This is a genomic window from Geobacillus sp. FSL W8-0026 (assembly GCF_037966255.1).
GTDB lineage: Bacteria > Bacillota > Bacilli > Bacillales > Anoxybacillaceae > Geobacillus > Geobacillus icigianus.
In genome coordinates, this window is sequence record NZ_CP150194.1 from 437,033 (window position 1) to 552,375 (window position 115,343).

Genomic DNA, 115,343 nt, shown 5'->3' on the forward strand with positions numbered 1-115,343 from the left:
GGTGGAAATTGCCCAAAACACCATCGAGGTGGCCATGCTCTCCCCGCTCACCGTATACAGCACGTATGAAACGATCGATGGCAAAAAGAAAACGCATTTTTTCGGGCCGGACGACGACGTCTTTCCCCACCTCGTGGAGCTGAATTTCCGCCATAAATACGAAGCGTACTATGGCGTCGAGCCAGAAGAGCGATTGATGATCGAGCCTGTCCATGTCCACCACCGTCATCGAGTGGTAACAAGATTCAAAGATATGTATATTACCGGCTGGTTAGGCCATTATCGTCTTTCCTCTTCTCCCGAACAACTGACGTTTCTATACCACGTTGGCCTAGGCAGCCGCAATTCCCAAGGATTCGGCATGTTTCGGTTAATCAGCGAGTGAGCCATTCTAATTGTCGTCGACCTCCAATCGTGCAAAAAACCTAGGGGGTCGACGACATTGGTTTTGATCGCTTGATCCCTACAGCCATCATGGTTGAACTTGATTGACAGAATCTTCGAAACGTGTTATTCTGATAATGACGTTGAAGAGAAAAGGTTGATATGACAACACTTTTTGGGTTTTTATCGTACCTATGAGGGATTGAAACTAGTTTGTCGGGATCGCTCCCTTTATCGTCGGCACGAAGGTTTTTATCGTACCTATGAGGGATTGAAACGGCTTTCTGTTTTTCAAAATCGATAGTGACAAGAAGTTTTTATCGTACCTATGAGGGATTGAAACTAATCAATCTCGATGACAAGCCGCACTTGTCAAAACGTTTTTATCGTACCTATGAGGGATTGAAACTCTGGACGTACCCTCTGGGTAGGAGGGGCTGAAAAGTTTTTATCGTACCTATGAGGGATTGAAACAAGTACTTTTGCAGCAACCGGAGTGCCATCATTATAGTTTTTATCGTACCTATGAGGGATTGAAACCTTGACGAGTTTTACGTGCTACTTCCGATGGCGTTGGTTTTTATCGTACCTATGAGGGATTGAAACCAGGAAAGGGATTTCAGCCGGCAAATCGGCCACTTCGTTTTTATCGTACCTATGAGGGATTGAAACTGCATGTAAACTGTGATGTAAATATAAAAATTTATGTTTTTATCGTACCTATGAGGGATTGAAACGCGCACCAACCTAGGAGTACGAGCGAAAAGCCGTGGCGTTTTTATCGTACCTATGAGGGATTGAAACTTTCGGCGACGAATCGAATGGCACAGGCGACAATCCGTTTTTATCGTACCTATGAGGGATTGAAACCATCGTGCCGCTATGGGTGTATTACACACCAAAAAGTTTTTATCGTACCTATGAGGGATTGAAACATGGTGAGGTATAAACAATATGAGGAGGTGATTTCGTTTTTATCGTACCTATGAGGGATTGAAACAAATCAACGGCGGAAACGGTTTGGAACGGAGTAAAAAGTTTTTATCGTACCTATGAGGGATTGAAACATTGATACTAAGTCGGCAACAGCAACAACTTTTCCGTTTTTATCGTACCTATGAGGGATTGAAACCTCCTTGGCCGGAACGAACGGAAACAAAGCGATTGTTGGGTTTTTATCGTACCTATGAGGGATTGAAACAGCGCTCGTTTCATTGCTTCAATGACAATTTCATCTCCAAGTTTTTATCGTACCTATGAGGGATTGAAACATGCGTCCGCATTTTCAAACACATGGTCAATCAATGGTTTTTATCGTACCTATGAGGGATTGAAACCGACAAGGATGCAGAATACACGGAAGGGGAACTGCTGTTTTTATCGTACCTATGAGGGATTGAAACTGGTCAGCTTTCTCTTGCACAGGAGCTTGAATCGTTGTTTTTATCGTACCTATGAGGGATTGAAACGGTCATGCCAGCATAAAAATGACCGCTGACACGTAGTTTTTATCGTACCTATGAGGGATTGAAACTCAGTTGGCTGTTCTTGCGATCGGGTGGCTTCCTGGTTTTTATCGTACCTATGAGGGATTGAAACGATGATGTTGTCCATAAGAAAAACAGATCGTAACTTGTTTTTATCGTACCTATGAGGGATTGAAACCTTGTCCGTTTGCGAGATCAGTATGAAGTCATATCCGTTTTTATCGTACCTATGAGGGATTGAAACAAGGTGCCGCTTGTATCAAATATGAGGGACACCTAGTTTTTATCGTACCTATGAGGGATTGAAACGATGTACAAATGAAAACAAGCACAGGGACATTAACGTTTTTATCGTACCTATGAGGGATTGAAACTTTTTCCTAATCCTCCTAAAGCCGCCGGTTTCTCTTCGTTTTTATCGTACCTATGAGGGATTGAAACTGCAATGATTGGTAAAGACGCTAGAGAGATGGAGGAATGTTTTTATCGTACCTATGAGGGATTGAAACAATAATTCATAAAGGAGTGTATCAAATGAAACGCATTTAGTTTTTATCGTACCTATGAGGGATTGAAACTAGATAGTCCGACATATTTGTTCGATGACGCTATCGTTTTTATCGTACCTATGAGGGATTGAAACCTCGGTTCGCCTTGCGTATTCGGTTGCCCTCCATCGTTTTTATCGTACCTATGAGGGATTGAAACTCCTTTGCTTGATATGTCCCGGCTTCTGCGTATTGGTTTTTATCGTACCTATGAGGGATTGAAACAATACATCGCCGTGCGGGCGCGGAAGGTGGCGTAGTCGTTTTTATCGCACTTATGACGAATTTTTCACTGTGAGCAGGATGTTGCCTTGGGGACGGCGAATAGAAAAAGAGAGACCGTCAAGTTGAGGTGATTGAATGGCGATTGACCATGATCGGCTGTTCAAAGAGCTGATCCGCACGTTTTTCGAAGAGTTTCTGCTCCTCTTTTTCCCCGATATGCACGAGCATATCGATTTCCACCATCTGTCCTTTTTATCCGAAGAGCTGTTTACCGATGTGACGGCCGGTGAAAAGTACCGCGTTGATTTGCTGGTCGAGACGAAGCTGAAAGGCGAAGACGGGCTGATCATCGTGCACGTGGAAACGCAAGGGTATGTCCAGCCGTCGTTTGCCGAGCGCATGTTCCTCTATTTCAGCCGCTTGTATGAAAGTTACCGGACCCGCATCGTTCCGATCGCCGTCTTCCACTATGATTCCCTCCGCGAGGAACCGTCTGTGTTTTCGATGGAATTTCCGTTTGGGGAAGTGCTGCAGTTTCGCTTTTTTCCGGTGGCGCTGCGGAAGAAGCAGTGGCGGGAGTACATTCGGCAGGACAATCCGGTCGCGGCTGCGCTGCTCAGTCAAATGGGGTATACTGAAAGAGAGAAGGTGGAGCTGAAAAAAGAGTTTTTGCGCATGTTAGTGCGGTTGGAGCTCGATGAGGCGAGGCAGCGGCTGCTGCTTGGGTTTTTTGAGACGTACGTGAAGTTGACGGAGGAAGAGGAACAACAGCTGCAAAGCGAGGTGAAGGCGATGGAAACGAAAGAACGAGAGAAAGTGCTGGAGCTGATCATCTCCTACGAGCAAAAAGGGAAAAAAGAAGGGCTGGAAGAAGGGGTAAAACGCGGCCTTGCGCAAGGGATGAAACAAGGAATGGAACAAGGCATGAAACAGGGAATGAAGCGGCTTATTCAGACGATGGCACAAAAAGGGATGACGGCCGCCGAGATTGCCCAGTTGGTGGATCTTTCTGAAGAAGAGGTTCGAAGCTTGTTGAGCGAGTAAGAGGAAAAGGGTGATCGATCTCACCCTAGTGTTTCCTGTTGAATGAATATTGAGAATAGAGAAGAAGGCGGTCATCCACCGCCTTTTTGTTGGGTGAAAATCGCATCAGTGAGTTGTGATTTTTACGTCTGGATGGAGGCGATAAATTCCGCTCTTGTCATAGTTCCCCTGAGATTATCGCTGTGGTATAATAATGATGGCTACGACTTTGCGAATGGATCAGTCATAGTTCCCCTGAGATTATCGCTGTGGTATAATGAACGCTGGCCGGATTGGGTTGCCAGTGCCGTCATAGTTCCCCTGAGATTATCGCTGTGGTATAATAACAGGCTTCTCAGGATGTTGAACGTATCGGTCATAGTTCCCCTGAGATTATCGCTGTGGTATAATAAATAACAAAAGAAGAATACGAAAAAGAATGTCATAGTTCCCCTGAGATTATCGCTGTGGTATAATGATGATGATTTATACTCCCCCGGCAAGAAAGTCATAGTTCCCCTGAGATTATCGCTGTGGTATAATACGTATCCAAAAAAGCCTGCAATCTCAAGGATCGCAGGCTTTTTTGCTTTTAAAAAAATACGAATGTGTCTATGCAATAGGGGGAACCATTTCCGTTTTTTAAAAAAGTGTCAGCTGTGTGGATGTCATTTTCTTTTCTTGGGCTGTTGGTTCCCCGAGAAGCAGTTGCATTTTTGCGTACTGCTTTTCCGTGAAAATGCAGGCCTGACGCGGATTTTCATCCCCGGGTGGAGGACAGATCGCGCTGTCCATGGACCTTTTCCGTGAAAATCCCCACCACTGGGTGAGTGCTGTATACGCTCCTGATCCGTGCGGGTATACTGAAAATGGCCAAAGAAGGCAATAGGAAAGCAGAGGTGCCCGATTTTCGGACATCTCGTATGATCTGGCTGCCTGTTGGCTATACTAGATAAGTTGTGGTTGGCGGAACGACTCTTTGCGGGAGATCATGCAAAAGATGATCACCAACATTCGTCGAGCCGTGGCGATGAGGGCTTTTTTCTTCCCGCATCGGGCCGCCAACGACCAAAATTTTCGGGACAAGGGATGTGTCTTGGATCGAGCTGCTGACCATGCCGCCTCGCATAACGCTGATCGAAGATGGGGATTGCCTTTAGTCGTACGCGTGCTCTTTCGCTTTCCGGCGCTTTCATGGTTGCCGGGGGACAACCCCGTCCATGAAGCCACCCGTTCCGGCGTTTCAAAGACGCTCATGTCGGTTCCCATCTCGGCGATGATGACGGCGGCGGTTTGTTTTTTGATTCCAGGCATGGTCATCAGTAAGTCCACTTCCTCCCGATACGGCTCGAGCAGGCGGTCGATGTGCTGGTCGACTTCTTCGATTAACTGCTCCAATTCCTCCACGTGTTTCCACAAGAGGCGAAGGAGACGGAGCTCGTGTTCGGTCAAGGTGCCCAGCAGCGAATCATACACCGCCTGCTTTTTCGTTTTGAGCCTGCCGCGCAGGCATTGATCCAGCTCGTCCTTGTCCACGTATCCCTTCTCGAGCAGCCGGGCAAGGATGTTTCGTCCGGAAACGCCGAAGAGATCCGAGAGGACGGAGCCCAGTTTGACATTGGAAGACTCCAGCACTTTTTGAATCCGGTTTTTCTCTGAACTCAACTGTCCGACCCACTTTTTGCGGAGGCGGGTAAAATCCCGCAATTCGCGAATATCCGCTGGGGGGACGAAACTTTTTTCAATGAGTCCATGGCGGAGCAGCTTGGCGATCCACTCGGCGTCAGAGACATCGGTTTTTCTTCCCGGGACATTTTTGATCCGCTGCGGATTGGCCAGTGTCAAGTCGACATAGCCCTCGAGGAAGGCAAAGACCGGTTTCCAATACACGCCGGTGGATTCCATGGCGACATGGGTAACGCCATGTTCTTCGAGCCACTCAAGCAGGTCGCCAAGTCCTTTCGAGAACGTGGAGAAGGTTTGAATGTCCTTTTGAATGTGTCCATCTTCTTCCCATAGCGCGCAGGCGACGATGGTTTCGGCATGAACATCCAATCCTGCGCAGCGAGGATAGATGACATCCATGATGAAAATCCTCCTTTTCGATGATCGAGTGCGCAAACAGCGAATCCACGGGAGAAATGCGGCAGTTTTCCGTTCGTCGTCACCTTTCCTCTATCACAGGAAAGGGCGGACAATGGGTGGTGCACCCAGTGGATTCAAACACTTTTCCGTACAGGGTCTAAGCCACCATTAAGCATAACGTCCTGTTGAACTGTTTGCGCCTATTCTTCATTATGGGAAGAAAAGGGGGATTTTCATCCCTGGGTGGAGGGCAAAACGTTGCCCATGGATCTTTTCCGTGAAAATCCCCACCACTGGGTGAGTGCTGTATACGCTCCTGATCCGTGCGGGTATACTGAAAATGGCCAAAGAAGGCAATAGGAAAGCAGAGGTGCCCGATTTTCGGACATCTCGTATGATCTGGCTGCCTGTTGGCTATACTAGATAAGTTGTGGTTGGCGGAACGACTCTTTGCGGGAGATCATGCAAAAGATGATCACCAACATTCGTCGAGCCGTGGCGATGAGGGCTTTTTTCTTCCCGCATCGGGCCGCCAACGACCAAAATTTTCGGGACAAGGGATGTGTCTTGGATCGAGCTGCTGACCATGCCGCCTCGCATAACGCTGATCGAAGATGGGGATTGCCTTTAGTCGTACGCGTGCTCTTTCGCTTTCCGGCGCTTTCATGGTTGCCGGGGGACAACCCCGTCCATGAAGCCACCCGTTCCGGCGTTTCAAAGACGCTCATGTCGGTTCCCATCTCGGCGATGATGACGGCGGCGGTTTGTTTTTTGATTCCAGGCATGGTCATCAGTAAGTCCACTTCCTCCCGATACGGCTCGAGCAGGCGGTCGATGTGCTGGTCGACTTCTTCGATTAACTGCTCCAATTCCTCCACGTGTTTCCACAAGAGGCGAAGGAGACGGAGCTCGTGTTCGGTCAAGGTGCCCAGCAGCGAATCATACACCGCCTGCTTTTTCGTTTTGAGCCTGCCGCGCAGGCATTGATCCAGCTCGTCCTTGTCCACGTATCCCTTCTCGAGCAGCCGGGCAAGGATGTTTCGTCCGGAAACGCCGAAGAGATCCGAGAGGACGGAGCCCAGTTTGACATTGGAAGACTCCAGCACTTTTTGAATCCGGTTTTTCTCTGAACTCAACTGTCCGACCCACTTTTTGCGGAGGCGGGTAAAATCCCGCAATTCGCGAATATCCGCTGGGGGGACGAAACTTTTTTCAATGAGTCCATGGCGGAGCAGCTTGGCGATCCACTCGGCGTCAGAGACATCGGTTTTTCTTCCCGGGACATTTTTGATCCGCTGCGGATTGGCCAGTGTCAAGTCGACATAGCCCTCGAGGAAGGCAAAGACCGGTTTCCAATACACGCCGGTGGATTCCATGGCGACATGGGTAACGCCATGTTCTTCGAGCCACTCAAGCAGGTCGCCAAGTCCTTTCGAGAACGTGGAGAAGGTTTGAATGTCCTTTTGAATGTGTCCATCTTCTTCCCATAGCGCGCAGGCGACGATGGTTTCGGCATGAACATCCAATCCTGCGCAGCGAGGATAGATGACATCCATGATGAAAATCCTCCTTTTCGATGATCGAGTGCGCAAACAGCGAATCCACGGGAGAAATGCGGCAGTTTTCCGTTCGTCGTCACCTTTCCTCTATCACAGGAAAGGGCGGACAATGGGTGGTGCACCCAGTGGATTCAAACACTTTTCCGTACAGGGTCTAAGCCACCATTAAGCATAACGTCCTGTTGAACTGTTTGCGCCTATTCTTCATTATGGGAAGAAAAGGGGGATTTTCATCCCTGGGTGGAGGGCAAAACGTTGCCCATGGATCTTTTCCGTGAAAATCCCCACCACTGGGTGAGTGCTGTATACGCTCCTGATCCGTGCGGGTATACTGAAAATGGCCAAAGAAGGCAATAGGAAAGCAGAGGTGCCCGATTTTCGGACATCTCGTATGATCTGGCTGCCTGTTGGCTATACTAGATAAGTTGTGGTTGGCGGAACGACTCTTTGCGGGAGATCATGCAAAAGATGATCACCAACATTCGTCGAGCCGTGGCGATGAGGGCTTTTTTCTTCCCGCATCGGGCCGCCAACGACCAAAATTTTCGGGACAAGGGATGTGTCTTGGATCGAGCTGCTGACCATGCCGCCTCGCATAACGCTGATCGAAGATGGGGATTGCCTTTAGTCGTACGCGTGCTCTTTCGCTTTCCGGCGCTTTCATGGTTGCCGGGGGACAACCCCGTCCATGAAGCCACCCGTTCCGGCGTTTCAAAGACGCTCATGTCGGTTCCCATCTCGGCGATGATGACGGCGGCGGTTTGTTTTTTGATTCCAGGCATGGTCATCAGTAAGTCCACTTCCTCCCGATACGGCTCGAGCAGGCGGTCGATGTGCTGGTCGACTTCTTCGATTAACTGCTCCAATTCCTCCACGTGTTTCCACAAGAGGCGAAGGAGACGGAGCTCGTGTTCGGTCAAGGTGCCCAGCAGCGAATCATACACCGCCTGCTTTTTCGTTTTGAGCCTGCCGCGCAGGCATTGATCCAGCTCGTCCTTGTCCACGTATCCCTTCTCGAGCAGCCGGGCAAGGATGTTTCGTCCGGAAACGCCGAAGAGATCCGAGAGGACGGAGCCCAGTTTGACATTGGAAGACTCCAGCACTTTTTGAATCCGGTTTTTCTCTGAACTCAACTGTCCGACCCACTTTTTGCGGAGGCGGGTAAAATCCCGCAATTCGCGAATATCCGCTGGGGGGACGAAACTTTTTTCAATGAGTCCATGGCGGAGCAGCTTGGCGATCCACTCGGCGTCAGAGACATCGGTTTTTCTTCCCGGGACATTTTTGATCCGCTGCGGATTGGCCAGTGTCAAGTCGACATAGCCCTCGAGGAAGGCAAAGACCGGTTTCCAATACACGCCGGTGGATTCCATGGCGACATGGGTAACGCCATGTTCTTCGAGCCACTCAAGCAGGTCGCCAAGTCCTTTCGAGAACGTGGAGAAGGTTTGAATGTCCTTTTGAATGTGTCCATCTTCTTCCCATAGCGCGCAGGCGACGATGGTTTCGGCATGAACATCCAATCCTGCGCAGCGAGGATAGATGACATCCATGATGAAAATCCTCCTTTTCGATGATCGAGTGCGCAAACAGCGAATCCACGGGAGAAATGCGGCAGTTTTCCGTTCGTCGTCACCTTTCCTCTATCACAGGAAAGGGCGGACAATGGGTGGTGCACCCAGTGGATTCAAACACTTTTCCGTACAGGGTCTAAGCCACCATTAAGCATAACGTCCTGTTGAACTGTTTGCGCCTATTCTTCATTATGGGAAGAAAAGGGGGATTTTCATCCCTGGGTGGAGGGCAAAACGTTGCCCATGGATCTTTTCCGTGAAAATCCCCACCACTGGGTGAGTGCTGTATACGCTCCTGATCCGTGCGGGTATACTGAAAATGGCCAAAGAAGGCAATAGGAAAGCAGAGGTGCCCGATTTTCGGACATCTCGTATGATCTGGCTGCCTGTTGGCTATACTAGATAAGTTGTGGTTGGCGGAACGACTCTTTGCGGGAGATCATGCAAAAGATGATCACCAACATTCGTCGAGCCGTGGCGATGAGGGCTTTTTTCTTCCCGCATCGGGCCGCCAACGACCAAAATTTTCGGGACAAGGGATGTGTCTTGGATCGAGCTGCTGACCATGCCGCCTCGCATAACGCTGATCGAAGATGGGGATTGCCTTTAGTCGTACGCGTGCTCTTTCGCTTTCCGGCGCTTTCATGGTTGCCGGGGGACAACCCCGTCCATGAAGCCACCCGTTCCGGCGTTTCAAAGACGCTCATGTCGGTTCCCATCTCGGCGATGATGACGGCGGCGGTTTGTTTTTTGATTCCAGGCATGGTCATCAGTAAGTCCACTTCCTCCCGATACGGCTCGAGCAGGCGGTCGATGTGCTGGTCGACTTCTTCGATTAACTGCTCCAATTCCTCCACGTGTTTCCACAAGAGGCGAAGGAGACGGAGCTCGTGTTCGGTCAAGGTGCCCAGCAGCGAATCATACACCGCCTGCTTTTTCGTTTTGAGCCTGCCGCGCAGGCATTGATCCAGCTCGTCCTTGTCCACGTATCCCTTCTCGAGCAGCCGGGCAAGGATGTTTCGTCCGGAAACGCCGAAGAGATCCGAGAGGACGGAGCCCAGTTTGACATTGGAAGACTCCAGCACTTTTTGAATCCGGTTTTTCTCTGAACTCAACTGTCCGACCCACTTTTTGCGGAGGCGGGTAAAATCCCGCAATTCGCGAATATCCGCTGGGGGGACGAAACTTTTTTCAATGAGTCCATGGCGGAGCAGCTTGGCGATCCACTCGGCGTCAGAGACATCGGTTTTTCTTCCCGGGACATTTTTGATCCGCTGCGGATTGGCCAGTGTCAAGTCGACATAGCCCTCGAGGAAGGCAAAGACCGGTTTCCAATACACGCCGGTGGATTCCATGGCGACATGGGTAACGCCATGTTCTTCGAGCCACTCAAGCAGGTCGCCAAGTCCTTTCGAGAACGTGGAGAAGGTTTGAATGTCCTTTTGAATGTGTCCATCTTCTTCCCATAGCGCGCAGGCGACGATGGTTTCGGCATGAACATCCAATCCTGCGCAGCGAGGATAGATGACATCCATGATGAAAATCCTCCTTTTCGATGATCGAGTGCGCAAACAGCGAATCCACGGGAGAAATGCGGCAGTTTTCCGTTCGTCGTCACCTTTCCTCTATCACAGGAAAGGGCGGACAATGGGTGGTGCACCCAGTGGATTCAAACACTTTTCCGTACAGGGTCTAAGCCACCATTAAGCATAACGTCCTGTTGAACTGTTTGCGCCTATTCTTCATTATGGGAAGAAAAGGGGGATTTTCATCCCTGGGTGGAGGGCAAAACGTTGCCCATGGATCTTTTCCGTGAAAATCCCCACCACTGGGTGAGTGCTGTATACGCTCCTGATCCGTGCGGGTATACTGAAAATGGCCAAAGAAGGCAATAGGAAAGCAGAGGTGCCCGATTTTCGGACATCTCGTATGATCTGGCTGCCTGTTGGCTATACTAGATAAGTTGTGGTTGGCGGAACGACTCTTTGCGGGAGATCATGCAAAAGATGATCACCAACATTCGTCGAGCCGTGGCGATGAGGGCTTTTTTCTTCCCGCATCGGGCCGCCAACGACCAAAATTTTCGGGACAAGGGATGTGTCTTGGATCGAGCTGCTGACCATGCCGCCTCGCATAACGCTGATCGAAGATGGGGATTGCCTTTAGTCGTACGCGTGCTCTTTCGCTTTCCGGCGCTTTCATGGTTGCCGGGGGACAACCCCGTCCATGAAGCCACCCGTTCCGGCGTTTCAAAGACGCTCATGTCGGTTCCCATCTCGGCGATGATGACGGCGGCGGTTTGTTTTTTGATTCCAGGCATGGTCATCAGTAAGTCCACTTCCTCCCGATACGGCTCGAGCAGGCGGTCGATGTGCTGGTCGACTTCTTCGATTAACTGCTCCAATTCCTCCACGTGTTTCCACAAGAGGCGAAGGAGACGGAGCTCGTGTTCGGTCAAGGTGCCCAGCAGCGAATCATACACCGCCTGCTTTTTCGTTTTGAGCCTGCCGCGCAGGCATTGATCCAGCTCGTCCTTGTCCACGTATCCCTTCTCGAGCAGCCGGGCAAGGATGTTTCGTCCGGAAACGCCGAAGAGATCCGAGAGGACGGAGCCCAGTTTGACATTGGAAGACTCCAGCACTTTTTGAATCCGGTTTTTCTCTGAACTCAACTGTCCGACCCACTTTTTGCGGAGGCGGGTAAAATCCCGCAATTCGCGAATATCCGCTGGGGGGACGAAACTTTTTTCAATGAGTCCATGGCGGAGCAGCTTGGCGATCCACTCGGCGTCAGAGACATCGGTTTTTCTTCCCGGGACATTTTTGATCCGCTGCGGATTGGCCAGTGTCAAGTCGACATAGCCCTCGAGGAAGGCAAAGACCGGTTTCCAATACACGCCGGTGGATTCCATGGCGACATGGGTAACGCCATGTTCTTCGAGCCACTCAAGCAGGTCGCCAAGTCCTTTCGAGAACGTGGAGAAGGTTTGAATGTCCTTTTGAATGTGTCCATCTTCTTCCCATAGCGCGCAGGCGACGATGGTTTCGGCATGAACATCCAATCCTGCGCAGCGAGGATAGATGACATCCATGATGAAAATCCTCCTTTTCGATGATCGAGTGCGCAAACAGCGAATCCACGGGAGAAATGCGGCAGTTTTCCGTTCGTCGTCACCTTTCCTCTATCACAGGAAAGGGCGGACAATGGGTGGTGCACCCAGTGGATTCAAACACTTTTCCGTACAGGGTCTAAGCCACCATTAAGCATAACGTCCTGTTGAACTGTTTGCGCCTATTCTTCATTATGGGAAGAAAAGGGGGATTTTCATCCCTGGGTGGAGGGCAAAACGTTGCCCATGGATCTTTTCCGTGAAAATCCCCACCACTGGGTGAGTGCTGTATACGCTCCTGATCCGTGCGGGTATACTGAAAATGGCCAAAGAAGGCAATAGGAAAGCAGAGGTGCCCGATTTTCGGACATCTCGTATGATCTGGCTGCCTGTTGGCTATACTAGATAAGTTGTGGTTGGCGGAACGACTCTTTGCGGGAGATCATGCAAAAGATGATCACCAACATTCGTCGAGCCGTGGCGATGAGGGCTTTTTTCTTCCCGCATCGGGCCGCCAACGACCAAAATTTTCGGGACAAGGGATGTGTCTTGGATCGAGCTGCTGACCATGCCGCCTCGCATAACGCTGATCGAAGATGGGGATTGCCTTTAGTCGTACGCGTGCTCTTTCGCTTTCCGGCGCTTTCATGGTTGCCGGGGGACAACCCCGTCCATGAAGCCACCCGTTCCGGCGTTTCAAAGACGCTCATGTCGGTTCCCATCTCGGCGATGATGACGGCGGCGGTTTGTTTTTTGATTCCAGGCATGGTCATCAGTAAGTCCACTTCCTCCCGATACGGCTCGAGCAGGCGGTCGATGTGCTGGTCGACTTCTTCGATTAACTGCTCCAATTCCTCCACGTGTTTCCACAAGAGGCGAAGGAGACGGAGCTCGTGTTCGGTCAAGGTGCCCAGCAGCGAATCATACACCGCCTGCTTTTTCGTTTTGAGCCTGCCGCGCAGGCATTGATCCAGCTCGTCCTTGTCCACGTATCCCTTCTCGAGCAGCCGGGCAAGGATGTTTCGTCCGGAAACGCCGAAGAGATCCGAGAGGACGGAGCCCAGTTTGACATTGGAAGACTCCAGCACTTTTTGAATCCGGTTTTTCTCTGAACTCAACTGTCCGACCCACTTTTTGCGGAGGCGGGTAAAATCCCGCAATTCGCGAATATCCGCTGGGGGGACGAAACTTTTTTCAATGAGTCCATGGCGGAGCAGCTTGGCGATCCACTCGGCGTCAGAGACATCGGTTTTTCTTCCCGGGACATTTTTGATCCGCTGCGGATTGGCCAGTGTCAAGTCGACATAGCCCTCGAGGAAGGCAAAGACCGGTTTCCAATACACGCCGGTGGATTCCATGGCGACATGGGTAACGCCATGTTCTTCGAGCCACTCAAGCAGGTCGCCAAGTCCTTTCGAGAACGTGGAGAAGGTTTGAATGTCCTTTTGAATGTGTCCATCTTCTTCCCATAGCGCGCAGGCGACGATGGTTTCGGCATGAACATCCAATCCTGCGCAGCGAGGATAGATGACATCCATGATGAAAATCCTCCTTTTCGATGATCGAGTGCGCAAACAGCGAATCCACGGGAGAAATGCGGCAGTTTTCCGTTCGTCGTCACCTTTCCTCTATCACAGGAAAGGGCGGACAATGGGTGGTGCACCCAGTGGATTCAAACACTTTTCCGTACAGGGTCTAAGCCACCATTAAGCATAACGTCCTGTTGAACTGTTTGCGCCTATTCTTCATTATGGGAAGAAAAGGGGGATTTTCATCCCTGGGTGGAGGGCAAAACGTTGCCCATGGATCTTTTCCGTGAAAATGCCGCACTGGCGCGGATTTTCATCCCTGGGTGGAGGGCAAAACGTTGCCCATGGATCTTTTCCGTGAAAATGCAGGACTGGCGTAGGATTTTCATCCCCGGGTGGAGGGCAGATCACGCTGCCCATGGATCTTTTCCGTTACGATCATCGCCCGAATCGATCCTCGAGGGGGTAAGTTGCGTTTTAATCTTGCCAAGTGTTTATCCGTCGCCTCATGTCCATGGCAGACACGGCTGTAAACCGAAAACTGTAGCATATCATACCCTTCGTTGAGCAGGAATGTGCGAAATCGCCGGTATTCGCGTTTCTCCCGGTTGGTCACGACGGGAAGATCAAAAAAGACGAGCAGCCGCATAAACTTACTCATACACGTGCAGTTGCAATGGGAGAAGTTCCGGCAATTTCAACAACGAAGGGTTTTGGCTTCGGCTTGCGGTCACGAAGCTTTTTGTCATTTCTTCTACCGCGTTCACGACGGTCAATCTTTCTCCATTCACTAGTATGTCCATATTGACTAAATTGTATAAGTCTGCCCGAATGGATGGAGAAAATTCATCATCCGGTTGGATGTGCTGGGCTACGTATAGATCGATGAGCGGGCGCAATACTTCCATAAAGTCGTCGGCGAGATTAAATTTGTTCAACTCGTTATCGTGGTAAATTCCTAGGCATGGGAAAAAACCATACCCGACGAGAGAACGAGCGACGAGTCCACGCATGATGGCGTATCCATAGTTTAAAGCTGCGTTTATGACTGAATCGCTTCGCCGGGTAAACTCATTGCCGAATAAATATTGGAAATACTTTTTTGCCCCATATGCTTCACGGTTATTGTTATCTCCGGAGTCGACGGTTTTGCTGATGCGGTATAGCTCGTCGGCTCCTTCTTTGTTCAAGAACTCCAAACACTTTCCTTGATTGACGAGTTTTTGGATCACGATCCGCTGCCAAATTCGCTTTTTAAAAGGCTTGGAGTAGGCGTACTGCATGTGCAGCACGCCTACTTGGCGAGAATGTTTTTGAAACGGCTGCAACACCCCGTTGGGGAGCCGTTTTTGGTCACAGGTGAACAATGCAATGTTATATTCGGCTATTTTGCTTAAAGCGACTGCTGTTACGCTGACGGCTTGTTCCTCGATGATAATGGAACAAATATCCTCCAGCGGGATAGAAACTTTTTCTTCCTGTTCAATCACGAGTTGATTGTAACGGACGGATAGTTTCCCCGGTTTCCGGATGAGCAGATGACGCCACCCCAACTCTCTTTTCCCCTCTCACTTTGTAGATGTTGCCGAGCACATCTACTTGGTATTTCTCGAATCGTTTCAGGGTTCTTGAACCGATGCCGCGGAGTGAGAAACTGTTGTCATGGCTGATCAACTCCAGTCCTCCTGTGGCTGAGTCAATCGTTTTGTAGTAGACAAACACATCTTTAATGTTGATTTCATGGCCTGCGGTTGTTTTCACTGTTTTTTCCCGCGGAAGCTCAATGCGAATGAGATCATTCGGGTACAGGCTGAATCGGAACGTATAGTCCTCCGTCATTTCCTTCCACTCGGAGTACGGCTTGTTTGGTTCGATGGCTTTGTTTGGCAAAACCTTTTTCATGATGTCCATTGTGTAGACGGGAACACAATAGTATTTCCTATCTTTTTCAAATACGTCAACTCGAACGATGTTGCTGTTGTAGGCGACAGTTTTGTCATCATTGAGCGGGATGACTTGGTTTTTTGTGTCGATGATTTTCACTGTCCGAATGATAGGTCCTGGTTCCCCGTTCTTTTTCGGTTTGTAAAGAGGTTCCTGGAATGCTTTTCTCGGATCATTGTTATGCTCAAGCAACCGCAGGCGGATCGCTTCGTATGTCCTTGGGTCGCTTTCTTTGCCGTACATAGGAAAATGTCCGCTTGCATCCAGCTTGATTTCGGACAGTTTCGTTTTGACAACAGTTTGGATTTTCCCGCTCCGTTCATCGATGCCAATATAACGTCGCAATGTTTCTTGATGAGCCGCCCCTGTTACGCTCCGCTTCGGCATGCGGGAGACAAAAACCGGCTGCAACGATTCGAGTTTCTCGTTATCATAATTTCCAAGATTGAGAGCTTTTATACTCTCCTTTGGATTTTTTGATAAACGTGCCCGTAGTTCATCGGCGAAGTGCGGCCAAGGTTGTGGAAAGTGCGGTTCCGTCTTTTTAGCCAGTTCTTTGGCTTGTTCGCGCCGTTGATAGAAGGCGGTGACTTTGGCGATATCGCTCGGCGTTGTGCAGGCGACGATTGCGGCGTCCACGGCATGGTGCAAATCGGATTCTTCCCGGTTTTTGTTAAAATCCCAGCGGCTGCGCAAATGGGCGGTAACGCGGCCGTTGACTGTATATACTTTTTGCTTGTCATCACTGTCGGCGAATTTGAGATGTTCACGAATAAAGTTGGCGAAAAAGCGTGAAATATACCGGGTGTCATTTAAATTTCGGTTTTTCCATTCTGCTTCTTCGCTTTCATCGTAATGAAGCCGGAGCAGCCGATCCCGCTTCTTTTTAGAAAACTGCTTGTTCGTTAACACAAACGTTTCGAACTGTTGCCAGCGCTCAGTTCCTATACCTAAATACTCGGCAGGGATGCGGTTGCCTTTTTCGCGGTTTTCTTTTGTCAATACTAATACTTTATTGGTATAACTGTCATCCAAGCTCCGGCTATATGGAATCACGTGATCTACTTCTACATAGCCCGGTTCAAGCAGTCGCTCGATTTCGATTGGCTGAAGCGAGTAGGCGCATCTTCCGTTTTGCTCGCTCCACAGTTTGAACTTAACAATGTCATGGCCAGTTGGGTTTCGTGTCAGCCCGTATTCGATCAGCTGGCGGATGGCAGTTTCGTTTCTCTTTCTGTTTTCATCTTGTTCTTTTTTTGTTTTTTTCCGCTCGTCAAATGTTTGTGACAAATCGCGGGCTAATTCGATATGAATCGATACCGGCGAGCCGTACTTTTTGATGATGGCATTCACCACTTTTCGCGCCTGTGTCAACGCGCGCATGACGACCGGATTGGCGATCGGTGGAATAGTCGGCAGCAGCACTGTTTTTTGTTTCTTCGTTGGCCCTGTAAACGTGTATCCCGCTCGCTCACAAGCCGAAGAGTAGACTTCGCCTTGTTCCATATACGGGAGAATGTTGCGGAGTGCTTTTAGCGACAAATGGCCGAATTTGGTGAATGACAAGTTCAATAATTCTTCAATCAGTTCGTTGTCATATACCTTGTTTGCCAAATTTGCTATCCGCTTCCCGTTTTGTTCATATTCATTTCGCAAGTAGCTGCGAATGTCGGCATCATCTTTGAATAATGTCAGGGCGTAACCGAATGTATCAAAATCGATTGGCAGAAATGAACTTGACTTTCCTCTTCCATAAACCTTATCGACGGTTTTGCGAATTTGATGATAGGCGTCGAGTTCAAGGAATCGGATGTTTTCGTTTTGCTTTAGCGGTTCGCCCCAATCGTACACAATACCTTTAAAGTAGGTGTCATCAGGCAAATGGAGCAATGTTCGTATATCATGATAGGTAAGTTTGTTTTTTTGGAATGCCTGTTCATACAAAAGGCGTCGTTCTTCATCGGTGAGTTCCCGCGTTCCTGATGGGGAGACGAGCCGCAATTTATTGATGTGCTCCCAAGCGATGAACGATTGGAATGTGTATGTTGCCTTAGGTGCCCGCTTTTCTTTCGGTTCAAAGGTACAAAAGCCGACCTTTTTCTCGATGTCATCTTTGGAGGCGACAGGGCGCTGCGAAGACCAAATGGCGATATACTCATTCTCAAACGCTTCTGTGCAAATCATGTTTCCCAACTCGCGCTGTCTGGCAAAAATAAGTTGGATCTCGCGTTCTAGGTCGTCACGTGCGATCGTGTTTGTGTAATTTTCTCCTTTATTGCGCTTATGAAGCACAAATTTTGGGTCTCTCACGATCATTTCACCGACGGTCCGGTAGCCTGTGAGAATGGAGCGGTTTTCTTCGATATGTTTGAGCATCGTACTGTTTTCTTTGTTGCTGCGCTCGCTTTTGCGGTTGGATTTGAAGCCGCGCCGCTTGGCTAGATGAAGGAGAACGCGGGCCAATTCATCGTTATTTAGTTTTCGATCTAACGCTTCAACGCGCAGCTGCCAGACATCAATTTCATGTTTTTTCTCGAATAGCTTGTCCAGTTCTTCTTGCGTTAAGACTTTTTCACGGGTGAGCAGACGGCGAATGCGCTCAAGACGATGCCTGCGGCGGCGCAGACGACGCCGGGCTGAGCGGGCGAGGCGTCGAGGGAGAGCTAGTGATTCTCCCGTTTGTGGGTTTTCCGCCCTGTCAAAGATGCGGACGCCCAAATCTTCGATACGAGGAAGATCCAGATTAATGACTGCCCAGCCGACAGATGTAATACCGATATCGAGGCCGATTTTGTATCTCACTTCGATCCCCTCCCATAACGGAATAATGTAGTAAAAAAGACCTTAGCGTTTTCCGCCAAGGTCTTCGTTCGCCTAAGAGTGGGGAATGCCCGCCAAAAGCGGGCGATAGGCGATCCCCAACGCCGCGGGTCATTCTGCCCAAGCAGAAAGCCCTTATCATCGTAACCCTGAGATCATTGCTGTGGTATGATCCTATGACTATAATAATGCACATATTTGGAAAATGCAAGTTCTTTTTCTATACTTTCATGCTTTCTTTAAGTTATGATGAAAAGAGGAATGGATTTATGACAGGAGGCTTCGCATCGATGCGCCAAAAACTTCGCGATCTCGGGTTTTCGATCGGCACGCTTCCGACAGGGAAGCGGAATCAAATCACGGATGTGTCCGGTGTTCGGGTCGGGCATGTGACGGTTCGTGAAGAGCGGGATGAACGGACGGTGATCCGCACTGGGGTGACGGCGGTGTTGCCGCATGGGGGGAATTGGTTTTTAGAGAAGGTGCCGGCGGCGTGCTTTGTCCTGAACGGGTTCGGGAAAACGGCGGGGCTCGTGCAAGTCGAGGAGTTGGGGACGATCGAGTCGCCGATGATGCTGACGAGTACGTTCAGTGTCGGCGCTGTCTGGCAAGGAACGCTTGAGTATATGATGGAGATGACGCCGGAGATTGGCGACACGGCCGGGTCTGTCAACATCGTGGTCGGGGAGTGCAATGACAGCTATTTGAATGCGGCGCGGGCGCTGGCGGTGACGAAGGCGCATGCGAAACAGGCGATTGCCGAAGCGCGGGTGGATATGGAAGAAGGAGCGGTTGGCGCGGGGACAGGTATGATGTGTTTCGGCTGGAAAGGGGGAGTCGGCAGTTCATCGCGGATCGCGGGCGGGATGTATACGGTCGGGACGCTTGTCGTGAGCAATTTTGGGCGGCGCGAAGAGCTGCGGTTTGTGCCGTATGTGCCGCCATCGTTTGATGAGCGGGACGTGCCGCCTGGGTCGATTATGATGATCGTGGCGACCGATGCGCCGCTTGATGCGCGGCAATTGAAGCGGTTGGCGAAGCGGGCGGCGATGGGGCTGGCGCGGACGGGGAGTCATGTTCATCACGGCAGCGGCGATATCGTCATTGCCTTTTCCACGGCATACACGATTCCGCATGTTGCCGATTCCGTCCATCAGGCGCTGCTGCCGCTTGTCCGCGATGATGCGCCGCTCATGAATGAGCTGTTTCAAGCGGCTGTTGAGGCGACAGAGGAAGCGATTTGGAACTCATTGACGATGGCGGAAACGACGACTGGGCGGAACGGGCGCGTTGGAGAGGCGATTCCGTATTCGTTGCTTCAGCGGATGAAATGGGCGGGGGAATAGAGGGGCAACCGTTGGATGAAACGATGACAGGTGATGAACAGAAGGTGTCCCACGTTTTGTGGACACCTTCTTTCATGTTCAATGTCGCCAGAGCGCTTCGTGTCGATATAGTGCTTCCGGCTGAGTGAGGTGCCCATCTCAGTTGGATGCCGCTAAGTCGCTTAGTGCCGGCTATGAAGGCGATGCGTCCACGCGGCGAGTTTTTCTTTCATCCCTTCGCGCCATGGGGTGGATGCACGGCGGTGGGCATAGCCGACCAAGGCGCCGGTGACGATCAACAAGAGACCGGACAAGGCGAAAATCGAAGCGATGGAAAACAGGCCGGCGATGGCGCCCGCGGCCGTTGGACCGGTCAAGTTGCCGAGGAAGCGGCTGCTGGCGGTGACGCCGAACACCCTCCCTTGAATGCGGCGCGGGCTTTGCGCGTTGATGAGCGCCTGAAGGGCAGGCCATACGCCGCCGACGACCAGCCCTTGTAAGAAGCGCCATACGTACAAGGCGTAAATGTGGTCTGTCCAGACTTGCGGCAAGGCGAACAAGCCGGAGAGAACAAGCAAAATCGGCAATGTTTTCTCCTGCCCGATCCGGTCGCCGAGCTTCCCTAAATACGGCGCACCGATGATCGTGGCGATGCCGGTGATCGATGAGGCGAGGCCGGATAAAAAGGCGAGATTGCTAGTGTGGCCGACTAACGATTGGACAAAAATCGTCATCATCGAGTTGACGCCGAGAACGGCGATTTGCACGAGAAACGTGGCGATAAACAAGATGATGAGCGGCCGGTGTTCGAACACGTCTTTGAAGCTCGCCTTGTTTTCTTTCGTCTGTGGCACGACCGGGTCTTTTTCGAGCCAAAAGATGACGGGCAAGAGGGTAAGCAAAATGCAAAGCCCGGTCACTAAAAACACCGGGCGGAAGCCGAACAAGTCGGACAAAGCACCACCGATGAGCGGCCCGATAATGTTTCCGGCGATGCTTCCGGTTTGCAGCGTCCCGAGCGCCTCGCCGCTATGGTCTTTCGGGACGACGCGGGCCAAATAGGAAAACGAGACGGTGATGAAGCCGGAGAAAAAGCCGACAAGAAACCGAAGCACAAGCAGCGCCGTGGGCGACGTGGTCAACGCCATGCAGGCGGTGATCAAACCCATGCCGATTCCGGCGCGAATCAAATTGGCGCGCTGGCCATATTTATCGGCAAACATTCCCCAAATCGGCGCCATGATGGCCGCTGATAAGAAAGTGGCGGAAAAGACAAGCCCGGTCCACATGCTTAAGGCATGATGCTCAGTGATACCCATTTGCCATAAGAAAAGCGATAAAAAGGGAATGACCATCGTCATTCCGGCCGACACCATAAAATTGCACAGCCATAAAATGCGAACGCTTCGTTTCCAGTCCATGCGGGGTCATCTCCTGGATTATTTCGTTTCTCTAATAATTTTAGCACAATGGAAAAGAAGAGGGAATGATTTTGCTTACGCGTGACAGGGGAGCGAACAAACCAATCCCCCTTGCCGGGCAGGCAAGGGGGTCATCTATGTCAAAAAGGGGGGAGGGGGATTACGCGTTCGTCGCTTGGGCTTCTTTCCATTTTGCCAGCTCACGTTCCACTTCTTCCTCAAACGGCACAGGGGACAATGCAGTGTTCGCTCCGAAACGGGCGGCGGCCGCTTCCGCTTCTAAGGCGATGACGCGCTCTTCCATGCGGGCGAAGCCGCGCAGCGCTTCATCAGCGGAAAACGAAGTGAGCGCCGTGTCGATTTGCTTGAGCGCCTGGGCGGCGTTGACGCGAGCGGTGAGCTCAAGCTGCTTGGCGGCGAGCTCGTCATACCGTTCGCGCAGCTCCTGAAGACGGCGGGCCACCTCGGCGGTTTTCGCTTTGATCGCATCGTATTGTTGCTTATAGGCTTCCCGCTTTTTCTCGTGCAGCAGTTTGTCGCGCAGTGCCAGCTTGGCGACCGCTTCTTCGTTGCGTTCGAGCGCCAGTGCAATCAGCACCCATTTCGGCAACAAGGCGGCGACCCCTAAGGTGACCAGCGCCCAACCGATCCAGCGCTTTGACCGCTTCATCGCGAGCCATACGGCGCCAACGCCGATAAGCAGCAAGGGGATGACCCACAGGAACAAGCTTGGAAGCATCCAGCCTGCGCGCGGCCCCATGTCGAATGCCTGACGGTGGTGCCAAACGCCGCCATGCACGCCGTCAAACGGAACCTCGGGGCGTCCGTGCGCCATCGCTTCATGCGGCGTGAGCCCATGAAGCAAGCTGACCCCAACGAGCGCCACAAGCACGAGCCAAACGACTGCTCGAGTTTTCTTCAATCCTCTCACCTCCTTTTCCGTGGTGGACTGGCTTACGGTTTGTATTGTAGAAGGGGAAGGAGAAAATTAGGTGAAAAGCGAATGTTTTTTAAAGGAATTTTACACATATCATCCATTAGGGGGATCCGCGCAAGATGGACGGTGATTTTCGTATGACATTGTGGGGGAGGAAGGAAAGACGTGGTTCGGTCGTATGGGCTTGATGTGGGCGGCGCTTTGTTGGTGTTGTTGTTTTCCTTTTTGTTTCCAACGTTTAATGTCGGATATTATGCGTACGGCTCGTTTCTCGCATTTGCCATCGGCTCGTTGATCGTCGGCTTGGCGAGAATTCGATGGCATCCACAGGCGCGATTTGGCGGTACTCTGATCGGTTCGCTCCTCATCATCGCGATCTCTGTCCTCATCATCCGCCTGTTTCCGATCGAAATCCGCGATGCCGGCGACTTGGTCATGCCCTATGTCAATGCCGTTATGAATGCGTTGATTTATTTTCTGATGATGAACGCCCTCCACTTGTGGCATCGCCTAGTAGCGGGCAACGTTTCGTTTTGGAAAAAACGGTGAAGCGGATCATGTGGCCGTCGTAAACAAAAGGCGCCCCAGTCTGCCTAGAGCGCCTTTTCCTTCAAAAGTCCGAGCGCCGTGTTCTAACGCCTAATCAAGTGAATACACGAACCCTAAGTTGATCGGTTTTCGATCATAAATATCTGACCCGGATGAGTAGCCGTATGTGAACCCTGCCTCTTTAAGAGCTGAAATGGAAAATGATCCTGTTATTATCAACTAGGTGAAGTTTAGTGGAATTCTGATCTTCCGTTCAAACCAAATTTACTTGTGATTGGGTACGCAAAGGATACGAAGGATGTTTTTGGTAATGCCAACTTTGTACGTGCGAGGTGAACTTCCCATGAGGAAACGTTATGGTTTGTTGTCTATTCTTCTTTTATGCATATGCGGAGCAGTTATGTTCTTTCAAACATCTGAAAAAACAGATTTCAATCGGAAGAAAACAGAAGTCATTCGAGTAACAAGCAGGACAGAAAATTTTTCGAGCATTCATGAAATTCGAGACGAAAGGAAAATCAATAGAATACTGTAGATGAGCATTTTTCATTACAATAATTTCCATGCCCTAAGAGACAAACAGGGGACCCCTTAGGCGACATGGAGCTGTTTTTTGATCACATCAATGGGAATATCTTGCTTCGCGGCATCGTAGATGAACTCGACGACGCTGTGCCCTTTCCGAGACCGAAGAAGCTCCAGGCCGGAAGAGAGGTCTTGCTGAGATTCGGCGATGCTGTATACGCAGGCTAAGAGCACCACGGCCCAATACCGTTTCACCGCCCGAATGTGACGAACACGGTACCCATCGAGCTTCAGCTGGTCTTTGGCCTGCCGGAAAAAGCATTCGATCGTCCAGCGCTGGGCATAATAACGCAAGATCTCTTCATCGCCTAGCTCCCGGTCGGTGCTCAAGACGACATGGAGATGATCTGGCGTCATCGGTTCATCCGCCTTCCAAGCCAGCAGCACCACCGCGTCATCGAGGCCATGGATCGCTCCCTCGTAGCGATACACGCGGTAACGCTCCTTCCCCACCGTGACGAGGCGGGTGTCGTTGGGCTCGATATAGCGGGCGAACTTCTTCGCTTGGATGGCGATACCTTTCGGATAGAGAATCCGGTTCGTCTTGAGCATGGCGATGACATGGAATCCTTGTTTCAGGCAGGCTTCGATGAGCGCTTGGGACGGATACCACGAATCCATGAGCACATACACCGGCTGAGCCCGTTTCCCCTTGAGCGAGGAAAGCATCTCGATCGCTAGGTCGATCTTGCTTCTTCCCGCCGTCTTGTCATACAGACGAAAGGCGAACGGGAACGCTTGCGAGAAAGTATGCACCATCCGCCAAACGAGCGAATGCCCCCAAACGGATTGATGATCTTTGTGCGAGTAGTGCCAATCACACCCTTGAATGGCGCGGGCAGCCCGTGACGAAGGCTTCGTTTTTTGGCAAATCGTATCATCAATCGAAACAAAAAGGGGTTGATTCTCCTGTTTGGCGATTCGCTGGATGCGATGAAGGATCCATTGCTGGAGTTTGCGAAGCAACGTCTCTTCATCCCAAGGGCTTTTCGTGAAAAAATGGCTGAGCGTGGTTCGATGATTGGGATGAAAACTCCAGTGATGGACATCGGTCAATGTTCCCGAAAATCCCTTGGTAGTCAAGGCATCCACAATATGAACGAGATGCTTGATGACCGGTTTCGAGAAATAAAGCGCCAATCCCAGCGTCATGAAAAACTTGTGGATTCCTTGATGATGTGCTCATCGATTCATGAGACATGAACCTCCTTGCGGGTAGTTTGAGCACATCTATTTTACTCAAGGAGCTGGGTTCATGTCTCCTTTTTTGTTTAGCTGTCAATTTATGTTAGCAAATTTGCTCATCTACAGTAGAATAAAGGAAATCATGAAATTCGTAGAATGGTCAAAAGCAGCCAAAGTCGACGAAGATCAACCTGACTATCGTTTTTGGCTCGAACATCCAAAAGCGAAAGACCGGTTATTCAATTACAACATTTGGTTTAAGGAAAATCATACAATGATCTTCGATAAAAAACAGGAAAATACGGGATTGTTCCTTCCAAGTATGAAATGGAATTGAAAAGTTTGCTCAAGGAGTAGGCAATGTTTCAAGGAGATTTTTGAACGTCAACTCACGTTTGGCTCTGTAACCAAGCAAACATCTAGAAAAAACCCGCCTCATTTTCGCTCGGAAGGTGGGAAAGGTGAGAAAGAACATGAAAAAACCGTTCTTCCTCATTGTCTCTTGCATCAAATCAAAATCATGAAAGAATGATCCCAATGGGATCGATAGTAAAAAAACAAGCTTCTGAAGCAATTACGCTTCAGAAGCTTGTTCGATGGCGGTTGCAAATGGGCGGCGATGTTGGATAGTCAAATAGACGATCGTTCCTATCATCATGGCGACAACAAATAGAAGCAGCTTGCCGACGTTTTCCTACATCAATGAGAAATTGCCGCTTGAGATGACCGATTTTAATCCGAAAATCGAATACGTTATCGGAAGCCAAGCGTTAAAGTGTTGGAACGAACGCTGGTTCAGTTCGAGCGGAAATGTTCCAGTGCTTGTTGTCAATTGCAAAATCAGCACGACAATCTTCTACCCGATTCAGAAGAAAGCCCGAGTGCCTTGCCGCCTGCCAATGGCAAGCGCGCCCTAACATCTAAGCAGGTAGACGTACGATAAACTCCGTCCCTTGCCCGAGCTGGCTGTCGACATGGATCGTGCCGCCGTGAGTGTCGACGATCCACTTCGCGATGGACAGCCCCAGGCCGTGGCCGCCTTGTTGGCGCGAGCGCGCTTTGTCGACGCGGTAAAAGCGGTCGAAAATGCGGCCGATGTCTTCCGGCGGGATGCCGATGCCGGTGTCTTTGACGGAAAGGATGAACTGCTTCGGCTCGGTGCGGATCGACAATGTCACTTCTCCGCCTTCTGGGGTGTATTTGATCGCGTTATCAAGCAAAATGTACAGCAGCTGCGTCAGTTTGTCCGGATCGGCCGTCACGACCGCTTGTTCCGGAGCGTGAAAGCGCATCGTGAGCTGTTTTTTCGCCGCCAGTTCCGCGACGAGCTGAAACGTGCGCTCGGCGTGCGGGCGAAAATCAAACGTCTGTTTCGCCAGTTCCAACGCGGCGTGTCTCGCATTGGCGCGGGCGAGCGTCAAGAGATCGTTCATCAGTTTCGTGATCCGCTTCAACTCCTCGCGAAGGCGGTCAAGCAGACGGCGGGCAAACTCGTTTTTCATCACGTCTTCTTCCATTGTGAGCGCCTCAACAGATGAAAAGACGACACTCAGCGGTGTGCGCAATTCATGAGAGGCGTCGGCGACAAATTGGCGCTGCCGCTCGTACGCTTCTTCAATCGGCACGAGCGCCCGCTTCGACATGAAGTAACTGAGCGCCACGCCGACGGCGAGAAAGAGAACGGCAAGACCGATCAGCACAATAAGCAGCCAATGGAACACCCCGAAAAACGAGGTCACATCCATTCCGATATACAAGATGCCGACGACATTGCCATGAATGACGAGCGGACGGGCGGCGGCGAGCACCCGCCAGTCACGGGCGGCGTCGCGGGCTAGGCCCGGCATATGCTCGGGCAATGATACGGTCAAATAAACTGGCGCACGTGCGTTCATATTTAGACGAGACAAGGCGTGCAAAAAGTACGGGCGCAGGCGCGGATGGACTTCATCCCCGGCAAGCAAATCGCCGTTAGGGCCGATTACGTAAAAAAAGAGTTGATCTTCGCTGAGCAATACAAGACTTTCGTCATCGAACAAGTCAAAATCGTTTTGCTTTAACAAAAACTGTTCCATCGTATTGGCTTCTTGTTCAGCGAGGCGAACGATGCGCCGCTCCTGATCCGATGTCGTGATCCAATAAAACAAAGCGGCGGCGATGACGATAAACAAAGCCAAGAACAAAGTAAAAATGCCGCTGTAAAGCGCCGTCAGCCGCCAATGGGTGCGGCGGAACAAGTCCGCGCTTCCTAAACGGCGCAGCCAGTTGCGCCATTCATTCCATTGATTGATCAATTTTATATCCCACCCCGCGCACCGTTTGGATGACATCGTCTTTTAATTTTTTACGGAGCAATTTGATCGTCGCATCGATCGTTTTCATTGAGACGTCGGCGTCCCAGCCCCAGACGCGGTCCAATATCGTCTCACGCGGCACGACTTGCCCTTGGTTTTGCACGAGCAAATCCAGAAGCTGAAACTCGCGCGGGGTGAGGAAAATTTCCTCGTCACCGCGATGCAGCGTATGGCTTGTCCGGTTGAGGGTGAAGCCGTGAAACGACACTTTTTCCTCTTGGAGCGGGACGAACGTCCGACGTGCAAGCGCTTTGAGCCGCGCGACGAGCTCGTCGATTTCAAACGGTTTGACCAAGTAATCGTCCGCCCCGGATTCAAGCCCGGTGACACGGTCTTGCACCGCGTCTTTCGCCGTCAACATCAAAATGGCGCCTGTGTAACCGTTTTGCCGCAAGCGGCGGCAAATCTCCACCCCATCGCCGTTCGGCATCATCCAATCGAGCACGACGACATCGTAAAATTCCGCCATGGCGTAGTCGTACGCGTCTTCCCCTTCCTGCACCCAATCGATCTGATCAATCCCTTTTTTCTTCAACAAATGAACGATCAGTTCTCCTAGATGGAGATCATCTTCCGCCAGCAATATTTTCATGGGCGTTCCTCCTGTTTTCCATCCTTGCTTTTATCATAGCAAATCTACGTGAAAAAAAGGTGAAAATGGAAAAGGCAAAGGAAAGCCGAGTTGCCGAGGATTTTTCACCATTTTTTCACTTTGCTTCGGTATGATGATGGGCGAAGAGGAAAAAGAGGAGCATGACGATGAGGAAAATGAGAAATTTGTAGCTTTGGATTTAATCGGAACATCGGGGGAAAGAAGGAACGACATATGCTGTTCAACTATCGTAGAGAGAAAGCAGCCAATGGCCGGAACATGTCATCGAGTCTTTGTGTACGACCGATGGATGTAGGGGACACCGTTGTGTTTCATCCTCCTTTCCGATGCTTTGGCGGCCTTCGCTCGAAGTTGTCCAATGTTTGGGTATGGATGACCATTCATGATAAAGGAGGAGATGACCGATGGACATGATGCCATTTGAACCAACCCCAACGCCGCAGCCGAAACGGCGCGGCCGCTTCATATCGTGGCTTGCCGCTTCTGTCGCGGGAGCGGTGATCGGCAGCGCCGCGACATGGTATGTGGCGCCGAAATGGTTGAACCAAGAAAGCGCCGCCCCCACGCAAGCGGCGCAAACGACTGAGCAAAAAAGCGACGCCTTGCCGCTGCAGCCGACGGCGAATACGAAAACGAACATGATCGCCGCCATCAACAAAGTCGCCGATGCCGTCGTCGGCGTCGTCAACATCCAGAAGCAAGTCGACTTTTTCTCCGATCAAGCGCAAGACGCCGAAGCGGGGACAGGCTCAGGCGTGATTTTCAAAAAAGAGGGCAATACAGCGTACATTGTGACGAACAACCATGTTATCGAAGGAGCGAATAAAGTCGAGGTGGCGCTCGCGAACGGCAAAAAAGTGAAAGCGGACATCATCGGTGCCGATGCGCTGACAGACCTCGCCGTCTTGAAAATTCCAGCCGAGGGCGTGACGAAAGTGGCGAGCTTCGGCGACTCAGCGAACGTGCAAATCGGCGAGCCGGTCGCGGCCATCGGCAACCCGCTTGGTCTTGACTTGTCGCGGACGGTGACGGAAGGAATCGTCAGCGGCAAGCGGACGATGCCGGTGTCCACTTCAGCGGGCGACTGGGAGATTGACGTCATCCAGACGGATGCGGCGATCAACCCGGGCAACAGCGGCGGCGCGCTCATTAACAGCGCGGGGCAAGTCATCGGCATCAACAGCATGAAAATCGCCGAAACAGGCGTCGAAGGGCTCGGCTTTGCCATCCCGAGCGAAAACGTCAAACCGATCGTCGAACAGCTGATGAAAGACGGGAAAATCAAACGCCCATATCTTGGCGTCCAGCTCGTCGATGTCGCAGATTTGTCCGATGACGTCCGCACTGGTGAACTGAAACTGCCATCAAGCGTGACAACGGGCGCTGCCATCACCGCAGTTGAACCGTTCTCACCGGCGGCCGATGCGGGCTTGAAATCGAAAGACGTCATCACGGCGATCAACGGCCAGAACATCGACAGCGTCAGCGCCTTGCGCAAATATTTGTACACGAAAACAGCGGTCGGCGATCGCATCAAACTGACGATTTATCGTGATGGGTTTGAGACAACCGTCTCTGTCACGCTCAAGGCGAAAGAAAACAGCCAGTCGTAAGAAGAAACCGCCTCTTTTCCATCCGATCGGTGGGAAAGAGGCGGTTTTTTGTGGATCAAACAAAAGCTAGTCTGTGTCAGCACTACGGTTTCAGCGACTCAACGGTGCCTCAGCAGGCTCGTGGTTGAATCGTGGATAGGCTTTACAATGTCATTTCTCACCTAGAAGGCTGGTGATTTCGTGCAAAATACTGCTGATTCCATCTGTTTCTCAACTAGAGAAACCCAGCATCATTTCTGAATGAAAATGTCGCCGATTCGTGTGTAACAGCGGTTTTTCACCGCCCCTAGCCCGCGGCGGATGACGTGAAACGAGAAGCCCGTGCTACAAGGGTTCTCCATTTGAGAAACAAGGCGGTGAAGCAACCCATCCCTTTCATCACCGCCCCTCTAGAAAAACCTTGTTGCATCGATCTTGCTTTTCATTCATTCTCCCATTGATGAAGAGAATCAGCATTTTTTCACCAACCTTTTAGGATGACGAGCAACGGCTGCATGTCCGTGAGCAGGTGCGCGTAAAATGGGGGCATCCATGGCTGAAACCGTAACGCCGCTTGGAAGGGGGGTGCTACCGAAGGGCCTTATTGGCTCTAAACGCCTCCCTCCTTACGTTCTTCAAGTTTTGCACGTAGGGCCGTATTTCTATGTATTCGCCGATGCGATTGAAAAGGAACAAGGTGTATTATATGTGATCGATCAACGCGGTGAGGTCGTGAAAGAAATTCCGTTGCTCACTTCCTCCGCCCGATCGATGGTGGCTTTCCGCAACCACCTTGTCATCGCCACAAAGCCTCGTCTCACCATCATTGATTTGCGTTCATGGCGGGTGGCGTATAGGGATATAGGAGAGGAAGAAACACGATTCGATCAGCTTCAAGTACAAGGAGACACGCTGTGGGTGAGCTACGTACAGCGGGAGAAATCGGGATGGGTGGCTTTGAACGCTCAGTTCCAGCCGATCGAAAAACACGAACTGCCCGCATCGTACTGGGAAGCCCGATTTCATGGCGACTATGTGTATGTGCTATTGGAGCCGCCCGCAGGAAGCGAGTCGGATCATGCAGGGGAAATGCAAATCTTTCATTTGCGCACGGCTCAACCGGTGTCGCGCCTGAATGTGCCAAAACAAGAACACAACTTGCAGACATTTTGTGTCATGGATGACATTCAATAAGCAATGGTACTATATACATGCAATATGAAGAGTTCACCCTCCGTTATCCTGCCCCCCTAAGCGCTGCATCATTTCTTGCAAAGATCCTGTAGACCCAACCTGCAAGCAGAGCGATGCGGAGGAAACTCGCTACAGAAGAGGCCAAATGTTCATTTTTCAATGAGCGTGTATATAGATGCCGCTATGGAGGGTGAAGGTTGGTCATCGTCACGTTCCTTGTTGGCGTGGCGGCCGTTCACGGAGCGGTTCGCCGCTTGTATTCGCCCGCTGCGTCGCTATTTCGCCCTGTTCACACGATCGCCAGTTTGAATAGGAATAGGAAGCCATTCAACGGGGACTAAATTGGGGTTTGTTCCAAGCATTGGGCCATCAGATGTAAAGAGGGCTCATCGTGTTGCAGAAAGGGTTCAATCTGGACAGGTTTTTACCAAATAATTATAGGGCAGGTCGAGGTATTCAAATGCTTTTCGGCAAATATAAACGAAGTGGGTTCGGAAGAGAAAAAGGACTAGAAGCATTGAGAAATTATACACAGTTAAAAAATATAGCTTTGACATACTCTGACTAGGTTTACTCGTTACTATATAAGTGGCAATTTTGTTTTACATGGTATTTGTTCGCCCTTCTTGTCACGGTGCCAATTTGTCAGGTGATAAGATGGAACACGGAGATCGGAAACTCTTTATGACAAACTAATATAATTTTGGCTCTTCACCAAAAGTTGTACTTGATTTTTTCATCACGTACCTGATTTATGCAACCAAGAAAGAACAGGAAACCAATCATGTTTTGCATACACTTGTTCAGAGAAGTGAATCGTCTGTCAAGTACATGTTGTGGTGATGAGCCATAATTTTGTATTTGTGGTGATGATAACGTCTTCATTATTTAAGGTGGCATTTGGATGAATTGAAAAGAGAGTGTTCTCGAATTCGAACGATTTAGGAAAGTTTCTATAACGCTAAATAAGCCAATTATCCAATCGATTGACGACCAAAAAAAAAGACACGAACCGAGCAGAGCTCATAGGCATATGCCCATCACGAGTCACAACGCGGTTCGTGTCTCATGTGTACAATGACGAGATCTCACGAGGAGATCTCAGTTGACCATTGAGATGATTCAGTCTGCTCCCCTACAGTTTCAATGGGGCAACGACTCCCGGAAGCGGCTGCATAACCATAATTTGATTTTTCCGATGCTCCAGCCGGTTTCTGTTGTTTGCAGCGAATGAACACGCCAATACATGGGTGGATGAGACATAAACTGAAACTCCAAAAATCTGAAAAACCAAGAATCTCTTTCTAAAGAAGAGATTTTTTTGTTCTTTTGATTCACTTCCTGCTCCTTTTCAAACGTAACACGGTATCCCGCAGACTTTTCCAATGCTCGATCTTGATATTCACACAGGATCGCTAAGCTGTTAGCCATTTGAGCATTTCCACCGTCCAGCAGGGTTGCTCCTAAATGATCTGCCCGTACTTCCATCCACTGTGTGAATAGAGACTGGAAAGCAGGAAACAGAAAAAGCAAGAGCCAAAGACCGAGAAATGCAAAGGTTTTTCCGTTTTCATCGTGAACATATTTATTAAAAAAGAAAACGCTAGCTAAAATCAACCCGATCAACAAAAATCGCAATAGCTGTCCAATCAAGACATCTCGCTTTTTCACATGAATGGCCTCGTGAGCCAAAATGCCTTTAATGGCTTCATGAGGAAGTTTCAGTGTTTCGGAAGTCAGGGCTACCAATGATCGGCCGATATTCGCGCCTATCGCAAAACCGTTATATTCGGTTGATTCCGTGACATAAATTTCGACATGGGAAAGGCCGGCGCGTGAAAAAACGTTCTCGATGATAGGCAGCAAATCGGGATCGTCTATTTTCTTCATATCTAAAGCGATTTTTAATACGCGATCAGAAATCGAAAGGTTGAATATCCAAAATACGATTGTAATAGCGGTTGTTATAATCGGACCGATCCTCAGCAAAGCAAGCAGTGTGATGAGAACGGCATAAATTCCCACCCCTTTTACCGCAGCTGCAAAATACCATTTTCCTAAAAGACGCTTCCAATTTTTTTGATGATAGAAAGGCTTTACTTCAACTTCTTCCATTTTTTTTATTTCTCCTTGATGGAGAAATGCCATTGATTCCGATGGATCCGGAGTGAGATAGACTTTTTCACCGGAAAAAGATAGCTTCCACGTTTTCCCCATGCTGGTCGTATAGTCCACGTTAGGAGAGAACAAAGAAAAAAGCTCGAATAGTTGCAGCACATCCGGCCTTGTTTGAACGCTAACTTCTGAAAGTTCTTTCAGTGGATACTTTTTCGTCTCAAACAAAGATACAGCATAGAGCACTTCTTCTTGTTCTCGGTAAAAAAGACGGAGAGAGCGAAACACCCCCACCCTTTTTGTCAGCCCAACGACCAGAGAGATGAAGCTGTATAAAAGAATCAATGCAATTGGAGAATCCGGCCCGAAAAGGAAATAAAGAACAGCAATGAGGATAAAAAAACCTGAAAATAAGAAATCCACGAAAAGACGTTCTTTCTTTTTAGACAAGGCGATTTCTCTCGCTCCCTGTTCTTTTAGTTCATCGCTGATCTTTTTCCATTGAGTTTTGCTTCGTGCTGGTACCGGAGAGCTAAAAAAGCTAAATACAAATATAAAAAAGATGGTCATCGTTTTTACAAAATCTTGATTTAAGAACACATAGACGATCCATCCGCTTCCGAGTATAGCCGTCAGGATATGGACATATAAATAAGGGATCCATTTTTTTAAAAAGTAGGCTAAGAAACTAAGAAAAAAGCCAGCCGCAGCAGTCCAAATCGATATCGTCATATCTGGCATCTGTTGTTCCCCCTGTCTAGTTGAGAATGTGCAAGTAGTGCTTTATTTTTGAAGAAATTCGCTACCGTCGATTTGTACTTCTTCTACAATATGAGAAGGGATTAATCATGTTTATTGTGTCGAGAAGGCCGGTGAAAAATCGCTGATTCCCTTCAATAATGGGAGAACGCGTGAAAAGTAGAATCGATGCAACAAAGTTTTTCTAGTTGAGAAATGGCATTGTCAAGCCTTATCCACTAGTCAATCACCAGCCTCCTAGGAGACCGGTGATTTAAGGGGACAAGTCGCTTATCAAGCCCGTTTCTCAAATAGATAAGCCTTGTCGCATCAGGATCGCCTTTCAAGCGTTTCCCCATTGCTCAAGAGAAACAACCGTTTTTCACCAGCCTCCTAGATTTTCATCACAAAATGAGCTTGGCTTTCAGACTAAAAAAACGAAATTTCCTTTATGATTACAACCATAAAGGAAATTGCATGTAATCTCAGTTTATCAAAGATTTGATTTCTTTACAAGATTTTCTGGTTCGTGAAGAATGAAAAAGGAAGAGAAATCGAATCTGACGACGATGAAAAATTTTGGCCAGTTCGCTTGGAGGGCGGTGAAAAAACTGCTGATTTCCTTCATCAATGGAAGAACACGCGAAAGCAGGAATGGTGCAACAAATTTTTTCTAATTGAGAAATAACATTAGTAAAGACGTATTTGCCATGAATTCACCAACCTCATTGGACTTAGCATCGCAAAGGAACGACGAGGTGTGGCATTTTGTCCGAACGAGTGTTGTCTTTATGTTAGCAAATTTGCTCATCTACAGTGATGTAAAACCAAAATAAACTCCTGCCAAAATCAAAACAAAGTTGTGCCAAAGGACCGGGAAAGGTGAAGAGGAGAAGGGGAGAAGGGGAGAAGGGGAGAAGGGGAGTCCCTTGTCCATCGAGCCTTCCCCCTCATTCCCTATCACCACTTTATTCTCCATCATAATAAAGTCGTGACAGAAAAAATCGAAACGAAAATCGGGAAAAGGGGCAATTGGTGCATGACTTTATTTTAAATGGAAGGAATTAGGTGGTGTAAGAATGAGGGGTCGAGGGGGAGGAGTGGCAAGAGTTTATTTTGATTGCACATAGTTAATGGGAAAAATAAGGAATGACAAGGGAAATGGAGAAATCCGTTTCTCTTTTTGTTTAGAGAAGTGGGGGAGGAAAAGGGGGATATGTCAAAGGAATTTCGTATTATCGGTTATGTAAAAATTAGGAATATATAACCACTGAATTTACTATAAAATAGGAATAAAATCATAATTTATACTTGATTCACTTGTGTTACCATTTATACAAAGTATAAATGGAGGAGTGAAGAAAATGCGTTGCATGCCACGTTTGTTAGGTGATGGGGATAAAAGGGAGCAGCGCGGGTGATGATTCGGCTGAGGCCTGATGAATTAGAAACGGTTGCGAAGCACATTCCCGATGCCGAAGATGCGTGCCAGCGGGCGCGGACGACGCTGTCATGGGAGCCCTCTTCCCTTGCGATGGACCTCCCTGGTGTCAGCACGCCTGCCATCGAAGCGCTGCGGGACGAACTGATTCATTGGCTGCGGCGTTACGAAGAAAAGCTCAACGAAGTCGAAGAGCTGCTCTATCGCACCGCCGCGGCGATGCGCCAAGCGGACGAGACGCTGGCTGACAACATGAAGGCAGTCGATTTCGAGCTTCTCGGCTGGTATGACGTGCAGCGCGTATTTGGCGAGTACGACCCGATCACCGGCGAGCGCCTGTCGATCGGGGACCGGCTGCTGGCGGGCGGGATGTTGCTGTTATCGATTGTACCTCCGACTAAAAGTGCCGGCGTCGCTGGAAAAGCGGCGATCAAGGGCGCCAAGGCGATCGATGCCGCCTCCGCCCTTGCGAAAGTGAAACATGTCGTGCGCGATGATAAAATGAAAGCGATCGGCGACATCGCCTTTCGCCAAACCGTCCGCTCCCCTCTTGCCGAAACAGCCCGATTGTTCAAGAAGCAATGGGACGAATTAGTAGGAAACGTCGCCTCTGTTTCATGGCAGCCGGCGTATGCCGGAGTGGGCCCAGCGCCGCGGGTGTGGATGGGGGAGGCGAAAGATGCGACCCTCAACAGGATCAAGAATGTTGAGGGGGAAGCGGTTGAGAAGGGGATCCGTGAAGCTGAGAAGCTTGCTAAGGGGACGAAGAAAACTAGACCATCATGGAGACAATCTGAAATCGATGTAGGGAAAGAATATCCTAGTTATCGTGAACAAGTATCATTTAAAGATGGCAATGAAGTAAGTCATGGCACTAAAAATAGTTCGAGACCAGATTTTTATATCAACGGTCATGGTGTAGAAGTTAAGAATTATAAAGTGACGACGTTTTCCGGAAGAAGTAACTTAATAAGAAGTGTTTCAAAGCAAATAAATAAGCGTATAAGTGATTTACCTGAACAAACTAGGCAAACTGTTATTATTGATGTAAGGGGTCAAAATGTCACAAGGGATGTTTTGAGGGATATTAAACAAAAAATAAATGAAAAAACAGACGGTGTAGCAGAAATTATTTTTAAAATGGATTAGAGGTGAAATTTAGATGGCGGTAGGAATATTAGTAGATTGTTTTTTTTACGAATTAGGACATAGCGATTTTGTACATTCATTCTTTTCGACAATCTCATATCATTTGGAAAAAGAAGGATGGGGAACAAAATACCCGTTATTAATGAATGATTTATATTATGACAAATTAAATTGGGAGAATATCCCCGTTGCGAAAGCTAATCTAATTGAAATTGAACAGGAATTATCAAAATACTCCCCAGAGTCTGTTATATGGGATATTGATGACATATCACAAAAACCACCGTGGGGGGATCAGTTTAGTTCAAAAGTAACTAATTTAGCAAATTATTTTGCAACAACTGATGGGAAGACATTTTTTGAAGTGATACGTACAGCGATGGACGTAGCAGAAGAAGATAAATGTGATATGAAAATTCATAAACTTTAACTTTTTTACGATATGGGGTACTGAATAAATGGTTCTTAACTATAGAGTAGTTATAACCCTAGTACGCCCTATATGATTTTAAAATATACCCGTGGTGCTAGATAAAATCAGACAAGCATAAAAATAGCCTTGCATGAGGATCTTCACCAAAAATGCATCAAAACATTTTAGACCCTGCGTACCACTTTGGTAAAAAAGGGTGTTAGATTAGAAAGGATGAAAAATATGGAAAATAAACTCTCTAAGGAAGAATTGATTGAGCTTGTTAAAAAAATATGTGATCCAAAGTTATCTGATGAAGAGGTGAGTGAATTAATTAATTTATTAGAAAGAAATGTACCTCATCCAGCCCCTAGTGATTTGATTTTTTGGAATGATGTAGAATTGTCTCCGGAGGAAATAGTTGAAATTGCTTTAGCTTATAAGGAGGCTAGGTAATTTCTAAAAGTTAATTTATTAAAGCACTTACTGTAGATGAGCATTTTTCATTACAGTAATTTCCATGCCCTAAGAGACAAACAGGGTACCCCTTAGGCGACATGGGGCTGTTTTTTAATTACATCAATGGGAATCTCTTGCTTTGTGGCATCGTAGATGAACTCGACGATGCTGTGTCCTTTCCGAGAACGAAGAAGCTCTAGGCCGGAAGAGAGGTCTTGTTGAGATTCGGCGATGCTGTATACACAGGCTAAGAGCACCACTGCCCAATACCGTTTCACCGCCCGAATGTGACGAACACGGTCCACCTGACTTCAGCTGGTCTTTGGCCTGCCGGAAAACGCATTCGATCGTCCAGCGCTGGGCATAGTAACGCAAGATCTCTTCATCGCCTAGCTCCCGGTCGGTGTCGAAGACAACATGGAGATGATCTGGCGTCATCGGTTCATCCGCCTTCCAAGCCAGCAGCACCACCGCGTCATCGAGGCCATGGATCGCTCCCTCGTAGCGATACACGCGGTAACGCTCCTTCCCCACCGTGACGAGGCGGGTGTCGTTGGGCTCGATATAGCGGGCGAACTTCTTCGCTTGGATGGCGATGCCTTTCGGATAGAGAATCCGGTTCGTCTTGAGCATGGCGATGACATGGAATCCTTGTTTCAGGCAGGCTTCGATGAGCGCTTGGGACGGATACCACGAATCCATGAGCACATACACCGGCTGAGCCCGCTTCCCCTTGAGCGAGGAAAGCATCTCGATCGCTAGGTCGATCTTGCTTCTTCCCGCCGTCTTGTCATACAGACGAAAGGCGAACGGGAACGCTTGCGAGAAAGTATGCACCATCAGCCAAACGAGCGAATGCCCCCAAACGGATTGATGATCTTTGTGCGAGTAGTGCCAATCACACCCTTGAATGGCGCGGGCAGCCCGTGACGAAGGCTTCGTTTTTTGGCAAATCGTATCATCAATCGAAACAAAAAGGGGTTGATTCTCCCGTTTGGCTAGGCGTTCGATCTGGCGAAGAATCCATTCTTGAAGCTTCTCAAGCAGTTTTTCCTCGTTCCAAGGGCTTTTCGTGAAAAAATGGCTGAGCGTGGTTCGATGATGCGGGTGAAAACTCCAGTACCGGACATCCGTCAATGTCCCCGAACATCCCTTGGTAGTCAAGGCGTCGACAATATGAACGAGATGCTTGATGACCGGTTTCGAGAAATAAAGCGCCAATCCCAGCGTCATGAAAAACTTGTGGATTCGTTGATGATGTGCTAATCTATTCATGAGACATGAACCTCCTTGTGGGTAGTTTGAGCACATCTATTTTACTCAAGGAGTTGGGTTCATGTCTCCTTTTTTGTTTAGTTGTCAATTTATGTTAGCAAATTTGCTCATCTACAGGCACTTAGTTGTCTTATTGCAGGCAACAAGTGCTTTTTCCCCCTTTTGTATGAAATGTTTAAAAACATTGAAGTTATTTAGAGGTACAATACCTTCAAAACACATCTACTTTATTAAGTACTACCATTATCGTCCGCAAATACTTAACTTCTGCTTTCTCCTTGTCTTTTAAGCTTTTTGTAACTGTTCTTCCCTTTGTCACGGATGCCAAGGCGGATCGATGCTGCCTCCGCCCTTGCGAAAGTGAAACATGTCGTGCGCGATGATAAAACTCATATTTCGCACCCTCTCGACAAAAATCGGGAGGATTTTTTTATCTTCCTGTCGAATCAAACCTTGAAACACAAGGAAAGCAAAGGAGTTTGCCCATCATGGACGTTCGAATTCGGGCCATTTATGAAAGTTCTTATTTGAATAGAATAAGCGCCCTGTTCAAAGATCTTGACCTTCCTCAGCTGATTGATCATCTGGTTCCCGTGAATCCGCAATGCCAAACTCGAGCCAGCGATATCGTCAAACTAATCGTTCTGGATATCTTGAGCGGCCGGCAAGCGCTCGTTCATTGGGAACAATGGGCGCATGACATCGATTGGCCGAAGCGGATTCGGCTAGGGCTGGAGCCGTCTTGGTTCAACGACGATGCCATCGCGCGTCATTTCGATCGCCTGTATGAGGCGAATCTCCATCAAGTCCTTTCGTCTTGCCTCGTGCAGATCGACAAGAAAGAAGGCCTCTCTCTTCGCGTCTTCCACGCCGATACGACGGACAAGACCGTTTACGGCGCGTATGAATCGGTCTCGTCAGAGGCCCTGCAGATCACGCATGGCTACAACCGGCACCATCGTTGACAAAAACCAATCGGTTTCGGGCTGATCGGCAACGAAGACGGCATCCCGTTTTCCGGCGATGGGCACGACGGCAACGTGCCGGACAAAACGTGGAATCCCGAGGTGCTCTCCCGTGTCCATGAACAGCTGAAGCAAGCCAAGATCCAAGACGAGTGGATTGACGTGGCGGATTCCGCTGCGATGACGAAAGATACACTGACGCTCCGTGGAGATGAACTTTTCTTTCTTGAAAGACCCGTTCCTTACGGATGAGATTTACGTCAAAAAACCAGAACGGGTCGCGGTATTGGGCGATTTGTTTCTGTTGGCCTTGGCCATATCACGTCTTCCAGCGCCGGGTGCGTCCGTTCATTATCCCGTAACGCCCATGAAAGGGCGAGGGAGGCCGGAAACTGACCCGCCCGACCGGTCAGGCGATCTTTCAGTTGTTCCGGTATGTGAAAGTCGTCCTACTGGAGCTGCCGGATGGGCACATCCAACGCGCGTTAGGGAAACCGCTCACCCCTGATCAGCGAAGGATCCTGCAGGGATTGGACATGGATTTGTCGAATTTTGATGCTGATGGAAAAATGATGAAACCAACTGGTGCTTCGGTCGTATGAATTGTTGACAGGAAAGGAGGGGAGGAGATGGTGTTCGGCTATCCGCCTGAAGTCGTATACGGCGCGGTGCTGGTGGTCAGTGCGTTGCTTACGGTGTTGTATTTTTTCTTCAGCGATGTGCTTGACGGTCTGTTCGATGTGGCCGACCATCCGCTGTTCAGCCCGCAGCTCGTCTTATCATTTTTCATCGTCGCGAGCGCGGTCGGTTTGTTGGCGGAATGGTATACCGATTGGGCGTCCCGGTGGATCGTTTGGCTGAGTGTCGGTGTGGCGCTTGTCGTGGTATTGCTTTTGCACTTTTTCGTTTTTTTGCCGCTTCGGTCGGCTGAGGCGTCGCTTGGGTATACGGATGCCGACTTGGAAGGGTCGCTGGCGAAGGTGATCGTGTCCGTGCCGCCGGATGGGTTTGGGGAAATTCTCATCTCCCGTCAAAGCGGTGTGGTGGCCAAAGCAGCGAAAAGCGCAAATAATGAAGCCATTCCGTCAGGAGAAGAGGTCATCATCGTGCAAATGGAAAACGGCGTCGCCGTGGTGGCGAGGCACGATCCGTATCATCTTTCCATCTAAAACAAAGAAAGGGGACCTGTCATGGTTGCGCCATGGTTGATTGTCATTGGTGTTGTCGTCTTGCTTCTCGTCGGACTCATTGCCATTTTTATCGCCCGCTACCGCACGGTCGGGCCGGATGAGGCACTTATTGTCACCGGCAGCTACTTAGGAAACAAAAACGTCCACGTGGACGAATCGGGAAGCAAAATTAAAATCGTCCGCGGCGGCGGCACGTTTGTCGTGCCGATTTTCCAGCAGGCTGAGCCGCTCAGTTTATTGTCGATCAAGCTCGATGTGCAAACGCCGGAAGTGTATACGGAACAAGGCGTTCCCGTCATGGCGGACGGGGTGGCGATCATCAAAGTCGGAAGTTCGATCAGCGAAATCGCGACCGCGGCCGAGCAGTTTTTAGGCAAGACGCGCCAAGATATGGAAAACGAAGCAAAAGAAGTGCTTGAAGGCCATCTCCGCTCGATCCTCGGGTCGATGACGGTGGAGGAAATTTACAAAAACCGCGATAAATTTTCGCAAGAAGTGCAGCGTGTCGCTTCGCAAGATCTCGCGAAAATGGGGCTTGTCATCGTCTCGTTCACGATCAAAGACGTGCGCGACAAAAACGGCTATCTCGATGCGCTTGGGAAACCGCGCATCGCCCAAGTGAAGCGCGACGCCGATATTGCGACGGCTGAAGCGGAAAAAGAGACGCGCATCAAGCGGGCCGAAGCGGATAAAGAAGCGCGCAAAGCGGAGCTCGAGCGGCTGACGGAAATCGCCGAAGCGGAAAAAATCAACCAGCTCAAGCTCGCTGAATTCCGCCGCGAACAAGACATCGCCAAAGCGCGCGCCGACCAAGCGTACCATCTTGAAGAAGCGAAAGCCAAACAAGAAGTAACGGCCCAACAAATGCAAATTAAAATCATTGAGCGGCAAAAACAAATCGAGCTTGAAGAAAAAGAAATTTTGCGCCGCGAGCGGCAGTACGACTCGGAAGTGAAGAAAAAAGCTGATGCCGAACGCTACGCGATCGAACAAAAAGCGGCCGCCGAGAAGGCGAAACAAATCGCCGAAGCCGATGCGCAAAAATACCGCGTTGAGACGCTGGCCAAAGCGGAAGCCGAGCGCGTCCGCCTCGACGGGTTGGCGAAAGCTGAGGCTGAGAAAGCAAAAGGGGAAGCAGAAGCGGAAATTATCCGCCTGAAAGGTCTCGCCGAAGCGGAAGCGAAACAAAAAATCGCCGAAGCGTTCGAACGCTATGGCCAAGCAGCCGTGCTCGACATGATCATCAAAATGCTTCCAGAATACGCCAAACAAGTGGCGAGCCCGCTTGCGAACATCGAGAAGCTGACGATCGTCGATACGGGATCGGGAACAAACGGCGGCGCCAACCGCGTCACGGGATATGCGACGAACTTAATGGCGAGCCTGCAAGAGACGTTAAAAGCATCGACCGGCATCGATGTCAAGCAGCTGCTTGAGAATCTCACAACGAGCGGCGCATCATCGGCCGTCACGGCCAAGCCAACCGCTTCCGAACAGGCGAATCAGAGCGAGTTATAAACAGTGTCAGGCGCCCTTGGTCGAACAAAGGGCGCTTCTTTCCCGCGATAAATGGGGGAAAGTCGGGATCGTCAAACAAAGAGCGCTTCTTTTCCACAATAAATCGGGGAAAAGCTCGGTTCTTCGAACAAAAAGCGCTTCCTTCCCACGGCAAATCGCCGCAAAGCTCGATTTGTCGAACAAAGAGCGCTTCTTTCCCGCGATAAATGGGGAAAGGTTCGGCTTATCGCACAAAAAGCATTTCCTTCGCGTCCATATCGGCCAATGTTCACGACATTCTTCAGAGTTGCGCGTCAAGCATTATTTCGCTATGATGGGAACGGGTGGAATGGAAAAAAGGAAGTAGGTTGAGGACAATGAAACGAGCTCGAATCATCTACAATCCGACATCGGGCCGCGAGCAGTTTAGGCGCCATTTGCCCGATGTGCTCGTTCGGTTGGAAAAAGCGGGCTACGAAACGTCGTGCCATGCCACCGAGGGTCCGGGAGATGCGACAAAAGCTGCTCGGCAAGCGGTGGAGCGCGAATTTGACCTCGTGATCGCTGCCGGTGGCGACGGAACGATCAACGAGGTAGTCAATGGATTGGCTCATCAACCGTACCGGCCCAAACTGGGAGTCATCCCGGTGGGAACGACAAACGATTTCGCCCGCGCCATCGGCGTGCCGCGTACGATTGAAGGAGCGTGCGAGGTGATCACCACGGGCGAGCCGGTGGCGATCGACATCGGCTGTGTGACGAACGAAGACAAAACACGCTATTTCATCAATATCGCGGGCGGCGGCCGTCTGACGGAGCTCACCTACGAAGTGCCAAGCAAACTCAAAACGATGCTCGGTCAGCTGGCCTATTATTTAAAAGGGATGGAAATGCTTCCGTCCATTCGCGCCACTGAAGCGAGCATTGAATATGACGGCAAACTGTTTGAGGGCGAAATCATGATGTTTTTAGTCTCGCTGACCAACTCGGTCGGCGGCTTTGAAAAGCTGGCGCCCGACTCGTCACTGAATGACGGCCTGTTTGACCTCATCATCGTCAAGAAAACGAATTTGGCCGAATTTGTCCGCCTTGTGACGCTGGCGGCGCGCGGGGAGCACATTAACGACCCGCATATCATTTACACGAAAGCGAATCGGGTGAAAGTCCGCTCACCGATGCAGCTGAACTTAGACGGCGAATTCGGGGGCATGCTTCCGGGCGAGTTTGTCAACTTATACCGCCATCTCGAAGTGTTGATGCCAAAAGAAAAGGCGGAACAAGTAAGAACAGGGTCATAAGCCTGTTCTTTTCTTATGTGATGACGCCCCTAAAAGGTTGGTGAAAAACCGCTGTTTGCCTTGATCGATGATGGAACGCCTGAACATAGAGGTTGATGCAACAAATTTTTCCACTTGAGAAATGATTCCTAGAAAGCGGTTGTGCGAGTCAATCACCAGCCTCCGAAGGGAACGCTAACTTTACACGAATCGGCAGAAAGGGGAACGATATGGCGAAACAACAAACACCAGTCGCCAAAAACGACTATTATGACGTCACATTCACCGATTTGACTCATGACGGGCTCGGCGTGGCGAAAGTGGACGGCTTTCCGTTGTTTGTGAAAAACGCGCTTCCCGGTGAGCGGGCCAAAGTGAAGGTGATCAAGGTGAAAAAAGGATACGGGTACGGCCGTCTCATCGAGCTGTACGAACCGAGCCCCGACCGCGTCGAGCCCCCATGCCCTGTTTATCGTCAATGCGGAGGCTGTCAGCTGCAGCACCTGAGCTACGAAGGCCAGCTGAAGGCGAAAGAGAAGCACGTGAAAGAAGTGCTCGCCCGCATCGGCAAGCTAGAACACGTCACCGTCCATCCCGTCATCGGGATGAAGAACCCGTGGCGCTACCGAAACAAGGCGCAAGTGCCGGTCGGCGAGCGCGAAGGGGGGCTGGTCGCCGGGTTTTACAAAGAGCGCAGCCACGAAATCATCGACATGGATGCCTGCCTCATCCAGCAGGAGAAAAACGACATCGTCGTCCAAGCGGTGAAACGGATCGCCGCGCGCTACGGCGTCCTGCCGTACGACGAACTCACCCATCGCGGTGTCCTCCGCCATATTGTCGCCCGCTACGGCGCGGCAACAGGCGAGGTGATGGTCGTGCTCGTCACCCGCACCGACCATTTGCCTCATAAACAAGAGATCGTCCGCGACATTATCCGCGCCATTCCGGACGTCAAATCGATCGTGCAAAACATCAACCCCGAGCGGACGAACGTCATTTTCGGCGCCAACACGCAGGTGTTATGGGGAAGCGAGTTCATCACCGACCGCATCGGCGACATCCAATTCGCCATCTCCGCCCGCTCGTTTTATCAAGTCAACCCGAAACAGACGAAAGTGTTGTACGACAAAGCGCTCGAATACGCTGAGCTGACCGGAACGGAGACGGTTATGGACGCCTACTGCGGCATCGGCACGATCTCGCTCTTTTTAGCCAAAAAGGCGAAGCATGTCTACGGCGTCGAAATCGTCCCCGAAGCGATCGAAGACGCCAAGCGCAACGCCGAGCTGAACGGCATCAAAAACGTCACCTTCGAAGTCGGCGCTGCCGAAGACGTCATCCCACGTTGGTATCAGGAAGGTATCCGGGCTGACTGTCTCGTCGTCGACCCGCCGCGCAAAGGCTGCGACGCCACGCTTCTTGAGACGATCATCGCCATGAAGCCGCCGCGCGTCGTCTACGTCTCGTGCAATCCAGCCACTCTCGCCCGCGACTTGCGCATTTTAGAGGATGGGGGTTACGAAACGATCGAAGTCCAGCCGGTCGACATGTTTCCCCATACGGCGCATGTGGAGTGTGTCTCGCAGATCGTTTTGAGAAAAAATTAAGGGGCTGACCCAAAGTCCGCTTTTTGGCGGACTTGGGGGTCAGCCTCATTGATCATGGTTTTATATTTATTAGCATTAACAACTGATCATCTTAACAATTATCAGCATCTCCGCCAAACCACACTACAATATCGAGATACGCGCAATAATCAACCGATTTATTGCGTGTAACACAATCTACAAGCTCTTTATCGCAACAATCATCTCCCCAACCAAAATTAGCATAGCATCTGTCATGAGCCCGGCAACAACTATCAATTGCGTTGATTGGGGTTCCACCACCTTTTGACATACCATCTCCGCAACCCGGTCCGCAGTGTCTATAAGTGCCTGCACATTCAACTAAGCAAAAGCTAAATGGGAAAGCTTCAGCTTCTACATCGTTTTCCCTATTCATCAACTGAACAGCATAATTTGTTTCTTTAAAGAAGGTTGCGTCGAATTCTGTTCTAAATAGTTGCTTTACTTCACCATTACCAGTTCTTAAGCCAAGGACTTCTGTATTTTCTGGATCTGATACATCTGCAGAATAGTACATGAAAACATTATTGTCTTTTTGTGATTCTAGGATGTACAGTTTTGCGTGCTTCTCTTTGTTAAGAAGTACAATGGATTTAAACTGAGCCTTTCCATCATCCCAAACAACTTCCCCTTTAATTGCTTCAATTACTTGGAGTCCCTGTGTTGAGGTTGGATATTGTTGTTCCATAGCCTCTTTTAATTTTTTAAATGTGTCATCTTGTTCCACCTTGTTGAACAAGTCAGTTTGGTGTGAGTAAAATATTTGTGGGTGACGTTCAGGAAGGATCCCCGACGAGAGTTGCGAACTTTTGTTCGCGACGCTCGTCGGGGCCACCAAGCGAAGCGCGGTAGGAAAAAGCGGATCTCATGCAAAAAGGACTCTCTCCCTGCTATGATAGTGATTGTTGACATCAACCGAAAACAGGAGGGAGAGAGTCCATGAAACATCTTACCACACAATGGCCTTTATGAAAAGAACTGGAGGAACCATTGTTGAGAACCCTTCAAAACGTGTTTGCCACCTTGTTGGCGTCCCTTTTGGAGGAAATCGATCAACAACTGGCGGAAGCAAGGGACAAGCGCCGCGATCAGCTGAAAGACAAACGGCTGACCACCCTCCAAACGCTGTTTGGAGAAGTGACGTTTCACCGGAACTACTAGTATGATCGGCAGGCAGGGGTGTATACCTTCTTGTTGGATGCCGAACTGGGCTTTGATGGAGCCCAATCGATCCGTCCTTGCCTCGAGGAAACGGCAGTCGAGTTGGCTGTAGAGTGCTCTTCCTACCGCAAAGCAGCCCGCACGTTGGAGGCGATCGTGGGGTATGCGGTCCTCAGCCATGAGGCGATTCGTCAGCTGGTGTTGGCGGCCCCCATCTCGCTGCACCACCCTGTTTCCCAACGGCATGGCCGGGTGCTATTGGTGGAAGCGGATGGACTGTTCATCTCCCGCCAAGGGAAAGGGAAACGGGCGAAAGAGCAGAAAAGCTTGGCGGTTCACGAGGGATGGAGACGGAACGGCTCGCAACTGGAGCTCGTGAACCGGCGCCACTACCTCCATGAAGGGCCGGGGGACGTGTGGGAAGGGTTCGAAGCGTGGCTGATGAAGGAATATGCCTATGACCCGTGCCGGGACCTGTTGGTCATCAACGGCGACGCGGCATCTTGGATTACCGCCTGCCGGGAGTATTTCGGAAAGCGGGCGTGCTTTCAGTTGGATCGGTTCCATGTGGCGCGGGAGCTTCGTCAGTGTCTGTCCGGCCACCCGCGTTGGCGGGAGGTGCGGAAGAAGCTGGCGAAGCAAGACGAGGAAGGACTTTTGGTGGAACTGAACAGCGCCGTCGGCACGTTGGGGGACGAAGCCAAAGAAGAGCAGTTGGCCGAAATGATCCGCCGGATCGAGTCGATGCCGGGATGCATCCGGGACTACCGGGAGTGGCTGTCGGCGCAAGGGGTGGAGACGGCCGGCATGCGTCCGATGGGCCACGCCGAGAGTGTGATGAGCCCGTTCGCGTACCGGGTGAAATCCCGCCGCAGCTGGAAGGACCAAGGACTTGGGGCGTTTCTGAAGGCGATGGTGGCCCAAATCGACGGAATCGGGTGGAGAACAGGGCAGTTGGAGGAGGAAGAGCCCCAGAGGGCAGCCTCAGCCCCGACGAAGCTGGAGCGGATCAAACAGGCCAAACGGAAGGCAGGGCGGTTGTTGGCGGAGGTGATGCGCCAGAACATCCCGTATCTTCAACAGTCATCGGGGACGCCGATCTACCAAGCATTGTCGGCGCTTCGGGACGGTGGATGGGTGTAAAAAAATGGATAGAAAAAACCCATCTCTAGATGAGGGATGAGAGTCCGAAAGCGCTTATAACAACAATTCCTAAAAATGGTCTACCAACGGGTGATTGACAACGCCCGTAGTAGACCGAAAAAATGTTCTCCACAAAGTCTTGACTGACTCATATTAAAAAAATTCTGCAAAATACTATTATTTATATTAATTATACAATATTTTTTGAAAAAACGGAAGTGGAGATGGTAAAATGATCAAGAGAGTCGCAGCTCTCATTGGTGTTTTTAGCGTGGTTTTCGCAACGGTTGCTTTTGCTGCAAGTGACAGTTACAATGGTTATTTTACTACTTCCGTCATGACAATCGGGTCACTGGATGTATCGGATGGAAGCATCTCTATTACCCACTCTCAAGAGTATACTTTAGGAAGAACTGTTTCCATAGATGCTTACCGTAAAGGTTGGCTTGGTTATAGTAAGGAGAAGACTGTTGGTAAAGTATCTTCTGAATGTAACTAGTAAATCGTTAAGCACAAGTGGTCTTCCAGATGGTAACTACAAGTTAAAATTTGTCGAAATAAGTGGCAACTGCATAGGATGTAGAGAAATCCATGTTTGGGGTTCTTGGAAAAATTGATATAAGCGATGAATAGATTTATTATGAAAAGAGATAGTTTTTCAATCTTTTTTTTTTTTTTTAAGAGGTGAGAACAATGACGGTTAAAATTTTAAAACAAATTGGTATTCTTTTAGCATGTTTGATCACTTCTCAATTAATCATGTATTACTTTGTAGATGATTATATTATTAATGTGGCTTCCAGCCCGATTATTTTTATTTCAGGTAGATTAATACTAGCGACTGTATTATGGATCGTTGTGAACCTACTATTCGGAGCTAGAAAATCAAACTTTAGTATAAAAAACTATCGGACACAATTCGTTTCTTTTTATATTATTTATTTACTGTAGATGAGCATCTTTCGTTACAATAATTTCCATGCCCTAAGAGACAAACAGGGGACCCCTTAGGCGACATGGAGCTGTTTTTTGATCACATCAATGGGAATATCTTGCTTCGCGGCATCGTAGATGAACTCGACGACGCTGTGCCCTTTCCGAGACCGAAGAAGCTCCAGGCCGGAAGAGAGGTCTTGCTGAGATTCGGCGATGCTGTATACGCAGGCGAACAGCACCACGGCCCAATACCGTTTCACCGCCCGAATGTGACGAACACGGTACCCATCGAGCTTCAGCTGGTCTTTGGCCTGCCGGAAAAAGCATTCGATCGTCCAGCGCTGGGCATAATAACGCAAGATCTCTTCATCGCCTAGCTCCCGGTCGGTGCTCAAGACGACATGGAGATGATCTGGCGTCATCGGTTCATCCGCCTTCCAAGCCAGCAGCACCACCGCGTCATCGAGGCCATGGATCGCTCCCTCGTAGCGATACACGCGGTAACGCTCCTTCCCCACCGTGACGAGGTGGGTGTCGTTGGGCTCGATATAGCGGGCGAACTTCTTCGCTTGGATGGCGATACCTTTCGGATAGAGAATCCGGTTCGTCTTGAGCATGGCGATGACATGGAATCCTTGTTTCAGGCAGGCTTCGATGAGCGCTTGGGACGGATACCACGAATCCATGAGCACATACACCGGCTGAGCCCGTTTCCCCTTGAGCGAGGAAAGCATCTCGATCGCTAGGTCGATCTTGCTTCTTCCCGCCGTCTTGTCATACAGACGAAAGGCGAACGGGAACGCTTGCGAGAAAGTATGCACCATCCGCCAAACGAGCGAATGCCCCCAAACGGATTGATGATCTTTGTGCGAGTAGTGCCAATCACACCCTTGAATGGCGCGGGCAGCCCGTGACGAAGGCTTCGTTTTTTGGCAAATCGTATCATCAATCGAAACAAAAAGGGGTTGATTCTCCTGTTTGGCGATTCGCTGGATGCGATGAAGGATCCATTGCTGGAGTTTGCGAAGCAACGTCTCTTCATCCCAAGGGCTTTTCGTGAAAAAATGGCTGAGCGTGGTTCGATGATTGGGATGAAAACTCCAGTGATGGACATCGGTCAATGTTCCCGAAAATCCCTTGGTAGTCAAGGCATCCACAATATGAACGAGATGCTTGATGACCGGTTTCGAGAAATCAAGCGCCAATCCCAGCGTCATGAAAAACTTGTGGATTCCTTGATGATGTGCTCATCGATTCATGAGACATGAACCTCCTTGTGGGTAGTTTGAGCACATCTATTTTACTCAAGGAGCTGGGTTCATGTCTCCTTTTTTGTTTAGCTGTCAATTTATGTTAGCAAATTTGCTCATCTACAGTTATTTAGTATTTTTAGTATCGATTTTGTTTTTCAAGGACGGGGTTTACCATCGTCAATATAACTTCATTCCACTGTTAAACCTTTTTAAATACCAAAATGTGAATAATGACATTTTCATCATCAATATTATTTCTAATATATTTATGTTTATCCCGTTAGGTATAGTTGCTTTGTTATTTATTAAAAATAAACTATTTAATTATTTACAAGTATTTTTATATACAAGTTTATTTATTGAGTTAATACAGTTTATTTTCAAAAGAGGAATATTTGATATTGATGATATCATTCTAAATACCATTGGAGGATTCATCGGCGTTTATTTAACCCAAAAGTTTTTATTAAAAACAAAAAATCAATCTAAAAATCAATTACATTCTAAAAACTAGCTATTATCGCTAATTTTTGGTTCATCACCAAAAGATGTACTTGATTTTTACGTTAAAATGTGATAGAGGTCTCTAGGCGGACACGCAAAGTAAAACGCTGGATATTTCGATACCCATATCCTCGCCTTTTGATCCATTTTATTTTGTTGTTGATTCCTTCCATTGGACCATTGGAGTAAGAAAAAACGATGCAAGAAAGCACGGCGTCTCTTCGGGTGATGAGTGCCTTGGCAATACGGCGTACGGCGGCACAGTCGCTAAAAAGGTACCGGTCAAACCATTGGGTCAAACGAGTTTCGGCTTGCTTTCTTGTTTGGCTTTTGGATACGTAACGGAAATGTTGAAGGGCTTGATAGACATCACGTAAATAAGCACTTTCTTGGCACCATTGTCGAACTTCCTGTCTCTCTTCTTCTGTTCATTTTTCTGGACGTTGGCTTAACAATCGACACACGCGGCGAACGCTTCCGTGTTTGGTTCCGCCTTTGGCAAGGTATTTGCGACAACGTTCCAGTGCATCGGTGAATAACTGAATCACATGGAAGTGGTCAAGAACATGGATGGCTTTTGGACATACCTTTTCCATGGCTTTTCTCATGGCAGGAGCCAAGTCGCTGACCACATACTTCACTTTGGAGGCGACGGGTTGAAGCGCCTCCACAATGGCTTCTTTATTTTTTCCAGAAGCAATGGAAAGGACATTCCGAGTCTGTGTGTCCATCACCGCTACTCCGTCATCATGTCCCTTTCGGAAAGCGAATTCATCCACACATACGACGGTAGGATTCGATGTTGGTAAAAGAGCCGGGGCAATTGATAAAACCAGCGTTCTACGGTCGTGTAGGCGAGTGGTAACAAGCGAGCGACTTCTTGAATCGTTTTTCCGATGCATAACTGGGCGACCCATTGTTGAAACAATTCCGTCGCGATACTGTGAGACGGAAGTCCCGGATCAGAAACGGTGAACGTCAGAAAACAGGCTGGGCAATGCCGTCTTTCGATGGGAAGTTCAATCCAAAATAAACCGACCGTATTGGTATAGCCATGAATCCATTGTTTTCGTTTCGATGACATTTTGATGGTTCGTCCGAAGCAAGTCGGGCAGATCGGACAATGAGGAGGGAGGGAACGTTCAAAAATCCATCATCCTTCCTCTTTTCGTTCTCCTTGAATAAGAAAGTCTAGTAAAGTGATCAAATCTTTGATAAACTGAGATGGCATGCGAAATTTCCTCCATGGTTGATGGTTTGGTCACCTTTACCATACAGGAAATTTCGCATTTTTTGTACCCTTGATCAGAAAACAACCTGATTGTCAAGTACATTTTGTGGTGAAGAGCCTAATTTTTTGGTTCATCACCAAATTTTGTGATTTAGTGACAAAAAAGAGAAAGCACTGACGAGATCCTAGCAATCATGTTAGCGGTGAAATCAACATGAAGGAGGGAGGATTTAGTATGAATTTTTTTAAGGATTTTAAGATTGCCTTTTTCTCACCTGGGTCTCGCCCCCTGCTGATTGCTTCTTTTTTGTCTAATATTGGAGATTGGATTTATTTCGTCGGTATGTCAGCGTTGCTATACAATACAGCTGGTGCTTTAGCCATGACAGCGTTCATTATTATTCGGCAATGTATGTATATTGTTTTTTCTCCGTTTACTGGCTACATCGCGGATCGTTTTCCCAGAAAATCACTGATGCTAATTACAGATCTTCTAAATGGGATACTGATGTTTATCTTAAGTTTCCTCTCAATTCAACAAATAAATTCTATTTCGCTGTATATTACTCTTATTTTATTAGTTGTCATATTTGGTCTAATTAATCGCTCTGCTAGATTAGTGGTAATTCCAAAATTAGTGGAAAAAGAATTTCTTTTATCATTAAATGCTCTAACTAATATAATTGGAACTACGTCTTTAACAATTGCTCCAGTTATAGCTGGACTAGCTATGAAAATGGGGGGAGTGAGTTGGACATTTCTAATTAATGGAATTTCCTTTCTGTTAAGTCTATTATGTAGTTTAGCTCTACCAAGTAGTCTAAATAAGATTGAGGGCGCTAAGAAAGATATGGCTAACAGTTATACAACTAAATTTAGAGAGATTACAGAAGGGTTATCCTTTGTTATAAGAGTTTCGAAAGCACGTTCAATTACTTTTTTTCTTATTACCTCGCATTTAGTAGTAGGAGCCACATGGGTATTCATCCCTGAACTATCCAAACTACTACAGCAAGGAGATGCAGGAATTGGTTATCTAAATTCTGCAGTAGGAGCTGGTTCTGTACTGGGTGTATTCATTGGTGCTTGGATTGGAAGCAAACGACTAGGAACATCTGCAATAATTGGTGTTATAGGACTGAGTTTGTCTGTTCTTCTTTGCTCCATTAGTTCTACCTATAGTTTTAGTCTACTCATCGCTACTTTAGTAGTATATGGATCTGTAACCCTAATGGGTATTTTTGCGAACATTGCTGATGCTCCGTTATGGACAATGATTCAGCAGGTTACTAACGACAGTAATGCAGGTAGAGTTTACTCAGCAGTTGATGCCTTGACTGTAGGCGGGATGGCTTTAGGTTCATTTTTAGCAGGTTGGATTATTTCCCATCTATCTTTATCTTTTACCTTAGTCGTAATTTCTATTATTTCCCTTATCATGACAGGAATTTTCATTCCGGGCATTGTTCGAAGCACACAAAAAGAGAAATCAATTAGTCCTTCAGGTGAGAGTTATGGAAAATGAACAGTTACAAAAAGTAGTATAAAGATTGGAGATTATCAAAATCAACTAGAAGTAGATTCTTTTACAGAGCTTTACTTAAAAAATTTTTGACACAACTCCAGAACCACAATAATAAATTATGAAAGTAACCAATAAGATCTGATAAAAGATGGCTCAATCGAATTCTTCATGCTGCGTTTGTTTTATTGAGAATGTGTGAAGGTTTAAGTAGGTTAAAAATATCATTCTACTCTACCTATATAAGTTGGAATTTTGTTTTACATCAGACTCTCGGCATACTCGCATTATACACTAAACCTGCTTCGTCTTAAACATTGAAACAAAACCGTGGAAACAATACAGAAAAAGAAACGCTTGAAGAACTCTACATGTACAATTTGGACCGACTGCAAAAGATTGTTAATACAATTGGGACAGAAGCAAAGTTGACTGTTCACGGTCTGTTGTTTTTTTCTGAGCCTGTTCAAGAAAATAAAATATAAAAAAGGTGATGATATGAGAAAAGTGAGAGTCCATATACCATCTTCAAATTGTTCCTTAGAAGTAGTAGGAGAAAACTGTAGATGAGCAAAAGCAGCAACCTTTCTCACCTATAAGTTGCGATATAAGAGGCATTTTTCCTCTTGAGAAGGGGAGGGGCTGCCCCAACCGCCCTCCCTCTCAAGAGGCCACGGTACGAAGTGAGATAGTAGGCTTTTCAATTTTTGTTGACAGCTTTCATTCATCAAAATTCCCAACGGCGCTATATGCTAAGTGCAGTTGGGGGCGTGCGAGAAAGTGAGAAACCTAAAAGGCTGGTGGAAAACCGCTGTGTCGCACATCAATGAGCGGCATCTTCATGTAAAAAAGAAAGATCATTCTGCAAAGTTTCTCTAATTGAGAAGTAGGTTGGAACAGCGGCGTTTTACACTAAATCACCAGCGTCTTAAACCTCATGCTTCTAGTTTTTTCGTTTCTTCGTTATAGACATGGACATTCAATTCTTTAGTGATGCGGCTGGTGACGATACCGGCGGTCATGCTTCCACTGACGTTTAAGGCGGTTCTTCCCATGTCAATCAATGGCTCTACGGAAATGAGCAATCCTGCTAATGCTACTGGCAGATTCATCGTTGATAACACTAAAATCGCCGCAAACGTAGCCCCACCGCCAACGCCTGCAACCCCAAATGAACTGATGGTGACGACTAGAATCAGCGTCAAAATAAAGGAAGGAGAAGTTGGATCGATGTTGACGGTTGGCGCGATCATCACAGCAAGCATGGCAGGATAAATGCCAGCACAGCCATTTTGCCCAATTGACAGCCCAAATGAGCCGGCAAAGTTGGCGACGCCTTCTGGAACGCCAAGCGCGGTTGTTTGTGCTTTTATATTCAAAGGAAGAGTAGCCGCGCTTGAACGGGAAGTGAATGCAAACGACAGTACGGGCAGCACTTTTTTTATGTAAGTAATCGGGTTTAATCCGGCCAGTGCTAAAATGATCAAATGAACGGCAAACATCACGAAGAGTGCCATATAGGAAGCAACGACAAATTTCCCTAGTTTTGCGATTGTGTTTACATCGCTTGTCGCAGTGATTCGGGACATGATGGCTAAAATTCCGTAAGGCGTTAAGCGGAGCACCAACGTGACGATACGCATGACAATCGCGTACAAGGCATCCACTATTTTTTTGAACATTTCCGCTTGTTCAGGCTGTTTTCTGGCAACCCCTAAATACGCCATGCCGACAAAGGCGGCGAAAATCACAACCGCTATCGTCGATGTGCTGCGTTGTCCCGTGAAGTCTAAAAATGGATTGGCGGGCAGCAGTTCGATCATTTTTTGCGGGAAAGATAGAGTTTGAATCTGCTCATATTTTTGCTCTAATTCTTGTCCACGCATCTGTTCCGCTTCGCCAGAAGGAATGTCCACGGCTTCTAATTGAAATCCTAATGCGGACATGATGCCGATCGAAGCGGCAATCGCTGTAGTGCCCAATAATAAACCGATAATGAGCGTGGCAATTTTCCCTAAATGATTAGTGACAGAAAGTTTAGTAAACGCCATCACGATAGAAATGAACACTAATGGCATAACAATCATTTGCAATAGCTTGACATATCCTGTGCCGACAATGTCAAACCATTGGGTGGACTGTTGGATGATCGTGGAACTAGCCCCGTACACTAACTGCAATGCGAATCCAAAGACGATTCCGAGTCCAAGAGCCGTAAACACCCGCTTGGAGAAGGAGATATGCTTCTTTTGCATATAGGCTAAAACACCAATCAGCAACAGCAACATCATAATGTTGAAAATGACTAAGTAAACATTCATCGTCAATCCCTCCTGATACGTAGAATTACTATAAGGATTAAAAACCGATATGTCAAGTGAGTTTTATCTACAAAGAGGGAAGACGATTCATGAGCTAAGGGATTGTCTGAACATGTGGTTTCATTATGATCGCATCTCATACACAAGCAGGGGAGGCAGCGGGATGGAGAGGCATGAGTGTTTCAGTGGCTTTTATGCTTATTTCACTGCGACTCCGATGTTCATCACCGTCCTTTTCGCTGTTCTTTGGTCAAGAACTCGGAAGGATTCAAATCGAATCCGAACCTTTACATACAACCGGTGGTGTTCTGAACGACAGGCATTGTCTGTTGTATTGATCCGAAAGCTATTCTGAAAAAAAGATAACAATCCCCGTTTTATGAAAACTGCACGTTGGTGAGCGGTAATGTTCGTGCCCTGGTCGAGGGCAAAAAGTTCCCCATGGATCTTGCTGTGAAAAGAACGTATTATGGGATATGATTTTCATATCTGGGTGGTGAGGAACATTGTGCTCAGCAGTGTTTTCTTTATTGTGGGGAAAGATATGGAAATTTTATTCAGGAAATATAGAAAAAAACTATTATAAAAAATTATTGAAACAGAAATATGTGATATTTATAATATACCTTAGCCCTGTGTTATACAACAAAAGCAACTGAATCAATGAGGAGGGATGAATTTGATTGACAAACTTGTTGAGACGGTGAATAAGTTATTATGGAGCCCTCTTTTAATTCTCTTTATCGTGTTTTGCGGGTTGTATTTCAGTATTCGCACCCGGTTTTTGCAGATTCGTCACTTTAAAGAAATGGTTAAGCTTGTGACGACCGGGAAGGGTTCTGATGCGGGGGTGTCCTCGTTCCAAGCGTTGACGATGTCGTTATCCGGCCGCATTGGGGTAGGGAATGTCGCCGGGACGGCGACGGGGATCGCTTACGGAGGGCCGGGCGCCGTCTTTTGGATGTGGGTCATTACGTTTATCGGAGCGGCGACGGCGTATGTCGAGTCTACGCTGGCGCAAATTTTCAAAGAAGAGCAAGATGGGCAGTACCGAGGCGGTCCGGCTTACTATATTGAAAAAGGCCTTGGTTGGAAATGGTTTGCGGTCGTCATCGCCGCTGCCATCCTTCTTGCCATGGCGGTGTTAATGCCGGGAATTCAGGCTAATTCGATTGCCGATGGCTTTCACAATGCGTTTGGCATTCCGCAACTGGTGACAGGCATAATCGTCATTGCGCTTCTTGGCTTTACGATTTTTGGAGGGGTCAAGCGAATCGCGAAGACGGCGGAAATCGTTGTTCCGTTTATGGCCGTTGGCTATTTGTTGGTCGCTATTGCGATCATTGTGGTGAATTTTGAAAAAATTCCTGAGGTTTTTGGTTTGATTTTTAAAAGTGCGTTTGGAGCGGAACAAGTATTTGGAGGCATTATCGGGTCAGCCGTCATGTGGGGCGTCAAACGCGGTCTTTATGCCAATGAAGCCGGTCAAGGGACAGGCGCTCACCCGGCGGCGGCGGCCGAAGTGTCGCATCCGGCCAAACAAGGGCTGGTGCAGGCGTTTTCGATTTACTTGGATGTATTCTTAGTCGTCACGGCGACTGCGCTGATGATTTTATTTACCAATCAATACAATGTCATCAATGAAAAAACAAAGGAACCGATCGTTGTCCATCTCCAGGGAGTCGAACCGGGCGCTGGCTATACGCAGGCTGCGGTTGATACGTTGATTCCCGGATTTGGCTCGGCGTTTGTCGCGATTGCTCTCTTCTTCTTTGCGTTTACGACGATGTACGCCTATTACTATATCGCTGAGACCAACCTCGCCTATCTTGTGCGTGGCAAACATCGAGGAATTGCCTTTTTGGCTTTAAAAATCATCTTTTTGGCTGCCACGTTCTATGGAACGGTCAAAACGGCGACAACCGCGTGGGCCATGGGCGACACCGGGCTCGGCATCATGGTCTGGCTGAACTTGATCGCGATTTTATTGTTGTTTAAACCGGCTTATCTTGCCTTGAAAGATTACGAAGAACAATTGAAGCAAGGCAAAGATCCAGCGTTCAATGCGTCAAAATACGGAATCAAAAACGCGACGTTCTGGGAAAATGGGTATAAGAAAGCCGAAGGAAAGAAAAAGGAAGCTTTATAAGGGCTGCTTTGCCGAAGAAGTCTGTGTTTAGGCTGCCTAGTGGGTGAATATCAATGTTTCTGAAGTGGAGGGTGTTCCATTTTTTGGGACACCCTTCCGATTTGTGCATTGCGAACAAGAGATGAAAGGATCTATCTTCCTGTTCTCATTCCTATAAGGCCGGTGAAAAACCGCTGATTCCTCTCATCAATGGGAGAATGAGCGGAAAAGCAGGACCGATGTAACAAGGTTTTTCTAATTGAGAAATAACATTGTAAAGCGGTATCCACGATTAAATCACCAGCCTCCTATACAAGATGTAGCTGTTCGTCGTCATTGAAACCGGCGAATACGATGCGATTTTGTCGTCATCAGGGCTTTTCGTCTGTTTTCCCCCACTGTTTTTGATGGTAAAAAATCAAACGGAACATGGAGCGAGGGAGATGCATGTGGAAAAACCGGCCGGGCGGCCGGTTTTGGTGGGAATCAATGGGCTGTTTTCCGAATGTCATGGACGATTTGCGTCAGTGCTTCGTTGATCGGCGTCACTGGTCTGCCGAGCAGTTTTTCGAAATCGTTGCTTTCGACTTCTAAGGAGCCTTCCCGGATGCTGCGTTGGATGTCAACGAGAAACGACACGAGCGGTTCCGGCAGACCGGCGTTTTTCATGATGTCAGCATAAGCAGCGTCATCTACTTGTTGCACCGGTACTTCTTTGTCTAGGACAGCGCCGAGGGCGTCCGCTAGCTGTTCTTGAGTCAGCAGTGGGCCGGACAGCTCATAGATGGTGTTTTCATGGCCGTTTCCTGCCAGCACGGCAGCTGCGGCTTCCGCGTAGTCTTGGCGAAGAGCCCAGCCGACTTTTCCTGCGCCCGCCGACGTTACCCAAGGCGCTCCTGCCAAAACAGCTTGAATGGTTCCGATTTCATTTTCCAAGTACCAGTTGTTGCGTAACAACGAATACGGGATGCCCGTTTTGATAATAGCTTCTTCCGTGACTCGGTGCACCTCGGCGAGGGAGAGCCGGCTTTCATTTGCCTTCGCCAGACTTGTGTACGCAATGAATCCGACTTGGGCGCGCTTGGCTGCTTCGACTGCATTTGTGTGCTGGCGGATTCTTGTCTCATTATCGCCATCCGTCGAGATGATCAATAACCGATCGATCCCTTGGAAAGCAGTGTTCAGTGTTTCCGGACGGTCGAAGTCTCCGCAGCGAACATCGATTCCCTGAGCACGCAAATGTTCGGCTTTTTCCGGTTGGCGGACGCTGACGGCGATTTGGTTGGCAGGGACGGATTTCAGCAGCGCCTCGACCACTTTCGCGCCGAGTTTTCCTGTGGCGCCGGTGACTAACAGTTTCATTGTGCTGAACCTCCTTTGGGGATTTGTTGTAACTATTTTGGTTACAACGGTGGTGTAAAAAAGCCCTTGAAGAGCTTTTTATTGAAATTTGGCAACCAGTTGACCCACAGTCGTTTGCGCTAGGCGCTGTTCCATGGCGAATTGAGCTTCTTTGAGTTCCGTTTGTAGCACAGCCTCAATGTTTCGTCCGACCGGGCACTCGATATTTGGAGCATCATGGATGCGAAACAGTTGATCCACTTCGGTCGCGTTGACCGCCCGGTACACGTCAAGAAGGGTAATGTCATCCGGAGGCTTCCGCAGCGAAGCACCGCCTACGCCAGGCCGCACTTCGACAAGCCCGGCCTTCTTTAGCATGCCCACAATTCGCCGGATGATGACAGGGTTCGTATTGACGCTGCGGGCGATAAACTCCCCGGTGCAATCGGTTGAGCTGATCGCAAGCAGGCAAAGAATATGCACTGCTATCGAAAACCGTGTACTAATTTGTTTCATTAATAAAACACCACCGTTGTAACCATTATAGTTACATCTCTTGAAGAAGTCAAGCTTATTCATGATCAGGTTGATGAATGTTTATTGTTCCATCGCTGGATGGGTCTATATAAGTTTTTTCGTTGCGGGTTTCATCTAAGTACAAGCCGATATGAGAGGAATCAGCGGGATGTAAAATAAAATTTCAACTTAGTATATATTCAAGGTTTTTTATGCTAAAGAGCCAGATTTCCCTTTAACTCATCGAGCTTTTTGGAGGTGGTTGAATCCGCATTGTTGGCCCTTGCTCGTCGTCGGATAAGGTGTTCTGAGACATTTTGGTAATCATTATAAGCAAAGGGTTTAACTGGCATCTTGGATCGCTCGATCTTTAGATTCGTCGTCTTATTGTGTACAATACAATAAAGTGATTAGCTAATTCTAAGGCAGGAAGGAGGAACAACATTGATTGATAGATCGTCATTCAGTATTACTGTTGATGGTTTGGATAAAAAAGGAATTGGACAGGCTAACGTTTGGCATGAAGAGGAAGGAAAAAGAAAGAAGATGAAACTGGCCATTCCGTCTACACTGCCGGGTGAGAAGGTGCGAGTCGTTGTCGATGAGCCAAAACGGCGCAGAGTTCAGGGACGGCTGGAAGAAGTGATCGAGCCGCATCCGGAACGGCTTGCGCCGCCGTGTCCGCACTTTGACCGTTGCGGCGGCTGTGTCTGGCAGCACTGGCATTATGAAGGGCAGCTGCGCCATAAAACGGAGCATGTGAAGGCGCTTTTGGAGCAGCACGGATTTGACCCGAACGTTGTTCGCGGGACGATCGGAATGGAACATCCGTGGCATTACCGCAATAAAATGGAGTTTACGTTTTCTCCGGAAGGGTTGCTTGGACTGCATGAGCACGGGAACTTCCGGCAAGTCATTTCGTTGGAGACGTGCCTCATTGCCGGCGAGAAGATCGTCAAAGCGGCCATGGAGGTGGCGCGTTGGGCGCGCGACCATCGGCTGCCTGGGTATCATAAGGATACGCATGAAGGGCTGCTTCGCCATCTCATGGTGCGCGAGTCGTTTGCGACCGGGGAAGTCATGGTGGCGCTTTTCGCGACCGAGGCGCCGGAAGGGAAGCTAAAGCAGGCCGCCGATGATTTGACGGAACGGATGACAAAGGCGATCCCGGAAGTGAAAAGCTTGCTTTGGCTGGAAAACCGGGCGTGGGCCGACCGCACTCAGTCCGAACAAACCCATGTGTTGGCCGGTCGTGATTTCATTTATGACGAGTTGTGCGGGTTTCGCTACCGTCTGTGGTTTGACACGTTTTTCCAAACAAACCCGGTGCAAGCGGCCAAATTGGTCGAGCTGGCGTTGGAGATGGGAAATCCGCAGCCGCACGAAAAAATGATCGACCTCTTTTGCGGGGTTGGTACGTTTTCTTTGCCGTTTGCCAAGCGGGTCAAGGCGTTAGCCGGCATTGAAATTGTGGAAACATCAATCGAATCGGCGAAACGCAACGCGAAAGACAACGGCATCGACAACACGTACTTTTTGGCGCGGGACGCCCGGCGCGGCATCGATGAGGTGCTCGAACAGTTCGGACGGCCGGAGCTGTTGCTTTTGGATCCTCCGCGCTCAGGGGCAGGCGGGAAGGTGATGCGCAAAATCGGCCGGGCGCAGCCGGAGCGGGTCGTTTACGTCTCGTGCAACCCAGAAACGTTGGCGGCAGATATGGCTGAATTGGTTCCATTTGGTTATACATTGAAAATCGTCCAGCCGGTCGATTTATTCCCGCATACCGCGCATGTGGAGTGTTGTGCGTTGCTGGTGAAGTCATCATAAGGAAAGACTTGTTCCTTTGGCCGGAAGGAATCGAATTTTGCTGAACTGCTTCATTCATCGGGAGCTGAACCAAAAGGCCGTCTGTCTTTCAGTTGAGCACAACATATAGTGCGGCAAAAACGGATGGTTCGTATGATGAAGGAGGGTGTCCCGATCCTTGTGGGATACCCTCCTTGTGGTTCAGCTATATCGATGAATGGCATTGGCCAACAATTGCGGCAGCGAGGCGAGATCGTTCGGCCCGTAGGTGAAGCGGGCGAGCGTTTCGTCCATATCGAGCGCCTCGGCGAGCAACCCGGCCAATCCGCGCGCTTTGCGGTCGATTTCCAAAATGGTTTCGACGCCGTGCTCGGACACAAAGAAGATGGCTTCCAATTCGTCAAGGCGGCCCCGAAACGCTCCGCTTGCCGGGCGAAACTCGAACTCTTGGACAAACGGCAGCCGCGGCTGCCAATGGCGCGGCGCTTGTTCGCACTGCACATGGTGGAGGCGGAATCCAAGCTGACGGGCGGCTTCAAGAAACGCTGTGACGAGCGGATGCGGTTCGATGGTGAGGTAGTCCCGGTCTTGCGGATCCAGTGCCATTTGAATATCCAAGCCGGTTTGCAGCCACACTTTAGAAGAGCCGAGCGTCACCGGTGTGTCATAGGGCAGGGTGAATCGGAACGGGATCGTTTTTGTTTCGTTCGGCCCAATTGTCAACGAGTCAGACACTTTGTGTCGGGCGAGCACAGCTTTTTCTTCGAATTTGTGATCGTCGACTTCGCGAATATACGTCGTCACTAACGCTAGATCAATTTTATCAATGTGCTGCTCCACGCTGCCGCCGCGAATTTCGACGACGCCTTCGACTGTTTCCCCTTGAGCGTATTGCGCTTTGGCAAGTTTTGTGTCGACCGTGGCAGATCCGATGCCGATGGAACTTAACAGTTTTTTGAACAATGAGTTCGCCTCCCTGTCATCGATTTCAGTTGAGAATACGGAGCGTCCAGTGAAAAAGTTTCGTCCTTTCAAAAAAGAGGGAACGGCACCGTCCCTGCCTGTTCCGTTGGGCTTCACAACAGCGGAAAGCGTCTTCTTGTCCTGTTTAGATTGCAGCAAGGAAAACGGTTTGATTTAAAGCTTCACAACAGCAGAAAGCCTCTTCTTGTCCCCCAACCGTATGGTTTGGCAAACCCGTATAGCTCTTTAGTCAAGTTGACCAGCGGCAAGGCGATGCCGCATTCGTCATGTTTGAAGGAGCTCCACTGTTTTGGAAAACAAAGCGGTGTTTCAAACGAAAAAGCCTGTTGGCGGTTACTTTACAGCCCCAACAGGCTTGTTTTGTGCTGCTTAGCGGGCAGACGATGATGTTTCTGCGGCGGTGCACGCTTCGGCTAGGGCGAGGTCGGCGATGGCGTCCTGCAGCGTGACAAAACCGCGCTCATTCGGATTTTCGATCAAGCGGCAAAAGTCAAGAAAGCGCGCTTGGGCGATCGCTTCGTACCACCCGTGGCGGTCCGAGAGCACCACGGTGCGTTCGTACGGGATGCGCGGGGCGTCTGACCGTGGAACCGACGGCAACAGGCGGTCGGCCGCTTGCCTGATTTGTTCGAGGGCGCGGGAGGATGGTTGTTTCGGAATGGCATCGAGCAAAGCGTCCATATGCGCCGCCTCATCGGTTGAGACGAGGCCAGAGACGGATAGCTGCATCGGGATCCAGCCGTCAAGCGTGATGCGTCCGCGCGGCGTATGAACGTCCCAATGCGTCGACTCCGGAGCCGCTGGGTCCATCGTAAAGCCGTGGTAATAATGGACGGGGACGCGTCGTCCGTTGCCTTCATGAATGATCGTGGCACCGACGCGCGGCCGTGTGCCGTCCGAATCCGTTAAGGCGAACCCTCGCGCTTCAGCTGCTTCGCCGAACCAGTCACGTCCGACTTCGAAAAAGTGAACGCCGTGCTCGATCAGGATGCCTCCGCTTCGCCGTTCGTCCCAAAACCAATGGCCTTCGGCGACGCGATGGGCGGCGTTGTGAAGGCTTGCGTAGTCCACCGCTCCGAGAAGCGCGCGGCGGATGAGTTGCTTGACAGTTTCGGTGAGCGGGTGGTAGCGAAGAACGAGATTGACGGCCAACGCCCGGTTTTGGCGGGCGGCGAGCTGGCTGTTCGCCCGCAGCGCTTCGGCGGTGAGGCCGCCGGGCTTTTCAAGCAACACATGTTTTCCTTCCTCAAGCGCCCGCTTGGCCAGCGGCGCGTGCAAATGCGGTGGGGTGGTGAGAATGACGATATCAACGTGTGGGTCAACGATCAATTCTTCCGCCTCGCGGTATTCGCGCACATCGCCCGCCTGCGGCTGACGGCGGTGATAGGCGTCGATCACGCGTTGGCGCTTGGCGTCCGTCCGCCCAGCGACAGCGAAAAGATGAAAGGAAGGAAGCGAAGCGAGCGCGCCGGCGAGAAACTCCGCGAACGCGCCGGCACCGGCAATGCCAACATGGTAACGGAAAGATGAAATCATGGCGTATTCTCCTCCTCCCTCACATATATATAGCATTACCGATATTCATTATACCGCAAAGAATAACGAAGAAAGAGAGAATGAGAGGCGGAACGCTCCTTGCTAAGCGGTAAAAAAGCTCGCCGACACGATCCGACAATCATTTCACTTGCCATCAAAGAAGAAAATTATGTATAGTATTATTAGCAATCATCACAGCTGAGTGCTAGCAATCTACGAACAACTTTCATTCTCTCGTTCATCCGTCGATGCCATGTTGATTTTGGTGAAAAAAGATATGGAGGGATGAGGAAATGAAAGCATTGTTGCTGGCAGGAGGATTAGGTACACGTCTTCGTCCGTTGACGGAAAACATCCCCAAACCGATGGCCCCGATTGCCAATCGGCCGTGGCTTGAACACCTCATCGTTCATCTTCGCGACCAAGGAGTCAACGAATTTGTCATCGCCGCACATCATTGTTCAGACGTGATCCGTCGCTATTTCGAAAATGGGAAGCGCTGGAATGTGAAGATTACATACGCGCTTGAACCGTACCCGCTCGGAACGGCTGGAGCGATCAAAAACGCCGAGCGTTGGCTGAACGAACGCTTCCTTGTGTTTAACGCCGATATCGTCCACTTGCCTGAGCTAATTCCGCTGCTCGATTTTCATCGCCAGCACGGAGGATTGGCCACGATTGTCCTAACAGAAGTCGATGATCCGTCATCGTATGGAGTTGTGGAACAAGATGACTGCGGACGGATTTTGCGCTTTGTCGAAAAGCCGCGCTGCGAGGAAGCCCCATCGAACCGGATCAACGCCGGCATGTATATTTTCGAGCCGGACGTAATGCGCTATATCCCGGCTGAGCGGGAAGTGTCGATCGAGCGGGAAACGTTCCCGCTGCTGATCGAGAAGAATGTCGGTGTATACGGCATCGTCAGCAACGGATACTGGCGCGATATGGGGACGCCGGCCCGCTATCGCCAAGTGCATTGGGATGCGTTGAGCCGGGAATTTCCGATTCCGCTCAAAGGACGTGAAATTCAATCGGGCGTGTTTGTTGGGGAAAACGTGGAGATTGGGGCTGGCGTCTTGTTTGTGCCGCCTGTGCTCATCGGTGATCACGTGAAAATTGGTCCGCAGGCCGTCATTGGCCCGAATGCGGTCATCGGTGATCGTTGTCAAATTGGCGCCCGCGTCCATTGCGCGCAAACGATCGTTTGGGACCGCTCTGTCATTCGTGATCGCAGTCGTTTGCAAAACAGCATTTTCGGCTATCGGACGGTGACGCCGGCGGGCGAAGTGTTTGAAGATTCGATTATTAATCAGTTCAAGGAGGCGGTGCAAGCATGATTCGAATCGCCTACGTCAGCACGTACCCGCCGCGGCGGTGCGGGCTGGCGACGTTTACGGAACATTTGCGCCAAAGTATTGATGGCGTCCGCGGTCCGTCCGACGGTGACCGCATCATCGTGTTGTACAACGAAAGCGATGGCGATGACGCCTATCGTCACCACCCAATGTATTGGCCGCTTCCGGCGCAAAACCGCGCGGCGTATGCCGAGATAGCCAAACGGGTGAATGAAAGCGACATCGACGTCGTTTTATTGCAGCATGAGTTCGGTATTTTCGGCGGCGAGGCGGGCGAATACATTCTTGATTTCATCGCCGCGCTCCATAAGCCGCTCGTAACGACGTTTCATACGGTGTTTGCCGAGCCTGAGCCACCGTATCGCCCGATTCAAGAGAAAATCGCGACAGCAAGCGATGCGATCATCGTCATGAACCGGCAGGCGATCCCCTACTTAGTGAAGGCGTTCGGTCTGCCAAAGGAGAAAATCGTCTACATTCCGCACGGCGCTCCGGGTCCAAGCAGTGAGGACCGCGATTCGCTGCGTGGTCGCCTCGGATTCAGTGGCCGCAAAGTGATGCTGACGTTTGGCTTGCTCAGCCGCGGCAAAGGCATTGAGTCGGTCTTGGCCGCATTGCCGGGCGTTGTTTGCAAGGTGCCGGAAGCGCTGTATGTCATCGCTGGACAGACGCACCCAGAAGTGAAAAAGAGGGAAGGAGAAGCCTATCGCGACGAGTTGAAATCGCTCATTCACCGTTTGGGGCTTGAGCGCCATGTCCGTATGGAAGATCGGTATTTCAGCGAAGCGGAATTGATTGATTATTTGACGGCATGCGATCTATACGTCACCCCGTACCCGGGCATGCAACAAATTACAAGCGGCACGCTTGCCTATGCGGTCGGCGTCGGTCGTCCGGTCGTTTCGACGCCGTATGAGCATGCGCGCGATTTGTTGCAAGGTTGTGAAGAGCTGTTGTTGCCATATGGCGATACAACTGTCTGGGAAGAGCGGCTCGGGCAGCTGTTGGCCGACGAGGCGGCGTTAAAGCGCTGGGAGGAAAAGATGCGCCAAATCGGGGCAAACACGCATTGGCCGCGCGTCGGCGAACAGCATGTCGCCTTGTTTGCGCGCATGTGCGCCGCGAAACGTGGGGAGGTGAAGACCGTTGGCATCGTCAGTCATTAAGTTCGATCATCTCGAGCGCATGACTGACGACACCGGGTTGCTCGAGCACAGCTTAGGCCGCATTCCTCGCCGCCGCGAAGGGTATTCGACCGATGACAATGCCCGGGCGATATGGGTGTGTTTGGAATGGCTCGCCCTGTGTCAAGACACAAAAACAAACGAGCGGCTCTATCGCCTGCTTGATCGCTATTTGGCGTTTTTGCTTTGGGCGCAAAATGAGGATGGCACGTTCCATAACAACTTTTTCTTTGATCGGACAAAGGAGGAAGAAACCCCATCGGATGACTGTTTTGGTCGCTCGTTTTGGGCGGCGGCCATGGCGTACGTCCGCCTTCGTGATCCGGCGCGGCGCGAGGCGGCGGCTGAGATGTTGCGGCGAGCTATACCGGCGGCATGGGGACTTCGGTCGTTGCGAGGCTCGGCTTGGGGGTTGGCGGCTTGCGGGGTGTTGCTGACGGAAGGTCGCCCTCTAGGCGTCGATGAGCAGGAAGCGGCCGCGTTGGCGGCACGATTCGAAGAGCGGCTCCTATCAGCGTACGCAAGCAACGCTGATGTCCGCTGGCGATGGTATGAACCGGAGCTGACGTACGCCAACGGGGTGCTGCCGTGGGCGCTTTGGACGGCGTATCGGCGCGCGCCGCGCCATGAGGTAAGGGAAGTGGCGGAAAAAAGTCTTGCTTTCCTTATTGACAACATGAGCGGACCGGGAGGGGTCATCCGGCCGATCGGCAACCGCGGTTGGTGCAATCGCCGCTATCGCGCCGATTGGGACCAGCAGCCGCTTGATGTGATGAAGCTCGCTTTGGCGGCGCGCGAAGCGTATTGGGCAACGGACGACGGCCGGTATCGGGATGTCGTCCGCCGCTGCCTTGCTTGGTTTTACGGGGAAAACGATGGCAAGGTGCCGCTGGCCGATCCGAGCGACGGCAGCTGCTGTGACGGGCTTGGTCCGAACGGTCCGAACCCGAATCGGGGGGCGGAATCCACACTATCGTACTTGTTGACTGCAGCGATCGCACAATCTATTTCGGTGGAGGTGGCTGTTGATGAACTCGTTCACTACAAAACCGTTCGCATGGCCGGCGCACGTGTTTAAAGAGTACGATATTCGCGGACGAGCTGGCGAGGAGCTCGATGAGTCGTTCGCGTATTGGCTCGGACGGGCTTTTGCCGATATGATGCAAAAGGAAGGGGAGAAAAAGGCGGTTGTTGCCCATGACAACCGTCTGTCATCCCCTGGGCTGCATCGAGCGCTCAAAGACGGGCTGCTCGATGGCGGCTGCGATGTTGTCGATATCGGACTTTCGACGACACCGATGTTTTACTACAGCTTATATTACACGAACATCCCCTGCGGCATGATCGTCACCGCCAGCCATAACCCGGGCGATGAGAATGGATTTAAAATCGCCATGGGAAAAACGACGATTTACGGCGAACGTATTCAGGCGCTCCGCCAGGCGATGGAGCGGCTCAGTCAAGAACAGCCGCAACTAGCGGCGCGCGGGCGCGAGGAGACGTTCGATCTTGTTCCGGCGTATATTGGCATGCTCAAAGAGAAGATTCAGCTTGGCCCCCGCAAGTTGAAGGTGGTCGTTGACTGCGGCAACGGTACTCCGTCGATCATTGCGCCGCAAGTGCTCAAAGAGTGGGGATGCGATGTCATCCCGCTTTACTGCGAATCCGATCCGACGTTCCCGAACCATCATCCAGATCCGGTCGTACCGGAAAACTTGACGGATTTGATTGAAACGGTGCGCAAAGAGAACGCGGATCTCGGCATCGCCTTTGATGGCGATGGCGACCGAATCGGAGTCGTCGATGAAACAGGAACCATTCGCTGGGGCGATCAGCTGATGGTGCTGTTCTGGCGCGAGATTCTCAAGCGCCATCCGGGAGCGGCGGCGCCGGTTGAAGTGAAATGTTCGCAGGCGCTTGTCGAAGAAATTGAACGGCTCGGCGGGAAGCCGTTCTTCCATCGGACCGGCCACTCGCATGTGAAGGCGACGCTGCGCCGCCGTCCGGAGATCCCGTTTGCCGGTGAAATGTCTGGCCATTTGTTCTTTAATGATGAGTTTTACGGCTATGACGACGCTTTGTACGCCGCCGGGCGGCTGCTTCGCTTGTTGTCGAATGACGAACGTCCGCTGTCTGAGTGGTTTGCTGATGTGCCGCGGTACGTGGCGACGCCGGAGACGCGCGTGGCTTGCCCAGAAGAGAAAAAACCAGCTGCCATTGCCGCGGTGAAAAACCGGTTCGCTGGCCGCTATCCGGTTGTTGATGTGGATGGCGCTCGCATCCAGTTTCCGGAAGGCTGGGGATTGGTGCGGCCATCAAACACGCAACCCATCCTTGTTTTGCGCGCCGAGGCGAAGACGAAGGAGGCATTGACCGAGATCAAGCGTGAACTTGCCGATGGTTTGCGGCCGTTTGGGCTGTGGGTGGATTGGTAAATTTTTGGGGGATAAGGGTGTTTTTATTTGGAAGAAGATTTGAAGCCGCTCACGCGTCCTTCCGTCTGAAGGGGGATGGTTGTTCCGGCGCTGGCCGCCCGGTTTCTGCGGGCACTGCGCCGGTTTGTTTTTGTCGCTCCGATCAATCCTTGGGCTTGATTTCTTGCAAATGGTTTGTCCATAATATATTGAAGAATAAAAAAGTGGTGTAGGAGAGTTGAAGGCGTGGCGATTCGTGAACTGTTGCAATATGTCCAAGATGCGTATGCGGCCTTGACCCAACTGAGCATGATCATCGTTGACGATGACGGCAATCCTGTCACAAAAGTGTCCAACTTGACCGAGCTGGCCGAGCTCGTTTTATTTGTCGCCCAAAAGGAGGGGACGACGTTTTTTTGTCCGCGGGAATTATCGATTGAAAGTTGGCAGCGGCCGATTTTGGCACCGGTCGGTTGCCTAGGGATGAAAAGCATCCTCGCTCCCATCTTTGTCGAGGGCAAGGCGGAGTATTGGGTTTGGTCTGGGGTGTTGATCGAAGAGGAAACGAAGTGGCTCGTTCGCGAGCAATCGATGGTTGATGACAAATGGGCGGCAGTGATTGCCCAAGCGGCCGTTCTGCCTGCCGGTGCGGTGGAGGCGAAGCTTCGGGACATTGAGCGAATGGCGGCCATATGTGGAGAACTGATCCGCGGCGAGCGCTGCAAACAGCGGTATCACGCGTATGGGAAACCGCTGGAGGCGGCGTTGGCCGACCATCCTCTTGCGTATGATGCCGGTCGGCTGTTGGCGCGCCTGCAAGAGTTGGATCCGCGGCTCGATGTCGCACTATATATTGAAAGGCGTCCGCAGGCATGCGTCGTGGTGGCAGCCAACGGGGAGAAGGCTGAACGATTAAAAGGAAGGACCATTGATCCGCTGTTTCCGCCATTGGTGGCTTGGGATGGGCCATTTCATCCTATTTATTTCCAAGAAGCCGCCCTTGATCCGCGCTTTTCTTTTTTCGTCCGCCATGACATTCGCCCCAAGATGCTGATCGCTTATCCGGCGGTGTATGAACAGACGCTGGAAGGATGGGCCATTGTCGCTAGTGAGACGGCTCTTTCGCCCGCGGAGGAATTGTTGCCGCTTGGCCATATGCTCGTCCAACATTGGCTGCTGCTGACGAGATGTGCGGAAGCGAGCGCGAAAACTGACCGCCATTTGATGCGGCTGTCGATGTTAATGGAAATTGGCCGAGCGATGCGCGTAGTGCAAAATGAGGAAGAAATCGTGCGGATGATGGATGGTCGAATTCGCGGTTGAGCTTGCTTATGGTGAGTTTGTTTGTGCCGTCTGGTGTTGTGACGATAGGACGACGGTGATTCATGAAGGGGCGCTTACGGCTTCGGCGGCGTCCGGCTACCGGGAGGAGGTGCGCCGGCGCTACGGACGCGGTGAGAAAGCGAAAAATCAAGCGCCGACCCTCGTTCCGATCGGGGACAAGACCGTGATGGAAGTGCCGTTTTTTGTCCGCGACCGTCATTATGGCGTGCTCGCTGTTCATATCAGACAGCCGGCCGAGGCGAAAGAAGCCGAAGTCTACATAGCGGCGCTGGCCGCCATCGGAGCGTTAATGATGCAAGGCGCCGTTTACCAAGATGACGAAGGAATCATCGATATTGATATGTTGTCCGAACAGTTGACCGCGCGGGAGATGGATGTGCTTGAGCTCCTCATTCAAGGATGCAGCAACCGCGAAATTTCTGAACGGCTATTTATTAGCGTCCATACTGTTAAAAACCATATTACGAACATTTTCCAGAAAATTGGCGTCAATGATCGGTCGCAGCTGATCGCTCTAGTGTACCAATTAAACCACCGACGGCGCCGTTAGGGGGACATCATTGGGCAGACGATGCCATGATGTCCTTTTTTATCATGTAGGAAATTGGAACGAGACCCATTTTGTATTATAATGTGAGTATAGTAAACAGGAACTATTCTAGTATCTAGATGAAAGAGTAAGGGAATCAAATGACCCTTTGAATCTATTTCCCCAAAGTATGCCGTGCTGTATAGTGAGGGAAGTGCATATTGCCATGGCTGCACGTACAAAGTGCATAAAGATAGGGGAATGTCAATGAAACATACGATCATGATCCGAACGATGACGATCATGAAGCCGGCTGATATTTTAAAAGCGATGGAAGTGACAGAAGAGCTGGCCGAGCGGATGGGATTTTTGCCTTGTGATTGCCTTTTTCTCCGTTTAGCGACGGAGGAGGCGTGCATGAACGCCTATGAATACTGTCAAAAGGTCCAGAAACTTCCGTTTAGGGTGTTTTGGAAAATCGATGAGGGGCAGTTAATGATTGTGGTCAAACAACAAGGAGGATGCTTTTCCATCACGAATCATGACACTGTCAACACAGGGCCGCGTGGCAGAGGGCTACAGCTGATCGCCCATATTGTTGACGATGTGTACGTAAAGCAAGAAGGGAACAACGTTTTGTTTTGTATGTGCAAATGCAAAAAAAAATGAGTGGCCATTGGAGGAAGCAGGATGGAGACGAAACAAGGAGCAATTTGCACGCTGACATGGACAGAGGATATTACACTAAACAATGTTGAATCGTTCCGCCAAGCGCTTGAAACCTTGTTGAATGAACAGGCCGACTATCTCGTTGTCAACATGGAGAAAGTCAACTACATTAACAGCGCCGGGCTCGGTGCGATCGCTGACAGCGTGATGACGGCCAGAGCTTGTCAGAAGGAACTGGTGATTGCCGGTGTCAAAGGGTCGCTTGCTGAGATTTTCCATATTGTTAAATTCTCTTCGTTTATCAAACTATTTGCCACAGAGAAGGAAGCGCTTGATTATTTCGTCGGAGAATAACGTTCTATGGTGGATGGGTTTTGGGAAAGTGTGCAATGGAATGACAGTTTGGCGTGGCGTGAGCTGCTCGCCAATCTAGAAAAAATGAATGTGCTCTTTGGACCGCGGGATTATGTGTATTGGCTGGCCGCTCCGGAAAAGAAGCAGCTTTTGTTTATTTCAGCATCATGTGAGCGGCTCTATGGACTGCCGCCGGAAGCGTTTTATAACGATCGGGACATCTGGGAGAAAGTGGCCCATCCGGACGACCGAATCAAGGCGAAAGACAAATGGCGGCTTCTTTCGCAGATGGGGGAGAGCGCTCAAACGTACCGCATCATCAACCAACGGGACGGCTCGGTGCGCTGGGTGGCTGAACAAACGGTCCCCGTGTTGGCGCGCACGAAGGGGGTCAAGCTGGTCAGCGGCGTTGTCGTGGAGATTACGGAAGCGAAACGGAATGAGGACGAGCGCCAGCTGGCTGAACACGTGTATGAAGCCATCGAGCAGGCGATGCTCGTGACCGATGGACAATTTACCGTCCGGCTTGTCAACCCGGCGTTCACCAAAATGACCGGCCATGGGGTGGAAATTATCGGCCAGCCGTTGCACATGCTGTATGCCGGCTATTATGATGCGTGGTTTTATGAGGTGGTCAAGGCCGAGAATGAAGAAAGGGGGGAGTGGAGAGGGAGGGTGTGTTGGCGGCGAAAGCAAGGATCGCCATGCGTGAGGCAAACGATGGTAAAAGCCGTTCGCGATCGCGCGGGGGAGATTGTTTTTTATTTGTTCCTCTTTTCTGGTTCGTCTTTAGAAGAGCCGGATATCATAGCGGTGAAAGATGATTTAAAGCTGGCCCGCGAAGTACAAAAACGGGTATTGAGCAAGCCGTTATCCGCTGAGGGGATTTCCATTGCTGGAACGTACATACCGTCGCGGGAGGTGGGTGGGGATATGTACGCTTGGTATCCGATCGATCAACGGCGTTATGGCATTTTTTTAATGGATGTGATGGGGCATGGGGCGGCGGCTTCGCTCATTTGCATGTCCGTTCGTTCGCTTCTGAACGGGGTTATCCGCAAGGGAATCGTTCCGAACGAAGTGTTCCAGGAGCTCAACCGCCATATGCGCCAACTGTATCACGAAAACGGGCGGACGACGTATTATTTTACGGCGATGTATGTGCTGGTCGATGTGAAGGAGCGAATGATCGAATATGCCTCGGCGGGTCATCCACCTGGATTTTTGTTTCAGCCGGATGGAACGGTGGCGGAGTTGGACCGCGGCTGTGCGCCGATCGGTTTGCTCCCGCGGCTTTTTGTTGAGAGCGGGCGGCTGCGTTATGAGCCGGGGGCGACGCTCATTTTGTATTCGGACGGAGCCATCGAAGGGGAGAAGGTGGGTTCAGTGCGTCAAAAAATTGAGACGTTTCGCGATGCGATTGCGCCGTATGTTTCGCTCGATGAACGAACGCTGTTATCGCGCTTGCGCCGTTATTTCTTTCAAAAAGGGCCGCTCCCGGACGATTTTTCAGCAGTGGCTGCAAAATTATGGTAGTGAAACAGCGCCAGCGATCGAGGAGCGATGATTCCGTACAAAATAGTGCGATTTGATCTGTTTCTCAGTGAGAAAAGCCTGACGAAATCAACTTTTTTGCGCGATGCCGCCGATTTGCTCGTGCCAGTCGTCACCGACCTTATCGTCCTTGCGTGGCTACGTCCTTGTGCCGGAGAACGTTTTAGCGGTCATGAATGGTGAAAAAGATGTTTTTCATTTGGAAAAATGTCTGCTGAAATAAAGACAATTCCGCCGTTCGTCAAGAATAGAATGATATCAGCGGAGCAAAAGGAGGAATGACAGATAGAAATGAACCGTCCGGCTGGATTTTGGAAACGGTTGTTGGCTAACTTGTTGGACGCTATTGTGATCGGCATTCCGATTTCGGTCATCGGCTATTTGATTACGGGCAGTATGGAAACGAACTGGTTTACGACATTGGCCAACTTGCTTTACGCTTTAGTTGTTCCGGCGGTTTGGTATGGCTATACGGTCGGCAAACGGATGATCGGCATCCGAATTGCCAAAGTAAACGGCGGCAAAGTCGGCCTTGGTACGATGTTTTTGCGTTCGTTTGTCGACAGACTTGTGTATTTTGTTACTTTTGGAATGGGACTTATTATCAGTGCGATGATGGTAGCTGCAAGAGAAGACAAACGGTCGATTCACGATTTTATCGCTAGGATGTATGTAACAACAGAAAAAAACGACGGCGTAACCAAGGAAACGAGCGGCTCTCAAATGGGGGCCTGTTTCTTTTTGCTCGCAGAGTTGCGATGCGGGATGAGGACATCGGCGCTGACTCTCAAGAAGCGAAGCCTTGATAAAACGTGTCTTTGCCTCTCAGTCAGTTCCCGCGTCCTTCGAAAGCTGGCGATTTCATCGCGGGTACGGTTTTACCATATTGATCCTGTTTTTCACTCATTCTCCCATTGATGAAAGGAATCAGTGGTTTTTCACCAGCTTTCTAGGAGGCCGGTGATTTCGTACAAAATACCGCCGAGCTCCACCCGTTTCTCAATGAGAGAAACCTCGCAGAATCAGCTTTCTTTTCTGAATGAAAATGACTCTGATCGGTGTGTGACAGCCGTTTTTCACCGTCCTTCTGGCAACGGTGTTCAGTAAATTCATATTTCGTGTGTTTTCGACGGAAATCGGGAGGATTTTTTATTCCAATGTCGAATAAATTGGCTTAGCCATCAATACATATCACGCGCTTGAGAAAAATTTCAAAAAGACAAAAACGTGGTTGTTGGGGGGGCAGAGAGGCTTGAAGCATAAAAATGTTGTTCGGATGATCATTTTTCATTAGTATAATTCTTATATCGGTAAAATTTACATGAACGCGCGACAGCGAATCAATTTCATGCAGTGATCACCATGAAACGACTGACGTGACAAAAGAAGGAGGAGAAATGGTTTGTCGCTAACGAGCTATATCATCCGCACGATGTTTGTTGTCATTCCGGGCACGGCAGCGATTGGCGCGGGGGTCTGCCTAGCGAATGACATTCATGGTGCAGCGCTTGGCTGGACATTGATGGCCACCGTGCTGTTTGGTGCGCTGATCGGTCTGATCTCCGCTTCGCTCAACTACCGGCGGTTTGTTGCGCCGATCGCCGTTATTAACCGCCACTTAGAGAAGATGACGGAGGGGGATTTGACGGCGCGTGTGCCATTGGACCGGGTGCGCCAGCTGCGGCCGATCGCGGCATCGTTAAATTATATGGCGGACGCATGGCAAGAAGTTATGAAAAGCATCCAGCATCATGCCGAGGAAGTCGCGCAATATTCGCAACAGCTTGCCGCTGTCGCCGAACAGACGACAAAAGCTACCGAACAAATCGCGACCACCATGGAAACGATGGCGTCTCATGCCGAAGAGCAGACTAGCGCTGTTCGCGGCACGGCGGCGGCAGTCAATACCATTTCCCGAACGCTCGGCGATGTGGACCGTCGGACAAAAGATGTCACTCATCGGGCTCAGGAAACCGCGGCAAAGGCCGAGTCTGGGGAGCAATCGGTGGAGAAAATGTCGGAGCAAATGCAGTTTATCTACGGTCATGTCCAATCGCTAGGTCAGATCGTCAAAGCGCTTGGCGAACGATCGAACGAGATCGGACAAATTACCGAGGCCATTACGGGCATCGCCTCACAGACGAATTTGTTGGCGCTCAACGCGGCGATCGAGGCGGCGCGCGCTGGTGAGCAAGGGAAAGGATTTGCCGTCGTCGCCGGCGAGGTGAGAAAACTGGCTGAACAATCGGCTCGTTCTGCGCAGCAAATTTCTGAGCTGATCGGCTACATCCAAGAAGAGACGAAGCGGGCCATCGCTTCCACCGAACGGGTCGTCTCGGAAGTGGCGCATGGACTGAATGCTGCCCATGCTTGTGGGGCATCGTTTGCCCATATTCGTGAGGCGGTGGGGCAGGTGAGCGAACAAATCGGACAAGTTTCGCTGGCGCTTGAACAGATGACGGATCATGTCCGTCATGTGGATGAAGCGTTGCAACAGATGACCGATATTGTAGAACAATCGTCCGCCAGCACCGCTAACGTATCGGCGGCAACGCAAGAGCAGATGGCTTCCGTCGAAGAAATCGCTTCTTCGTCGGCATCGTTGGGCCAAATGGCGGACGAGATGCGGACGATGCTGAAGCATTTTTCGGTGTAATTGAAAAAAACATGGATACGAAAGGGGGGGCCAAATCTCGCCCCAGTCGGCAGTGAAAAAAAGATTGCCTGCCGGCTGACGATGCGATAAAATGAAGAAAATGAGCTGTGATCGCGTCATACGCGTAATCTGCTAGGGGAGTCCGAGAGCCGGGCTGAGAAAAGAACGCGGTGAAGTTCTTTGACCCTTTGAACCTGATCTGGGTCATGCCAGCGTAGGGAAGCAGGCAGCGGGAACAGATGGACGTGTCATGTTCGTTTGCCCTTTTGCCTTCGATCAGGTTCCGTTGTCGGAACCTGTTTTTGTTTTGTCTCGTCCTCTCTCTTTCCCTTTTTGATGGTTGCCTTCTTCCAAGCGTGATGGCATGGATCCAGTCGATGAAATCAAAAGAAAGGGGATCCATGCATGGAAAACATCCGCACATTAATGTCATTCCCATCTAGCCGCAAAGTGTATATCGAGGGATCGCGTCCGGACGTGCGCGTGCCGATGCGAGAAATTATGCTGTCGCCGACGAAGACAGCCCACGGCGAAGTGGAAAACGAGCCCGTGCGTGTGTACGACACAACAGGGCCGTATACAGACCCTCATTTTGAGCCAGATATCGAAAAAGGATTGCCACCTCTCCGGCATCGCTGGATCATTGAGCGCGTCGATGTCGAAGAAGTGGAGCCGCGGGCGGTCGCTCCTCGTTCGCTGGCGCTTCCCTTTGCCCGCCGATCTTTGCGCGCGAAGCTAGGAAAAGCGGTGACGCAAATGCATTACGCCAAACGGGGGATCATCACGCCAGAAATGGAGTTTGTCGCGATTCGCGAACGAATCGATCCGGAAATTGTCCGCCAGGAAGTGGCGGCGGGGCGGGCGATCATCCCCGCCAACATCAATCATCCGGAGAGCGAACCGATGATCATCGGCCGCCGCTTCCATGTAAAAATTAACGCCAATATCGGCAACTCGGCTGTTTCGTCATCGATTGACGATGAAGTGGAAAAACTGCTGTGGGCGGTGCGTTGGGGCGCCGATACGGTGATGGATTTATCGACGGGCAAACACATTCATGAAACGCGTGAGTACATTCTCCGCAACTCGCCGGTCCCGGTAGGAACGGTGCCGATTTATCAGGCGCTCGAAAAGGTCGGGGGAGCGCCCGAGAAGCTGACATGGGACGTGTACCGCGAAACGCTGATCGAGCAAGCCGAGCAAGGGGTCGATTACATGACCATTCATGCTGGGGTGCGGCTTCACTACATTCCGCTCACCGCCAGCCGCGTGACCGGCATCGTCTCGCGCGGCGGCTCAATCATTGCGCAATGGTGCTTGGCACATCATCAAGAAAACTTTTTGTATACGCATTTTGAAGATATTTGCCAAATTTTGCGACAGTATGATGTGGCCATTTCGCTCGGAGACGGGCTGCGGCCGGGTTCCATCGCCGATGCGAACGATGACGCGCAGTTTGCCGAACTCAAGACGCTCGGGGAGTTGACGGCCATCGCCTGGAAGCATGACGTGCAAGTGATGATCGAAGGGCCGGGACACATTCCGATGCATAAAATTCGCGAAAATGTCGAGCGGGAGCAGGAAATTTGCCATGGGGCGCCGTTTTATACGTTAGGGCCGCTTGTCACCGACATCGCGCCCGGATATGACCATATTACGTCAGCCATTGGCGCCGCCATCATTGGGGCCTATGGAACGGCGATGCTTTGCTACGTCACGCCGAAAGAGCACTTAGGGCTGCCCAACAAAGAGGATGTGCGTGCCGGGGTGGTCGCTTATAAAATCGCCGCCCATGCCGCTGATCTGGCGAAAGGACATCCGGCCGCCCAGCAGCGCGACGATGCGCTCTCAAAGGCGCGCTTTGAGTTTCGGTGGAACGACCAATTCCATTTATCGCTTGACCCGGAGCGCGCCCGTGAATACCATGACGAAACTTTACCGGCTGCCGCGGCGAAAACCGCCCACTTTTGTTCGATGTGTGGGCCGAAATTTTGCTCGATGAGCATTTCTCATGAGCTGCAGCGGAAAATGAAAGAAGACGGCATGCAAGCGAAAGCGAAGGAATTTGTTCAGAAGGGCGCTTCTCTGTATCAATGACAAGTCCAGTCAGGACGGACGAACGTATGAAAGCGCGGAAGCCCGCCAGTTGGGTAAGGATATACAATTATACAGAAAATATAGAATAAAAATATATTTACAAATTGTTTTTTATCTGTTATGATAATGACATAAGAGGTAAATTTCTAGTCATAACATAATTTATTTGTGAAGGGAAAACTGCGCAGTCTATTGCAGCGCCTTCGCCGGCGTTTCGCTTCCATAGACAGCGGCCAGTTGCGTCATCGAACGATAGATGGTGCTGGCCGCTTCTTTTTATGGACCAACGACGAAATGCAAGACTTTTCGAAGCGCCTCCGAATTTGTATGGTCGAGCACGTTATTTTTGGGAGCGTTTTCTAAAAAGTGCCGGACTGACGCCGATGTTCATCCCTGAATGGGGGCAAAACGTTGCCCATGCAACATTTCTGTGAAAATGTCGAACTGGCGCGGGATGTTCAACCCCGGATGGAAGGCAAAACGTTGCCCATGCAACATTTCTGTGAAAATGTCGAACTGGCGCGGGATGTTCAACCCCGGATGGAAGGCAAAACGTTGCTCATGCAACATTTCTGTGAAAATGCCGGACCGGCGCGGGATGTTCAACCCTGGGTGGGGCGCGCTGCCTATGGAACAGCCGAACTGGCGTGAGATTTTCATCCCTAGGTGGGGCAGATCGCGTTGCCCATGGAACGTTTCTTTGAGAATTGGGAGATGTCAGTCAGTGCGGGCGGGATCAGGAATGGGCATGTGAGCAGTGAGTGGGCGCATACACTGAAACGAAGGGGCATGAGGAGGGAGGGGATTGACTTTGTTTTCCGATCTTGTGGAGACGATGCCGCCTTATTTGTTTTCCCGTTTTCAACAGAAAAAAGAGGAGCTGGTGAAGCAAGGGGTCGATGTCATTGATTTAGGGATCGGCGCTCCCGATTTGCCGCCGCCCTCCTTTGTCATCGAGGTGTTGAAAAAAGAGCTCGAGGCGCCGGAACATTATACGTATTCGCCGTATGGCGGCTGCAAGGAATATCGGGAGGCGGTCGCCCGGTTTTATGAACGGGAATACGGGGTCGTGCTCGATCCAGAAACGGAAGTGCTCGCTTTGATCGGCTCGAAGGAAGGGATCGTTCATCTGTTGCAAGCGGTTCTGAAGCCGGGAGAGCTTGTGCTTGTGCCGGATCCCGGTTATCCCGTTTATCGAACGGCGGTTCATTTTGCCCGCGGGCGGAGCCGGGCGCTGCCCTTGGATGCTCAAAACGGTTACGCGCCTCAGTTTGCTGCGCTTTCTCCCGACGTGTATGATGAGGCGAAGCTGATGCTCCTCAACTATCCAAGCAATCCGACCGCGGCCGTGGCCGAGATCGGCGTGTTTTCCGAGGCCGTTTCCCTCGCGCGCCGGCATCGGCTGTTCATTGCCCATGACGCCGCGTATTCATTGGTGACGTTCGCCGGGTTTCAGTCACCGAGCATTTTGCAGGTGGACGGGGCGAAAGAGGTAGCGGTCGAATTTGGCTCATTGTCGAAAAGCTATAACATGGCGGGCTGCCGCATCGGGTATGTGGTGGGAAACCGCCACCTAATTCGAGCGCTTTCGGTCATCAAAAGCAACATCGACACATGTCAATTCATTCCCATTCAAAAAGCGGCCGCTGCTGCGCTGACGAACGGGCAGGCTTTTGCGAAAGCGAACAGTTTGGTTTATGAAGCGCGCATGAACAGGATGGTGGAAGGGCTTCGCGAACTCGGCTTGAACGTGCAGCGTCCGAAGGCGACTTTTTTCCTATGGGTTCCCGTTCCCACAGGGTACTCATCCGAATCATTTGCCACCCAACTGCTCGATGATGCGGGGATTATCGTCACACCGGGAACGGCGTTTGGCCCGGCCGGAGAAGGGTACGTCCGCGTTTCGCTCTCGGCGCCGATTGAGCGGCTCGAGCAAGCATTGGAGCGGTGGAAACGAGTGAATGGGGGGGCGCTGGCGCCATGAAACGAACGATCCGAAACGTGACGGTGGCCAAGGTCATCGTGGAATGTCTAAAACAGGAACAGATCCGCCATGTGTTTGGCGTGCCCGGGGAAAGCTACTTGCCGTTGCTTGACGCCATTTATGAAGAGCCGTCGATTGAGTTCATTTCCGCCCGCCATGAGGGAGGAGCGTCGTTTATGGCGGAAGGGTATGCGAAAGCGGCGCGGACATGCGGCGTCGTCTTAGCAACAAGGGCGGTCGGCGCCGCCAATTTGGCGATCGGCGTCCATACGGCTAGACAAGATTCCACGCCGATGGTCGTATTTTTAGGGCAAGTGGACAGCCGCTTTCTTGGCCGGGAAGGTTTTCAAGAGGTTGATTTGGAGGCGTTTTTTCGCCCGCTCGCGAAATGGACGGTCGAAATTCGCGACGCCGAACGAGTGCCGGAGCTGGTGCAGCGCGCGTTTCGCACCGCGAAGACGGGCAGACCCGGTCCGGTTGTCGTTTCGCTGCCGGAGGATGTGCTTTGGCAAACCGTCCCGGAAGCTGTGATGGCTTCCACCCAAGTGCCGAAGCCGGCTCCGCGCCACGAGGACGTTCGGGAAGTCGAAGCTTGGCTGACGCGCGCCAAGCGGCCGCTCGTCATCGCCGGCGGAGGTGTCAAGTGGGCGGGCGCGGAGCCGCTGCTGCGGTTATGGGCTGAAACGTATTCGTTGCCGGTGATGGCAGCGTTCCGTCGCCATGACGTATTTCCCCATGATCACCCGTGCTACGTCGGGCATCTCGGCTTGGGAGCGCCAGAAGCGGTGAGGGAGACAGCGGAGCAGGCCGATGTAGTGATTGCGCTCGGAACACGGTTATCGGAAGTGACTACGCAAGACTACTGTGTACCGTCTGCTAATCAGACGCTCATTCATATTGACTTGGACAGCGATGGGTTTGGAAAAGTGCGCGCGCCGGACGTGGCCATTTGGGCCGACTGTCGGGAAGCGCTATCCCGCCTGCTGACGATTGCGGTGCGGCCGAGCTGGCAAGAATGGGTGGCAAAACGGCGGGAGCAGTATGAACAAACGGCAACGCTGCCAGAAAAACCGCGCAATGTGTATGAAGCGGCCATGGCAAGTTTCGCGCGCCATTTGCCGAACAACGCTGTTTTCACAAACGACGCAGGGAATTTTGCCGGCTGGCTTCACACGTTTTTCCCGTTTGGCGAAGGCCATACGTATATCGGACCGACGTCCGGAGCCATGGGATACGGCATGCCGGCGGCCATAGGCGCCAAACTGGCATTGCCCGACCGAACGGTTGTGTCGCTGTCGGGAGACGGCGGATTTATGATGACGATGCAAGAGTTGGAAACAGCTGTCCGGTATGACATTCCGATCATCTCCGTCGTATTTAACAACCGCATGTACGGGACGATTCGCATGCATCAAGAACTGCGGTTTCCGGGTCGGGTCATCGGAACGGAGTTGGGGAGCGTTCCGTTTGCCCGCTTGGCGGAATGTTTGAATGGGCTTGGCTTCCAAGTGCAGACGGAACAGCAGTTCACAGAGGCGCTGTGCGCGGCGCTGGCGGCCAAACGCCCGACGGTCATTGAAGTGCTGGCTGATCCCGATTGTCTTTCGGTCTCGACGACGATGCAGGAGCTGCGGGCGCGGCAATCGCTGTGACCGCGGACGGCAGTCGTTTTGTTGGGAACGGTGATTGTTCCAAAAAATATTCACCGTTGCCAATGTTGATGTGCCGGTTGGATGGTTCGAAAAAGGAGGCGGCCGCAAAGGTGCTCCCGGCCACGGAGCCGGGAAATGCCGCGATCCGGCTCCATCATTCCATTGCGCGAAAATGGGGGGAGTAGGCGATGAACATTCAAAACTATATCAATGGAAAATGGAAAGAACCGAGCACTGGGCGGTGGGCGCCGGTGATCAATCCAGCGACAGGGGAAACCATCGCCAAGGCGCCGATGTCAGGGGCCCAAGATATCGATGAGGCGGTTCAGGCAGCCAAGGAAGCGCAAAAACGATGGGCGCTCGTGCCGGCGCCGAAACGCGCGGAAATTTTGTATCGAGTCGGGACGCTGCTTCAAGAGCGGAAAGAGGCGCTGGCTCGGCTGTTGACGATGGAAATGGGCAAAGTGATTGAGGAAGCGCGCGGCGAAGTGCAAGAAGGCATCGATATGGCGTTTTACATGGCGGGGGAAGGGCGGCGGTTGTTCGGCGACACGACGCCATCGGAGTTGAAAGATAAATTCGCCATGAGCGTTCGGGTGCCAGTCGGGGTAGTCGGTATCATCACGCCGTGGAATTTCCCAATCGCGATCGCTACTTGGAAGTCGTTCCCTGCCCTTGTGGCTGGCAATGCGGTCGTGTGGAAGCCGGCGCTGGAAACGCCAATTATGGCGCAGGAGTTGGCGCGCATTTTTGCAGAAGCGGGTTTGCCGCCGGGAGTGTTTCATGTCGTCCATGGCGACGGGCCGACAGCTGGCAATGCGCTCGTCGAACATCCGGATGTCAAGGTCATCTCGTTTACCGGCTCGAATGAAGTCGGGCGGATGATTGCGGAAACATGCGGACGGCTGTTGAAAAAAGTTTCGCTTGAAATGGGCGGGAAAAACGCGGTGATCGTCATGGATGACGCCGACTTGTCGCTAGCGGTCGACGGCATTATTTGGAGCGCCTTTGGCACCTCGGGGCAGCGGTGCACCGCGTGCAGCCGGGTCATTGTCCATGAGCGGGTGAAACAGGAGCTTGAGCGGCGTCTGCTTGAAGCCGTGAACACATTGAAAATCGGCAACGGGCTCGATGAAACGGTCAAGGTAGGGCCGGTCATCCATGAAGAAGCGCTGCAAAAAATCGACCGCTACGTGCGCATTGGCGTAGAAGAAGGGGCGAAGCTGCTTGTGGGCGGCTATATATTGCGTGAAGGCGACTATGCGCGCGGCTTCTACTACGCACCGACGATTTTCACCGATGTCACGCCGAAGATGCGCATCGCCCGCGAAGAAATTTTCGGCCCGGTCGTGTCGATCCTTTCCGTCCGCAGTTTGGACGAAGCGATCGATGTCAACAACAGCGTCGATTATGGGCTGTCAAGCGCGATTTTCACGCGCGATGTCAATAACGTGTTTCGGGCCATGCGCGATTTGGACACCGGCATTGTGTACGTCAACGCCGGCACCACGGGTGCGGAGATTCATTTGCCGTTTGGCGGTACGAAAGGGACGGGCAACGGTCATCGCGACTCCGGCGTCGCCGCGCTTGACGTGTTCACCGAGTGGCGGAGCATTTATGTCGATTTCAGCGGCAGACTGCAGCGGGCGCAAATTGATACGGCTGACTGAACCGGGCTGCCATCGGCGCGGAACGGAAAAACGGCGGCCGACGGGGAGGACGGGTAGCCAAAGGAAGGGCATCTGCGGCAAAAGGGAAGAGCGTCTAGAAGGCCGGTGAAAACCGCTGATTCCTTTCATTAATGGGGGAATGAGCAAAAACAGGACCCGATGTAACAAGGTTTTTCGAAATGAGAAATAACATTGTAAAGCCGTATCCGCGAGTAAATCACCAGCCTCCTAGAAGGTCGGTGAAAAACCGATGTCACACACCAATCGGAGGCATTTTCATTCCAAAAAGAAAGCTGATTCTGCGAGGTTTCTCTCATTGAGAAATGGGTGGAAGTCAGCGGTATTTTGCACGAAATCACCAGCCTTCTAGAACGCGAGCGCATGATCAACAATCGGTGACAGGAGGGAGAAACGATGAAAGTGCTCGTGCTTGGCGCAGGGTTGATGGGAAAGGAAGCAGCGCGTGATTTAGTGCAAAGCGAAGCGGTGGAAGCCGTCACCTTGGCGGATGTCGATCGAACGAAAGCGGAGCGAGCCGCGCGGCAACTCCAATCGGAAAAACTTTCGGCAGTACAAGCGGATGCCGGCGATCAGCAACAGCTGTCCGCTTTGATGAAAAAGCATGATGTGGTGGTCAATGCGCTGTTTTATCGGTTTAATGAAACCGTGGCGAAAACAGCGATCGCCTCCGGTGTTCACTCGGTCGATTTAGGGGGGCATATCGGCCATATTACCGACCGCGTGTTGGAGCTCCATGATCAAGCCCAGGCAGCGGGGGTGACGATCATTCCTGACCTAGGTGTCGCTCCCGGCATGATTAATATTTTGTCCGGCTATGGAGCGAGCCAACTCGATGAAGTCGAATCGATTCAGCTGTATGTCGGCGGCATTCCCGTCCATCCCGATCCACCGCTCGAGTACAACCATGTGTTTTCGTTGGAAGGGCTTCTTGATCATTACACCGATCCGTCTTTGATCATCCGCGACGGCAAGGTGCAGGAAGTTCCGTCCCTTTCAGAGATCGAGCCGATTTATTTTGAACGGTTTGGGCCGCTTGAAGCGTTTCATACTTCAGGAGGAACATCGACGCTGTCGCGCTCGTTTCCGAACTTGAAGCGGCTTGAGTATAAAACGATCCGCTATCGCGGCCACGCGGAAAAATTCAAACTCCTCGTTGACTTGAACTTGACGCGCAACGATTTTGAAGTGGAGATCGGCGGGCGCCCAATCAAGCCGCGCGACGTGCTGCTGGCCGTCTTGACGCCGCTTCTTGATTTAAAAGGGAAAGACGATGTCGTCTTGCTTCGGGTGATCGTCGGCGGGCGGAAAGAAGGAAAGGAAACGGTGCTCGAATATGAGACGGTGACATTCAACGACCGCGAAAACAACGTGACGGCGATGGCGCGGACGACAGCGTACACGATTTCCGCTGTCGCCCAACTGATCGGCCGCGGCATCATCCAAAAGCGCGGCGTCTATCCGCCTGAACAAATCGTTCCAGGGGATGTGTATATTGAGGAGATGAAGCGGCGCGGAGTGATGATTCGCGAGAAGAAAACAGATCGCTAGAGAAGAACGCACCAAACGAAAACCACCCCACCCCGTTTTCAGCTGCGAAACGGGGGTGGGGTGGCGGTGCTGATCGCGCCGCTATGCGCGGCGGTTAGGCGGCTTTCGTTTCCGACGGCTCGCCTTTGCGCCAAGCTAGGAAAAGAAAGGCGGCCAGCGCCGGCGCCATGGCGACCATAAACGGGGCTTTGACGGACAAAGCGTGGCCGATGACGCCGGACAGTACCGGGGCGATGGCCGCCCCCATCCAGCGGACGAAGTTGTACATGCCGGAAGTGACGCCACGTTCGTACGGCGAACTTTCCATTACGTAGCTTGTGAACAAGGCGTTGTTTACGCCGGATACAAGCCCTGACAAAATGATCAAGACGATCGTCAGCCACGTTGGTTGGGCGACGGCCAACAGCAGCAGCAACACCGCAAACAGCAATAAGCTGTACGGCAGTAGATGTTTCGGTTCATGTCTTTCCTCCAGCCGATGAGCCAGCACCGCCGAACCGTAGGCGAGGCAAAGCCCCCAGCCGAAGAAGACGAGGCCGATTTGAATGGCCGATAAGTGAATGATAAGCGGCGAATACGCTAGAACAACGAAAAAGCCGTAATAGTAAAGCATACCGCCTACCGCTCCTTTCAAAAACGGCGGAAAAGCGAGCAGACGCCGCATTTCTTGCCACCCGGCCGCCTTTTTTGGTTTTCCTTTATTCGGATCGTACACAAACAAGGCGACAAGCAAAAAGGCGATAAAAATGAGCACGCTCGTGCCGAGAAACGGGTAGCGCCATGAATGTTGGCCAAGCAGCCCGCCGATGAGCGGACCGCCGGCCATCCCGAGGCCGATCGCCGCCTCATACAAGCCGACAGCCGTGCTCGCCTGCGGTGTTAAGGCGATCAACAAGGTCATGGCGGTCGCAAAAAATGTCGCATTGCCAAGCCCCCACCCGGCGCGGAAGAGGGATAATTGGGGGATGTTCGCCGCAAAGCCGCACAATAATGAGAACATCGTGACAAGGCCAAGTCCGATCACCATCATTTGTTTATCGCCGACGCGGCTGACGATGAGACCAACCGGAATCATCATGACGGCCATCGTAAAAATGTAGGCGGTAAACAGCATTTCCACTTGCCAGTGGGTTGCGCCGATGCTTTCGGCAATGACCGGTAAAATCGGATCGACCACCCCGATGCCCATAAACGCCAAAAATGCAGCGGCAACGGTGATCCACCGCGCCCGTGTTTGTCTTCCTTCGTCCATTATTCTTCTCTCCCTTCCTGCAAAATCGTGTTGACTCGCTGTTCCATTTGTTTCAACTCTTGTTTGAGTGTTTCCATTTTCTTCATCTTTTCGTCCAGCATGGCGATTTGTTGGCGCAGTCCGGCAGCGATTTGTTCGAGTTCGCGCCGTTTTTCATGATCGGCAGTCTGAAGGAGTTCGGCCCGGTGCGCGGCGATTTTTTCTTTTAAGGATAAAAAGTGTTGGAGCTCCTGAAGGGAAAAGCCAAGCACTTCGCGGGCGGCGATAATTTGTTTCAGCTGTTCGATCTCCTCCTCGGTATAAAGGCGCGTACCGCCGTCGCTCCGCGCTGGCGGTTTGATCAAACCAATTTCTTCGTAATAGCGAATCGTGCGTTTCGTCAAGCCGGTTGCTTTGGCGACGTCGTCAATTTTCAATCGTTTCATGATGGGGCCCTCGCTTTCGTTGCATCATGACCAACCGCGTTTTTCACAAATATAACATTAACGTGAACGTTATATTTTTGTCAATAGGACTTTGGAATGGGAGGGAAAAACCGTGGTTTTCGCGGCTGTACAAATTCAATAAGAGGGTGTCGCCGAAAGAACGGGACACCCTCTTTCACCTGATATGCGATGATTGTACACGGAATGTATGAGGTTGGCGATTGACTCGGGCAACCGCTTCCCGGAATCATTTCTCAAGTAGAAAAACTTGTTGCATCGGCCTCTATAAGGTTGGTGATTTCGTGCAAAATACTGCTCATTCCATTCGTTTCTCAATTTGAGAAACCTTGCAGAATCAGCTTTTCCGTGAAAATGCCGAACTGTCGCGAGATTTTCATGTCTGGGTGGAGGGTCGATCGCCGCCCATGGATCTTTTCTGAATGAACATGCCGCTGATTCGTGTGTGACAGCGGTTTTTCACCGGCCTTTATGTTCGCGCGTTCCATCGGTAAACAGCGATTTTTTACCGGCCTTCTATCAAGGCAAACGACTTTCGGGGCCAGCCTCCGCCGATAACCGCTTCTACGATGGCTGAGCGTTCTTGGCCGACTCTTTGTGCCGCCGGCTGCTTGGGGCGATGTCAGCTGGAAATGGCGCTAGCGCGTCACGCTCGTTTTGCTGGCTTTGAGCACTTCTTTGACCGCCGCTTCAATTTCTTGATAGCTTGTGCAGCGGCAAATGTTCGACTCGAGCCATTCTTGAATCATCGCGTCATCGGCGTCCGGATGCCGGTCGATGAGCGCCTGAGCGTTCATGATGAAGCCCGGCGTGCAGTAGCCGCACTGAAAAGCGAAGTGGCGGACGAAGGCCTGCTGTATAGGAGCATCATCGAGCCCTTCGATCGTCGTGATCGGTTTGCCGACCGTTTCGATCGCCAGCATCATGCATGATTTGATCGGCGTGCCGTTGACGAGGACGGTGCAGGCGCCGCAGTCCCCGTTTAGACACCCCGGTTTGGCACCGGTCAGCCCGAGGTGATCGCGCAAAACAAACAGCAGCGTCTCCGCTTGGCGGACGACGACGGTTCGTTGCTCGCCGTTAATGTGCAACACAAGCTCCCGTTTTGTCGGTTCTTCCATCGTGCAGTGCACCTCCCGTCTAAGAGGCTGGTGATTTCATCGGGAATACGGCTTTAGACTGTCATTTTTCAATGAGAAAACCCTTGTTGCATCGCCTCTGCTTTTCGCCCCCGCATTGAGCAAGGGAATCAGCCGTTTTTCACCGCCCTCCTAGGGGGCCGGTGATTTACTCGCACAAACGCTTCTCAGAATCGTTTCTCAAGTAGAAAAACTGGTTGCACTATGTTCAAGCATTCCATCATCGATCAAGGCAAACAACGATTTTTCACCGCCCTCCTAGGGGCCGGTGATTATATCGTGTATACCGCTTCCTGGCATCGTTTCTCAAATAGAAAAGCCTTGCAACACTGCACACTTTTATTCATCGACCAAAGGAAACCAATGTTTTTCACCAGCCTTCTAGATGGATTCCCCTAACTCGCGAAGCGCATCTTCCAACAGTTGGGCGGCGACAAACAGACGGTAGTCTGCCGATCCTTCAATATCATGCAAAATCGGGCGCGGGAAGGCGGCGATTGCCGCTTGGATCCGTTCGCCAATCGGGCGGTTCCTGTCGTTGAGGTGCGCCTCGACGTCAGCCGAGCGAAACGGAAACGGGCAGATGCCGCTGAAAGCGACGCGAACGGCCTCGTCTTGTTTCAGCGCTGCAATCGTCACCAGCGGGTAGCCGACTTCACCTTGTTTGCGGCGCTTGCGATGGAAATGGGGCAGGGTGGCGGTGGCGCGGTCAACCTTGAACTGGACGACAAACTCACCGCGGCCCAGCTGCAGCTGTTGATGAAATAAATCATTGATGCGGGCTTGACGGATGTCGGCTGGCCCGGCGATGACGATGTCTGCTTCTGCAACGAGCAGCGCAGTCGCTATTTCACGATAAAAAATTTGCCCGCATAAGTTGCCGCCGAGTGTAATTTGGTTGCGCGCCGTCCGATCGGCGATTTCTTTGGCCACCTTTGTCAACAAAGGGAACGGATTCGTTTCTTCGAGCTCGATGAGCGCCAGCGCTGCCCCGAGCACGAGAGGATCCCCGTCGGCGTCAAGCACCCGGCATTCGGGAATCTCCTTAATATCAATGACAGCGGCGGTAGAAACGAAGCCGAGGCGCGATAGGGTGAGGATCTCGGTGCCCCCGCTGTAATAGAGCGGCTGTTTTCCTTGTTGTTCCAGTTCGAGAAATAGCGCCGTCGCTTCAGCGATCGACTGTGGCCGATAGTAGGCAAAATCAAAGGGAACCATAGCCGTCTCCTTTCTGTTTCCGCCAAATGAGTTCGGGAACGAGCGGCAGTTCGTTAAGCGGCACACCAGCGGCAAGCGATAAGGCGTTTGCCAAAGCGGCGGGCATGCCGATCAACCCGTGTTCGCCGATGCCGCGCGCACCATACGGAGCGTCGATTTGCGGCGTTTCGACAAATTCGACAATGTAGACGGGATGTTCGCCAAAGCGGATCGGCCGGTACGTGCGCAGCTGTGGGTTTAAGACACGTTGGGCTTGATCAAAAAGAAACCCTTCACGGCTGGCAAAACTCAGCCCCATGCTCATCGCCCCCATCGCCTGGCCAAGCGCCGCTTTCGGGTTGAGCACCTTGCCGGCATCGATGACCGCGTACGCTTTGACAACGCGGTACGTGTAGTCGCGGCGGTTGAACTCCACTTCGACTCCTTCGGCGCACACGCCCCATTCCGGCCCCGGTTTTCCGGCGCCGGTTTCCGGATCAAGCGGGGTCAAGTGGCGCAAAATATAGTGGCCGCGCCCGATCACTTGTCCGCCGATGGCGTTGCCGTTGGGAAATTTGTAGCCGTAGGCAATGTCTTTTACTGGGATGAAAATGGCCGGGTCATCGCGCAAAAAGACGCGCCCGAAGCCGACTTCCAAATCGGCGGGTGAGGCTCGCAGCACGCAGGCGGCAATCTCTTTCAGCTGGCGGATGGCGCCATCGGCGGCGGCCAAAGCCGCGCGCCCGGCCATAAACGTTCCGCGGCTGGCGACCGTTTTCCAATGTTCCGGCGTCGTTTGTGTATCGATGTCCATTTTGACATGAACATCGTCCACGTTCATGTTCAGCCGCTCGGCGACGATTTGCGCGAGCACCGTTTTCGTGCCTGTGCCGATTTCGACGACGCCGGAAATGAGGTTGACGCTGCCGTCTGAATTGAACGTTAAAATGACGCCGGAACTCGCGTCAGTGTCAATCGTTGACGTTTTCCAACCGCCGCTGATGCCTTTGGCCCGCACAGTATAGGCGTCAAGCTCGACGCGTTGCCACTCGTCCCAGCGCATCAGTTCACGCAATCGGTCAAGGCAGGCCGCCATATCCCCGACATTGCTTTTCGTGAGCCGCACTTGCGTCGGGGTCGTATGCCCTGGGCGGATGACGTTTTTGCGCCGCACGTCCCACGGGTCAAGCCGCAGCGCTTTTGCCAATTCGTCAATAGCACGCTCCACAGCAAACGACTGCTCGCAATGGCCGAAACTGCGGAACGGCGTCGCATACGGCCGGTTCGTATAGACGCAGAGCGAATCGCACCAGACGTGTTCGACATGGTACGGGCCGGTGCAATCAACGGCCGCGGCGCGGCTGACGTCAATCGCCTTGTCGGAATAAGCGCCGCCGTCAAACAAAAAGAGAATTTCCATCGCTTTGAAAACGCCGTCGTTTGTCGCGCCGATTTTGACCGTTGCCTCCAATCCGATATGGACGGGCGAGGTGACCATGTCATGTTCGCGGCTGTTCCAAACGCTCACTTTCCGGCCGCCGACCGCCTTCGCGGCGAGGTAGGCGAGCAGTTCGAGCTGCACCGGAGCTTTGCCTCCGTAAGCGCCGCCGACAAGCGGCGTGTGGACGATGATCTTGCCTGTGTCTTCTCCAAAATAGGTGTGAAGCAGCTTTTTGATCATAAAGGGCGACTGTGACGAGGCGGTGATACTAATCGTGCCGTCCGGTCCAATTTCCGCTGTAGCGCAGCGCGTCTCCATCGCTGCGTGGTCGGACGGGTTGAAAGAGACGCTCGTTTCGATGATGACATCGCTTTCGGCAAAGCCTTGTTCGATGTTGCCTTTTCGGATTTTCGTCCGGTGGGCGATGTTAGTTCCTGGTTCAGGATGAGTCGTTTTGTTTTTTTCGTAGCGGTCGAGATGTTCATGCAATAGCGGAGCGCCTTCTTTCAACGCCTCGCGCGGCGAGCCGACCGCTGGCAGTGGTTCGTAAGCGACGCGGATGAGGCGGGCGGCTTGTTCGGCCTGGGCGAGCGTGTCGGCGACGACGACGGCGACGACTTCGCCAAAGTAGCGCACTTTATCAGCAGCGATCGGCGGGCGGTCGCGCATGTCTTCGCCTGTGAGCGGCAGCCCCTCGCCGGTCAGGACGGCGCGGACGCCGGGGGCGGCAAGCGCGGCGCTTGTCTCGATGGAGGCGATACGCGCGTGGGCGTATGGGCTTGTCACCAAGGCGGCGTGCAGCATTCCCGGCTGTTTGAAATCGTTTGTGTACTTGGCGCGCCCGGTCACCTTATCCCGCGCCTCTTTACGGATCACACTTTTCCCAACAGCCATGGAAGGATTCCTCCTTTCGTTTTTGTTCCATGACCGCGCGTTCATAGTCGCTATAGGTGTCGATGTCCATGCCGATCCACTTGTCTCCTTCGCAGAAGAGACCGCGCCAATGCGGATCGTGAAACAGTCGCCGACCGCCTGCATCCCCCTCAAGCGCCAGCAGCGCAGGAAATGTCCGTTTTCCCCAGATGACCGGGGGCATCGGCGTGCCCGAGCGGGAAAAGGCGAGGTAATCCGGGCGATGGCGACGATAAAGAGCGGCGAGAGCATCGATCGTTTCCGCTGTTACAAACGGCTGATCGGCCAATAATACGGCGGCGGCGTCCGCCTCTTCTGCCATCGCTGCCCGCAAGCCGCAGGCGAGAGAGTGCGCCTGTCCGCGGTGACAGGCGGCGCAGCGGACAAGGCGGCATTTGTCATGGCGAAGCAGCGCGTCAGGAAGCCAAGCGAGCGCGTCATTGGGCGGCACGACCACGATGACGGGCGAGAGGGAGGAACGAAGCGCCGCCTTGAGCCCGGCTGCCCCGAGCGTCCCGTCTCCCCAAGGTAAGGCGCGCTTATCGGTCCCCATCCGCCGGCTTTGCCCGGCCGCTAAATAAACGGCGGCGATGGCGCCCTTGTTCATCGAGAGGCCTCCAGCGGCCGCCCGCGAAGAACGCTGATCAGCTCGGCAACTATGCTAATGGCGATTTCCTGCGGGCTGCGCGCACCGATCGGCAGTCCGACCGGTGAACGGACAAACGGCGGAGCCGAGCCGGAAGGAAAAAGGCGATCCGTGCGCCGCCGCGGTCCAAGCACGCCAAGATAAGCGAGCGGTATGTCGGCTAACCATTGGATAAGTTCCCGGTCGCGCTCGAACTGGTGGGTCATCATAATGACAAAGTCGCGTTCAGTAAGGTGCAGCATCGGCACCGTTTCATGCGGAAAGCCGACAACCCAAGCATCGGCGTCCGGGATGTGCGATGGCTGGCAAAACGCCGGGCGCCAGTCGCTGACGGTGACGGAAAACCCGGCGGCTTTGGCCGCTGACACGAGCGGCGGGGCGTCCGGGCCGGCGCCGAAAATGACGAGGCGCGGCTTCGGCCAAAAATGTTGGATGTAAAACGCGCCGTCATCCGTTTCCTGCACCCCATTTCGGCCGCGGAAAAACGGGGTGCCATGCAGCGCGTTGAGCCATTCCGGCCTCGGCGGTGAAACATAGCCGCCGAAGCGCTCCCCTGTTTCGCTTTGGAAAAACGGCGGTTCCTTCGGATGAGCGATGCTTCGCGCCATCAGCACATGTTCGCTGCGGTCAAGGCAGCGTTTGAGCGCCAGCCAGACCGATTTTGTATCCTCCGTCACCGGCTCGAGCCAAACACGGATGAGTCCGTTGCAGCCAGCGCCTTGCCCCCAAGACCAATCGTCCTCGGTCCGCAAATCAAACGAAACAGCAGCGGCTTGGCGGCTCACTAATACGTCACGAGCGTGGGCCGCCACCGCTTCTTCAAGGCATCCGCCGCTCAGCAGCCCGACCGTTTCTCCATTTGCGTCAATCCACATGCACGTCCCTTCTTTTTGATAGGCCGAGCCTTCAACGTCAATGATGATGGCTACCACGCCATCGCTTGGAGCGCTGGCGATCGCTTCGAGCACAGTATAGTAGCTTTCCATGCTTATCCTCCTTCCGCGTGGCGAAAAAGGCGGCTCCGCTGTTGAAAACACGGCGGGACGATCAATAAACTTTCATAATGGCCGTAAGCGGCGGCAGCGGGTCGTCCCCTTTTTAAAAAGAGCTCTGCTATCATTATATTTCTGTAACAAATGCCCATGACTGAAAAACAAAGAAGCCAGCTGTTGCCAGCTAGCTTCTTTTTTGATCCGTTTTTCCTTTTCCGAGCCGTCCGGCCCGCTTGGCGGCTTCCCGCAGCAAATACTCGATATGGCTGTTGACGCTGCGAAATTCCTCTTGCGCCCACTGTTCCAAGACGGCATACAACTCATGGTCAATGCGCAAAGGGAATGGTTTTTTCTTTGTCATCGCACTCCACAACCGTTAATATAGACTGCCCGTGTTGATCACGGGCTGGGTGGCTCGTTCGGAGACGATCGCGACCATCAAGTTGTTGACCATCGCCGCTTTCCGTTCATCATCTAACTCTAACAGGTTTTCTTTGTCAAGCTGTTCGATTGCCATTTGCGCCGAGGAGAACCCCGGCGATGAGAAGCATAGCGATGCCGCCGATACCGGTGAATCCATCGAGATACCAAGCGTTCTGTTCCCTCATTACTTGTCCCCCTGATTCATATTAATTTGATATTTTTATGATCTCATACATTCAATAAAATGTAAATCGAGTCTTATGGTGGTTTTCAGCCATTCGCTGCTTTCCCTCATGTGTGATCTGTCGGGAAGCATTTATCAAGCATCGGGGTTTGGAAAACAACCTCACTTGCCATCCCTTCTGATCATAGGCCTTTATTCCGATAACAATTCATCGTGCTAAAATATGGAAAAAACGGTTGACTCCATATTTCCCACTGTCATACAATAGAAAAAAAGCAAACGGGAGCATCGAGCATGGGAAACGAAAAATCGGCGCGCATCGGCCGCTTGGCGCTTTTGTTGGCGATGCTTGACGAAGGAGAGGAAGGCCCGGTCCTTCATCAGCTTGAGTCGCTCGTTTGGCGCTATTGCCAAGGGCGCGTCGGGGCGATGGAGCCGCAAAAAATCGTCGCGGCGATCGAGACGGCGGCGAAACGGCATGGAGTGGTTGACGGCGGCTTGTACCGCGATATGCACGCCTTGTATCATGCGATTTTAGAGGCGGTGCACGGTGTGACGAGGGGGCAGATGGAGCTAGGAGATTTGTTAAGAACGGCCGGCCTTCGTTTCGCCGTCGTGCGCGGCACACCGTATGAAGGGCCAAAAGAAGGAGAGTGGATCGCCGTCGCCTTGTACGGGACGATCGGCGCTCCGGTGCGCGGGCTCGAGCACGAGGCGGTTGGGCTCGGCATCAATCATATATAACGCGGCGGCTCGGGCCATTCGATAGAGACGGATCCGCCTAAAGCAATGAGTCATGAGGAGGCGAATCTTGCCGGAAACGGCAGGGGCGCCTCTTTTTGTGTTTGGACATGAACGAAAGGGGATGAAATGATGATCGTGTTGAACGGGTATTCGTTAACGCTTGACGAGGCAAGACGCGTCATTTATGGGAGGGAACGAGTGGCGGCCGCTTTAGAGAGCATGGACGCGGTTCGAAAAAGCCGAGCGGCAGTGGAACAAGCGATTTCCAGTGGACGAACGATCTATGGGGTGAATACGGGCTTTGGCAAACTCGCTGATGTGCGCATTGAAGGAAGCGACCTTGAGCAGCTGCAAATCAATCTTCTCCGCTCACACGCCTGTGCGGTCGGCGAGCCGTTTGCCGAGGAAGTGGTGCGGGCGCTGCTTCTGTTGCGGGCGAATGCTTTGTTAAAAGGGTATTCCGGCGTGCGGCCGGCGGTCATTGAGCAGCTGCTTACGTTTTTGAACGCCGGCATTCATCCGATCGTGCCCCAGCAAGGTTCCCTCGGTGCGAGCGGCGATTTGGCGCCGCTGGCTCACGTGGCGCTGGCGCTTGTCGGCGAAGGGGAAGTGATGTATCAAGGCCGGCGGATGCCTGCCGCCCAAGCGCTTTCGCAAGCCGGAATCCCACCGCTCTCCCTGAAAGAGAAGGAAGGGTTGGCGCTCATTAACGGGACGCAGGCGATGACGGCCGTCGGAATTTTGGCTTGCTTAGCCGCGGAACAGCTCGCTTACGACAGCGAGCGGATCGCCGCATTGACGGTCGAGGCGCTTTATGGCGTGACCGATGCCTTTGACGCCCGCATCCACGAAGCCCGCGGATTTCCGGAACAGGCGGAGGTGGCGGAACGAATGCGCCGTTATCTCGCTGGATGCCAGCTGACCACAAGGCAAGGGGAGCGGCGCGTGCAAGATGCGTACTCGATCCGCTGCATTCCGCAAGTGCACGGGGCGTCGCTCAGGGCGCTCCGCTATGTGAAAGAAACGCTCGAAATTGAAATGAACGCCGCCACCGACAATCCGCTCATCTTTGCGAACGGGGACGTTCTTTCCGGCGGCAACTTTCACGGCCAGCCGGTAGCGATCGCCATGGATTTGTTGAAAATCGCGGTGGCGGAGCTGGCCAACATGAGCGAGCGCCGCATCGAGCGGCTCGTAAATCCGCATTTGAACGAAGGCTTGCCGCCGTTTTTAAGCCCGCAGCCCGGTTTGCAGTCGGGGGCGATGATTATGCAATACGTCGCGGCGTCGCTCGTATCGGAAAACAAGACGCTCGCTCATCCCGCCAGCGTCGATTCCATTCCGTCATCGGCCAACCAAGAAGATCATGTCAGCATGGGGACGACCGCCGCCCGCCATGCGTACATGATCGTGCAAAACGCAAGAAAGGTGCTGGCGATTGAGCTCATTTGCGCGTTGCAAGCTGTCGAAGCGCGCGGCGTCGAGCGACTGGCTGTGTCAACGAGGCAGTTTTACCACGAGGCGCGCCGCATCGTTCCTTCCATTGTGGCGGACCGCGTGTTTTCCCACGATATTGAGGCCATGGATGCTTGGCTGAAGCGGCGGGCGGTCAGCAGCTGTTCAAACAGTGGAGCGAGCGTTTAAAAAAATCAAAGACAACATGCAACGATGGCCGGACGGACAATACGACATTTCCATCATCGGTTTAAAAAAATCATAGACAACATGCAACACCCGGTTAAGCGCATATATTAGAAGATATCGCCACCCATTTTTCACATCAAGCCATAACGGAGGCGGTGCAAATGTTTTCCCATACAGTGCAACCGGGAGATTCGCTGTTTTCCATCGGCCGTCGATACGATTATTCGGTGGAAGATCTTCGCATTGTCAACGGGTTGACAGCGTCAAACATCGTCCCCGGCCAAGCGTTGCTCATCCCGCTCTACACGTACACGGTGCAGCCAGGGGATACACTGACTGCCATTGCTCGGCGGGCGTTCGTCACACTTGAACAATTGCAGGCAGCTAATCCCCATCTTCAGCCGAATGCCCTGCGCCCTGGGATGAAAATCACGATTCCCAATATTTCATGGTATCAGGCGACAACGTTAGGCTACTATGTCGTTCGCGAACCGAGCGCCGACCGGACGATGATTCGTAATTTTGCCCCGTATTCGTCGTATATCACCCTTTTCGAATATCACTTTGCCCCGAACGGCGATGTGGTGAATGAACTGGATGATGTGGCTGCTGTTAGGGAAGCATGGCGAAATCGGGTGACGCCGCTTGTTGCCATTACAAATTTAACAACACAAGGATTCAGCCCGATACTTGCGAGCCGAGTATTGAACAACCCAGAGGCTAGGACGAATCTCATTGAAAACATTTTTTATTTAGTATCGCGAAAGGGATATGGCGGGGTCAACATTGATTTTGAGCAAATCCGTGGCGAGGACCGCGATTTATTCACCGGTTTTCTGCGCCAGCTGCGCGATCGGCTCAAGCCGGCCGGATATGTCGTGACGATTGCGGTTCCGGCGAAAACGAGCGAAAATATTCCATGGCTGCAAGGATACGACTATGGAGGAATTGGTGCTGTTGTCGATTATATGTTCATCATGGCTTACGATTGGCATCATTTGGCCAGTGAACCTGGCCCTGTGGCGCCGATCGGCGGGGTGAGGGCGGCGTTGCAGTTTGCCGTTGAACGCGTACCGCGGCAAAAAATCTTGTTAGGACTTCCTCTTTACGGATATGACTGGGTCATCCCTTATCGACCTGGAACAATCGCTAAGGCACGTTCCAATCAAGAAGCGATTCGTACGGCTATGCGCTATCAATCCTTTGTTCAGTATTCATTGGCGGATGAATCCCCGTTTTTCCAGTATACTGATGAACTCGGGAACGTTCACGAAGTATGGTTTGAAGATATCCGAAGCATGGGACAGAAAATGAAGTTAGCCTGGCAATTTCAACTTGCCGGCGTTGGAGCATGGCAGCTTACGCTTCGATTTGCTCCAGGATCGTGGTTGCTGCGCAAGTTTTTTACGATCCGAAAAGTTTGATGTGACGGCTTAGCACCGCTAAAACAGCCAAAGTGCTAGAAAGGTCGGCGGCTTAGCGATGCATAGCCGTCTTTCTTTGTGCTTTTCTCGATAAACAGCTGATCGTTAGAGACGCTGCCGTTTTTGTATCGACTCATCCTTTCGTATTGTGCGAAGTTAGCGAACTGAAAAAACCTTGTGCAAAGTCTTGTCCTCTCGCGGCGTATTGTACAGTTGTCCCTTTCCTTGATTTGCGGTAAGATGAGAAAGAGGGAAAAAGGGGAAAGGGTGGCTTCTGTTGACGATTTCGGCCGCGGCGTTGTTGGCCTTATGGAAAATTATTGCGATTGATATCATTTTGTCCGGGGATAATGCGGTCGTCATTGCGATGGCGACGCGGCGGCTGCCGAAAGACCAGCAAAACAAGGCGATTTTTTGGGGGACGGCTGGGGCGGTGTTGCTCCGCCTCTTGTTTGCGGCCATCATCGTCTTTTTGCTGAACATTCCGTTCGTTCACTTCGTTGGCGGATTGCTGCTCGTATGGATCGCCTATAAAGTGCTTGTTGAACGGGAAGAGGAAGCGAACGTACAATCATCAGACCGGTTGCTGAAGGCGATTATGACGATTATCATCGCCGATGCGGTGATGAGCTTGGACAACGTTGTTGCTGTGGCTGGGGCGGCCGAAGGGCATCTTGGCATGCTGGCGCTCGGGGTAGCCATCAGCATCCCGATTATGATTTTCGGCTCCAAAGCGATCGTCCGGGTGATGGAACAACACCGATGGGTCGCGTACGTTGGGTCGGGCATTTTAGCGTGGACGGCCGGGAAGATGATCGTTGGCGACGAAGGGGTGCTCCGCTTGCTTCATCTTTCGCACGGTCCGTTCGTCTATGCCGTCGCGGCCGGTGTGACGATTTTTGTTTTGGCTGCCGGCTACATCGCGAATAAAAAAGCAGCGCGTGAAGAAGGGACGTTGATTTGAGCGGCTGGAGGTGGTGTGCGTCCATGAACATCCAACGCATTCTCGTGACGGGAAGGCTTTATGCCGAGCTTGCCTCTCTTCTTCCGGACAAGCGGCCCGATAAAGCGTTTCGCTTTGTCGCTGAAGACGAATTGCAGGAGGCGGATTTTGCTTGGGCGGACGCGTACATCGGCTTTCGGCCGGCCGGGCCGTTTTCGCTTGCCCATTTGCGCTGGGTGCATTCGCTCGGCGCGGGGGTCGACGCGTTTTTGTGGAAGCGGGAATGGAAGCCGGACGTGCTGCTGACGCGGACGATCGGGTCATTTGGCGAGCAGATCGCCGAATATTGCCTCAGCTACTTGCTGCGCGACGCCCAATGCCATGACGTGTATGCTTGGTATCAAGAACAGCGGCAGTGGAAGCCGGTCGCCCCGAAGCGACTTAGCGAACAGCGGATGGTCATTTACGGGACGGGCGAGATCGGCCGACGCATTGCCGAAACGCTTCGTCTGTTTGGGGTTTCGCCCGCCGGCGTCTCGCGAAGCGGCCGAGACACGCCGTCGTTTTCGGCTGTTTACCGCCATGAAGAGGCGGGGGAAGCGCTTGCTCGCGCCGATTGGGTGATCGCCGCGCTTCCGCTGACAGAGGAAACGCATCATCTCTTTGATAAGACGTTTTTTTCCTGCCTGCACAATGCGGGCTTTATCAATGTCGGCCGCGGCGCCACGGTCGAGGAGGCGGCGCTTGTCGGGGCGCTGGAAAACCGAAACGTGCGCCTCGCCGTGCTCGATGTGTTTGAAGAAGAACCGCTGCCGCTGCACTCGCCGCTATGGGGTCATCCGCATGTCATCATCACTCCGCATATCGCGGCGCTCACCGCGGCCGAGGACGCCGCCCGCTCTATATTGGACACGCTCCGCCGCATCGAAACGGGCGAACCGCTTGCCAATGCGGTCGATGTGAGCCGGCAATATTGAACGGTATCCTACCTATTTCACAAAGGCTTTTTGAGCCACTTTTTGACCGGCACCACGAGCGACGGCCGCCTTTTTGGTCATCGCTCGTCCCTCTTTGGGACATTTGTTTTCATCCATGTCCAAACCTTTCACAATCCTTGGCTGATTAGGGCAGTGGGCGGTCCAATGCGTCCCACGTATAGTTGGCTGCGATGGGTCTTTGTCTCATAAAACAAGCCAATCGCTTGGCCGACGTTGGCGAAAGGGGAACGGTGAAAAAATTTGTCCAATCGTGGAAAATACCGTTGATTTGGTAAATTCCGTTTTGTTATGATAAAAATAGGTTCATCACCACAACGTGTACTTGACAATTGAGACTTCTTTTCGTGTCGATATGTATGAAAATTGTTCATTTACTGTTTTTTCTTTACAGGAGGAAGTATAGCATGTTTTTTGAAACAGTCAAGCACAACTTTTGGTGAAGAGCAATAGTGAAAGACCCCATGGGTTGGAAAGCGGAAAGACGAGAGCAAGGACGAGTGTCTGGCGTTGGCAATGTCCGCCTTTGCCAGTTCGAGTGTTTCCTTCTTCTTTGCAATCTGTCCAAGACCGGTGATCCACGGGGAACTACCGCTGTCCAACATTACTTCTCAAATTGAAAAACTTTGCAACGATGTCATTTCATTCCTTGGCACTTCTCATCAATCGAGCAAATCTGCGGTTTTTATCAGCCTTCTAAAAGGCCGTTCTAGGGCATACAAGTTTCCCTGTATCGTGTCTTTATGGCATCAGCCCTTCTTTTCACACGTATTCACCGTTGAAGGAACATTCCTGTTTTTCACCCTCTTTCTTTCGAAAGGGAAGTTCACGACTGTATATTGCGTTGGAGTTCAATGTTCCCATAATCATAATCAATTTTGATAATCTGCTAAAAACGCGACTCGTTTCCACATCGCTTTGTGACTCCACAATGACCACGGAATTCAACTTTCTGAACTAAGAATCCAGCCGGTTTACCTCACTAGCTATACAACTGTCATGAAAAAGGGGAGATCCACGAGATTAAAATGGCTTCGCGTTGTGTTTCTCAACTGCATTGGTGTTGATATGATTGATGGAAAAAGGGGAATAGCAAAGGAGAGTGAATGTTATGTTTCGCCCATTACAGTGGAAGCGATTGATCGCCTCGCTGATTGTCTTTGTGGCAGGACTAGCGAGCCTATTTGTCTCAGGGGGGAGCACGGCTACAGCTTTCAGCTTAGTAGCAAGCCCTGCAAGTGACCGTGATCTTGTCGCTGTACAGCAGACCATTGTTCAAGCTTTAGAGGCAAGATGGCGTCTAATGATCGATCCACAGGTGAACATAAAATCGTTTTATGATCCGGACACTTCCGAACAAGAGGAAAGCCGCGAGCGTGCCTATGTGAGAAGACATTACTTGGAACCGGCTGCTCGTGCTGGGTTTCGATATACGAGTGTAAATGTTCATCCTGTCTTCGAAAATGTTGAGATTAGCGGCAAAACAGCCAAGGTTCAGGTCTTCGTTTCAGTTGAGTACGAATCTATGTTTCCGGGATCAAATGAAGCCGTGATGACCAAGGAAGCGAACATTCCTTATTCCGCTACCTTGGCCAAACGGGATGGTCATTGGCTGATTGTCAAGGTGAGCGGTCAAGATACGTATTCGAAAAGATGATGCGTATCACCGTCATTGGGATTTGGGAGCGAAGACGACACGGTTTCTCCATGTGACGGATTATTATTGGGGGAACTAACCTAAAAGGCGGTTTTCCTAGCGTCTACAGTTTTCCAGTATCATTTCTCAAATAAAGAAACCTTGCAACCCCGATTATTCTTTTCACACTTTCGTTCATGGACTAGGGGCAACCGCTGTTAATCGCCTGCTGCGAAGTGTGATGCTAGACTTCCATAACGAAAAAATTTTGTCACCATTGAAAGAATGAAAATACCTTTCCACATGTTCGAATTTGGGTAGTTTCATGATAGATCGTCCAGCAAAAATTTCGTGTGCTATGGACGTATTCCAACGCTGAGAGTTTGCTTAAGCCTGTGGGAGCGGAGGAGGATGAAGTGCGCATAGGCATCCCGTTGGTTTTAATCCTTGTAATTGCTTTTTTTTCAGGATGTCAGCAGCAACAGACTGTGCCAGGGTATCAAGACATCCCGCTGCATCCACAAGCGAGTGACATTCGTTCGGTGGATGAACGGGTGGAGTTTGTTGTTGCGTCTTCTTCGGCGGAGGAAGTGGCTGACTATTATCTTGACGAATTGGAGAAACGTCAATGGACTCAAGTTGACAGGTGGGGATCAGCTTTCGTTTATGAGAAGAATGGGAGACAAATTTTGCTGGTCGTTACGGATGTGAAAAATCACGCGAAAGTGTCTGTCAGTCCGTTCCAACCGAATTGATCAAGACGTCCAACCGTTGCGAACAACCACTTTTGCCGCATCGAAGTCGGGAAGCCGCTTGCCAATGCGGTTGATGTGAGCCGGCAATATTGAAGGAAAAAGATGTCTCCAAAACACAATGGGACGCCTCTTTTCTATGGCATCATTGTGAAAGGAAGAAGGAATGTTAGAAATCCTGTTGAAATTTACAGAAAAAGCCGTCTGAAAGCCCACGGTTTCAATCGTGGGATGAAAGACGGCATTGCTCGGCAATCCCTTAAGAGGATGGCTTCGAGCCACCATTTTTCTCTTTAGGTGTGGAATCTTAAAAGAAAAGGGGGCGAAGCCATGCCCACGATCACACTCAGGCTGGGGAGGCACAACCCAGCGAAGAGTGTCGTCTGGTTCGATAGAGCGGGCCAACTGCTTCGCTTGGACGGCGATGTCGTTCGGATAGAGAATGCGGTTCGTTTTGAGCATGGCGATGACGTGAAATCCTTTTTTATATAGAAGCAACGAAAGCGTTTAACATATCCTTAACGGAAAAGCGGCTTGTCTATTTTTGACTGTCGAAGGCAAGCCTGTAGCTTGCCTTCGTCACGCCTTAGCGTGACGGAAGACCGAACAACGACCCGCTTCACAGACCCATACATGGGTCTGGAAGCGGCGTTGTTCGGTCGCCCGACAGTCGATCCAATGACCGGTAAAAGCTATAAATGTTAAAGCTTTAAATTGCATCTATATAGACAAGCTTTCACGAGCGCCTGCGATGGATACTACGAGTCCATCAGCACATAAACGGGACGGCGTACATCCCATTTTGTTTCGATGTCAATTTATGTTAGCGAATTTGCTCATCTACAGTAGTGAGAAAAAGACAGTAATCACGAACATGGATCGGTTAATGGTTTTTTGAAACAGCACTTGGGTTGCGGCGATTATACGGGGTGTGCAACAACATTTGTTTAATCGCTTGATCAGGTTCGATTTCTTTGAATCATTTCGAAAAACGAAATGTATAAGATTATGATGATGTTTTATGAAAAAAGGGGTGTTGCAACAGCAACAAGAAAAAGGCATGACTAATCCAAATCATTATAAGGTAGGTGGCATTTTACTTTTATGAAACTTAGATTTTCTGAAAAAAGTGGAATATTCATGAAGGTTCTCTTGTTAGTTATTTCATGGTTTATTATTTTATTCAGCTTGATGATTCAAAATTCTGATGCGTTCATTTATTGGTTTAATCCAAGCGTAGTATCAATTAGTGATGAAAGGTATTTTTATACTTTAGTTCCTACCTTTCTCAATATCCTACTTTTATTTTTCCAAATTAAGTTTTTGGGGGTTAGAGAGAGAAAAACAACTATCCACAAAATCTTGTTTGTTACGCTTATCATTAATAGTATATTGTTTTTATATTATGTTATTTACCAATTTTTCTGGTAAATCGAAAATTATTGGCGCGTTAACACAACATGTACATGGTAAGCGAGGTGTTTTCTTAATCCGTCAATCATGTATGATTTGCTGATTTTTTTCTATGGGTGCAAGTAAGACATGATCTGAGATAGTCAAGTACAACTTTTGGTGAATAGCCAAATTATTCATTGAATAACAGTATGAGTAACATCATTACCCGACTTTGCAATATTTCTCCAACGCTCTGAACGAAGTCTTTCAACGTTTGATGGATCGCATTGAAGCGAAGGTTGGCTTGCTCTAACTTGAATATGTGAAAAACAAAGGAGTGGATTGTGTGAAGATCTTTAACTGTAGATGAGCAAATTTGCTAACATAAATTGACAGCTAAACAAAAAAGGAGACATGAACCCAGCTCCTTGAGTAAAATAGATGTGCTCAAACTACCCACAAGGAGGTTCATGTCTCATGAATAGATTAGCACATCATCAAGGAATCCACAAGTTTTTCATGACGCTGGGATTGGCGCTTGATTTCTCGAAACCGGTCATCAAGCATCTCGTTCATATTGTGGATGCCTTGACTACCAAGGGATTTTCGGGAACATTGACCGATGTCCATCACTGGAGTTTTCATCCCAATCATCGAACCACGCTCAGCCATTTTTTCACGAAAAGCCCTTGGGATGAAGAGACGTTGCTTCGCAAACTCCAGCAATGGATCCTTCATCGCATCCAGCGAATCGCCAAACAGGAGAATCAACCCCTTTTTGTTTCGATTGATGATACGATTTGCCAAAAAACGAAGCCTTCGTCACGGGCTGCCCGCGCCATTCAAGGGTGTGATTGGCACTACTCGCACAAAGATCATCAATCCGTTTGGGGGCATTCGCTCGTTTGGCGGATGGTGCATACTTTCTCGCAAGCGTTCCCGTTCGCCTTTCGTCTGTATGACAAGACGGCGGGAAGAAGCAAGATCGACCTAGCGATCGAGATGCTTTCCTCGCTCAAGGGGAAACGGGCTCAGCCGGTGTATGTGCTCATGGATTCGTGGTATCCGTCCCAAGCGCTCATCGAAGCCTGCCTGAAACAAGGATTCCATGTCATCGCCATGCTCAAGACGAACCGGATTCTCTATCCGAAAGGTATCGCCATCCAAGCGAAGAAGTTCGCCCGCTATATCGAGCCCAACGACACCCACCTCGTCACGGTGGGGAAGGAGCGTTACCGCGTGTATCGCTACGAGGGAGCGATCCATGGCCTCGATGACGCGGTGGTGCTGCTGGCTTGGAAGGCGGATGAACCGATGACGCCAGATCATCTCCATGTCGTCTTGAGCACCGACCGGGAGCTAGGCGATGAAGAGATCTTGCGTTATTATGCCCAGCGCTGGACGATCGAATGCTTTTTCCGGCAGGCCAAAGACCAGCTGAAGTCAGGTGGACCGTGTTCGTCACATTCGGGCGGTGAAACGGTATTGGGCCGTGGTGCTCTTAGCCTGCGTATACAGCATCGCCGAATCTCAGCAAGACCTCTCTTCCGGCCTGGAGCTTCTTCGGTCTCGGAAAGGGCACAGCGTCGTCGAGTTCATCTACGATGCCGCGAAGCAAGATATTCCCATTGATGTGATCAAAAAACAGCTCCATGTCGCCTAAGGGGTCCCCTGTTTGTCTCTTAGGGCATGGAAATTATTGTAATGAAAGATGCTCATCTACAGTCTTTAAGTATTTGCTTGTCGTTCCAATCGTTTTTTTGTTATTTTTTAATTATTTCAATATTTATGTAGCTAATGCTAAGCAATTAAATTATAATTACCAATATATTGAAAGAATCATAAAAGATTATATGGATCGACAATATTCTTCGCTACAAGATTCTAAAGTGAGTAATTTTGATGATATAGTAGCTGATAAATATTTATTAGACATTTTAAAGGAAACAATTCAATACAAAATCGATTTTTATAGTGAAATCAACAAAAAAGTACTAGGCTATAAATTAAGCATATCAAATATTGAGACTAAACTTGAGAATGGGAGAATTGTGGCGCATATCTTATCAAATACAGAGCTTACTTTTCAAAAAGATGAATTTGAACCATATACTTATCTTGAAGAAATAGAACATATCATAGTCATAGAAAATATCAAAGATGCTTGGAAAATCACTAAGGATATCTATGATGAACTTGGCGCTCCCAACGAGTCTGCCATTAATGACCTAAACTATAATAAGAATTTTTATGATATGTTCAAGAAGAACAAAATTCCTGTAAAAGAAAAAGCTAAACTCTCAAAAAAGCTACAAGACTCAATATCTCAATATTCTGTAGATGAAACGCAAAATAGAACAAGTTTAGCGTCGACTCAAATGTTTTATTCGACAGCTATCGAATCGACATCTCTCGACAAAGCTGTTGAGTATGCTAGAAAATGGGCCTTATCCTACAATCCGGAATATAAAAAGTATGATAATGATTGTACAAATTTTGTTTCACAGATCTTATACGCTGCTGGATTCAAAACAGATTCTACATGGAAACCTTATACGAACGCTTGGATACAAGTAGAGGCATTTCATGATTATCTTGTTGACAAAAAAGGTTTCAACAGTTATGAGTATAGTTCAGGAGATGAGGCTGGCAATGCGGCTAATAATGCAACAGTTGGTGATGTAATACAGTTCTATAATATCACAAAACTTCGATATTCTCACACCGTATATGCAACTAAGAGGGTATGGAGATCAGAGCGAGGAACTTATGACATTCTTTATTGTGGACATTCAAGTGCAAGACTTGATTATAGTTTAATTGATGCATTTGAGTCAAGCAGTTATTATACAAGATTAAGAGTGATTAAGATTTATTATGGACCACTTATTGCATAAGACAGGGTAGCGTCAAAAGTTTGATGAAAACTCCACACATGCCATCCCATGGAGCATCGTGAGGCATCTTGGGAGCCGGATTCGCCCTTGACCAACACCCGCCAAAGGTGAGAAAGCGTCGTCAAGGGCGACGGGGACAAAAAAGAGGGCATAGGAAAGCCGCCCTTGCCCTTGCCGCATTTTCCCCTTGGCGGTGTTCGGTTGGTCAAGGGTTCGCTTCGCCGAATCCGGCAGGAGTTCTGTTCAACGGGCTCCGGCGAACAAAAAAGTCAGGGCGCCTCTTGTTGGAGAAATGCTTGTGCCATGGCGATCCGTTTCGTCCACCGGGTTGGCACAGGCGGAAGATCCGCCAGTTCCGGGATGACGACCGGCACCCGGCCTTCGAGCGCGCTGTGTGGGCGCAGGAAGTTGAAATACGCCACAAACAGTGTGACAAAAAAGGACACCGAGCCTTCTTCCGCCCCAAATCCGTGAGTCGATCAGCAGCTGCCTTGAAACGTCCGATTGAATCGCTCAATGTGGTTTTGAGTGGACGGAACTCCTCGGACACCGGATCCTCGTTGGTCAGCCGATCACTTGGCGGACATCGAATAGGATCCCGTGCTGGGCAAAGAAGTGCTGCACCAGCAGGTAAAGGGGATTGTCGTCGACGACAAACGACAAGTCGTCTAGGATGGCCGGCAGCTATTGGACCGCGTTTGCCTCATTAAAAGCCGGCGAACCGCTTGCCAATGCGATCGATGTGAGCCGGCAATATTGAACGAAAAAACGGTGCCCGATGAACAAGGGGCACCGTTTCGTTTTGCTTACCGGTCGGTGACAATGATATACGCCGCTTTCATTGGCCCGTGGACGCCGACGACCAAGTTCATTTCAATGTCGGCGGAGTTGCTCGGGCCGGTGATGAAGTTGATGCATGACGGAACGAGGACGCCTTGTTCGATTTGCTCGTGAATGAGCGCCGCCGCTTGCGTCATGCGCGGCACGATGGTGCTTTTCGGAACGATGGCGATATACGTCTTCGGCAGAAAGTGAATGGCCCGCCCTTGCCCGTTGCGGGAAAACAGCACGACCGTTCCCGATTCGGCGAGGGTGATGTCGCTAAAGGCGATGCCGACGTTCGCCTGTTCGGCGGCGTCAATGTTTTGGCAGCCGAGCGCCGGGTTCCACACGTGAACGTCCGTTTGTGCCGCCGGCCATTCCTCCTGAAGCAAGGGGGACAGGCCATACTCGGCAAAGCGCGGATCGTTTGGCACGATGACCGGTCCGCCGCCGTAGGCCGACACTTGTCGCTTCAGCACGCCCGCCAGTTCGGCGCTTGTTGTCTCGATGTAGTCCGTATGAATAAGTGTGCACTGTTGGCGAAGCGCCGCCAGCAAGTCGTCTTGACTATAGCCGGCAAACACCGTCCATTGCGGCGCATTATCCCATTGCGGCCGGGAGATGCCGGACAGGCGGGGGCTTCTTCCGAGACGCTCGGCGATCGTTTGTAAAAACGCGTCACGGTTTTGAATCGTACCACGCATCATGATGGATTCCCTCCTTTTTGCCGATTGTGAAACCAGTCGCGAAACCGCTCTTTGCTTGGCGCCGGAAACTCGCGGCTTTCTGTCCACGCTTTCAGTGGGCCGGGGCCTTTTCTGATGCGCCCGTCTTCGGCAAACGGGGCGAAGGCGCTTGGCGCCAACTTCGTGCCGAACCGGTACAATGACGGCGAGGCGGTCCCGAGGCGAAACGCCTTCATCGCCAGCTTTTCCGCGACCGGCGCTTTTCCTTCCTGCTCGACGATGATTTGGCGATGTTTGATGAGCAGCTCATGAAGCGGAATTTTCACCGGACATGCCTCCGTACAGGCCGCGCAAAGGGAGGACGCGTACGGAAGCTCCTTGTAGTCGTCATAGCCGCCTAAAAGCGGCGACAAGACCGCGCCGATCGGGCCGGAGTAAATCGAGCCGTACGAATGGCCGCCGATATGGCGGTATACCGGGCAGACGTTGACACAGGCCGCGCAGCGAATGCATTGCAGCACCGGCTGAAACTCTGTGCCTAAAATCGATGAACGCCCGTTGTCGACGATGACGAGATGGAACTCTTCCGGTCCGTCAGCGTCCCCTTCGTCGCGCGGACCGGTGAGGACGGTGATGTAGCTCGTCAATTTTTGCCCGACGGCGCTGCGTGTCAACATGCTCACAAGCACTTCCATTTCTTCAAATGTCGGAACGATCCGCTCCATGCCCATGACCGTAATTTGGGTTTTCGGCAGCGCGGTCACTAAGTCGGCGTTGCCCTCGTTCGTAACGAGAGTGATCGAGCCCGATTCGGCGATGGCGAAGTTGCAGCCGGTGATGCCGATGTCAGCCGTCAAATAGTCGCGCCGCAGCGTTTCGCGGGCATGACGCGCGAGTTCAACCGGATCGGACGATTTCGTATAGCCAAGCTTGCGGCGGAAGACGTCGCGAATTTGCTCTTTGTTTTTATGGAGCGCCGGGCCGACGATATGCGACGGCGGGTCATGATCGTCAATCTGCAAAATGTACTCGCCGAGGTCGGTTTCGACAACGTCACAGCCGATGGCCTCAAGCACCGGGTTTAAATTGATTTCCTCGGTCACCATTGATTTGGATTTGACGATTTTTTTCGCCTGTTTTTCCAAAGCGATGCGGCGGATGTAGTCGTTCGCTTCTTCGGCCGTCCGGGCGAAAAAGACGTGGCCGCCCCGGTTGGCAACGTTTTCACTAAGCTGCATTAAATAATAGTCCAAGTTTTCGAGCGTATGTTTTCGGATTTGTTCAGCGAGCGAGCGCCACTCCTCCCAATGGCCGAGCTCTTCAATGACGCCAAGCCGCCGCACATAGCCGCGGTCTTGCATGCCGGCGACCGCCCCGCGCATAAAATTATTTTGCAAGTTTTCCTCGACCCGTTTCCAAAACGGCCCGTTTTCGATTTTCATCGGCATTGTCGTTTCCCTCCTTTTCGCTATGCTGATTTAACACTTCGGCGATATGCATGACGCGAATCGGTTTGCCGAGCCGCTCGATGCGTCCGCCGATGTTTAGTAAACAGCCGCAATCGGCACCGATCACGTAGTCGGCGTCCACTTCGTCGATATGGGCGATTTTCTCATCTACCATTTGTTCGGAAATCGGACCCATTTTGACGGAAAACGTGCCGCCAAATCCGCAACATTGATGAGCGTTCGGCAGCGGAACAAGCTCAAGCCCGTTGACGCGTTCTAATAAGCGGAGCGGCGCTTCTTTGACGCCAAGGAGCCTTGTCATGTGACAGGACGTATGGTACGTCGCCCGCCCGGGGAGCGAGGCGCCGACATCCTCGACGTTCAGCACGTCAACGAGAAATTGCGTCAGCTCGTACGTTTTCGCCGCTAGGCGCTTCGCTTCGTCTTCCCATTCCGGATCGCCGCGGAAGAGGTGTGGGTATTCTTTTACCATGGCCGCGCACGAGCCGGATGGGGTGACGACATAGTCGGCAGCGGCGAACGCGCGCATCATTTGTTTCATCGCCTCTTTCGCTTCTTGGACATAGCCGCTGTTATACGCCGGCTGTCCGCAGCACGTTTGCGCCTCGGGAAAATCAATCTCACAGCCGAGCCGCTCGAGCAGTTCGACGGTCGCTTTGCCGGCCTCCTTATAAAAGAGATCGATCAAGCAGGTAACGAATAACGAGACTTTCATCGGTTCTCCCTCCCGTGTACCGAGTTTAATGAACAGGTCATCTGATGACTATATGTCTATTATAAAATGTTTTTTTCCGATTCGTAGCCCTTTTTTGAAAAAAAAAACACTCATGAATAAGTCTTGTTTCCCCCTAGCATGAAATGATGAATTCAGACGACACATTTTCACAGAAAGTCCCATGAGCAGCGCAATCTGCCCTCCACTTCGGGATGCAAACGCGCGCCGGTGCAGCATGTTCACGGAAAAGATCCATGGGCAGTGATCTGCCCTCCACCCGGGGATGAAAATCCGCGTCAGTCCTGCATTTTCATGGAAAGCAATAACCCATTTACGTTAACTTATCAACGGAAGAAGTCTCCCGCTTCTAAACAATGAAAAGGGGAGGTGAATTCCGGTAGCGTAGCTGAAAGTTGTCTTTTTTTTGCTATTAATCAGTCTGAGCCCAACAATCGTCGTTGTTCTTTATCGATTGACTAGAAAGGAAAGAGGGTGTCCAAAAGCAATGAGACACCCTTTTTTCTACTATATATGCTCATTAATCGAATCTGCAATTCTATATCTAGTGTTTAGCTAGAGAACAGCTAGCCTTGTGAGCTTTCTACCCAATCAATCCCAGCTTTATTGCCTTCACAACCGCTCCGACCCGCGAATCAGCATCGAGTTTTCGCAAAATGGAAGACACATGATGTTCTACTGTTCTGCGGCTGATATGCAGCAATTCGCTAATTTCCGCATTTGTCTTATCTTCGGAAATGAGTTGGAGAATGTCCAATTCAGTTTTTGTAAGAGGAGAGTTGCAGTGGTCCAATCGATTAATTGGGAACGATTTAACCCCTAGATAAGTTTGCCGAATGGCATTGGCTAATTCAAAGACCGAACTTTCCTTAGTAACGAAGGCATAAGCGCCAGCTTCATAGGCGGCTTGAATGTATTCGTCATAATTATATCCGGATAAAATCACAACTTTGCAGGTAGGGTATGTTTGGGCAATTTTTCTCACCCATTCAATCCCATTATCATTTTTCATCCTTATATCCATGACAACGACATTAGGATTATGTTTTTTGATTTCTGTCTCTAAAAGTGCGGGATCGCAAACGGTATTGACGACTTCCAAATCAATTTCATTTTCTAACAATTGTTGAATTCCATGCATGACCAATAAATGGTCATCTACTAATAATACTTTGATTTTCATTGCCCCCACCTTCTTCAACTGTAATTGGCAAAGAAACGGAAATGCAAGTTCCAACCCCCAGCTCTGAATGTATTGTCAGTGTCCCATTTAACTGATGAACCCGTTTTTGAATTGTAATTAAACCTAAGTGATTTGTCTGTGATAATTCTAATAAATGATCCGGCACCTTAAATCCGACGCCGTAATCTTTGACTTGTATACTTAGAAACTGTTGTGTTTCTTCAACAGTTACAACAATCTTTCTTGACGAAGAATGTTTGATGGCGTTATAAACTAATTCTTTAATGATCCGAAATGCTTGTATTGAGAGAAACGGCGGAATGATTTTTAGGTTCGCAATATAATTGACTTCAACAATCACGTTATAGTTCGTTTCGCATTTTCTCTTTAATGAAGAGAGACCTTGTTTGAGTCCTAAATCTTCCACCATAACAGGATATAGTTCATGGCACATCTCTCTGATTTCAAAAATATCGCGTTGAAGCAACCCTTTCATGTCCTCGAATAGTTTTTTATCTATATTTTTCTTTTGAATAAGCCACTCAAGCTTATTCAAAAGAAGAATTAAATGTTGTAATACCTCATCATGGAGGAAAGTTGATACCTTCCTTTTTTCTTCTTCATGTTCATGAAGAAGGAGCCAGTGGGATTGCTCAGACATCCGTGATTCTTCTGTTGTTTTCTTTAGTTGGTTCTCAATCTGTTGTAACGTTTTTGAGCTGGTGAATAATTCTATGGCATCCATTTGGATTTTTTTCATTAGTTTTTGTTCTTCGTTGTCAAAAACCGTCGCGTTTGTTTTTTCTCCAATCATCATCCAGCCGATTAATGCATCGTCTATATTCATAGGATAGAAAAAGACGCTCTTTTCATTCATAGTCATTTTGTAAAAATGGCTGCTTTGACAAGCATAAGATAATAATTCACTATCGTGAAAATGACGGAACATTCCTGTTTTATGCAATACAGTAGGGCTGTGATCATGTTTCCACACGATGCATACTCCACTCACATCGATCGTTTTGTGTATTAAATCAGCAATGAGCTTAGCACAATATTGTAAATGTTTACCATTTAGCAACTCTTGAAGAATGGCGAGTTTTTCTTTTTGAATCTCCTCTTGTTTTCCATGCCATTTCCTCATTTGCAGCGGTTCGAGCCCTTTGTCGATTAGATCATAGACAATAAAAAGGCAAATGAGCAATGTGTTGATTAAGATGCCGAGCTTAAAGTGTATATCGTAAAATAGCGACAATAATAGATTAAATATTGCTAAACAACAACCAATCATGAATAGACGGACCATCATTTTCTCTAATATTTCGCGAAAATCGATAATTTCCTGTCGGGTTAACAAATATGACAACGTCAGTGGAAACATGACTATACTGCCAAGGCTATAATGAAAAGGAGCGCCGGGCAGGAAAAAAAAACGCATTTGGAATCAAGTTAAGAATAACAACGGGCGCAAACGATATCATGATGCTGCCAATTAAAAGATATATTTGACTTTTTATCTTATTCGAATTGGAACGAAGGTGTAAATAAAATAGGACTACGCAACCTAGCAGTGCTAGAATAATATTGGCTACAATACATGGACGAATGATTGTGCTAATGATGACATGATGATGAATACCAATGAATAGATAACTGATCGTTATAAAGATGGCCATATATAACGTGAGAATGCGCACTTGGCGAAAAAAGTTCGGTTTTGCAGACGAAGGAAAATGTTCAAAAAATTTTAAAAGGATGTAAGGAGCAAATGAAATAAAAACGACCTCCAATTCTCTTGCTGGCTTTATATTTTCGCTGGAAGGGCCTGACAGAGCGATGGCCATTCCGCTAATAAACATAAGAGCTAAAAAATACTGAACGACAATCGAATTCGGTTTTTGCACATAACTGTAAATGCCAGACAATAAAAAGATCATTCCTATGAATATTGGAAAATAACGTTGCGGCGAAACATGTTCATTGTACATTTTTAGTAAAAAATAACAAATAATAAAAATAGAAATAAGGATTAGGCTAAAAGGAAGAACTTTTTTATTCATTCTATCCCTAACTTTCTAAATATCTTTTTAAGCGGGCTATTTGCACCTGCTTTTCGGGAAAATGAGCAGCTATTTGACGAAACGCCTTATCCATATAAATTTTCGAGAGAATCAAGCAGTAGTCGATCGCCCCTGTTTTTTGAATGTAGTTTCTAATCTCCTTAATTAATGGAGAATTATTATTAGCTTCTTTTAGCTGGCGAAGCTTCCTTACTAACCATCCATTATCTTTTTTAGAGCTATATTCGATGGCTTTAATGAACGGGAGTGTCGCTTTTTTATGAATGAGATCGCTTTTGTCGTCTGACATAATATCCCGAGCATCATTTTTCAATTGGCCAGCAATACCGATATCAGCTGCGATGGTTTCCCATATAGGTCTATTGGGCATATCACTGAGTTCAAAAACTAGTTTTACCAGTGCTGATGATTTTTGCTTAACAACCGTAAAATATTCTTCTTCTGTTGGAATACATTCAGAAATAATAAAATGTAAGTCTTTCCATTGCCCATTACAAGTATTTTGTAATTCAGAAATAATAATAGAAAGTTTTTCTTGTATATCATCTTCTTTAGAGTTATGAAGAATAAGCCGAAATGCTTCCATCGTAAGTGCATTCGCGATCAAGATGGCTTCTCCGATCGATAGTTGACTTACAATTAGATCACTTTGATCACAATCGGAAATCTCATCAAAAATGTCAGTTGCTAGAATGAGAAGTTCAATAGCAGCAGCATGACTAATAATAGATTGTATGCAAGTGTCATCTTTCAAATGGAAGGAGGATACTTGCGCATAAAATCCCCCCCAGGAAAAATGTGTTTCATCAGTGCTAAATATTTTTCCCTTGCCGTGTAGCAGATGAAAAATATATTGAATGATTTCTTTTTCTAACATACAGTTAGTCAACAAGTGATTTTGCAAAAAAGTTTTGATGGCGCTTTTTTCAATCCTGTTCATCTAATCTTACACCCAAAGATTTCCTTCTTTTTTTGAACTGTCCTGAAGATATGCTGCGAGTGCTGAAAATTCTTGTGGACTTAAGCGTTCCTTTGCAAGCGCAAGTTCCGCTGTTCCAATGACATCTTTCTCAAGAAGTTCTTGAAGGACATCCCATAAATTTTGATTCATAAACAAAGCCCCCTCAATAAATGATTATGGTTCATCTAAATTTTACACTATATTACAACTTATGTCATCATCTTCTCTAAAAATAGGTATTTTCCGCAATCAAAATTGCGGAAAATACGGATGTTTTTTCTTTTTTATTTTGATACAGTAAGGGTTGAGTCAGCCGGCTTGATAAAAAGGACACCGAGCCTTCCTCGGCGCCAAACCCATGGGTTGGGAGGTCGTTGCCTTTAAGGTCCGGTTGAATCGCTCGATGATCTGCTTGAGAGGGCGAAACTCTTCCGAGACCGGATCTTCGTTGGTCAGGCCGATCACCTGGCGGACGTCAAACGAAATCCCGTGCTGGGCAAAGAAGTGTTGCGCCAGCCGGTCAATCGGGTTGCCATCCACGACGAACGACAAGTCGTCTGGAAGGGACGGCAGCTTCCTGAGGACATCATTGATCGCCTTGATGGCCGAGAGCGTGTCCCGATTGGGCGAGACGCGATAGGACAGCACGATCTTTTTCACGGCGTCAAACAGAAAGAACAGGTAATGCCAGCGCCCTTTGACGCGAATATACGTCTCGTCCCCGCAAAACGAACCAGACAGCTCATATGGGAATCGGTCGACAAAAGGGCTTGATCCAAAGCGCGACGCTGTTGGCGTAGTTGAGCACCGTCTGATGGGAGATCGAGACGCCATGGATGTCCTTCAGGGCGGCGGCGGTTTCCCTCGAGGACATCCCAAAGTTGACGTAGTACGTCAACACGAGCCCAACACGTGCGGCGACGCAGCCAGCCGGGACAAATCGACCTTCGGCTTGATGGGCGACGAGGAAGCCAACGGGAGAAAGTCAAACAAGAACTCCCGAAACCAATACCGCACCTTGAAGGCTTGAGGATTCTGTTGAAACTGTTGGCGCTCTTTCTTCGTCATCCGGCGAAGGTTGGCCTGGTAAAACGGGCAATCGTTGTTCTTGCACTTATAGACGTTGTATTCCTTGCGCTCCTTGATTTTTTCCAACGTCTTTTTGCAGTGCGGACAACGAAAGACCGCTTGCTTGGTGAATCGGTTCCGGTGGTTGAACCGGCATTGGCACACTTTGCATTGGTATTGCCCTTTCTGTGAAAATGCCGAACTGGTGCGCATTTTCATCCCCGGGTGGAGGGCAGATCGCGCTGCCCATGGAATTTTTCCGCCGTTATTGGCGTACAGGTAAGAAGAGGGAGCCTGGCAGCGAGGGCAGGTCAACGAATCCGGAACACGGTGTTTCGCATTCGCGCGGCGCTGGATGGGCCGTAAAGGACGTCTGTGCTGGGCTTCATAGTCTGCCAACAGCTTCCGGTAATCAAGGGTTTCCGGCACATCGATGATCGGAAGGTCATCGACCTGAAGTTTCCGGTCCGGCTTTTGGATGGGTTCGTCCCAGTCCTCGAGATTCAAGGATTTCCCCAATATCACACCCATTAAATACACAATGATTTGATATTGGGTCTTGATTATTTCGAGCAAATAGGCTAATAATTGAGGTAACAAAGCTTGTCACTCCTTTGTTTTGGCTGTTGGGTGTCGTTACCTCAATGATGGCCGAAAACAATGGGGGTGGCAAGCTTTTTTTCGTTCAATCGTTGAAACTCAAGGGAAAACCGTGAGTGTGGAGGATAAACTTTTGACAATACCGATAATGATAGGGAGGGAACGGCATTGAAAAAAATCTTATCTGGAATTTTAGGCTTATCTCTATTATTAGGTGGAACAAACTTTGCCTTTGCTAAGGATGGAACGGTTTCATTAGACTCTATTAAGAAAAAGTATGCAAATGCTACTGTTGAAAAAGTGACTGAGGACATTATTATCATCTCAGGAGAAGATACAGAGAAGATTGTTGCAGAATTATCTAAAAGATATGAAGAAAGAGAAAAAGGGTTAATTTCTAGTAACAGTAACAACGAAGGAATTACTACTCTTGGAGCTAGCATCTGTACTAAGGAGTGTAGTGATGCTTTCCGTTATGATCAAAAACATTCTGAGAATGTTTTTGCTTCTTCCATGTCACAGGTTCAGGGATACCATTGGAATAATGGAAAAGTACATTGGACAAGCGTGGCGGGATCGGGTATTGGTAAATGGACCGGATCTGGAACGGCACAATGGATTAAAATTGACCAAAAATTAGCTTATTCTGGTTTAGCTGTATCAATATCTTGGCCAGCAGGTTTTTCTGTTACTAGTGATTCAAAAGTAGCAACATATAATGGTGAAAAAAGATATAATACTAATGTTCATGCTGTGACTTTTAATAATGGGAGTGCATCTAGCTGGTTTTCTCTTGATAAAGCAACTTTAGATACCACAATCACTGTACGGAGCCCACAAGGATATGACTATCGTACAACAGCAATAGCTACTATAAACTAATATCTATGATTTAGTAAAAGGGGGTGTCCAAAAACGACTGGGACACCTCTCTCATCGCTATATATAAGCACCAGTAGCTTCGCTGCCACACTAAATGTTATGTCTTTCTTGAGGAGAGATCGCCTTTTGGGTTAGCCCCTAGATTTAGGTCAATATTTCAGACATAATTCAACTAAAGGTAAATTTTGTTTTTTG

83 protein-coding genes, 11 pseudogenes, 2 CRISPR repeat arrays and 1 riboswitch (1 of these 97 cut by a window edge) are annotated in these 115,343 nt (G+C 50.3%); of the genes and pseudogenes, 48 read left to right on the forward strand and 46 right to left on the reverse strand.

What is annotated here, in order from left to right; all coding sequences use genetic code 11:
• Together cas6 and NST29_RS02290 are read left to right on the forward strand one after the other, a co-directional pair.
• Window positions 1-385 carry the 3' portion of a CRISPR-associated endoribonuclease Cas6 gene (gene cas6, locus NST29_RS02285; protein ID WP_033842534.1) on the forward strand. 362 nt of this gene lie to the left of the window's left edge, so 385 of the gene's 747 nt are visible here — the last part of the coding sequence; its start codon lies off the left edge, out of view; the stop codon is at window positions 383-385.
• A 178-nt stretch (window positions 386-563) separates the two neighbouring features.
• Window positions 564-2,711: a CRISPR direct-repeat array (repeat unit 30 nt; unit sequence GTTTTTATCGTACCTATGAGGGATTGAAAC).
• Window positions 2,712-2,779: 68 nt separating this feature from the next.
• On the forward strand, window positions 2,780-3,688 hold the full coding sequence (locus NST29_RS02290) for an Rpn family recombination-promoting nuclease/putative transposase (protein WP_033842532.1): 909 nt from the start codon (window positions 2,780-2,782) through the stop codon (window positions 3,686-3,688).
• Window positions 3,689-3,844: 156 nt separating this feature from the next.
• Window positions 3,845-4,210: a CRISPR direct-repeat array (repeat unit 36 nt; unit sequence GTCATAGTTCCCCTGAGATTATCGCTGTGGTATAAT).
• A 405-nt stretch (window positions 4,211-4,615) separates the two neighbouring features.
• Here NST29_RS02290 and NST29_RS02295 read toward each other — a convergent pair.
• From NST29_RS02295 to cas9, 9 genes are all read right to left on the reverse strand, one after another.
• Window positions 4,616-5,752, reverse strand: a complete 1,137-nt coding sequence (locus tag NST29_RS02295) for an IS110 family transposase (RefSeq protein WP_033842531.1) — start codon at window positions 5,750-5,752, stop codon at window positions 4,616-4,618.
• A gap of 419 nt (window positions 5,753-6,171) precedes the next feature.
• The gene (locus tag NST29_RS02300) at window positions 6,172-7,308 is read right to left on the reverse strand and encodes an IS110 family transposase (protein WP_033842531.1); all 1,137 of its coding nucleotides are present in this window, start codon (window positions 7,306-7,308) and stop codon (window positions 6,172-6,174) included.
• Window positions 7,309-7,727: 419 nt separating this feature from the next.
• A complete protein-coding gene (locus NST29_RS02305) occupies window positions 7,728-8,864 on the reverse strand; it encodes an IS110 family transposase (protein ID WP_033842531.1) in 1,137 nt (378 codons plus the stop codon).
• A 419-nt stretch (window positions 8,865-9,283) separates the two neighbouring features.
• Window positions 9,284-10,420 carry an IS110 family transposase gene (locus tag NST29_RS02310; protein ID WP_033842531.1) on the reverse strand — a complete coding sequence of 379 codons (1,137 nt, stop codon included), beginning with the start codon at window positions 10,418-10,420 and terminating at the stop codon, window positions 9,284-9,286.
• Window positions 10,421-10,839: 419 nt separating this feature from the next.
• Window positions 10,840-11,976 carry an IS110 family transposase gene (locus NST29_RS02315; RefSeq protein ID WP_033842531.1) on the reverse strand — a complete coding sequence of 379 codons (1,137 nt, stop codon included), beginning with the start codon at window positions 11,974-11,976 and terminating at the stop codon, window positions 10,840-10,842.
• Window positions 11,977-12,395: 419 nt separating this feature from the next.
• Window positions 12,396-13,532, reverse strand: a complete 1,137-nt coding sequence (locus tag NST29_RS02320; protein ID WP_033842531.1) for an IS110 family transposase — start codon at window positions 13,530-13,532, stop codon at window positions 12,396-12,398.
• A gap of 376 nt (window positions 13,533-13,908) precedes the next feature.
• Window positions 13,909-14,172 (reverse strand): CRISPR-associated endonuclease Cas2, encoded by a 264-nt coding sequence (gene cas2, locus NST29_RS02325; RefSeq protein WP_081897275.1) that lies wholly within the window; start codon window positions 14,170-14,172, stop codon window positions 13,909-13,911.
• A 4-nt stretch (window positions 14,173-14,176) separates the two neighbouring features.
• Window positions 14,177-15,013, reverse strand: a complete 837-nt coding sequence (gene cas1 / locus NST29_RS02330) for a type II CRISPR-associated endonuclease Cas1 (RefSeq protein WP_231559873.1) — start codon at window positions 15,011-15,013, stop codon at window positions 14,177-14,179.
• Window positions 15,006-18,269: a type II CRISPR RNA-guided endonuclease Cas9 gene (cas9, locus tag NST29_RS02335; RefSeq protein ID WP_033844707.1), complete on the reverse strand. Its 3,264-nt coding sequence runs from the start codon at window positions 18,267-18,269 to the stop codon at window positions 15,006-15,008. The genes cas1 and cas9 overlap by 8 nt, the downstream gene beginning before the upstream one ends.
• Window positions 18,270-18,577: 308 nt before the next feature.
• On the opposite strand from cas9, the gene NST29_RS02340 reads away from it, so the two are divergent.
• Complete coding sequence (locus NST29_RS02340; RefSeq protein WP_033845048.1) at window positions 18,578-19,633, forward strand: P1 family peptidase; 1,056 nt, start codon at window positions 18,578-18,580, stop codon at window positions 19,631-19,633.
• A gap of 161 nt (window positions 19,634-19,794) precedes the next feature.
• Here the strand turns inward: NST29_RS02340 and NST29_RS02345 are convergent, their stop codons facing one another.
• On the reverse strand, window positions 19,795-21,033 hold the full coding sequence (locus tag NST29_RS02345; protein ID WP_033844706.1) for an MFS transporter: 1,239 nt from the start codon (window positions 21,031-21,033) through the stop codon (window positions 19,795-19,797).
• Window positions 21,034-21,193: 160 nt separating this feature from the next.
• Window positions 21,194-21,955: a PspA/IM30 family protein gene (locus NST29_RS02350; protein WP_051985058.1), complete on the reverse strand. Its 762-nt coding sequence runs from the start codon at window positions 21,953-21,955 to the stop codon at window positions 21,194-21,196.
• 180 nt (window positions 21,956-22,135) lie between these two features.
• On the opposite strand from NST29_RS02350, the gene NST29_RS02355 reads away from it, so the two are divergent.
• A complete protein-coding gene (locus NST29_RS02355) occupies window positions 22,136-22,519 on the forward strand; it encodes a hypothetical protein (protein ID WP_033018784.1) in 384 nt (127 codons plus the stop codon).
• Between the two features lie 591 nt (window positions 22,520-23,110).
• Here NST29_RS02355 and NST29_RS02360 read toward each other — a convergent pair.
• The 4 genes and pseudogenes from NST29_RS02360 to NST29_RS02375 form a co-directional block, all read right to left on the reverse strand.
• Complete coding sequence (locus tag NST29_RS02360; protein ID WP_339232665.1) at window positions 23,111-24,256, reverse strand: IS701 family transposase; 1,146 nt, start codon at window positions 24,254-24,256, stop codon at window positions 23,111-23,113.
• 607 nt (window positions 24,257-24,863) lie between these two features.
• A pseudogene (locus tag NST29_RS02365) lies at window positions 24,864-25,160 on the reverse strand (YhgE/Pip domain-containing protein); the annotation flags it as partial.
• Window positions 25,161-25,209: 49 nt separating this feature from the next.
• Window positions 25,210-26,583, reverse strand: coding sequence for an ATP-binding protein (locus NST29_RS02370; protein ID WP_033020719.1), 1,374 nt, complete (start codon window positions 26,581-26,583; stop codon window positions 25,210-25,212).
• Window positions 26,564-27,235: a response regulator transcription factor gene (locus tag NST29_RS02375; RefSeq protein ID WP_033020717.1), complete on the reverse strand. Its 672-nt coding sequence runs from the start codon at window positions 27,233-27,235 to the stop codon at window positions 26,564-26,566. The genes NST29_RS02370 and NST29_RS02375 overlap by 20 nt, the downstream gene beginning before the upstream one ends.
• Window positions 27,236-27,660: 425 nt before the next feature.
• On the opposite strand from NST29_RS02375, the gene NST29_RS02380 reads away from it, so the two are divergent.
• The 3 genes and pseudogenes from NST29_RS02380 to NST29_RS02390 all read left to right on the forward strand — a co-directional run.
• Complete coding sequence (locus tag NST29_RS02380) at window positions 27,661-28,869, forward strand: trypsin-like peptidase domain-containing protein (RefSeq protein ID WP_033020716.1); 1,209 nt, start codon at window positions 27,661-27,663, stop codon at window positions 28,867-28,869.
• Between the two features lie 687 nt (window positions 28,870-29,556).
• Window positions 29,557-30,042, forward strand: coding sequence for a hypothetical protein (locus NST29_RS02385; protein WP_235207615.1), 486 nt, complete (start codon window positions 29,557-29,559; stop codon window positions 30,040-30,042).
• Between the two features lie 372 nt (window positions 30,043-30,414).
• Window positions 30,415-30,610, forward strand: a pseudogene (locus NST29_RS02390) (aldehyde dehydrogenase family protein); the annotation flags it as partial.
• Between the two features lie 575 nt (window positions 30,611-31,185).
• On the opposite strand, the gene NST29_RS02395 reads toward NST29_RS02390, so the two are convergent.
• Both NST29_RS02395 and NST29_RS02400 read right to left on the reverse strand, forming a co-directional pair.
• Window positions 31,186-32,898, reverse strand: coding sequence for a M56 family metallopeptidase (locus NST29_RS02395; RefSeq protein ID WP_033020715.1), 1,713 nt, complete (start codon window positions 32,896-32,898; stop codon window positions 31,186-31,188).
• An 808-nt stretch (window positions 32,899-33,706) separates the two neighbouring features.
• Window positions 33,707-33,832 carry a hypothetical protein gene (locus NST29_RS02400; RefSeq protein ID WP_339232668.1) on the reverse strand — a complete coding sequence of 42 codons (126 nt, stop codon included), beginning with the start codon at window positions 33,830-33,832 and terminating at the stop codon, window positions 33,707-33,709.
• A gap of 483 nt (window positions 33,833-34,315) precedes the next feature.
• On the opposite strand from NST29_RS02400, the gene NST29_RS02405 reads away from it, so the two are divergent.
• From NST29_RS02405 to NST29_RS02415, 3 genes are all read left to right on the forward strand, one after another.
• Window positions 34,316-35,485, forward strand: a complete 1,170-nt coding sequence (locus NST29_RS02405; protein WP_324699332.1) for a pre-toxin TG domain-containing protein — start codon at window positions 34,316-34,318, stop codon at window positions 35,483-35,485.
• A gap of 13 nt (window positions 35,486-35,498) precedes the next feature.
• Window positions 35,499-35,915, forward strand: a complete 417-nt coding sequence (locus NST29_RS02410) for an immunity 70 family protein (RefSeq protein ID WP_339232671.1) — start codon at window positions 35,499-35,501, stop codon at window positions 35,913-35,915.
• A gap of 225 nt (window positions 35,916-36,140) precedes the next feature.
• On the forward strand, window positions 36,141-36,353 hold the full coding sequence (locus tag NST29_RS02415; protein ID WP_324699210.1) for a bacteriocin immunity protein: 213 nt from the start codon (window positions 36,141-36,143) through the stop codon (window positions 36,351-36,353).
• 92 nt (window positions 36,354-36,445) lie between these two features.
• On the opposite strand, the pseudogene NST29_RS02420 reads toward NST29_RS02415, so the two are convergent.
• Window positions 36,446-37,631, reverse strand: a pseudogene (locus tag NST29_RS02420) (IS701 family transposase).
• Window positions 37,632-38,119: 488 nt separating this feature from the next.
• Here NST29_RS02420 and NST29_RS02425 point away from each other — a divergent pair.
• From NST29_RS02425 to rlmD (NST29_RS02445), 5 genes and pseudogenes are all read left to right on the forward strand, one after another.
• Window positions 38,120-39,198 (forward strand): annotated as a pseudogene (locus NST29_RS02425) (DUF4277 domain-containing protein).
• Between the two features lie 27 nt (window positions 39,199-39,225).
• Complete coding sequence (locus NST29_RS02430) at window positions 39,226-39,765, forward strand: hypothetical protein (protein ID WP_200878281.1); 540 nt, start codon at window positions 39,226-39,228, stop codon at window positions 39,763-39,765.
• Window positions 39,766-39,786: 21 nt separating this feature from the next.
• Complete coding sequence (locus NST29_RS02435; RefSeq protein ID WP_033020132.1) at window positions 39,787-41,304, forward strand: flotillin family protein; 1,518 nt, start codon at window positions 39,787-39,789, stop codon at window positions 41,302-41,304.
• Window positions 41,305-41,660: 356 nt separating this feature from the next.
• The gene (locus NST29_RS02440; protein WP_033020135.1) at window positions 41,661-42,581 is read left to right on the forward strand and encodes a diacylglycerol kinase; all 921 of its coding nucleotides are present in this window, start codon (window positions 41,661-41,663) and stop codon (window positions 42,579-42,581) included.
• A gap of 209 nt (window positions 42,582-42,790) precedes the next feature.
• Window positions 42,791-44,170, forward strand: coding sequence for a 23S rRNA (uracil(1939)-C(5))-methyltransferase RlmD (gene rlmD, locus NST29_RS02445; RefSeq protein WP_033020137.1), 1,380 nt, complete (start codon window positions 42,791-42,793; stop codon window positions 44,168-44,170).
• 91 nt (window positions 44,171-44,261) lie between these two features.
• On the opposite strand, the gene NST29_RS02450 is transcribed toward rlmD (NST29_RS02445), so the two are convergent.
• A complete protein-coding gene (locus NST29_RS02450; RefSeq protein ID WP_131385702.1) occupies window positions 44,262-44,918 on the reverse strand; it encodes a hypothetical protein in 657 nt (218 codons plus the stop codon).
• A 251-nt stretch (window positions 44,919-45,169) separates the two neighbouring features.
• On the opposite strand from NST29_RS02450, the pseudogene NST29_RS02455 reads away from it, so the two are divergent.
• Both NST29_RS02455 and NST29_RS02460 read left to right on the forward strand, forming a co-directional pair.
• Window positions 45,170-46,495: pseudogene (locus NST29_RS02455) on the forward strand (ISLre2 family transposase).
• Window positions 46,496-46,727: 232 nt separating this feature from the next.
• Entirely contained in the window at window positions 46,728-46,994 is a 267-nt protein-coding gene (locus NST29_RS02460) for a hypothetical protein (protein WP_324699213.1), read from the forward strand.
• Window positions 46,995-47,502: 508 nt separating this feature from the next.
• Here the strand turns inward: NST29_RS02460 and NST29_RS02465 are convergent.
• Entirely contained in the window at window positions 47,503-48,648 is a 1,146-nt protein-coding gene (locus tag NST29_RS02465; RefSeq protein WP_339232674.1) for an IS701 family transposase, read from the reverse strand.
• A 602-nt stretch (window positions 48,649-49,250) separates the two neighbouring features.
• A pseudogene (locus NST29_RS02470) lies at window positions 49,251-50,419 on the reverse strand (ISL3 family transposase).
• 235 nt (window positions 50,420-50,654) lie between these two features.
• Here NST29_RS02470 and NST29_RS02475 point away from each other — a divergent pair.
• The gene (locus NST29_RS02475; RefSeq protein ID WP_339232676.1) at window positions 50,655-51,944 is read left to right on the forward strand and encodes an MFS transporter; all 1,290 of its coding nucleotides are present in this window, start codon (window positions 50,655-50,657) and stop codon (window positions 51,942-51,944) included.
• Window positions 51,945-52,876: 932 nt separating this feature from the next.
• Here the strand turns inward: NST29_RS02475 and NST29_RS02480 are convergent.
• Window positions 52,877-54,262 (reverse strand): L-cystine transporter, encoded by a 1,386-nt coding sequence (locus NST29_RS02480; RefSeq protein ID WP_033020219.1) that lies wholly within the window; start codon window positions 54,260-54,262, stop codon window positions 52,877-52,879.
• 673 nt (window positions 54,263-54,935) lie between these two features.
• Between NST29_RS02480 and NST29_RS02485 the strand changes: the two genes are divergently transcribed.
• A complete protein-coding gene (locus NST29_RS02485) occupies window positions 54,936-56,411 on the forward strand; it encodes an alanine/glycine:cation symporter family protein (protein WP_033020217.1) in 1,476 nt (491 codons plus the stop codon).
• A 465-nt stretch (window positions 56,412-56,876) separates the two neighbouring features.
• Here the strand turns inward: NST29_RS02485 and NST29_RS02490 are convergent, their stop codons facing one another.
• A complete protein-coding gene (locus NST29_RS02490; RefSeq protein ID WP_033020213.1) occupies window positions 56,877-57,752 on the reverse strand; it encodes an SDR family oxidoreductase in 876 nt (291 codons plus the stop codon).
• Window positions 57,753-57,830: 78 nt separating this feature from the next.
• On the reverse strand, window positions 57,831-58,247 hold the full coding sequence (locus NST29_RS02495) for an Rrf2 family transcriptional regulator (RefSeq protein WP_033020211.1): 417 nt from the start codon (window positions 58,245-58,247) through the stop codon (window positions 57,831-57,833).
• Window positions 58,248-58,691: 444 nt separating this feature from the next.
• On the opposite strand from NST29_RS02495, the gene rlmD (NST29_RS02500) reads away from it, so the two are divergent.
• The gene (gene rlmD / locus NST29_RS02500) at window positions 58,692-60,074 is read left to right on the forward strand and encodes a 23S rRNA (uracil(1939)-C(5))-methyltransferase RlmD (protein WP_051985038.1); all 1,383 of its coding nucleotides are present in this window, start codon (window positions 58,692-58,694) and stop codon (window positions 60,072-60,074) included.
• 180 nt (window positions 60,075-60,254) lie between these two features.
• Here rlmD (NST29_RS02500) and NST29_RS02505 read toward each other — a convergent pair whose 3' ends face one another.
• Window positions 60,255-61,016 (reverse strand): sporulation protein, encoded by a 762-nt coding sequence (locus NST29_RS02505; RefSeq protein ID WP_033018111.1) that lies wholly within the window; start codon window positions 61,014-61,016, stop codon window positions 60,255-60,257.
• A gap of 390 nt (window positions 61,017-61,406) precedes the next feature.
• Window positions 61,407-62,573 carry a Gfo/Idh/MocA family oxidoreductase gene (locus NST29_RS02510; RefSeq protein ID WP_033018112.1) on the reverse strand — a complete coding sequence of 389 codons (1,167 nt, stop codon included), beginning with the start codon at window positions 62,571-62,573 and terminating at the stop codon, window positions 61,407-61,409.
• Between the two features lie 293 nt (window positions 62,574-62,866).
• Here NST29_RS02510 and NST29_RS02515 point away from each other — a divergent pair, with 293 nt between their 5' ends.
• The 18 genes and pseudogenes from NST29_RS02515 to NST29_RS02600 all read left to right on the forward strand — a co-directional run bounded on the left by NST29_RS02515 (window position 62,867) and on the right by NST29_RS02600 (window position 83,604).
• A complete protein-coding gene (locus NST29_RS02515; RefSeq protein ID WP_033018113.1) occupies window positions 62,867-63,910 on the forward strand; it encodes an NDP-sugar synthase in 1,044 nt (347 codons plus the stop codon).
• Window positions 63,907-65,094, forward strand: a complete 1,188-nt coding sequence (locus tag NST29_RS02520) for a glycosyltransferase family 4 protein (RefSeq protein ID WP_033018114.1) — start codon at window positions 63,907-63,909, stop codon at window positions 65,092-65,094. The genes NST29_RS02515 and NST29_RS02520 overlap by 4 nt, the downstream gene beginning before the upstream one ends.
• Window positions 65,075-66,190 carry a glycosyl transferase gene (locus NST29_RS02525; protein ID WP_033018116.1) on the forward strand — a complete coding sequence of 372 codons (1,116 nt, stop codon included), beginning with the start codon at window positions 65,075-65,077 and terminating at the stop codon, window positions 66,188-66,190. The genes NST29_RS02520 and NST29_RS02525 overlap by 20 nt, the downstream gene beginning before the upstream one ends.
• Window positions 66,141-67,547 carry a phosphomannomutase/phosphoglucomutase gene (locus NST29_RS02530; RefSeq protein ID WP_033018118.1) on the forward strand — a complete coding sequence of 469 codons (1,407 nt, stop codon included), beginning with the start codon at window positions 66,141-66,143 and terminating at the stop codon, window positions 67,545-67,547. Before NST29_RS02525 ends, NST29_RS02530 begins: the two co-directional genes overlap by 50 nt.
• Window positions 67,548-67,772: 225 nt before the next feature.
• The gene (locus NST29_RS02535; RefSeq protein WP_339232680.1) at window positions 67,773-68,849 is read left to right on the forward strand and encodes a PocR ligand-binding domain-containing protein; all 1,077 of its coding nucleotides are present in this window, start codon (window positions 67,773-67,775) and stop codon (window positions 68,847-68,849) included.
• Between the two features lie 55 nt (window positions 68,850-68,904).
• Window positions 68,905-69,420 (forward strand): helix-turn-helix transcriptional regulator, encoded by a 516-nt coding sequence (locus tag NST29_RS02540; RefSeq protein WP_339232681.1) that lies wholly within the window; start codon window positions 68,905-68,907, stop codon window positions 69,418-69,420.
• Window positions 69,421-69,666: 246 nt separating this feature from the next.
• Window positions 69,667-70,068, forward strand: coding sequence for an ATP-binding protein (locus NST29_RS02545; protein ID WP_339232682.1), 402 nt, complete (start codon window positions 69,667-69,669; stop codon window positions 70,066-70,068).
• A 21-nt stretch (window positions 70,069-70,089) separates the two neighbouring features.
• The gene (locus NST29_RS02550; protein WP_033018122.1) at window positions 70,090-70,422 is read left to right on the forward strand and encodes an STAS domain-containing protein; all 333 of its coding nucleotides are present in this window, start codon (window positions 70,090-70,092) and stop codon (window positions 70,420-70,422) included.
• Between the two features lie 6 nt (window positions 70,423-70,428).
• Window positions 70,429-71,958 (forward strand): SpoIIE family protein phosphatase, encoded by a 1,530-nt coding sequence (locus NST29_RS02555; protein ID WP_033018123.1) that lies wholly within the window; start codon window positions 70,429-70,431, stop codon window positions 71,956-71,958.
• 27 nt (window positions 71,959-71,985) lie between these two features.
• Entirely contained in the window at window positions 71,986-72,159 is a 174-nt protein-coding gene (locus tag NST29_RS02560; RefSeq protein WP_160331366.1) for a hypothetical protein, read from the forward strand.
• Window positions 72,160-72,261: 102 nt separating this feature from the next.
• Window positions 72,262-72,663: pseudogene (locus NST29_RS02565) on the forward strand (RDD family protein); the annotation flags it as partial.
• A 715-nt stretch (window positions 72,664-73,378) separates the two neighbouring features.
• On the forward strand, window positions 73,379-74,632 hold the full coding sequence (locus tag NST29_RS02570) for a methyl-accepting chemotaxis protein (RefSeq protein WP_033018124.1): 1,254 nt from the start codon (window positions 73,379-73,381) through the stop codon (window positions 74,630-74,632).
• A 124-nt stretch (window positions 74,633-74,756) separates the two neighbouring features.
• Window positions 74,757-74,870, forward strand: a riboswitch (TPP riboswitch).
• Between the two features lie 167 nt (window positions 74,871-75,037).
• A complete protein-coding gene (thiC, locus tag NST29_RS02575; RefSeq protein ID WP_033018127.1) occupies window positions 75,038-76,729 on the forward strand; it encodes a phosphomethylpyrimidine synthase ThiC in 1,692 nt (563 codons plus the stop codon).
• Window positions 76,730-77,140: 411 nt separating this feature from the next.
• Entirely contained in the window at window positions 77,141-77,380 is a 240-nt protein-coding gene (locus tag NST29_RS02580; protein ID WP_131385652.1) for a hypothetical protein, read from the forward strand.
• Window positions 77,381-77,534: 154 nt separating this feature from the next.
• Window positions 77,535-78,713 carry an aminotransferase class I/II-fold pyridoxal phosphate-dependent enzyme gene (locus NST29_RS02585; protein WP_033018495.1) on the forward strand — a complete coding sequence of 393 codons (1,179 nt, stop codon included), beginning with the start codon at window positions 77,535-77,537 and terminating at the stop codon, window positions 78,711-78,713.
• Window positions 78,710-80,365: a thiamine pyrophosphate-binding protein gene (locus NST29_RS02590; protein ID WP_033018494.1), complete on the forward strand. Its 1,656-nt coding sequence runs from the start codon at window positions 78,710-78,712 to the stop codon at window positions 80,363-80,365. Before NST29_RS02585 ends, NST29_RS02590 begins: the two co-directional genes overlap by 4 nt.
• Window positions 80,366-80,553: 188 nt before the next feature.
• On the forward strand, window positions 80,554-82,035 hold the full coding sequence (locus NST29_RS02595; protein ID WP_033018492.1) for an aldehyde dehydrogenase family protein: 1,482 nt from the start codon (window positions 80,554-80,556) through the stop codon (window positions 82,033-82,035).
• 414 nt (window positions 82,036-82,449) lie between these two features.
• Complete coding sequence (locus tag NST29_RS02600; protein ID WP_033018491.1) at window positions 82,450-83,604, forward strand: saccharopine dehydrogenase C-terminal domain-containing protein; 1,155 nt, start codon at window positions 82,450-82,452, stop codon at window positions 83,602-83,604.
• A gap of 94 nt (window positions 83,605-83,698) precedes the next feature.
• Here NST29_RS02600 and NST29_RS02605 read toward each other — a convergent pair whose 3' ends face one another.
• The 9 genes and pseudogenes from NST29_RS02605 to NST29_RS02645 form a co-directional block, all read right to left on the reverse strand.
• On the reverse strand, window positions 83,699-84,856 hold the full coding sequence (locus tag NST29_RS02605; protein ID WP_033018490.1) for an MFS transporter: 1,158 nt from the start codon (window positions 84,854-84,856) through the stop codon (window positions 83,699-83,701).
• Entirely contained in the window at window positions 84,856-85,281 is a 426-nt protein-coding gene (locus NST29_RS02610) for a MerR family transcriptional regulator (RefSeq protein ID WP_033018488.1), read from the reverse strand. The genes NST29_RS02605 and NST29_RS02610 overlap by 1 nt, the downstream gene beginning before the upstream one ends.
• A gap of 656 nt (window positions 85,282-85,937) precedes the next feature.
• Window positions 85,938-86,420, reverse strand: coding sequence for a (2Fe-2S)-binding protein (locus NST29_RS02615; RefSeq protein ID WP_033018487.1), 483 nt, complete (start codon window positions 86,418-86,420; stop codon window positions 85,938-85,940).
• A 399-nt stretch (window positions 86,421-86,819) separates the two neighbouring features.
• Entirely contained in the window at window positions 86,820-87,656 is an 837-nt protein-coding gene (locus NST29_RS02620; RefSeq protein WP_339232686.1) for an FAD binding domain-containing protein, read from the reverse strand.
• A complete protein-coding gene (locus NST29_RS02625) occupies window positions 87,643-89,970 on the reverse strand; it encodes a xanthine dehydrogenase family protein molybdopterin-binding subunit (RefSeq protein WP_172418748.1) in 2,328 nt (775 codons plus the stop codon). Before NST29_RS02625 ends, NST29_RS02620 begins: the two co-directional genes overlap by 14 nt.
• Window positions 89,942-90,595, reverse strand: a complete 654-nt coding sequence (gene pucB, locus NST29_RS02630; protein ID WP_172418749.1) for a xanthine dehydrogenase accessory protein PucB — start codon at window positions 90,593-90,595, stop codon at window positions 89,942-89,944. The genes NST29_RS02625 and pucB overlap by 29 nt, the downstream gene beginning before the upstream one ends.
• Window positions 90,592-91,620, reverse strand: coding sequence for an XdhC/CoxI family protein (locus tag NST29_RS02635; RefSeq protein ID WP_172418750.1), 1,029 nt, complete (start codon window positions 91,618-91,620; stop codon window positions 90,592-90,594). Before NST29_RS02635 ends, pucB begins: the two co-directional genes overlap by 4 nt.
• Window positions 91,621-91,810: 190 nt before the next feature.
• Entirely contained in the window at window positions 91,811-91,987 is a 177-nt protein-coding gene (locus tag NST29_RS02640) for an Arc family DNA-binding protein (RefSeq protein WP_172418751.1), read from the reverse strand.
• A gap of 15 nt (window positions 91,988-92,002) precedes the next feature.
• Window positions 92,003-92,155, reverse strand: a pseudogene (locus NST29_RS02645) (SPFH domain-containing protein); the annotation flags it as partial.
• A gap of 372 nt (window positions 92,156-92,527) precedes the next feature.
• Here NST29_RS02645 and hutP point away from each other — a divergent pair.
• The 7 genes from hutP (at window position 92,528) to NST29_RS02680 (ending at window position 100,374) form a co-directional block, all read left to right on the forward strand.
• Window positions 92,528-92,977 carry a hut operon transcriptional regulator HutP gene (gene hutP, locus NST29_RS02650; RefSeq protein ID WP_172418752.1) on the forward strand — a complete coding sequence of 150 codons (450 nt, stop codon included), beginning with the start codon at window positions 92,528-92,530 and terminating at the stop codon, window positions 92,975-92,977.
• 129 nt (window positions 92,978-93,106) lie between these two features.
• Complete coding sequence (gene hutH / locus NST29_RS02655) at window positions 93,107-94,621, forward strand: histidine ammonia-lyase (RefSeq protein ID WP_339232687.1); 1,515 nt, start codon at window positions 93,107-93,109, stop codon at window positions 94,619-94,621.
• A 161-nt stretch (window positions 94,622-94,782) separates the two neighbouring features.
• Window positions 94,783-96,045 (forward strand): glycoside hydrolase family 18 protein, encoded by a 1,263-nt coding sequence (locus NST29_RS02660; protein ID WP_033018475.1) that lies wholly within the window; start codon window positions 94,783-94,785, stop codon window positions 96,043-96,045.
• A 277-nt stretch (window positions 96,046-96,322) separates the two neighbouring features.
• Window positions 96,323-97,009, forward strand: coding sequence for a TerC family protein (locus NST29_RS02665; protein WP_061912375.1), 687 nt, complete (start codon window positions 96,323-96,325; stop codon window positions 97,007-97,009).
• Window positions 97,010-97,032: 23 nt separating this feature from the next.
• Window positions 97,033-97,965 carry a D-2-hydroxyacid dehydrogenase gene (locus tag NST29_RS02670; RefSeq protein ID WP_172418755.1) on the forward strand — a complete coding sequence of 311 codons (933 nt, stop codon included), beginning with the start codon at window positions 97,033-97,035 and terminating at the stop codon, window positions 97,963-97,965.
• A gap of 1,129 nt (window positions 97,966-99,094) precedes the next feature.
• Window positions 99,095-99,640, forward strand: coding sequence for a hypothetical protein (locus NST29_RS02675; protein ID WP_033018472.1), 546 nt, complete (start codon window positions 99,095-99,097; stop codon window positions 99,638-99,640).
• A 395-nt stretch (window positions 99,641-100,035) separates the two neighbouring features.
• Window positions 100,036-100,374: a hypothetical protein gene (locus tag NST29_RS02680; protein WP_033018470.1), complete on the forward strand. Its 339-nt coding sequence runs from the start codon at window positions 100,036-100,038 to the stop codon at window positions 100,372-100,374.
• Here the strand turns inward: NST29_RS02680 and NST29_RS02685 are convergent, their stop codons facing one another.
• Window positions 100,375-100,833 carry a hypothetical protein gene (locus tag NST29_RS02685; protein WP_033844624.1) on the reverse strand — a complete coding sequence of 153 codons (459 nt, stop codon included), beginning with the start codon at window positions 100,831-100,833 and terminating at the stop codon, window positions 100,375-100,377.
• A gap of 1,410 nt (window positions 100,834-102,243) precedes the next feature.
• Between NST29_RS02685 and NST29_RS02690 the strand changes: the two are divergent.
• Both NST29_RS02690 and NST29_RS02695 read left to right on the forward strand, forming a co-directional pair.
• Window positions 102,244-103,429 (forward strand): annotated as a pseudogene (locus NST29_RS02690) (IS701 family transposase).
• Between the two features lie 190 nt (window positions 103,430-103,619).
• A complete protein-coding gene (locus NST29_RS02695; RefSeq protein ID WP_119877644.1) occupies window positions 103,620-104,663 on the forward strand; it encodes an amidase domain-containing protein in 1,044 nt (347 codons plus the stop codon).
• A gap of 269 nt (window positions 104,664-104,932) precedes the next feature.
• Here the strand turns inward: NST29_RS02695 and NST29_RS02700 are convergent.
• From NST29_RS02700 to NST29_RS02745, 10 genes and pseudogenes are all read right to left on the reverse strand, one after another.
• Window positions 104,933-105,332 (reverse strand): annotated as a pseudogene (locus NST29_RS02700) (transposase); the annotation flags it as partial.
• 137 nt (window positions 105,333-105,469) lie between these two features.
• Window positions 105,470-106,192 (reverse strand): lactate utilization protein C, encoded by a 723-nt coding sequence (locus NST29_RS02705; protein WP_033021669.1) that lies wholly within the window; start codon window positions 106,190-106,192, stop codon window positions 105,470-105,472.
• Window positions 106,189-107,619 (reverse strand): LutB/LldF family L-lactate oxidation iron-sulfur protein, encoded by a 1,431-nt coding sequence (locus NST29_RS02710; protein WP_033021671.1) that lies wholly within the window; start codon window positions 107,617-107,619, stop codon window positions 106,189-106,191. Before NST29_RS02710 ends, NST29_RS02705 begins: the two co-directional genes overlap by 4 nt.
• Entirely contained in the window at window positions 107,558-108,355 is a 798-nt protein-coding gene (locus NST29_RS02715; protein ID WP_081897267.1) for a (Fe-S)-binding protein, read from the reverse strand. The genes NST29_RS02710 and NST29_RS02715 overlap by 62 nt, the downstream gene beginning before the upstream one ends.
• A gap of 601 nt (window positions 108,356-108,956) precedes the next feature.
• Complete coding sequence (locus NST29_RS02720; protein WP_081897266.1) at window positions 108,957-109,556, reverse strand: response regulator transcription factor; 600 nt, start codon at window positions 109,554-109,556, stop codon at window positions 108,957-108,959.
• Entirely contained in the window at window positions 109,528-110,937 is a 1,410-nt protein-coding gene (locus NST29_RS02725) for an ATP-binding protein (protein ID WP_231559867.1), read from the reverse strand. Before NST29_RS02725 ends, NST29_RS02720 begins: the two co-directional genes overlap by 29 nt.
• A 16-nt stretch (window positions 110,938-110,953) precedes the next feature.
• Window positions 110,954-111,616, reverse strand: coding sequence for a hypothetical protein (locus NST29_RS02730; protein ID WP_231559866.1), 663 nt, complete (start codon window positions 111,614-111,616; stop codon window positions 110,954-110,956).
• A gap of 7 nt (window positions 111,617-111,623) precedes the next feature.
• Window positions 111,624-112,577, reverse strand: coding sequence for a class 1 isoprenoid biosynthesis enzyme (locus NST29_RS02735; RefSeq protein WP_033844622.1), 954 nt, complete (start codon window positions 112,575-112,577; stop codon window positions 111,624-111,626).
• A 6-nt stretch (window positions 112,578-112,583) separates the two neighbouring features.
• Window positions 112,584-112,748, reverse strand: a complete 165-nt coding sequence (locus NST29_RS02740; RefSeq protein WP_197055033.1) for a hypothetical protein — start codon at window positions 112,746-112,748, stop codon at window positions 112,584-112,586.
• A 175-nt stretch (window positions 112,749-112,923) separates the two neighbouring features.
• Window positions 112,924-114,266, reverse strand: a pseudogene (locus tag NST29_RS02745) (DDE-type integrase/transposase/recombinase); the annotation flags it as partial.
• Between the two features lie 168 nt (window positions 114,267-114,434).
• Here NST29_RS02745 and NST29_RS02750 point away from each other — a divergent pair.
• A complete protein-coding gene (locus NST29_RS02750) occupies window positions 114,435-115,148 on the forward strand; it encodes a hypothetical protein (RefSeq protein WP_081897265.1) in 714 nt (237 codons plus the stop codon).
• Window positions 115,149-115,343 lie beyond the last annotated feature (195 nt).

Coding starts and splice junctions, on each gene's coding strand:
- NST29_RS02725 (WP_231559867.1), bottom strand. CDS start 110,937: ATGTTTCCACTGACGTTGTCATATTTGTTAACCCGACAGGAAATTATC.
- NST29_RS02705 (WP_033021669.1), bottom strand. CDS start 106,192: ATGATGCGTGGTACGATTCAAAACCGTGACGCGTTTTTACAAACGATC.
- NST29_RS02395 (WP_033020715.1), bottom strand. CDS start 32,898: ATGCCAGATATGACGATATCGATTTGGACTGCTGCGGCTGGCTTTTTT.
- NST29_RS02715 (WP_081897267.1), bottom strand. CDS start 108,355: ATGAAAGTCTCGTTATTCGTTACCTGCTTGATCGATCTCTTTTATAAG.
- NST29_RS02405 (WP_324699332.1), top strand. CDS start 34,316: ATGATTCGGCTGAGGCCTGATGAATTAGAAACGGTTGCGAAGCACATT.
- NST29_RS02640 (WP_172418751.1), bottom strand. CDS start 91,987: ATGACAAAGAAAAAACCATTCCCTTTGCGCATTGACCATGAGTTGTAT.
- NST29_RS02360 (WP_339232665.1), bottom strand. CDS start 24,256: ATGACGCTGGGATTGGCGCTTTATTTCTCGAAACCGGTCATCAAGCAT.
- NST29_RS02620 (WP_339232686.1), bottom strand. CDS start 87,656: ATGGTTCCCTTTGATTTTGCCTACTATCGGCCACAGTCGATCGCTGAA.
- NST29_RS02480 (WP_033020219.1), bottom strand. CDS start 54,262: ATGAATGTTTACTTAGTCATTTTCAACATTATGATGTTGCTGTTGCTG.
- cas2 (WP_081897275.1), bottom strand. CDS start 14,172: ATGCGGCTGCTCGTCTTTTTTGATCTTCCCGTCGTGACCAACCGGGAG.
- NST29_RS02430 (WP_200878281.1), top strand. CDS start 39,226: ATGGTGTTCGGCTATCCGCCTGAAGTCGTATACGGCGCGGTGCTGGTG.
- hutH (WP_339232687.1), top strand. CDS start 93,107: ATGATCGTGTTGAACGGGTATTCGTTAACGCTTGACGAGGCAAGACGC.
- NST29_RS02730 (WP_231559866.1), bottom strand. CDS start 111,616: ATGAATAAAAAAGTTCTTCCTTTTAGCCTAATCCTTATTTCTATTTTT.
- NST29_RS02305 (WP_033842531.1), bottom strand. CDS start 8,864: ATGGATGTCATCTATCCTCGCTGCGCAGGATTGGATGTTCATGCCGAA.
- NST29_RS02520 (WP_033018114.1), top strand. CDS start 63,907: ATGATTCGAATCGCCTACGTCAGCACGTACCCGCCGCGGCGGTGCGGG.
- NST29_RS02635 (WP_172418750.1), bottom strand. CDS start 91,620: ATGGAAAGCTACTATACTGTGCTCGAAGCGATCGCCAGCGCTCCAAGC.
- NST29_RS02345 (WP_033844706.1), bottom strand. CDS start 21,033: ATGGACTGGAAACGAAGCGTTCGCATTTTATGGCTGTGCAATTTTATG.
- NST29_RS02300 (WP_033842531.1), bottom strand. CDS start 7,308: ATGGATGTCATCTATCCTCGCTGCGCAGGATTGGATGTTCATGCCGAA.
- hutP (WP_172418752.1), top strand. CDS start 92,528: ATGGGAAACGAAAAATCGGCGCGCATCGGCCGCTTGGCGCTTTTGTTG.
- NST29_RS02595 (WP_033018492.1), top strand. CDS start 80,554: ATGAACATTCAAAACTATATCAATGGAAAATGGAAAGAACCGAGCACT.
- NST29_RS02460 (WP_324699213.1), top strand. CDS start 46,728: ATGATCAAGAGAGTCGCAGCTCTCATTGGTGTTTTTAGCGTGGTTTTC.
- NST29_RS02315 (WP_033842531.1), bottom strand. CDS start 11,976: ATGGATGTCATCTATCCTCGCTGCGCAGGATTGGATGTTCATGCCGAA.
- NST29_RS02440 (WP_033020135.1), top strand. CDS start 41,661: ATGAAACGAGCTCGAATCATCTACAATCCGACATCGGGCCGCGAGCAG.
- NST29_RS02490 (WP_033020213.1), bottom strand. CDS start 57,752: ATGAAACTGTTAGTCACCGGCGCCACAGGAAAACTCGGCGCGAAAGTG.
- NST29_RS02290 (WP_033842532.1), top strand. CDS start 2,780: ATGGCGATTGACCATGATCGGCTGTTCAAAGAGCTGATCCGCACGTTT.
- rlmD (WP_033020137.1), top strand. CDS start 42,791: ATGGCGAAACAACAAACACCAGTCGCCAAAAACGACTATTATGACGTC.
- NST29_RS02710 (WP_033021671.1), bottom strand. CDS start 107,619: ATGCCGATGAAAATCGAAAACGGGCCGTTTTGGAAACGGGTCGAGGAA.
- NST29_RS02555 (WP_033018123.1), top strand. CDS start 70,429: ATGGTGGATGGGTTTTGGGAAAGTGTGCAATGGAATGACAGTTTGGCG.
- NST29_RS02545 (WP_339232682.1), top strand. CDS start 69,667: ATGAAACATACGATCATGATCCGAACGATGACGATCATGAAGCCGGCT.
- NST29_RS02400 (WP_339232668.1), bottom strand. CDS start 33,832: ATGGACAAGGGACTCCCCTTCTCCCCTTCTCCCCTTCTCCCCTTCTCC.
- NST29_RS02340 (WP_033845048.1), top strand. CDS start 18,578: ATGCGCCAAAAACTTCGCGATCTCGGGTTTTCGATCGGCACGCTTCCG.
- NST29_RS02510 (WP_033018112.1), bottom strand. CDS start 62,573: ATGATTTCATCTTTCCGTTACCATGTTGGCATTGCCGGTGCCGGCGCG.
- thiC (WP_033018127.1), top strand. CDS start 75,038: ATGGAAAACATCCGCACATTAATGTCATTCCCATCTAGCCGCAAAGTG.
- NST29_RS02550 (WP_033018122.1), top strand. CDS start 70,090: ATGGAGACGAAACAAGGAGCAATTTGCACGCTGACATGGACAGAGGAT.
- NST29_RS02375 (WP_033020717.1), bottom strand. CDS start 27,235: ATGAAAATATTGCTGGCGGAAGATGATCTCCATCTAGGAGAACTGATC.
- NST29_RS02740 (WP_197055033.1), bottom strand. CDS start 112,748: ATGAATCAAAATTTATGGGATGTCCTTCAAGAACTTCTTGAGAAAGAT.
- NST29_RS02475 (WP_339232676.1), top strand. CDS start 50,655: ATGAATTTTTTTAAGGATTTTAAGATTGCCTTTTTCTCACCTGGGTCT.
- NST29_RS02685 (WP_033844624.1), bottom strand. CDS start 100,833: ATGCTCAAAACGAACCGCATTCTCTATCCGAACGACATCGCCGTCCAA.
- NST29_RS02320 (WP_033842531.1), bottom strand. CDS start 13,532: ATGGATGTCATCTATCCTCGCTGCGCAGGATTGGATGTTCATGCCGAA.
- NST29_RS02695 (WP_119877644.1), top strand. CDS start 103,620: ATGGATCGACAATATTCTTCGCTACAAGATTCTAAAGTGAGTAATTTT.
- NST29_RS02380 (WP_033020716.1), top strand. CDS start 27,661: ATGGACATGATGCCATTTGAACCAACCCCAACGCCGCAGCCGAAACGG.
- NST29_RS02560 (WP_160331366.1), top strand. CDS start 71,986: ATGATTCCGTACAAAATAGTGCGATTTGATCTGTTTCTCAGTGAGAAA.
- NST29_RS02625 (WP_172418748.1), bottom strand. CDS start 89,970: ATGGCTGTTGGGAAAAGTGTGATCCGTAAAGAGGCGCGGGATAAGGTG.
- NST29_RS02600 (WP_033018491.1), top strand. CDS start 82,450: ATGAAAGTGCTCGTGCTTGGCGCAGGGTTGATGGGAAAGGAAGCAGCG.
- pucB (WP_172418749.1), bottom strand. CDS start 90,595: ATGAACAAGGGCGCCATCGCCGCCGTTTATTTAGCGGCCGGGCAAAGC.
- NST29_RS02310 (WP_033842531.1), bottom strand. CDS start 10,420: ATGGATGTCATCTATCCTCGCTGCGCAGGATTGGATGTTCATGCCGAA.
- NST29_RS02720 (WP_081897266.1), bottom strand. CDS start 109,556: ATGAAAATCAAAGTATTATTAGTAGATGACCATTTATTGGTCATGCAT.
- NST29_RS02530 (WP_033018118.1), top strand. CDS start 66,141: ATGAACTCGTTCACTACAAAACCGTTCGCATGGCCGGCGCACGTGTTT.
- NST29_RS02590 (WP_033018494.1), top strand. CDS start 78,710: ATGAAACGAACGATCCGAAACGTGACGGTGGCCAAGGTCATCGTGGAA.
- NST29_RS02670 (WP_172418755.1), top strand. CDS start 97,033: ATGAACATCCAACGCATTCTCGTGACGGGAAGGCTTTATGCCGAGCTT.
- NST29_RS02435 (WP_033020132.1), top strand. CDS start 39,787: ATGGTTGCGCCATGGTTGATTGTCATTGGTGTTGTCGTCTTGCTTCTC.
- NST29_RS02605 (WP_033018490.1), bottom strand. CDS start 84,856: ATGGACGAAGGAAGACAAACACGGGCGCGGTGGATCACCGTTGCCGCT.
- NST29_RS02410 (WP_339232671.1), top strand. CDS start 35,499: ATGGCGGTAGGAATATTAGTAGATTGTTTTTTTTACGAATTAGGACAT.
- NST29_RS02735 (WP_033844622.1), bottom strand. CDS start 112,577: ATGAACAGGATTGAAAAAAGCGCCATCAAAACTTTTTTGCAAAATCAC.
- NST29_RS02415 (WP_324699210.1), top strand. CDS start 36,141: ATGGAAAATAAACTCTCTAAGGAAGAATTGATTGAGCTTGTTAAAAAA.
- NST29_RS02495 (WP_033020211.1), bottom strand. CDS start 58,247: ATGAAACAAATTAGTACACGGTTTTCGATAGCAGTGCATATTCTTTGC.
- NST29_RS02515 (WP_033018113.1), top strand. CDS start 62,867: ATGAAAGCATTGTTGCTGGCAGGAGGATTAGGTACACGTCTTCGTCCG.
- NST29_RS02675 (WP_033018472.1), top strand. CDS start 99,095: ATGTTTCGCCCATTACAGTGGAAGCGATTGATCGCCTCGCTGATTGTC.
- NST29_RS02610 (WP_033018488.1), bottom strand. CDS start 85,281: ATGAAACGATTGAAAATTGACGACGTCGCCAAAGCAACCGGCTTGACG.
- NST29_RS02465 (WP_339232674.1), bottom strand. CDS start 48,648: ATGACGCTGGGATTGGCGCTTGATTTCTCGAAACCGGTCATCAAGCAT.
- NST29_RS02615 (WP_033018487.1), bottom strand. CDS start 86,420: ATGGAAGAACCGACAAAACGGGAGCTTGTGTTGCACATTAACGGCGAG.
- NST29_RS02660 (WP_033018475.1), top strand. CDS start 94,783: ATGTTTTCCCATACAGTGCAACCGGGAGATTCGCTGTTTTCCATCGGC.
- NST29_RS02485 (WP_033020217.1), top strand. CDS start 54,936: ATGAATTTGATTGACAAACTTGTTGAGACGGTGAATAAGTTATTATGG.
- NST29_RS02295 (WP_033842531.1), bottom strand. CDS start 5,752: ATGGATGTCATCTATCCTCGCTGCGCAGGATTGGATGTTCATGCCGAA.